This window comes from Demequina sp., assembly GCA_024707205.1.
Lineage (GTDB): Bacteria > Actinomycetota > Actinomycetes > Actinomycetales > Demequinaceae > Demequina.
The window spans coordinates 457,249-570,305 of the sequence record JANQAD010000001.1; the positions used below are offsets into that span (position 1 = coordinate 457,249).

At 67.8% G+C, this 113,057-nt stretch carries 109 protein-coding genes and 5 pseudogenes (1 of these 114 running past the window's edge); 40 read left to right on the forward strand and 74 right to left on the reverse strand.

Features of this window, described 5'->3' with window-relative positions:
* The 4 genes in view from NVV57_02335 to NVV57_02350 are tightly spaced (at most 22 nt apart) and all read right to left on the reverse strand, a layout consistent with a single transcriptional unit that may run on beyond the window.
* Window positions 1-46, reverse strand: partial view of an aspartate aminotransferase family protein gene (locus tag NVV57_02335; protein ID MCR6711587.1) — the beginning only. The gene continues 1,277 nt to the left of window position 1, outside the view; only the first 46 of its 1,323 coding nucleotides appear in the window; its start codon is at window positions 44-46; the stop codon falls past the left edge of the window.
* An 11-nt stretch (window positions 47-57) separates the two neighbouring features.
* Window positions 58-1,539, reverse strand: coding sequence for a CoA-acylating methylmalonate-semialdehyde dehydrogenase (locus tag NVV57_02340; protein MCR6711588.1), 1,482 nt, complete (start codon window positions 1,537-1,539; stop codon window positions 58-60).
* 22 nt (window positions 1,540-1,561) lie between these two features.
* Window positions 1,562-1,855, reverse strand: a complete 294-nt coding sequence (locus tag NVV57_02345) for a cupin domain-containing protein (GenBank protein MCR6711589.1) — start codon at window positions 1,853-1,855, stop codon at window positions 1,562-1,564.
* On the reverse strand, window positions 1,852-3,237 hold the full coding sequence (locus tag NVV57_02350) for an FAD-binding oxidoreductase (GenBank protein MCR6711590.1): 1,386 nt from the start codon (window positions 3,235-3,237) through the stop codon (window positions 1,852-1,854). Before NVV57_02350 ends, NVV57_02345 begins: the two co-directional genes overlap by 4 nt.
* A 126-nt stretch (window positions 3,238-3,363) precedes the next feature.
* Between NVV57_02350 and NVV57_02355 the strand changes: the two genes are divergently transcribed.
* The 3 genes from NVV57_02355 to NVV57_02365 are packed head-to-tail and all read left to right on the forward strand — an operon-like array spanning window position 3,364 to window position 5,525.
* Window positions 3,364-3,600 (forward strand): type II toxin-antitoxin system prevent-host-death family antitoxin, encoded by a 237-nt coding sequence (locus NVV57_02355; protein MCR6711591.1) that lies wholly within the window; start codon window positions 3,364-3,366, stop codon window positions 3,598-3,600.
* Window positions 3,597-4,019: a type II toxin-antitoxin system VapC family toxin gene (locus NVV57_02360; GenBank protein MCR6711592.1), complete on the forward strand. Its 423-nt coding sequence runs from the start codon at window positions 3,597-3,599 to the stop codon at window positions 4,017-4,019. The genes NVV57_02355 and NVV57_02360 overlap by 4 nt, the downstream gene beginning before the upstream one ends.
* 51 nt (window positions 4,020-4,070) lie before the next feature.
* Window positions 4,071-5,525, forward strand: a complete 1,455-nt coding sequence (locus tag NVV57_02365; protein MCR6711593.1) for an aspartate aminotransferase family protein — start codon at window positions 4,071-4,073, stop codon at window positions 5,523-5,525.
* Window positions 5,526-5,753: 228 nt separating this feature from the next.
* On the opposite strand, the gene NVV57_02370 is transcribed toward NVV57_02365, so the two are convergent.
* Genes NVV57_02370 through pflB form a run of 3 tightly spaced genes read right to left on the reverse strand, consistent with a single transcriptional unit; the run spans window position 5,754 to window position 8,870 of the window.
* Entirely contained in the window at window positions 5,754-6,002 is a 249-nt protein-coding gene (locus NVV57_02370) for a hypothetical protein (protein ID MCR6711594.1), read from the reverse strand.
* Window positions 5,969-6,559, reverse strand: coding sequence for a 4Fe-4S cluster-binding domain-containing protein (locus tag NVV57_02375; GenBank protein ID MCR6711595.1), 591 nt, complete (start codon window positions 6,557-6,559; stop codon window positions 5,969-5,971). Before NVV57_02375 ends, NVV57_02370 begins: the two co-directional genes overlap by 34 nt.
* A 31-nt stretch (window positions 6,560-6,590) precedes the next feature.
* The gene (gene pflB / locus NVV57_02380; GenBank protein MCR6711596.1) at window positions 6,591-8,870 is read right to left on the reverse strand and encodes a formate C-acetyltransferase; all 2,280 of its coding nucleotides are present in this window, start codon (window positions 8,868-8,870) and stop codon (window positions 6,591-6,593) included.
* A gap of 150 nt (window positions 8,871-9,020) precedes the next feature.
* Here pflB and NVV57_02385 point away from each other — a divergent pair, with 150 nt between their 5' ends.
* The 4 genes from NVV57_02385 to NVV57_02400 all read left to right on the forward strand — a co-directional run bounded on the left by NVV57_02385 (window position 9,021) and on the right by NVV57_02400 (window position 15,194).
* Window positions 9,021-11,609, forward strand: a complete 2,589-nt coding sequence (locus tag NVV57_02385; protein ID MCR6711597.1) for a glycoside hydrolase family 2 protein — start codon at window positions 9,021-9,023, stop codon at window positions 11,607-11,609.
* 146 nt (window positions 11,610-11,755) lie between these two features.
* A complete protein-coding gene (locus NVV57_02390) occupies window positions 11,756-13,093 on the forward strand; it encodes an extracellular solute-binding protein (GenBank protein MCR6711598.1) in 1,338 nt (445 codons plus the stop codon).
* 110 nt (window positions 13,094-13,203) lie between these two features.
* On the forward strand, window positions 13,204-14,259 hold the full coding sequence (locus NVV57_02395) for a sugar ABC transporter permease (GenBank protein ID MCR6711599.1): 1,056 nt from the start codon (window positions 13,204-13,206) through the stop codon (window positions 14,257-14,259).
* Window positions 14,256-15,194: a carbohydrate ABC transporter permease gene (locus NVV57_02400; protein ID MCR6711600.1), complete on the forward strand. Its 939-nt coding sequence runs from the start codon at window positions 14,256-14,258 to the stop codon at window positions 15,192-15,194. The genes NVV57_02395 and NVV57_02400 overlap by 4 nt, the downstream gene beginning before the upstream one ends.
* A gap of 239 nt (window positions 15,195-15,433) precedes the next feature.
* On the opposite strand, the gene NVV57_02405 is transcribed toward NVV57_02400, so the two are convergent.
* Genes NVV57_02405 through NVV57_02435 form a run of 7 tightly spaced genes read right to left on the reverse strand, consistent with a single transcriptional unit; the run spans window position 15,434 to window position 19,913 of the window.
* On the reverse strand, window positions 15,434-15,895 hold the full coding sequence (locus NVV57_02405; protein ID MCR6711601.1) for a pilus assembly protein TadG-related protein: 462 nt from the start codon (window positions 15,893-15,895) through the stop codon (window positions 15,434-15,436).
* Window positions 15,892-16,353 (reverse strand): pilus assembly protein, encoded by a 462-nt coding sequence (locus NVV57_02410; protein MCR6711602.1) that lies wholly within the window; start codon window positions 16,351-16,353, stop codon window positions 15,892-15,894. Before NVV57_02410 ends, NVV57_02405 begins: the two co-directional genes overlap by 4 nt.
* Complete coding sequence (locus NVV57_02415) at window positions 16,346-16,750, reverse strand: pilus assembly protein (protein ID MCR6711603.1); 405 nt, start codon at window positions 16,748-16,750, stop codon at window positions 16,346-16,348. The genes NVV57_02410 and NVV57_02415 overlap by 8 nt, the downstream gene beginning before the upstream one ends.
* The gene (locus NVV57_02420; GenBank protein MCR6711604.1) at window positions 16,710-16,874 is read right to left on the reverse strand and encodes a hypothetical protein; all 165 of its coding nucleotides are present in this window, start codon (window positions 16,872-16,874) and stop codon (window positions 16,710-16,712) included. The genes NVV57_02415 and NVV57_02420 overlap by 41 nt, the downstream gene beginning before the upstream one ends.
* Before the next feature lie 18 nt (window positions 16,875-16,892).
* Window positions 16,893-17,810, reverse strand: coding sequence for a type II secretion system F family protein (locus tag NVV57_02425; GenBank protein ID MCR6711605.1), 918 nt, complete (start codon window positions 17,808-17,810; stop codon window positions 16,893-16,895).
* A complete protein-coding gene (locus NVV57_02430) occupies window positions 17,807-18,667 on the reverse strand; it encodes a type II secretion system F family protein (GenBank protein MCR6711606.1) in 861 nt (286 codons plus the stop codon). Before NVV57_02430 ends, NVV57_02425 begins: the two co-directional genes overlap by 4 nt.
* A 1-nt stretch (window position 18,668) precedes the next feature.
* Window positions 18,669-19,913, reverse strand: coding sequence for an ATPase, T2SS/T4P/T4SS family (locus NVV57_02435; GenBank protein ID MCR6711607.1), 1,245 nt, complete (start codon window positions 19,911-19,913; stop codon window positions 18,669-18,671).
* Window positions 19,914-19,987: 74 nt separating this feature from the next.
* Here NVV57_02435 and NVV57_02440 point away from each other — a divergent pair, with 74 nt between their 5' ends.
* Window positions 19,988-20,665 carry an SOS response-associated peptidase gene (locus NVV57_02440; protein ID MCR6711608.1) on the forward strand — a complete coding sequence of 226 codons (678 nt, stop codon included), beginning with the start codon at window positions 19,988-19,990 and terminating at the stop codon, window positions 20,663-20,665.
* Here NVV57_02440 and NVV57_02445 read toward each other — a convergent pair.
* Window positions 20,662-21,129 carry a hypothetical protein gene (locus NVV57_02445; GenBank protein ID MCR6711609.1) on the reverse strand — a complete coding sequence of 156 codons (468 nt, stop codon included), beginning with the start codon at window positions 21,127-21,129 and terminating at the stop codon, window positions 20,662-20,664. The genes NVV57_02440 and NVV57_02445 overlap by 4 nt on opposite strands.
* A gap of 56 nt (window positions 21,130-21,185) precedes the next feature.
* Window positions 21,186-22,049 (reverse strand): biotin--[acetyl-CoA-carboxylase] ligase, encoded by an 864-nt coding sequence (locus NVV57_02450; GenBank protein ID MCR6711610.1) that lies wholly within the window; start codon window positions 22,047-22,049, stop codon window positions 21,186-21,188.
* Between the two features lie 36 nt (window positions 22,050-22,085).
* Here NVV57_02450 and NVV57_02455 point away from each other — a divergent pair, with 36 nt between their 5' ends.
* Genes NVV57_02455 through NVV57_02465 form a run of 3 tightly spaced genes read left to right on the forward strand, consistent with a single transcriptional unit; the run spans window position 22,086 to window position 24,605 of the window.
* Window positions 22,086-23,669: an acyl-CoA carboxylase subunit beta gene (locus NVV57_02455; GenBank protein ID MCR6711611.1), complete on the forward strand. Its 1,584-nt coding sequence runs from the start codon at window positions 22,086-22,088 to the stop codon at window positions 23,667-23,669.
* Window positions 23,666-23,938, forward strand: coding sequence for an acyl-CoA carboxylase subunit epsilon (locus tag NVV57_02460; protein MCR6711612.1), 273 nt, complete (start codon window positions 23,666-23,668; stop codon window positions 23,936-23,938). The genes NVV57_02455 and NVV57_02460 overlap by 4 nt, the downstream gene beginning before the upstream one ends.
* A gap of 49 nt (window positions 23,939-23,987) precedes the next feature.
* A complete protein-coding gene (locus NVV57_02465) occupies window positions 23,988-24,605 on the forward strand; it encodes a YdcF family protein (GenBank protein ID MCR6711613.1) in 618 nt (205 codons plus the stop codon).
* On the opposite strand, the gene NVV57_02470 is transcribed toward NVV57_02465, so the two are convergent.
* Window positions 24,602-24,967, reverse strand: a complete 366-nt coding sequence (locus tag NVV57_02470) for a DoxX family protein (GenBank protein ID MCR6711614.1) — start codon at window positions 24,965-24,967, stop codon at window positions 24,602-24,604. The two genes, NVV57_02465 and NVV57_02470, sit on opposite strands and share 4 nt — an antisense overlap.
* Before the next feature lie 81 nt (window positions 24,968-25,048).
* On the opposite strand from NVV57_02470, the gene NVV57_02475 reads away from it, so the two are divergent.
* From NVV57_02475 to NVV57_02520, 10 genes are all read left to right on the forward strand, one after another.
* Complete coding sequence (locus NVV57_02475) at window positions 25,049-25,534, forward strand: MarR family transcriptional regulator (protein ID MCR6711615.1); 486 nt, start codon at window positions 25,049-25,051, stop codon at window positions 25,532-25,534.
* A gap of 35 nt (window positions 25,535-25,569) precedes the next feature.
* Window positions 25,570-27,510: an ABC transporter ATP-binding protein/permease gene (locus tag NVV57_02480; protein MCR6711616.1), complete on the forward strand. Its 1,941-nt coding sequence runs from the start codon at window positions 25,570-25,572 to the stop codon at window positions 27,508-27,510.
* Window positions 27,507-29,294: an ABC transporter ATP-binding protein/permease gene (locus NVV57_02485; protein ID MCR6711617.1), complete on the forward strand. Its 1,788-nt coding sequence runs from the start codon at window positions 27,507-27,509 to the stop codon at window positions 29,292-29,294. Before NVV57_02480 ends, NVV57_02485 begins: the two co-directional genes overlap by 4 nt.
* Before the next feature lie 231 nt (window positions 29,295-29,525).
* Window positions 29,526-30,134 (forward strand): Maf family nucleotide pyrophosphatase, encoded by a 609-nt coding sequence (locus NVV57_02490; protein ID MCR6711618.1) that lies wholly within the window; start codon window positions 29,526-29,528, stop codon window positions 30,132-30,134.
* Window positions 30,135-30,307: 173 nt separating this feature from the next.
* Entirely contained in the window at window positions 30,308-32,080 is a 1,773-nt protein-coding gene (locus tag NVV57_02495) for an ATP-grasp domain-containing protein (protein ID MCR6711619.1), read from the forward strand.
* Between the two features lie 96 nt (window positions 32,081-32,176).
* Window positions 32,177-33,052 (forward strand): FTR1 family protein, encoded by an 876-nt coding sequence (locus tag NVV57_02500; protein ID MCR6711620.1) that lies wholly within the window; start codon window positions 32,177-32,179, stop codon window positions 33,050-33,052.
* A 15-nt stretch (window positions 33,053-33,067) separates the two neighbouring features.
* Window positions 33,068-34,228 carry an EfeM/EfeO family lipoprotein gene (locus NVV57_02505; protein ID MCR6711621.1) on the forward strand — a complete coding sequence of 387 codons (1,161 nt, stop codon included), beginning with the start codon at window positions 33,068-33,070 and terminating at the stop codon, window positions 34,226-34,228.
* Window positions 34,229-34,233: 5 nt separating this feature from the next.
* On the forward strand, window positions 34,234-35,529 hold the full coding sequence (gene efeB, locus NVV57_02510) for an iron uptake transporter deferrochelatase/peroxidase subunit (GenBank protein ID MCR6711622.1): 1,296 nt from the start codon (window positions 34,234-34,236) through the stop codon (window positions 35,527-35,529).
* Window positions 35,530-35,676: 147 nt separating this feature from the next.
* Window positions 35,677-36,024 carry a PadR family transcriptional regulator gene (locus tag NVV57_02515; GenBank protein MCR6711623.1) on the forward strand — a complete coding sequence of 116 codons (348 nt, stop codon included), beginning with the start codon at window positions 35,677-35,679 and terminating at the stop codon, window positions 36,022-36,024.
* Entirely contained in the window at window positions 36,024-36,911 is an 888-nt protein-coding gene (locus NVV57_02520) for a permease prefix domain 1-containing protein (GenBank protein MCR6711624.1), read from the forward strand. The genes NVV57_02515 and NVV57_02520 overlap by 1 nt, the downstream gene beginning before the upstream one ends.
* A gap of 123 nt (window positions 36,912-37,034) precedes the next feature.
* Here NVV57_02520 and NVV57_02525 read toward each other — a convergent pair whose 3' ends face one another.
* On the reverse strand, window positions 37,035-38,429 hold the full coding sequence (locus tag NVV57_02525; GenBank protein MCR6711625.1) for an NAD(P)H-quinone dehydrogenase: 1,395 nt from the start codon (window positions 38,427-38,429) through the stop codon (window positions 37,035-37,037).
* A gap of 59 nt (window positions 38,430-38,488) precedes the next feature.
* Between NVV57_02525 and NVV57_02530 the strand changes: the two genes are divergently transcribed.
* Window positions 38,489-39,289, forward strand: a complete 801-nt coding sequence (locus tag NVV57_02530) for a purine-nucleoside phosphorylase (protein MCR6711626.1) — start codon at window positions 38,489-38,491, stop codon at window positions 39,287-39,289.
* Window positions 39,286-40,980 carry a phospho-sugar mutase gene (locus NVV57_02535; GenBank protein ID MCR6711627.1) on the forward strand — a complete coding sequence of 565 codons (1,695 nt, stop codon included), beginning with the start codon at window positions 39,286-39,288 and terminating at the stop codon, window positions 40,978-40,980. The genes NVV57_02530 and NVV57_02535 overlap by 4 nt, the downstream gene beginning before the upstream one ends.
* A 4-nt stretch (window positions 40,981-40,984) precedes the next feature.
* Here NVV57_02535 and NVV57_02540 read toward each other — a convergent pair.
* The 4 genes and pseudogenes from NVV57_02540 to NVV57_02555 all read right to left on the reverse strand — a co-directional run bounded on the left by NVV57_02540 (window position 40,985) and on the right by NVV57_02555 (window position 45,468).
* A pseudogene (locus tag NVV57_02540) lies at window positions 40,985-41,840 on the reverse strand (aldehyde dehydrogenase family protein).
* A complete protein-coding gene (locus NVV57_02545; protein ID MCR6711628.1) occupies window positions 41,837-43,300 on the reverse strand; it encodes an aldehyde dehydrogenase family protein in 1,464 nt (487 codons plus the stop codon). The pseudogene NVV57_02540 and the gene NVV57_02545 overlap by 4 nt, the downstream one beginning before the upstream one ends.
* Before the next feature lie 4 nt (window positions 43,301-43,304).
* Window positions 43,305-44,255 carry a deoxyribose-phosphate aldolase gene (deoC, locus tag NVV57_02550; protein ID MCR6711629.1) on the reverse strand — a complete coding sequence of 317 codons (951 nt, stop codon included), beginning with the start codon at window positions 44,253-44,255 and terminating at the stop codon, window positions 43,305-43,307.
* Window positions 44,256-44,400: 145 nt separating this feature from the next.
* Window positions 44,401-45,468 (reverse strand): adenosine deaminase, encoded by a 1,068-nt coding sequence (locus NVV57_02555; GenBank protein MCR6711630.1) that lies wholly within the window; start codon window positions 45,466-45,468, stop codon window positions 44,401-44,403.
* Window positions 45,469-45,514: 46 nt separating this feature from the next.
* Between NVV57_02555 and NVV57_02560 the strand changes: the two genes are divergently transcribed.
* Window positions 45,515-45,868 (forward strand): DUF2200 domain-containing protein, encoded by a 354-nt coding sequence (locus NVV57_02560; GenBank protein ID MCR6711631.1) that lies wholly within the window; start codon window positions 45,515-45,517, stop codon window positions 45,866-45,868.
* Between the two features lie 6 nt (window positions 45,869-45,874).
* Here NVV57_02560 and NVV57_02565 read toward each other — a convergent pair whose 3' ends face one another.
* The 8 genes from NVV57_02565 to NVV57_02600 all read right to left on the reverse strand — a co-directional run bounded on the left by NVV57_02565 (window position 45,875) and on the right by NVV57_02600 (window position 54,977).
* Complete coding sequence (locus NVV57_02565; GenBank protein ID MCR6711632.1) at window positions 45,875-46,891, reverse strand: hypothetical protein; 1,017 nt, start codon at window positions 46,889-46,891, stop codon at window positions 45,875-45,877.
* Window positions 46,888-48,195: a thymidine phosphorylase gene (locus tag NVV57_02570; protein ID MCR6711633.1), complete on the reverse strand. Its 1,308-nt coding sequence runs from the start codon at window positions 48,193-48,195 to the stop codon at window positions 46,888-46,890. The genes NVV57_02565 and NVV57_02570 overlap by 4 nt, the downstream gene beginning before the upstream one ends.
* Window positions 48,192-48,590 (reverse strand): cytidine deaminase, encoded by a 399-nt coding sequence (locus NVV57_02575; protein MCR6711634.1) that lies wholly within the window; start codon window positions 48,588-48,590, stop codon window positions 48,192-48,194. Before NVV57_02575 ends, NVV57_02570 begins: the two co-directional genes overlap by 4 nt.
* On the reverse strand, window positions 48,587-49,873 hold the full coding sequence (locus NVV57_02580; GenBank protein ID MCR6711635.1) for an ABC transporter permease: 1,287 nt from the start codon (window positions 49,871-49,873) through the stop codon (window positions 48,587-48,589). The genes NVV57_02575 and NVV57_02580 overlap by 4 nt, the downstream gene beginning before the upstream one ends.
* Complete coding sequence (locus NVV57_02585) at window positions 49,870-51,105, reverse strand: ABC transporter permease (protein ID MCR6711636.1); 1,236 nt, start codon at window positions 51,103-51,105, stop codon at window positions 49,870-49,872. Before NVV57_02585 ends, NVV57_02580 begins: the two co-directional genes overlap by 4 nt.
* Window positions 51,102-52,619: an ABC transporter ATP-binding protein gene (locus tag NVV57_02590; protein ID MCR6711637.1), complete on the reverse strand. Its 1,518-nt coding sequence runs from the start codon at window positions 52,617-52,619 to the stop codon at window positions 51,102-51,104. Before NVV57_02590 ends, NVV57_02585 begins: the two co-directional genes overlap by 4 nt.
* 112 nt (window positions 52,620-52,731) lie before the next feature.
* Complete coding sequence (locus NVV57_02595) at window positions 52,732-53,793, reverse strand: BMP family ABC transporter substrate-binding protein (protein ID MCR6711638.1); 1,062 nt, start codon at window positions 53,791-53,793, stop codon at window positions 52,732-52,734.
* Between the two features lie 101 nt (window positions 53,794-53,894).
* Window positions 53,895-54,977 (reverse strand): mannose-1-phosphate guanylyltransferase, encoded by a 1,083-nt coding sequence (locus NVV57_02600; GenBank protein ID MCR6711639.1) that lies wholly within the window; start codon window positions 54,975-54,977, stop codon window positions 53,895-53,897.
* A 61-nt stretch (window positions 54,978-55,038) separates the two neighbouring features.
* Here NVV57_02600 and sdhC point away from each other — a divergent pair, with 61 nt between their 5' ends.
* The 4 genes from sdhC to NVV57_02620 are packed head-to-tail and all read left to right on the forward strand — an operon-like array spanning window position 55,039 to window position 58,398.
* Window positions 55,039-55,404, forward strand: a complete 366-nt coding sequence (gene sdhC, locus NVV57_02605) for a succinate dehydrogenase, cytochrome b556 subunit (protein MCR6711640.1) — start codon at window positions 55,039-55,041, stop codon at window positions 55,402-55,404.
* Entirely contained in the window at window positions 55,404-55,847 is a 444-nt protein-coding gene (locus tag NVV57_02610; protein ID MCR6711641.1) for a succinate dehydrogenase, read from the forward strand. The genes sdhC and NVV57_02610 overlap by 1 nt, the downstream gene beginning before the upstream one ends.
* 11 nt (window positions 55,848-55,858) lie before the next feature.
* The gene (gene sdhA / locus NVV57_02615; protein MCR6711642.1) at window positions 55,859-57,628 is read left to right on the forward strand and encodes a succinate dehydrogenase flavoprotein subunit; all 1,770 of its coding nucleotides are present in this window, start codon (window positions 55,859-55,861) and stop codon (window positions 57,626-57,628) included.
* A 2-nt stretch (window positions 57,629-57,630) separates the two neighbouring features.
* On the forward strand, window positions 57,631-58,398 hold the full coding sequence (locus tag NVV57_02620) for a succinate dehydrogenase iron-sulfur subunit (GenBank protein MCR6711643.1): 768 nt from the start codon (window positions 57,631-57,633) through the stop codon (window positions 58,396-58,398).
* A gap of 190 nt (window positions 58,399-58,588) precedes the next feature.
* Here NVV57_02620 and NVV57_02625 read toward each other — a convergent pair whose 3' ends face one another.
* From NVV57_02625 to sigE, 6 genes are all read right to left on the reverse strand, one after another.
* Window positions 58,589-59,569, reverse strand: a complete 981-nt coding sequence (locus tag NVV57_02625; GenBank protein MCR6711644.1) for a YihY/virulence factor BrkB family protein — start codon at window positions 59,567-59,569, stop codon at window positions 58,589-58,591.
* Window positions 59,570-59,574: 5 nt separating this feature from the next.
* Window positions 59,575-60,585: a tryptophan--tRNA ligase gene (gene trpS / locus NVV57_02630; protein ID MCR6711645.1), complete on the reverse strand. Its 1,011-nt coding sequence runs from the start codon at window positions 60,583-60,585 to the stop codon at window positions 59,575-59,577.
* A gap of 183 nt (window positions 60,586-60,768) precedes the next feature.
* Entirely contained in the window at window positions 60,769-61,098 is a 330-nt protein-coding gene (locus NVV57_02635; GenBank protein ID MCR6711646.1) for a Sec-independent protein translocase TatB, read from the reverse strand.
* Between the two features lie 17 nt (window positions 61,099-61,115).
* On the reverse strand, window positions 61,116-62,465 hold the full coding sequence (locus NVV57_02640) for a trypsin-like peptidase domain-containing protein (GenBank protein MCR6711647.1): 1,350 nt from the start codon (window positions 62,463-62,465) through the stop codon (window positions 61,116-61,118).
* Window positions 62,466-62,486: 21 nt separating this feature from the next.
* Window positions 62,487-63,323 (reverse strand): zf-HC2 domain-containing protein, encoded by an 837-nt coding sequence (locus NVV57_02645; GenBank protein MCR6711648.1) that lies wholly within the window; start codon window positions 63,321-63,323, stop codon window positions 62,487-62,489.
* Window positions 63,320-63,916: an RNA polymerase sigma factor SigE gene (gene sigE / locus NVV57_02650; protein MCR6711649.1), complete on the reverse strand. Its 597-nt coding sequence runs from the start codon at window positions 63,914-63,916 to the stop codon at window positions 63,320-63,322. Before sigE ends, NVV57_02645 begins: the two co-directional genes overlap by 4 nt.
* A 119-nt stretch (window positions 63,917-64,035) precedes the next feature.
* Between sigE and NVV57_02655 the strand changes: the two genes are divergently transcribed.
* On the forward strand, window positions 64,036-64,668 hold the full coding sequence (locus NVV57_02655; protein ID MCR6711650.1) for an O-methyltransferase: 633 nt from the start codon (window positions 64,036-64,038) through the stop codon (window positions 64,666-64,668).
* Between the two features lie 15 nt (window positions 64,669-64,683).
* On the opposite strand, the gene NVV57_02660 is transcribed toward NVV57_02655, so the two are convergent.
* From NVV57_02660 to dapE, 3 genes are all read right to left on the reverse strand, one after another.
* The gene (locus tag NVV57_02660; GenBank protein MCR6711651.1) at window positions 64,684-64,860 is read right to left on the reverse strand and encodes a DUF3117 domain-containing protein; all 177 of its coding nucleotides are present in this window, start codon (window positions 64,858-64,860) and stop codon (window positions 64,684-64,686) included.
* Window positions 64,861-65,015: 155 nt separating this feature from the next.
* A complete protein-coding gene (locus NVV57_02665) occupies window positions 65,016-65,771 on the reverse strand; it encodes a TIGR00730 family Rossman fold protein (GenBank protein MCR6711652.1) in 756 nt (251 codons plus the stop codon).
* Window positions 65,772-65,780: 9 nt separating this feature from the next.
* Window positions 65,781-66,863 carry a succinyl-diaminopimelate desuccinylase gene (dapE, locus tag NVV57_02670; protein ID MCR6711653.1) on the reverse strand — a complete coding sequence of 361 codons (1,083 nt, stop codon included), beginning with the start codon at window positions 66,861-66,863 and terminating at the stop codon, window positions 65,781-65,783.
* 49 nt (window positions 66,864-66,912) lie between these two features.
* Here dapE and dapD point away from each other — a divergent pair, with 49 nt between their 5' ends.
* Together dapD and NVV57_02680 are read left to right on the forward strand one after the other, a co-directional pair.
* A complete protein-coding gene (gene dapD, locus NVV57_02675) occupies window positions 66,913-67,854 on the forward strand; it encodes a 2,3,4,5-tetrahydropyridine-2,6-dicarboxylate N-succinyltransferase (protein ID MCR6711654.1) in 942 nt (313 codons plus the stop codon).
* Window positions 67,854-68,732, forward strand: coding sequence for a hypothetical protein (locus NVV57_02680; protein ID MCR6711655.1), 879 nt, complete (start codon window positions 67,854-67,856; stop codon window positions 68,730-68,732). Before dapD ends, NVV57_02680 begins: the two co-directional genes overlap by 1 nt.
* Here NVV57_02680 and NVV57_02685 read toward each other — a convergent pair.
* The 12 genes from NVV57_02685 to NVV57_02740 form a co-directional block, all read right to left on the reverse strand.
* Window positions 68,729-69,187 carry a hypothetical protein gene (locus tag NVV57_02685; GenBank protein MCR6711656.1) on the reverse strand — a complete coding sequence of 153 codons (459 nt, stop codon included), beginning with the start codon at window positions 69,185-69,187 and terminating at the stop codon, window positions 68,729-68,731. The two genes, NVV57_02680 and NVV57_02685, sit on opposite strands and share 4 nt — an antisense overlap.
* Window positions 69,184-70,479, reverse strand: coding sequence for a citrate synthase (locus tag NVV57_02690; protein ID MCR6711657.1), 1,296 nt, complete (start codon window positions 70,477-70,479; stop codon window positions 69,184-69,186). Before NVV57_02690 ends, NVV57_02685 begins: the two co-directional genes overlap by 4 nt.
* A gap of 40 nt (window positions 70,480-70,519) precedes the next feature.
* The gene (dapC, locus tag NVV57_02695; protein MCR6711658.1) at window positions 70,520-71,632 is read right to left on the reverse strand and encodes a succinyldiaminopimelate transaminase; all 1,113 of its coding nucleotides are present in this window, start codon (window positions 71,630-71,632) and stop codon (window positions 70,520-70,522) included.
* Window positions 71,633-71,635: 3 nt separating this feature from the next.
* Window positions 71,636-71,959 (reverse strand): ferredoxin family protein, encoded by a 324-nt coding sequence (locus NVV57_02700; protein MCR6711659.1) that lies wholly within the window; start codon window positions 71,957-71,959, stop codon window positions 71,636-71,638.
* Between the two features lie 79 nt (window positions 71,960-72,038).
* Entirely contained in the window at window positions 72,039-73,025 is a 987-nt protein-coding gene (locus NVV57_02705; GenBank protein ID MCR6711660.1) for a VanW family protein, read from the reverse strand.
* Window positions 73,022-74,083 carry a peptidoglycan binding domain-containing protein gene (locus NVV57_02710; GenBank protein MCR6711661.1) on the reverse strand — a complete coding sequence of 354 codons (1,062 nt, stop codon included), beginning with the start codon at window positions 74,081-74,083 and terminating at the stop codon, window positions 73,022-73,024. The genes NVV57_02705 and NVV57_02710 overlap by 4 nt, the downstream gene beginning before the upstream one ends.
* A complete protein-coding gene (locus NVV57_02715; GenBank protein MCR6711662.1) occupies window positions 74,067-74,453 on the reverse strand; it encodes a hypothetical protein in 387 nt (128 codons plus the stop codon). The genes NVV57_02710 and NVV57_02715 overlap by 17 nt, the downstream gene beginning before the upstream one ends.
* Before the next feature lie 66 nt (window positions 74,454-74,519).
* Complete coding sequence (typA, locus tag NVV57_02720; GenBank protein MCR6711663.1) at window positions 74,520-76,430, reverse strand: translational GTPase TypA; 1,911 nt, start codon at window positions 76,428-76,430, stop codon at window positions 74,520-74,522.
* A gap of 236 nt (window positions 76,431-76,666) precedes the next feature.
* Window positions 76,667-77,242 (reverse strand): hypothetical protein, encoded by a 576-nt coding sequence (locus NVV57_02725; GenBank protein ID MCR6711664.1) that lies wholly within the window; start codon window positions 77,240-77,242, stop codon window positions 76,667-76,669.
* A complete protein-coding gene (locus NVV57_02730; GenBank protein ID MCR6711665.1) occupies window positions 77,223-77,351 on the reverse strand; it encodes a hypothetical protein in 129 nt (42 codons plus the stop codon). Before NVV57_02730 ends, NVV57_02725 begins: the two co-directional genes overlap by 20 nt.
* A 32-nt stretch (window positions 77,352-77,383) precedes the next feature.
* Window positions 77,384-78,100: a class I SAM-dependent methyltransferase gene (locus NVV57_02735; protein ID MCR6711666.1), complete on the reverse strand. Its 717-nt coding sequence runs from the start codon at window positions 78,098-78,100 to the stop codon at window positions 77,384-77,386.
* Window positions 78,101-78,228: 128 nt separating this feature from the next.
* Window positions 78,229-79,260, reverse strand: coding sequence for a DMT family transporter (locus tag NVV57_02740; GenBank protein MCR6711667.1), 1,032 nt, complete (start codon window positions 79,258-79,260; stop codon window positions 78,229-78,231).
* A 38-nt stretch (window positions 79,261-79,298) separates the two neighbouring features.
* Between NVV57_02740 and NVV57_02745 the strand changes: the two genes are divergently transcribed.
* Window positions 79,299-79,835 (forward strand): CGNR zinc finger domain-containing protein, encoded by a 537-nt coding sequence (locus tag NVV57_02745; GenBank protein ID MCR6711668.1) that lies wholly within the window; start codon window positions 79,299-79,301, stop codon window positions 79,833-79,835.
* Window positions 79,836-79,844: 9 nt separating this feature from the next.
* Here the strand turns inward: NVV57_02745 and NVV57_02750 are convergent.
* The 4 genes and pseudogenes from NVV57_02750 to NVV57_02765 all read right to left on the reverse strand — a co-directional run bounded on the left by NVV57_02750 (window position 79,845) and on the right by NVV57_02765 (window position 83,874).
* Window positions 79,845-81,528 (reverse strand): annotated as a pseudogene (locus NVV57_02750) (amidase).
* Complete coding sequence (locus NVV57_02755) at window positions 81,525-82,541, reverse strand: agmatine deiminase family protein (GenBank protein MCR6711669.1); 1,017 nt, start codon at window positions 82,539-82,541, stop codon at window positions 81,525-81,527. Before NVV57_02755 ends, NVV57_02750 begins: the two are co-directional and overlap by 4 nt.
* A gap of 40 nt (window positions 82,542-82,581) precedes the next feature.
* Window positions 82,582-83,211, reverse strand: a complete 630-nt coding sequence (locus NVV57_02760; protein ID MCR6711670.1) for a DUF2249 domain-containing protein — start codon at window positions 83,209-83,211, stop codon at window positions 82,582-82,584.
* A 9-nt stretch (window positions 83,212-83,220) separates the two neighbouring features.
* Complete coding sequence (locus NVV57_02765; protein MCR6711671.1) at window positions 83,221-83,874, reverse strand: methyltransferase domain-containing protein; 654 nt, start codon at window positions 83,872-83,874, stop codon at window positions 83,221-83,223.
* Between the two features lie 232 nt (window positions 83,875-84,106).
* Between NVV57_02765 and NVV57_02770 the strand changes: the two genes are divergently transcribed.
* On the forward strand, window positions 84,107-84,529 hold the full coding sequence (locus tag NVV57_02770) for a DUF1801 domain-containing protein (protein ID MCR6711672.1): 423 nt from the start codon (window positions 84,107-84,109) through the stop codon (window positions 84,527-84,529).
* A 553-nt stretch (window positions 84,530-85,082) separates the two neighbouring features.
* Here NVV57_02770 and NVV57_02775 read toward each other — a convergent pair.
* The 10 genes from NVV57_02775 to NVV57_02820 all read right to left on the reverse strand — a co-directional run bounded on the left by NVV57_02775 (window position 85,083) and on the right by NVV57_02820 (window position 96,178).
* Window positions 85,083-85,478: a VOC family protein gene (locus tag NVV57_02775; GenBank protein MCR6711673.1), complete on the reverse strand. Its 396-nt coding sequence runs from the start codon at window positions 85,476-85,478 to the stop codon at window positions 85,083-85,085.
* Between the two features lie 9 nt (window positions 85,479-85,487).
* Complete coding sequence (locus tag NVV57_02780; protein MCR6711674.1) at window positions 85,488-86,156, reverse strand: Type 1 glutamine amidotransferase-like domain-containing protein; 669 nt, start codon at window positions 86,154-86,156, stop codon at window positions 85,488-85,490.
* Window positions 86,153-86,782 carry a mismatch-specific DNA-glycosylase gene (locus NVV57_02785; GenBank protein ID MCR6711675.1) on the reverse strand — a complete coding sequence of 210 codons (630 nt, stop codon included), beginning with the start codon at window positions 86,780-86,782 and terminating at the stop codon, window positions 86,153-86,155. Before NVV57_02785 ends, NVV57_02780 begins: the two co-directional genes overlap by 4 nt.
* On the reverse strand, window positions 86,779-87,255 hold the full coding sequence (locus NVV57_02790) for a GNAT family N-acetyltransferase (protein ID MCR6711676.1): 477 nt from the start codon (window positions 87,253-87,255) through the stop codon (window positions 86,779-86,781). The genes NVV57_02785 and NVV57_02790 overlap by 4 nt, the downstream gene beginning before the upstream one ends.
* On the reverse strand, window positions 87,255-87,653 hold the full coding sequence (locus NVV57_02795) for a HEPN domain-containing protein (GenBank protein ID MCR6711677.1): 399 nt from the start codon (window positions 87,651-87,653) through the stop codon (window positions 87,255-87,257). Before NVV57_02795 ends, NVV57_02790 begins: the two co-directional genes overlap by 1 nt.
* A 695-nt stretch (window positions 87,654-88,348) precedes the next feature.
* Complete coding sequence (gene ychF, locus NVV57_02800) at window positions 88,349-89,434, reverse strand: redox-regulated ATPase YchF (GenBank protein MCR6711678.1); 1,086 nt, start codon at window positions 89,432-89,434, stop codon at window positions 88,349-88,351.
* A 499-nt stretch (window positions 89,435-89,933) separates the two neighbouring features.
* Window positions 89,934-91,571: an ABC transporter ATP-binding protein gene (locus NVV57_02805; GenBank protein MCR6711679.1), complete on the reverse strand. Its 1,638-nt coding sequence runs from the start codon at window positions 91,569-91,571 to the stop codon at window positions 89,934-89,936.
* Window positions 91,572-91,732: 161 nt separating this feature from the next.
* On the reverse strand, window positions 91,733-92,752 hold the full coding sequence (locus NVV57_02810) for an ABC transporter permease (protein MCR6711680.1): 1,020 nt from the start codon (window positions 92,750-92,752) through the stop codon (window positions 91,733-91,735).
* Window positions 92,749-94,287 carry an ABC transporter permease gene (locus tag NVV57_02815; GenBank protein MCR6711681.1) on the reverse strand — a complete coding sequence of 513 codons (1,539 nt, stop codon included), beginning with the start codon at window positions 94,285-94,287 and terminating at the stop codon, window positions 92,749-92,751. Before NVV57_02815 ends, NVV57_02810 begins: the two co-directional genes overlap by 4 nt.
* Window positions 94,288-94,366: 79 nt before the next feature.
* Window positions 94,367-96,178, reverse strand: coding sequence for an ABC transporter family substrate-binding protein (locus tag NVV57_02820; GenBank protein MCR6711682.1), 1,812 nt, complete (start codon window positions 96,176-96,178; stop codon window positions 94,367-94,369).
* Window positions 96,179-96,422: 244 nt separating this feature from the next.
* Here NVV57_02820 and rmuC point away from each other — a divergent pair, with 244 nt between their 5' ends.
* Complete coding sequence (rmuC, locus tag NVV57_02825; protein MCR6711683.1) at window positions 96,423-97,742, forward strand: DNA recombination protein RmuC; 1,320 nt, start codon at window positions 96,423-96,425, stop codon at window positions 97,740-97,742.
* On the opposite strand, the gene NVV57_02830 is transcribed toward rmuC, so the two are convergent.
* The gene (locus tag NVV57_02830; GenBank protein MCR6711684.1) at window positions 97,739-98,701 is read right to left on the reverse strand and encodes a 4-hydroxy-3-methylbut-2-enyl diphosphate reductase; all 963 of its coding nucleotides are present in this window, start codon (window positions 98,699-98,701) and stop codon (window positions 97,739-97,741) included. The genes rmuC and NVV57_02830 overlap by 4 nt on opposite strands.
* Window positions 98,702-98,732: 31 nt before the next feature.
* Between NVV57_02830 and xseA the strand changes: the two genes are divergently transcribed.
* On the forward strand, window positions 98,733-100,001 hold the full coding sequence (gene xseA / locus NVV57_02835; protein MCR6711685.1) for an exodeoxyribonuclease VII large subunit: 1,269 nt from the start codon (window positions 98,733-98,735) through the stop codon (window positions 99,999-100,001).
* A gap of 27 nt (window positions 100,002-100,028) precedes the next feature.
* Here xseA and NVV57_02840 read toward each other — a convergent pair whose 3' ends face one another.
* Window positions 100,029-100,472, reverse strand: coding sequence for a hypothetical protein (locus NVV57_02840; GenBank protein ID MCR6711686.1), 444 nt, complete (start codon window positions 100,470-100,472; stop codon window positions 100,029-100,031).
* Window positions 100,473-100,556: 84 nt separating this feature from the next.
* Between NVV57_02840 and NVV57_02845 the strand changes: the two genes are divergently transcribed.
* The 4 genes from NVV57_02845 to NVV57_02860 are packed head-to-tail and all read left to right on the forward strand — an operon-like array spanning window position 100,557 to window position 104,515.
* A complete protein-coding gene (locus NVV57_02845; protein MCR6711687.1) occupies window positions 100,557-100,790 on the forward strand; it encodes an exodeoxyribonuclease VII small subunit in 234 nt (77 codons plus the stop codon).
* Window positions 100,787-101,728, forward strand: coding sequence for a carbohydrate kinase (locus NVV57_02850; GenBank protein MCR6711688.1), 942 nt, complete (start codon window positions 100,787-100,789; stop codon window positions 101,726-101,728). The genes NVV57_02845 and NVV57_02850 overlap by 4 nt, the downstream gene beginning before the upstream one ends.
* A 35-nt stretch (window positions 101,729-101,763) precedes the next feature.
* Window positions 101,764-103,152 carry a class II fumarate hydratase gene (locus NVV57_02855; GenBank protein ID MCR6711689.1) on the forward strand — a complete coding sequence of 463 codons (1,389 nt, stop codon included), beginning with the start codon at window positions 101,764-101,766 and terminating at the stop codon, window positions 103,150-103,152.
* Window positions 103,153-103,207: 55 nt separating this feature from the next.
* Window positions 103,208-104,515 (forward strand): NAD(P)/FAD-dependent oxidoreductase, encoded by a 1,308-nt coding sequence (locus NVV57_02860; GenBank protein ID MCR6711690.1) that lies wholly within the window; start codon window positions 103,208-103,210, stop codon window positions 104,513-104,515.
* Window positions 104,516-104,519: 4 nt separating this feature from the next.
* Here NVV57_02860 and NVV57_02865 read toward each other — a convergent pair whose 3' ends face one another.
* From NVV57_02865 to hemE, 6 genes and pseudogenes are all read right to left on the reverse strand, one after another.
* On the reverse strand, window positions 104,520-105,008 hold the full coding sequence (locus NVV57_02865) for a hypothetical protein (GenBank protein ID MCR6711691.1): 489 nt from the start codon (window positions 105,006-105,008) through the stop codon (window positions 104,520-104,522).
* A 216-nt stretch (window positions 105,009-105,224) separates the two neighbouring features.
* Window positions 105,225-106,364 carry a ferrochelatase gene (locus tag NVV57_02870; GenBank protein MCR6711692.1) on the reverse strand — a complete coding sequence of 380 codons (1,140 nt, stop codon included), beginning with the start codon at window positions 106,362-106,364 and terminating at the stop codon, window positions 105,225-105,227.
* A pseudogene (locus NVV57_02875) lies at window positions 106,361-107,036 on the reverse strand (chlorite dismutase family protein). The gene NVV57_02870 and the pseudogene NVV57_02875 overlap by 4 nt, the downstream one beginning before the upstream one ends.
* Window positions 107,037-107,055: 19 nt before the next feature.
* A complete protein-coding gene (locus tag NVV57_02880; protein MCR6711693.1) occupies window positions 107,056-107,394 on the reverse strand; it encodes a hypothetical protein in 339 nt (112 codons plus the stop codon).
* Window positions 107,382-108,308: pseudogene (locus NVV57_02885) on the reverse strand (FAD-dependent oxidoreductase). The gene NVV57_02880 and the pseudogene NVV57_02885 overlap by 13 nt, the downstream one beginning before the upstream one ends.
* 12 nt (window positions 108,309-108,320) lie before the next feature.
* Window positions 108,321-109,399: pseudogene (gene hemE / locus NVV57_02890) on the reverse strand (uroporphyrinogen decarboxylase).
* 43 nt (window positions 109,400-109,442) lie between these two features.
* On the opposite strand from hemE, the gene NVV57_02895 reads away from it, so the two are divergent.
* Window positions 109,443-110,747, forward strand: a complete 1,305-nt coding sequence (locus tag NVV57_02895) for a glutamyl-tRNA reductase (protein ID MCR6711694.1) — start codon at window positions 109,443-109,445, stop codon at window positions 110,745-110,747.
* A gap of 32 nt (window positions 110,748-110,779) precedes the next feature.
* Here the strand turns inward: NVV57_02895 and NVV57_02900 are convergent, their stop codons facing one another.
* Window positions 110,780-112,093 carry a PhoH family protein gene (locus tag NVV57_02900; GenBank protein MCR6711695.1) on the reverse strand — a complete coding sequence of 438 codons (1,314 nt, stop codon included), beginning with the start codon at window positions 112,091-112,093 and terminating at the stop codon, window positions 110,780-110,782.
* Window positions 112,094-113,057: the final 964 nt, after the last annotated feature.

Below are 113,057 nucleotides of genomic sequence, written 5' to 3' on the forward strand. Positions count from 1 at the left end.
GCGCGCTCCACGAGTGGAAGACGTACTTGGGGTCGTTGTCGTTCATGTCCTCAGCCCTCAGTGGTTGCTCGGGAAACCGAGCTCGATCTGCGACTCGCTCGCATCCGGCCAGCGCGTGGTGATGACCTTGGAGCGCGTGTAGAAGTGGATGGACTCCGGCCCGTAGATGTGGCTGTCCCCGAACAGGGAGTTCTTCCAGCCGCCGAACGAGTACGCGCCGATCGGCACGGGGATCGGCACGTTGATGCCCACCATGCCAACCTCGATGTCCTGCTCGAACGCGCGGGCGGTGCCGCCGTCGCGAGTGAAGATCGCGGTGCCGTTCGCGAACGGGTTGCCGTTGATGATCGCCACCGCCTCGTCGTAGGACGCGGCTCGCACCACGGACAGCACGGGTCCGAAGATCTCGTCGTCGTAGACCTTCATGCCCGGGCGCACGTTGTCGACGAGGCTCGCGCCGAGGAAGTAGCCGTCGCCCTCGAAGGTCCGAGTGGTGCCGTCGATGACCACCGACGCACCCTCCCCTGCGGCGGCCGTCACATAACTCGCCACACGGTCGCGGTGCTCGCGGGTGATGAGCGGGCCCATGTCGGTGGCCGAGTCGGCGCCGTCGCCGATCGTGAGCTTTGCCGCCCGCTCGCCGATCTTGGCGATCACCGCGTCGGCCGTCGCATCGCCAACCGCAACCAGCACCGAGATCGCCATGCAGCGCTCCCCCGCCGCCCCGTACGCCGCGCCAACCGCAGCGTCGGCCGCGGAGTCGAGGTCAGCGTCGGGCATCACGATCATGTGGTTCTTGGCGCCGCCAAGGGCCTGCACGCGCTTGCCGTTCTTGGCGGCGGTCTCGTAGATGTAGCGCGCGATCGGGGTGGAGCCGACGAAGCTGACCGCGCCAATACCAGGGGCGTTGAGCAGCGAGTCCACGGCCACCTTGTCGCCGTGGACCACGTTGAACACGCCCGCGGGCAGTCCGGCCTCCTCCCACAGCGCGGCGATGAAGTTCGCGGCGCTGGGGTCCTTCTCACTCGGCTTGAGGATACTGGCGTTGCCGCACGCGAGAGCGGAGGCGCTCATCCACAGCGGCACCATCACCGGGAAGTTGAACGGCGTGATGCACGCGACCACGCCAACGGGAGCCTTGATGGTGTGCACGTCTACGCCACCCGCGACGCCGATCGAATGTTCTCCCTTGAGCAGGTGCACCAGGCCGGCAGCGAACTCGACATTTTCGATGCCGCGGCTGACCTCGCCCTTCGCGTCGCTCAGCACCTTGCCGTGCTCGCGCGTGACGATCGCGGCGAGTTCGTCCTGGCGCTCCACGAGCAGCTGGCGCATGCGGAAGAAGACGTCCGCGCGCCTCACCAGGCCCGTCGCAGCCCACTTCTTCTGCGCGGCCGCGGCCACCTGGATGACGTGCGCGACCTCATCCTCGGTCGCGAACGCGACCGAGCCGGTCGCCTCACCGGTGGCAGGGTTGTAAATGGCGCCGGTCCTGGCCCCATCGCCAAAGGCCGATCCCCCAACGTGATGCTTCAACATGCTGTATCTGTTTCCTTCATTGTTAACTGAGGTACACCTTGCGGAGGGTCTCGCGGACGGTCCACACCGTCTGCATCCCCTCCTCGAGCCGGACCACGCTGCCCGGCCCAATGTCGATCGCCGGCAGCGCCGGCTCGTTGAACTCCACGGTCGCGTCGCCCTCGAGCACCACGAACACCTCCTCGGCCTCCGTGTCGGGGTAGACGCCGGGCTCGCAGACCCACACGCCGACCTCGGCTCCGCGCCACTCGCCGAGCGCGCCCTCAGCGTCCGCGCCATATCGCTTACCAGGGACCATGTTCATTTCACCGCTCACGAGTCAAACCCCATGCCGACCGCGTCCAGGGTCTTGAGCAGCAGGTTGCGCTTGCCCTTGTTGTGGTCCGCGCGGTCAAGCGACCAGCGGGTCGCGGCGATGCCTGCGGCCGCGAGAGGCTCCGGCGGGAACGGCACCGGCCGCTCGCGCACCATCTGCAGCTGCGTCCGCTCGGTCTCGTCGCCGTCCAGGAGATCGAGCATCACGTTCGCGCCAAAGCGAGTGGCGCCAACGCCCAGCCCGGTGAAGCCCACCGCGTACGCGACCGTCCCCTTGCGCGCGGTCCCAAAGAAGGCGCAGAACCGCGTGCACGTGTCGATGGCCCCGGCCCAGCGGTGGGTGAACGTCACTCCCTCCAGCTGAGGGAACGTGGTGAGGAAGTGTGACGCGAGCTTCTGATAGCTCTCCGGTCGGTCCTCATACGCGCGCCGAACCTTGCGGCCCGGGTGGTAGATCGCGTCGTAGCCGCCAAAGAGGATGCGGTTGTCGGCGGTGAGCCGGTAGTAGTGGAACTGGTTGCTCGAGTCGCCGATGCCAAACCGCCCCTCCCAGCCGATGCTCTTCATCTGCGCGGCCGAAAGCGGCTCAGTGACCAGCACGTAGTCGTACACGGGCACGGTCATGAGCCGGTTGCGCTTCAGCAGCGCCGGGAACGCATTCGTGCCCAACGCAACCCGGCGGGCGGTGACGCGGCCGCGGTCTGTCACCAGCGTCGGGCCGTCCTCAAGCGAGCGAACGGGAGTGAACTCGAAGATCTGGACGCCAAGATCGGTGGCCACGCGCGCGAGCTCCGCCGCCATCTTGGCCGGATGCACCAGCGCGTACGCGCCCTTCTCCAGTAATCCACCCTGGTAGGTGGGCGAATTCACCAGCGCCCGGGTGGCCTCGGCGCTCAGCGCGTCCGGGCCCAGCCACTGCACCTGATGCGGCTCGGTGGCCACCTGCAGGTAGCCGTTGCGCTCAAAGTCGACGTCCATCCCGTAGCGCTCGACAGTCGCCTGATACTCGTCGAGGTTCTTGAGGCCCTGGCGCGTGAGTTCCGGCATCTCGTCGGGCCAGCGACGCTCGCCGTTCTCCTCGCCGTGCGTGAGGCTGGCGTCGCAGAACCCGCCGTTGCGGCCCGACGCCGCCCAGGCCACGCGCCGAGCCTCCAGCAGGATGACGGACCGGTTGGGATCGCGCTCCTTGGCGAGCACCGCCGTCCACAGACCCGAGAAACCGCCGCCGACGATGACGAGATCCGCGTCGGCGTCGGTGTCGAGACGCGGGAACGAGGGACGAGCGATGTCGTCGAGCCAGAACGGGGTTAGGCGGGAGTCCGCGAGCGCGGCGCGCACAACTTCGTCGTTCGGTGCATGGCGTTCGAATACCGTGGCACCCACGGGTTATCACTCCCTGTCGGGGCGCCGCGCGGGGGCGGCTCCAAGGAGAATCCAACCCGACGCGGTGGCAGCTTGGCAAGTAGAGGCAACATCGCGGCTATGTCTCACCGGTGATACACTTGAGCTATGGCGAACGTGACGGTACGTGAACTGCGAAATCACGGCGGCGACGTGCTCGATCGCGTCACACGCGGCGAGTCGCTCGTGGTCACGCGCGACGGGGTGGCCGTCGCGCAACTGCGACCCCTGGCCCCGCAGGGCGTGACTGCGGAAGAGCTCATCGCGAGACGGCGCGCACTTCCCGTCGTGGATCCCGAGGCTCTGCGCGCCGACGTCGACACAGTGCTGGATCCCGGCCTGTGATCAAGACGCCCGCCGAGCGCGGACTACTCGACACCTCCACCCTCATCCTGCTCGGCCGCATCGCGGACCCAGCCGACCTGCCTCGCACCCCAATGATCAGTGCGATCACGCTGGCCGAACTCTCGGTGGGACCGCTAGTCGCCTCTTCAGACGCAGAGCGCGCCGCACGCCAGGCGCATCTGCAGCAGGCCGAGTCTGACTTCGACGCCGTCCCATTTGACGCCGCAGCGGCGAGGGCGTTCGGTGGGGTGGCCGCATCACTCAGAGCCCAGGGGCGCACGACGAAGGCGCGCGCATATGACGCCCTCATCGCAGCGTCGGCCATCGCCCTGAACGTACCGCTCTACACCTGCAACCCGCGCGACTTCGAAGGCATCGATGGCCTCGACGTGCGAAAGGTGCCGCACCCAGATCACTGACGCGTGGCGTCGGGCATCCAAGGGCGATACCCTGGCGACGGCACAGTTGCTATGCCCCACCAGCGCCAGGCCGGCGGCGGGGACTACCTCAAGCACTGCAGCCCACTGCCAGGCCGGGTGGGCGGAGGCATCATGGCCATCACCCTTGACCGCGAACGCATCAACCAGCTGATCGCGGAACAGACGGAACTGCTCAACAACAACACCCAGAAGTCGCGCGAGATGTACGAGCACGCGTCGCAGCACCTGAGCGGCGGCGTTGCGTCGTCCTACCAGGGGCGTGACCCGTGGCCCATCTACATCGCGTCGGGCGCGGGCGACCGCATCACGGATGTGGACGGCAACGAGTACTACGACTTCCACAACGGATTCGGCTCGATGGTGCAGGGGCACGCGCACCCCGCGATCGGCGAGGCCGTCGCCAAGCGCTTCCCGCTCGGCACCCACTTTGGCGTGGCGACTGAGGACTCGGTGATCGTCGCCGACGAGCTGGCCCGACGCTGGGGCCTGCCAAAGTGGCGGTTCACCAACTCGGGGTCCGAGGCCACGATGGACGCCATCCGCATCGCCCGCGCCTTCACCGGCCGCGACACGGTGATGAAGATCTTCGGCTCCTACCACGGGCACCACGACACCGTGATGGTCTCGATCGGCGTGGAGTACGACAAGATCGGCGACCGCGAGAACTACGCCTCGTTGCCTTACGGCGCCGGCATCCCGCAGGCCGTTGTCGACATGACGATCGCGGTGCCGTTCAACGACGCTGGCGCGATGGAGCGTCGCATTGAGCGCCTCGCGGCCGAGGGACGCCTGCCCGCCTGCGTGATCATGGAGGCCGCCATGATGAACCTGGGCGTGGTCCTCCCCGAGCCCGGCTACCTCGAGGCCGTGCGGGATATCACGCGCCGCCATGGCATCGTGCTGATCTTCGACGAGGTCAAGACCGGCCTCGCGATCGCGGCGGGCGGCGCCACGGAGAAGTTCGGCGTGCTGCCGGACATGGTGACGCTCGCCAAGGTGCTCGGCGGCGGGCTGCCGTCCGGGGCCATCGGCGGCACCGAAGAGGTCATGGCGGTTGTCGAGGACGGCACCGTCTACCAAGTGGGCACGTACAACGGGAACCCGCTGTCGATGGTCGCCGCGCGCGCCTCGCTCGAGGAGGTCCTCACTCCCGAGGCCTACGAGCACCTCGCCGCGCTCAACGACCGCATCGTCGGCGGCTGCCAGGCCGTCATCGAGAAGTACGACCTTCCGGGGTACGCGATCGGCATCGGCTCCAAGGGCTGTGTCACCTTCTCCACCACCAAGGTCGTCGACTACGAGACGTTCAAGGAGAACCAGGACGTCCCGCTGTGCGACCTCGCGTGGCTGTGGAACATGAACCACGGGATCTTCATGACGCCCGGCCGCGAGGAGGAGTGGACGCTGTCCGTTGTCCACACCTTCGAGGCCGTGGACGAGTACGTGCGCGTCTTCGACGAGCTTGCGGCTGCCCTGACCGCGTAACAGGTGTGGGCGTCGGGCCGCTACTGAGGTGCGGCCCGGCGCCCGCTTTAGCGGGGGATGCGCGCCCCGTAGGCTCCGCACGGAACGTGTGACAGGTGGGGCTGAAGTGACGCCAAAAACGCCCCAACCGCCAGTGTGAGTCACATCTGTCACAGCAACCGTGCGGAGCTTTCGGGGGGCCGACGCTTTGGTCACCCGAGCGCCATACCCCGCCCAAGCGTCGGGCAGTTACATGGCGTTGATGCCGTGCGCGAGGAACTGCCCGCGCACCCGGTCCACGAGCTCCGGGGACGGCGAGCGGGTGTCTCCAAGCAGGTAGGGCTCGCCCGTGAGCTCCCACTTCTCGCGGCCCAGCTGGTGGAACGGCAGCACCTCGAGCCGTTCCACGGCATCCAAGGTCTCAACGAAAGAAGCGATCGCCTCCACGTTCTCCTCAGCGTCCGTCAGCCCTGGTACCAGCACGAACCGGATCCACATGGTCTTGCCCAGCCGCGACAGCCGCTCGGCGAAGTCGAGAGTCGGCTGCAAGGGCCGCCCGTGACCCGCTGATAGGTCTCCGGCAGCCCGGACTTGATGTCGAGGAGCGTGAGGTCCACGTAGTTGAGGTCGTCATCAGACAGGCGAGAGCCCAGCAGCCCGGCGGTGTCCAGCGCCGTGTGAATCCCCAAGTCCTTGCAGCGCTTGAACACATTCATCACGAAGCGCGCCTGCAGCAGCGGCTCGCCGCCACTGACAGTCAAGCCCCCACCCGTGACCTTCATGATGGTCGCGTACCTGGTGACCCGCTCCATGACCTCGTCAACGGTGTGCCGCACCCCGTCGCGCATGCGCCACGTGTCCGGGTTCTGGCAGTACTGGCAGCGCATGCCGCAGCCCGCCATGAACAGCGTCATTCGCGTGCCGGGGCCGTCGACGCCCGTGGAGAGGTCCCACGAGTGCACCGATCCCGTGAGGTGATCTCGCAGCTCTTCGGACGCGGCGAGCTCGGCGTCGGCCACGTGCATGGGCGGCGACAGCAGCACTGGTTCATTCATGACAGCTCCCCGGGGAAGGAGGCGGACCGGGCTAGAGCCCAGCGTGGAACGTCCGGCTCAGCACGTCGAGCTGCTGCTCGCGCGTGAGGCGAACGAAGTTCACCGCATAGCCTGACACGCGGATCGTGAGCTGCGGGTACTTCTCCGGGTGCTCCATGGCGTCCTCGAGCGTCTCGCGGTTGAGCACGTTGACGTTGACGTGGAAGCCATGCGACACGTTGTACGCGTCCAGGATGCCCACCAGGTTCTTGACCTGCTCCGACTTGTTGCGGCCAAGGCCGGAAGGGGTCACCGTGGTGGTGAGCGAGATGCCGTCCTGGGCCTGGTCGTAAGGCAGCTTCGCCACGGAGAGGGCCGACGCTAGGACGCCGTGGTTGTCGCGTCCATTCATCGGGTTGGCACCTGGGGCGAACGGCTCGCCCGCGCGCCGACCGTCGGGGGTGTTGCCGGTCGCCTTGCCGTAGACCACGTTCGACGTGATCGTGAGCACGGACTGCGTGTGCGTGGCGTTGCGGTAGGTGGGCTGCTTGCGGATCTTGTCCATGAAGCGGCCAACCAGGTCGACGGCGATGTCGTCTGCGCGGTCGTCGTCGTTGCCGTACGTGGGGTACTCGCCGTCGACGATGTAGTCGATTACCAGGCCGGACTCGTCCCGAACTGGGGTGACGCGCGCGTACTTGATCGCGGACAGCGAGTCGGTTGCCACGGACAGGCCGGCGATGCCGCAGGCCATGGTGCGCAGGATGGTCTTGTCGTGAAGGGCCATCTCGATGCGCTCGTAGGCGTACTTGTCGTGCATGTAGTGGATGCAGTTGAGCGCGTCCACATAGGTCTCTGCGAGCCAGTCCATGAGCTTGTCGAAGGCCGCGTAGACCTCGTCGTAGTCGAGGACGTCGCCGGCGACGGGAGCGGACACGGGGGCCACCTGCTTGCCGGAGACCTCGTCCCTGCCGCCGTTGATCGCGTAGAGCATCGCCTTGGCGAGGTTCACGCGAGCGCCGAAGAACTGCATCTGCTTGCCCACGCACATCGCGGAGACGCAGCACGCGATGGCGCTGTCGTCGCCCCAAGCGGGACGGATGAGCTCGTCGGACTCGTACTGGATCGCGGACGTGTCGATGGAGACCTGCGCGCAGAACTCCTTGAAGCCCTCGGGCAGGCGATCGGACCAGAACACCGTGAGGTTCGGCTCCGGGGCCGGGCCCAGGTTGTAGAGGGTCTGGAGATAGCGGAACGACGTGCGCGTCACGAGGGAGCGCCCGTCCTCTCCCATGCCGCCGATCGTCTCGGTGACCCAGGTGGGGTCGCCGGAGAACAGCGAGTCGTATTCCGGGGTGCGCAGGAAGCGCACGATCCGCAGCTTGATGACGAAGTCGTCGATGATCTCCTGAGCCTCAGACTCAGTGATCACGCCCGCCACGAGATCGCGCTCGATGAAGACGTCGATGAACGTCGACGTGCGGCCAAGGGACATGGCCGCCCCGTTCTGCTCCTTCACCGCGGCGAGGTACGCGAAGTACAGCCACTGGACCGCCTCGCGAGCCGTCGCGGCCGGGCGCGAGATGTCGAAGCCGTACGACGCGGCCATCTGCTTCAGTTCGCGCAGCGCCTTGATCTGCTCGGAGTTCTCCTCGCGGTCGCGAATCACGTCCTCGGTGGAGCGCTCCATGTCGAGCTCCATGCGGTCGACCTTCTTCGCCTCGATGAGCGCGTCGACGCCGTACAGGGGCACGCGCCGGTAGTCGCCGATGATGCGGCCGCGCCCGTAAGCGTCGGGCAGCCCGGTGACGATGTGGGAGGAGCGCGCCGCGCGCACGTTGGGGGGATACACGTCGAAGACGCCATCGTTGTGCGTCTTGCGGTACTGGCTGAAGATCTTCTCGAGCTCGGGGTCAACGGGGTAGCCGTAGGTCTCGAGCTCCTTGACCACCATGCGCCAGCCGCCGAACGGCATGATCGCGCGCTTCAGCGGGGCGTCGGTCTGGAGGCCGACGATGACCTCGTTCTCCTTGTCGATGTACCCGGGCCCGTGAGACGTGATCGAGGCCGGCGTCTGCCAATCGACGTCGTAGACGCCCTTCTCGCGCTCCTCGGGGAACATCGCGCTGAGCTTGTCCCAAACCCCCTTGGTGCGCTCGGTGGCGCTAGCGAGGAACGAACCGTCGCCCTCGTACGGGGTGTAGTTCGCCTGGATGAATCCGCGCACGTCGATGGAGTCGCACCACTCGCCAGCGGTGAAGCCCCTCCATGCGTGCGCACGCGGGTCGTCGGAGTCGCTGATAGCGCCGGGGTTGACGGTCTCGATTGTCATGTCTGCCTCCCAAGGTGGTGGAACCACTCTGTGTTGATTCCAACTTAGGCGCCTCCGCGGCCAAACGCATGGGACCTAAGTACCCAAGTTCCGGGGGCCCGACGCCGTGGCAGACTTGGGTTCTCCACCCACCTTGGAAGGCCTCACGCTGTGACGATCATCGCCAATTCCCTCACCGAGGGCTGGAACCTCACCCACATCGGCGGCGACGCGCCGGCACCGATCTCGGGAGCGACCATCGAGGCGGAGGTGCCGGGTTCCACCCACGTTGACCTGCTGCGGGCGGGCCTGATCCCGGACCCGTACTTTGGCACCAACGAGCGGGACCTGCAGTGGATGTGGCGCTGCGACTGGCGCTACGCCACCAACTTCGCCGCCACGGAGCCCACCGAGGGCGAGCGCGTGGACCTCGTCTTCGACGGCCTGGACACGGTCGCGACCATCAGCCTCAATGGCCGCGAACTCGGCCGCACCGCGAACATGCACCGCTCCTACCGCTTCGATGCCCGCGAGGCGCTCAACGCGGGCGACAACCGCCTCGAGGTGGACTTCGACTCCGCGCTGGAATACGCGCTCGCCAGGGAGGAGCGCCTCGGCGACCGGCCGCGCCCGCAGCCGAGCGAGAAGCTCATGGCCGAGGCGGCGCGTCAGGGCCTCATCGACGGCGACCCTGAGGAGATCCTCGCGAAGGGCCGTGTCTACCCGCACCCGTTCAACGCGATCCGCAAGATGGCGTGCTCGTTTGGCTGGGACTGGGGGCCAGACCTGCAGACGGCCGGCATCTGGAAGGGCGTTCGCATCGAGCGCTGGCGCGTTGCCCGGCTCGCGAGCGTTCGGCCCCTCGTGACCGTCGAGGGCACCACGGGAGTCGTCACCGTGCACGTCGAGATCGAGAGGGAGTCCGACGCTCCGCTCACCGTGGTTGCCAAGGTGGGCTCCGCGGAGGCGAGGGTGGAGATCGACCCGGCCACAGCGTCGGGCAGCGTGAGGGTTGAAGTGCCGAACGCCGCCCTGTGGTGGCCGGCCGGCTACGGCGAGCCCACGCTCCACAACCTGACGGTTGAGCTGCACAGCGCCGACGAGCACCTCGACACGTTTGAGCGCCGCATTGGCTTCAGGACCGTCACGATCGATAAGGCCGACGGCGCGTTCACCTTTGTGGTCAACGGCACCAAGGTGTTCGTCAAGGGCGCCAACTGGATTCCCGACGACCACCTCATGACGCGCATCACGCGAGAGCGCCTCGAGCGGCGCGTGGACCAAGCCCTCGCCGCGAACATGAACCTGCTGCGCGTGTGGGGCGGCGGCATCTACGAGACGGACGACTTCTTTGACGTGTGCGACGAGCGCGGCGTGATGGTGTGGCAGGACTTCCTGTTCGCATGCGCCGCCTACGCCGAGGACGCGGAGACGGTCGCGGAGGTCGAGGCCGAGGTGCGCGAGAACGTCACTCGCCTCGCCCCGCACGCATCACTGGTCATCTACAACGGCTCCAACGAGAACGTGTGGGGCTGGTGGGACTGGGGCTGGCAGCAGGCCATGGCCGCCGCGGGACTCGAGGGCTGGGGCCAGAAGTACTACGAGGAGATCCTGCCCGCCATCCTCGGCGAGTTGGACCCCACGCGCCCCTACACGCCGTCCTCCCCGTTCTCGACGCACCCATACGACGAGACGGTCTACCCGAACGACCCCACCGTGGGCACCGTGCACGAGTGGAAGGTCTGGAACCAGGTCGACTACACGCACTACGCGGACTACGCGCCGCGCTTCTGCTCCGAGTTCGGCTTCCAGGGGCCCGCGACGTGGGCCACGATGCTCGAGAACCTGCCGGCGGAGGGCTTCGACAAGACCTCGGACGTGTGGCTCGCGCACCAGAAGGCCGACCGCGGCAACGACAAGCTGCTCGCCGGCTACGTGCCACATCTGCCGGACAGCGACGACTTCGAGACCTGGCATTGGATCACGTCGCTGAACCAGGCGCGCGCGATCGAGTTCGGCATCGCCCACTACCGCTCGTGGTGGCCGCACACCGCGGGCGCGATCGTGTGGCAGCTCAACGACTGCTGGCCCGTGACGTCTTGGGCGGCTATCGACGGAGAGGAGAGGCCCAAGCCTCTCTACTACGCGCTCAAGAAGGTCTTCGCCCCTCGCCTGCTCACCTTCCAGCCCCGTGGGGCCGACGGGTCGCTCGCCGTGGGCGGAGCGGCTCACCTTGTCGCGGTGAATGACACCGACGCCAGGTGGAGCGAGACGCTCACCTTCACGCGCATGGCGCTCGACGGCACGGAGCTCGCGGTGGCCACGGCGTTCCTGAGCGCGGGACCCCGCGAGACCGTGACCATCGAGGTGCCGTCTCACGTGCTCGCAGCCGTGGACGCGACCGGCGAGGTCCTGGTTGCCGACGCCGGCTACCCGGGAGACATGGACCACGTGCGCGCGGTCTGGACGTTCGCGGAGGACAAGGACATCGCGTACGTGGCGGCGCCGTTCACGGCCACCGCCAGTCGCGTCGACGGCGGGTACCGGATCGAGCTGCGCGCCACCGGATTCGTGCGGGACCTGACCGTGCTCGCCGACAAGGTGGACCCGGGCGCCGTCGCCGATACGGCCCTGCTCACTCTCCTGCCGGACGACCGCGCGGTGGTGACCATAGCGTCGGACCGCGAAGTGGAACCCGACGCATTCCTGGCCCCGAATGTGCTCGTTTCGGTCAACTCGCTGGTGGCAAACGCTCGCTAACTGGCGAGTAACTCGAAACGTTTCCAATAGGCGCCCGGATCGTAACCAATCCGTGACCCAGCGGGCGCTCGAAACGATTTGCGTGACGCTACAGTGGCATTGCGTCCCAACGAGGGGGCGCCGCATGAACCAAAGGGGATTCAACAATGAAGTGGACTCGATCCCGTACGGCGACGGTGCTCGCTGTTGGTACGGCCTCGGCGCTCCTGCTCTCCGCCTGCTCCTCCTCCGAAGAGCCCACCAGTTCGCCCTCCGCGACCTCGGCGGCTCCGGTCGACAAGACTCCTGTCACCCTGAACGTGAACTACTGGGGCAACTTCGGTCTTGAGGATGGCACGCTGATCGCTGCGTACGAGAAGGACCACCCGTGGGTCACGATCAAGACCAACATCGGTGACTACGCCGCACAGCACGACGCTCTGACGCAGGCGCTCATCGCCGGCTCCGGCGCTGCGAACGTCGCGGCCATCGACGAGGGCTACATCACCGGCTTCGTCGCCCAGGCTGACGGCTTCGTCAACCTGCTCGACCTCGGTGCTGGCAAGTACAAGGAGAACTACCTCCCGTGGAAGTGGGCCTCGGCCTCCAACGCGGACGAGTCGGTGACCATTGGTCTCGGCACGGACGTCGGCGGTCTCGCCCTCTGCTACCGCACTGACCTGTTCGGCGAGGCTGGCCTGCCCACCGACGAGGCTGGCGTGAACGCCCTCATCGGCGACACGTGGGACGGCTTCATCAAGGCTGGCGAGCAGTACCAGGCCGGCATCAACGACAAGAAGAAGCACTGGGTGGACAACGCCACCAACATCCTGAACCCTGTTCAGACTCAGCTCGGCACTGGCTTCGCGTACTACAACAAGAACAACGAGCTGGACATGGACTCCAACAAGCCGGCGTTCGACGTTGCCATGAACGTGATCAACGCTGGTCTGTCCGGCAACATCGCGCTCTGGTCTGACGACTGGAACACGGGCTTCGCGAACGGCTCCTTCGCCGTTCTCGCCTGCCCCGCGTGGATGATGGGTTACATCCAGGGCCAGGCTCCTGAGACCTCCGGCAAGTGGGACATCGCTGACATCCCCGGACCTGGCGGTAACTGGGGTGGCTCGTGGTGGACCGTTCCGGCCCAGTACGACGAGCACACGACGCAGGAGGCTTACAACTTCGTCGAGTGGCTCATCCAGCCTGAGCAGCAGATCACGATCTTCAAGACGGTCGGTAACCTGCCTTCGCAGGAGTCGCTGTACACCGACCCGTCCATCCTGGACTTCAAGAACGAGTTCTTCTCGAACGCTCCTGTTGGCCAGATCTTCACGAAGACCGCTGCCGACATCCCTGGCCCGATCTACTACGCCCCCAAGAACTCCGCGGTTTCCACCGCTGTTCAGGGTGTGCTGAACGACGTCCAGGCCGGCAAGATCAAGCCCGAAGACGCTTGGGACGCTGCTGTCGCTGCCGCTCAGAAGGCGGACGCTGCCGCGTAATCCGAACCACGTCACTATGCGGACGGGGGCGGGTCGCAAGACCTGCCCCCGTTTTGCGTGGCGAGCACTAACATCGGATTGCGAGCATTCATTACCAATGGAGGTAGCACATGTCCGCCAATAGCGTCGAGGCTCCACAGGCCAACGCTGCAGGCACGGACGGCGCACCGGACGCACCGCGTCGCTCTCGTGGACCTAAGTCGTCCATCTGGGCCCGGTTCGACCACGCCGTCGTCCCCTACGTTCTGATTTCCCCGTTCTTCATACTCTTCGTCGCGTTCGGCATCTTCCCGATCGTCTACAGCGGTCTGATCTCTTTCCAGACGTTCCGCTTCGAGTACCCGGTGAGCCGCGACGGCACATCCACCAACCTGTTCACGCAGCGTTGGGTTGGACTCCAGAACTTCGAGAAGACCCTGACGGCCTTCGACTTCTGGCAGGCCATGTTCAACACGTTCGGCCTGTTCATCCTCTCGGCGGTGCCGCAGCTGATCCTGGCGCTCATTCTCGCCGCGCTGCTCAACCGCAGGCTGAGGGCGCAGTCGGTGTTCCGCGTGGGCATCCTCGTGCCCTACATCACGCCGATCGTCGCCTCGTCCATCGTGTTCTCCACGTTCTTCGCCAAGGAGGGCGGCCAGGCCAACTGGATCCTGAGCATCTTCAACGTGCAGTCCACATACGGTGGCAACACGATCGACGGCATCGACTGGCGACAAGAGCGATGGTCCTCATGGCTCGCGCTCGTCATCATGATCGACTGGAAGTGGACCGGCTACAACGCCCTGCTGTACTTGGCGGCGATGCAGTCCATCCCCAAGGACGTCTACGAGGCCGCGGCGCTTGACGGCGCCGGCGCCTGGCGCCAGCTGTGGTCCATCACCGTCCCGATGATCCGCCCCATGGTGATCTTCACGGTGGTGCTATCGACCATCGGCTCCCTGCAACTCTTCGCCGAGCCGGTGCAGTTCGACATAAATCCGGCGTCCGGAGACGGTGGCGGCAACTCGCACATCTGGAGAACAGTCTCGCAACTCATCTGGCACACAGGCTGGGGCGACAATAACTTCGGCTACGCGGGCGCCATGTCATGGATCCTGTTCATCGTCGTCGTCATCGTCGCCGCCATGAACGGCTGGCTGTCCAACAAGATCGGAGGCCGCAAGTGAGCGCCCCTACCCTTGATGCGCCCGAGGCTCCTCAAGCCGAGGTCAAGCAGAACAGCCCGGCCCTCCTTGGACGTTCGCCCCAGGACACCCCCGCAGGCTGGGTCAACTACGTGCTCCTGTCGTTCGTGCTGCTCATCGGCTTCTGGCCGGTGTACTGGGCGGGCATCATCTCCACGTGGAAGGAAGACAAGGTCTACGTAGACGGCTTCCCCACGTGGAAGCCGGGACCGTACTTCTCCTTCAACTGGAACCTCATCAACGGAGGCAGCGAGCCGTCGTACCCCTCGTACGACTCGGTGAACTTCCTCAGGTCCGCGGCGAACTCGCTCGTCGTGGTCGCCGTGGTGGTCGCAGGCACGCTGTTCTTCTGCTCGCTCGCCGGCTTCGCGTTCGCGAAGCTCCGCTTCCGCGGCCGCGACCCGCTGTTCTACTTCGTGGTGCTGACGCTCACGATTCCCGCACAGCTGGGCATCGTGGGTCTGTACCAGATCATGGACAAGATCGGCTGGATCGGCACCCTGTTCGCGGTGACGGTACCGTCGCTGGTCTCGGCGTTCGGCGTCTTCTATATGCGCCAGTTCATCGAGGACGCGATCCCGGACGAGATCATCGAGTCCGCCACCGTTGACGGAGCCTCCACGTTCCGCGTCTACACCGCGATCGTGCTTCCCACGCTGCGCCCAGCGCTCGGCGTGCTCGGCCTCATCGCGGCGGTTGGCGCCTGGAACGAGTACGTGTGGGCGCTGGTCGCGGTCGGCGGCTCCACGTGGCAGACCATCGGCCCCGCGCTGCACAACCTCCGTGCTGGCTCGGTGCCGAAGACCTCCATTATTCTGACGGGCTCGTTCCTTGCGACGATCCCGGTCATCATCCTGCTGTTCATCGCGGGACGTCAGATTGTGCGAGGCATCATGGACGGCGCCGTCAAGGCGTAGTTCTACCTCTCACGGAAGGGCGGTCCCGGGCAACCGGGGCCGCCCTTCTGCTGTGTCCGGACCTCCCGGCTATCATCCTGCGCGAGCGCGGCGAGTCGCAGGGCCCGAACCCGCAGCGCGCTCTTCAGCGCCTGGAATGGGCTCTGAGTGCGTCCAACTCGCGTTTTCGCGACACTGAGACACCATTCCAGCGGCAGGCGGCAGGCGGCCGGGCGCAGTTGCGGTCAGCGGCCCGACGCTCAGTAGGCCCTCGCGCTCGACGTCGCCGTAAGCGTCACCCCGTCCGCGAAGGGCAGCAGCGCGTCTATCCCGAACAGCGGGTGCACCCGGGTACGCACGGTGACGGTGGCGGTGAAGTCGTCGTCCGTCGTTGCCTCCACCACTTCCGTTGGCGGCAGCCCCGCCCGCGCTGATGCAGCGTCGACCCGCGCCCGAGCGGCGCGCTCCACCTCCACCTCGGCGAGGCCCACCACTCCCTCGTCACTGGGCGCCTCAAGCGTGCCGTTGTAGTAGCCCGCAACGTCAAGTGAGTCTGCGGCGTCGAGCGCGAGCTCGTCCGCGACGTGCGTGAGCCGCATGCGCTGCAGGTGCACTTGCGTGGCTGCGGCCACAACCAGCACCAGGAGCAGCGCGAGAACCACAAAGCCGAGCGTGAGCAGCATGATCGTGCCCTCGTCGTCTTTCAGCCGGTCTCGTCTCACGGGAGGTACCCGTCCACTGGCGAGGAGCCCGAGGAACTGACGCTGACCAGGGCGCGCGGCACGAGCGCCCCGATTCCCGGGAGGGCGACACGAACCGTGACATCCACGGTGACGTCGGATCCGGGCGTGAGGCACGGGGTGGCGTCACATGCCAGCTCGACCTCCGCGTCGTCCTGGTCTAGATGGAAGTCTGTGAGCGTCGTCTCCACTGCGGCCGCGGCCCGCTCCCGAGCGGCGTTCTCCGCTCGCGAGTACGAGGCGCCGTCGTGCAGCGCATCGATTCCTCCCACCACCGCGGCCCTGCTCGCATCGCGCGCTACGGCCTCGGCCGCGAACGCGGCGGACTGCACCGCCGCAAGGGTGAGCACCAGATACACGATGGGCACGAGCAGCACGACTGAGAGAAACACAAACTCGACGACGGCGCTGCCCTCGTCAGACCGCCACCGATCACCCATCGCCGCCCTCCATGATCGCGTGCGCCGTGACGGTCATGCTGCCCACGCCGAACATGCCGAGCACCGGCACCGGAGCGGTCAGCGTCACCTCCACGAGTTCGCCGTCGCCCGACTCGACGCTGCGAGCCTCGGCGGCCACGTCCAGGCCGCCGAGTGCCGCCGAGGCAAGCTGTGATGCCCGTGCGGCGCCGTCGGAGGGTGAGAGGTCGGCGAGCGCGCCAACGTGCGCGCCTTCGGAGGCTGACGACAGCAGGATGTTGCGCACGTGCAGGGTGAGCGTGAGCTGGAACAGCCCCGCCGCAAGAATCACGAGGAGCGCGCCGACGAGCACGAACTCGACGACCGCGCTTCCCTCGTCAGCCGCCCGTGACGGAGTCGATCGCGGTGTTGAAAACATCGGCAAGCGCGGGCCCGGCGAGGGCCCAAATCGCGGCCACAAGCCCCGCCGTCATCAACGTGATCAGCACCCAGCCGGGCACGTCGCCTCGGTCGTCTGCCAGCACCTTTCGGACACCCCTCATGGGTTCCCCTCCTCTGTCTTAACTACTCAATCGGATTGCAACGAGCCCCGGGTAGATCGCGAACACGATCGTCACCGGGAGAATTAGAAAGACCACTGGCACGAGCATCAGGATCTCCCGCTTGCCCCCTTGCTCCATGAGCTGCTCGCGCCCGGCGACGCGGGCGTCGTGCGCCTGGGCGCGCAGCACGGCGGCCAGGGGCGTCCCCAGATCGAGTGCCGCGACAATGCCGTCGACGAACCGCTGCAGCGGCTGGGCCCCCGTGCGGGTCGCCATGGCGTGCAGGGCGCGGGACAGCGGCTCTCCGGATCGCGCGTCGGCAAGAACGCGGCGCAGCTCCTCCGGTAGGGCGCCTGACGTTGAGCGCGCCACCCGCTCGAGCGCGGCCCGCGCACCTTCCCCGGCGGTGACGGAGAGCGCGAGGAGGTCGGCGATCGTCGGAAGTTCCGCGACGATGCGGGCAACGCGGCGCGCTGCGGCGCGCGACAGCCAAGCGTCTCGCGCGAGCGCCCCGCCCACCGCGGCGGCGCCGACGAGTATGAGCAGCGTCGGGAGCGGGGCACCGCGCGCCACACGCAGCGACGTCGCGGCCACGAACCCTCCCGCAAGACCGACCGCGCCCCAGGCCACTTGTTGCGCGCGGAACTGCTCCACGGTGAGCCGAGAGCCGCTCCGCTCGAGCCTCAGGCGGACGTCGGCCGCAGATGAGCCCCAGCGTTCGAGGACGCGTCCCGCATCCCGCACCACGGGCGCGACGAGCCGCGCCACGGCGAACCTCTGCCCCGCCGCGTGATCGGCCCACGCTCGCCCGTCCGCGGGCCGAACGTAGGGGGCGAGCCTCGCGTCAAGCGACGGTCGACGGGCTGCAATCCATGACCAGATGAGCGCGAGTCCGGTCGCAAGTGCGAGCGCCGCGAGGATCCCAAGGGCGGTCATCGCAGCACCCTCGCCTCGTCTGGGAGGCGGCCGATCGACACCATCAGTCGGTAGGCGAACGCGGTGGCGATCGCCCCGGCGGCAAGCACGGTCGCTCCAGCGGCGGAGTTGTACGCCTCCACGCCCCCGGGCCTCGTCGCGAGGAGGGCGAGCACGACCCACGGTGCGGCTACCGCGAGGCGGGCCGCGTTCACGGTCCAGCTCTGGCGCGCCTCGAGCTCCCCACGGGCCCGCGCATCGTCGCGCAGGAACTCGCTGAGCGTGCGCAACATGGTGCCGACGTCCGTACCGCCAACCTCCCGCGTGACACGGAGCGCCTCGACGATGCGATCAGCGATGGGGTCCGCGAGCCGGTTCTTGAGCGCGTCCAGCGACTCACTGAATCGGCCGGTCGCACGGAAGTCCTCGGCGAACGAGGCAAAGGCGGGCCGCAGCTCATCCGGTCCGCGCGTGCCCAGCTGCGCCACCGCCTGCGGCAACGACAGGCCGGCCCTTATGCCGCCCGCGAGGTGGTCCACAGCGTCGGGCCATGCGGCGCGAGTGGCGCGCACCCTGGCGCGCGAGCGAGAGGTGACGAGCGCGAAGGGCGCGCGAGCGGCCATGACGGCAAAGCACAACGCCACAACCGGGGCGCGTGTCAGCCCTGCTACCACCAGGAAGACGAGAACGGCACCCACCGCGGCGACCGTGACGAGGGCCGCGGGCGTGACACCCGGCGCTCCCGCTCGCGTGAGGCGGTCCTGCGTGCGGGACGTCCACCCATCGGCGCGGCGCGGGGCCGACGCTGTTGGCGCCCAGCAGCTCGTCCACACCAGGAACAGTCCCAGCCCCAACGTGAGCCCGATAAGAAGCGACACGTCACACCGCCAGCAGTTCGGTGAGGCGGTATCCGTTCCGCGCGAAGCGCTCCTGGTGGGGCGGGTAGCCCTCGGCGCGCTGCAGTCCGTTGCCACGGTTGATGAAGAGCTGCTCGAGTTCGACGACGCCGGACTCCACGCGGCCAGGAACAGCGACGATCTCGGTGACCCTGCGTCGGCCCCGCGCGTCGAGCGCAAGGTGCACGACGATGTCGATGGCCGACGCCACGGTGGGAACCACGAAGCGATCGGAGACGTTCTCGCCAGCCAGCAGCGGCAGCGTGCACATCTTGACCACGGCGTCGCGCGCGGAGTTGGCGTGGATGGTGCACATGCCGGGGATTCCGGCGTTGAGGGCGATGAGCATGTCCAGACTCTCTGCCTCGCGCACCTCGCCGATGATGATGCGGCTGGGGCGCATGCGCAGCGCCTCCTTGACCAGGCGGCGCAGGTCGATCTCGCCGGTTCCCTCAAGCGAGGGCTGACGGCATTGGAGCCCAACGACATCCCGGTGCGCGAGGCTGAGCTCGAACACCTCCTCGCATGTGATGATGCGCTCGCGGGCGGGGATGGAACCCGCGAGCGCACCGAGCGTGGTGGTCTTTCCGGCCTGCGTGCCGCCGGCCACGAGGACGTTGAGCCCGCACGCGACGGCCGCATCGAGGAAGCGCGCCGCCTGTTCCGTGATGGTCCCGAGCGCGACCAGGTCGCCAACGTTGTTGGCGCGCGCGACGTACTTGCGGATGTTGACGCTCCAGTACTCGCGCGTCACGTCCGGGATGACTGCGTGGAGCCTCTCGCCTCCGGGGAGCGAGGCATCGACGAACGGCGAACTCAGGTCGAGCCTCCGCCCCGAGAGCTTGAGCATGTGCTCCACGAGGTCGCGCACCTGCGCGTCCGTGAGGATGGTGGGGGTAAGCTCGCTCACCCCGCGGCGCGCCACAAACACCTGCGATGGCCGGTTGATCCAGATCTCCTCGACCTCGGGGTCGTCGAGGTACTGCTGGAGCGGTCCGAGCCCCGAGACGTTCGAGAGCACGGCGCGCGCAGCGTCGGCCCTGTTGGCGACCGGCACCACAGTGCCGGCGAGCGCCTGCTTGTCCCAATCGGCGAGAACCTCGTCTACCAGGAGCCTTACCGTGGCGGCGTCGCGCACGGGATCTACCCCGCGTCGGCGAATCTCCTCGCGCACGCGGGTCTCGACCGTGGCGATCGGGTCTCCCCCATGCGGAGAACGTAGCGGCATGGGGGCATGCCCGCAACAGGAATTGTGGATAACTCGCCCGACCGTCTGTCACACCTCCGTGCCACGATGGGGGGATGTGCGGCCGCTACGCGAACTTCCTCACCGAGCAGGAGCTCGTCGACGCGTTCGCCATCGCCACCATCGCCGACGACGCTCGCCTGCTCCCGCCCAACTTCAACCTGGGCCCCATGCAGCAGGGCATCATCATTCGCCAGCGGCCCGACGGCCGGGAGGCCGAGCTTGCCAAGTGGGGTTTGGTGCCTGGCTGGGCAAAGGACCCCGGGGTCGGTGTGCGCGCGTTCAACGCGCGCGCGGAGACGATCGCCGAGAAGCCGACGTTCAAGAACGCCTTCGCCAAGCGGCGCTGCATCGTGCCCGCCAACGGCTACTTCGAGTGGCAGGTGACCGAAGACCGCAAGGTCCCGCAGTTCATCCACCCCGCGGACGGCTCTCCCTTGGCCTTCGCCGGGCTCACCGAGGTGTGGCGGCCCTCCAAGGACGACCCGTGGCTCGTGACCTTCTCTATTGTCACCACGGAAGCGCGCGGCGAGATGAAGCAGATCCACGACCGTGAGCCGGTCATGCTGACGCGAGACGACGTCGACGTCTGGCTGGACCCGGAGTCAACTCAGGACGACCTCTTCGCGGCGATCGCCGATCCCGCCCCCGAACTCACGTGGCACGCCGTCGATAAGCGCGTTGGCAACGTGCGCAACAACGACGAGGGCCTGATCGAGCCTGCGGAGGGCTAGACCTCCAGGTTGAAACCGCCGGTCAGCTGGATCAGCAGCACGTAGAGCACCGGCAGCATCGCGAGCACATAGAACACCCAGGAGATGATCGTCCAGCTCACGCTGCGGACGTCAAGCAGCAGCCGCGCAACCGCGGCGGCGATTCCGGGGATGAGCAGCCAGAGCAGCAGCCCGCCGCTCGCGTTGCCGCCGAATCCATAAAGCCCCACCGCGACCACACCCCACGCGAGCCCGTAGTAGCCGAATGTCAGCACGGCCTTCCTGGTGCTGCGCCACGTGCGCTTGTCGATCCACCGGCCCAACGTGAACGCGAAGACGGGCAGCACTACGACAATCGCGACCGCGTAGTAGATGGACCCGAGCGCCACCCAGGTCAGGTCCGCCCAGTCGCCGTTGTCCGCCTCTGGGCCAAGAAAGAGGCTGAGAATCCACAGCGGCGCGAAGATCGCGGTCGTGTTCCTCACGCTCACCCAGGCTCGCCGCGCCGAGCCGATCCGCTCAATGGACGGCGCCGGCTCCCTCACGCGCGCCCCTGCGTCGATGAACGGCGCACCCGCACATCCCCCGCGAGCACCTCCTGGTCGCCGTTGGCAGTCCTCACCAAGAGCCCGCCCGACGCTGTGAGGGCTATGGCGGTTCCGTTCACTGGCGAGCCGGCCGGCACATCGACGGCCACCTCCCAGCCCAGGGTTGCACAGGCGTCGGTCACCATCGCGGGGATGTCGTCGCCGCGCTCCCACGCGGCGACCGCGTCCCTGAGCTCGGCGGCAAGCGCACGGAGAAGAGCCACACGGTCAAGTGATGAGGCCCCAAGCGTTGCCAGCGACGCCGCGTGCGGCACCGGCAGCTCGGCGGCGTCCTGCGACACGTTGATGCCGATACCAGCGACGATGGCGTCCTGTCCGGGAACCGTCTCGCACAGGATGCCGACGACTTTGCGCCACCGGCCCCACTCGGGGATGTCCCGCGCTCCGTGCTCTACCACCACGTCGTTGGGCCACTTGAGGAACGCGCCAACGCCCATCCGACGCAGCGCGCGCACCGTGGCGAGGCCCACCACGAGCGGCGCCCAGCCATAGTCGGAGCGAGATACGGCGGGCCGCAGCACATAGGAGCCGGTGAGGGCCGCGCGGTCTGGCGTCGCCCACGACCGGCCCGCCCTTCCCCGCCCGGCCGTCTGATGGTCGGCGACGTAGCCGCTCAGGTGACCCCACCCGTCGGGCCGGCTGGTGACGTAACCGAGAAGAGCGGTGTTGGTCGAGGGAGAGGTGGCCACGATGTCCAGGCGGGACAGCGGGCGGCCGGGGCCGACGACGTCGTCGAAGTCCGCGCGCGACAGCGGCGCGCGAGAAGCCGCAATCGCTGCGGGCGTGGCCTCACTCACGGGGCTAGGCTATCTGCCAGCCACCAAGGGAGTGACGTGTCCGAACCCCGAAAGACCACCGCAGCCGCCCTTGAGCAGTTGCGCGAGAAGACCGACGCCGCCGTAACCACCCCGGAGGCGACCGCCAAGGAGAAGCAGCACGCTCGCGGCAAGAAGACCGCCCGCGAGCGCGTGGACGCCCTGCTCGACGAGGGCTCGTTCGTGGAGTTGGACCGACTCACCCGTCACCGCTCGCAGAACTTCGGGCTCGAGAAGAACCGCCCGTTCGGCGACGGCGTGGTCACCGGCTACGGCACCATCGACGGCCGCCAGGTGGCCGTGTACTCGCAGGACTTCACCGTGTTCGGCGGCTCGCTGGGCGAGGTGCACGGGCAGAAGATCGCCAAGATCCAGGACTTCGCGCTGCGCACCGGAGTGCCCTTGATTGGGATCTCCGACGGCGGCGGCGCGCGCATTCAGGAGGGCGTCGCGGCGCTCACGCAGTTCGCGGAGATCTTCCGCCGCAACGTGGCGTCCAGCGGCGTGATCCCGCAGATCTCAATCATCCTGGGGCCCAGCGCGGGCGGCGCGGTGTACTCCCCCGCGCTCACGGACTTCATCGTGATGGCGGACGGCACGTCGCAGATGTTCATCACGGGGCCGGACGTGATCAAGGCCGTCACGGGCGAGGAGGTCACGTTCGAGGAGCTCGGCGGCGGACAGACGCACAACGTCAAGTCCGGCGTGGCTCACTACCTCGCCTCAGACGAGGACGACGCGATCAATTACGTACAGCACCTGCTGCAGTTCCTCCCGCAGAACAACCTGAGCGATCCGCCCGCGTGGTCGCTTGAGGCGGACCTCGAGCCCACAGAGACCGACACTGCCCTCAACACTCTGGTGCCGGACAGCGACAACCAGCCGTACGACATGAAGGACGTCATCTCCGCGGTGCTCGACGAGGGGGACTTCTTCGAGATCCAGCCGCTCTTCGCTCCCAACATCGTGGTGGGATTCGGTCACGTCGAGGGCCACTCGGTCGGCATCGTCGCGAACCAGCCGCTGTCGATGGCGGGCACGCTGGACATCTCGGCCGCCGAGAAGGCCGCCCGCTTTGTGCGCACGTGCGACGCCTTCAACATCCCCGTGCTCACGTTCGTGGACGTCCCCGGCTTCCTGCCCGGCACCGATCAGGAGTACCAGGGCATCATCCGCCGCGGCGCCAAGCTGATCTTCGCCTACGCGGAGGCCACGGTTCCGCTCGTCACCGTCATTACGCGCAAGGCCTACGGCGGCGCCTACATCGTCATGGCGTCCAAGCAGCTGGGCGCGGACGTGAACCTCGCGTGGCCAACCGCGCAGATCGCGGTGATGGGCGCCGGGGGTGCGGTGAACATCCTGCAGCGGCGCGCGCTCGCCGCGGTCGCCGACGAGGGCGGAGACGTCGAGGCCCGCCGCTCGGAGCTGGTGTCCGAATACGAAGACGCGATCGTCAACCCCTACGACGCGGCCGACCGCGGCTACGTCGACGCCGTCATCGAGCCCTCGGAGACGCGAGCCCAGGTGGTGCGCGCGCTTCGCGCCCTGCGCACCAAGCGCGCCTCGCTGCCCCCCAAGAAGCACGGAAACATCCCGCTGTGAGCGACCGCGGGTTTCCGAACGGAGCCGGGGCCGACGCTGTGCTCGCCGCCGCGGCCGCGCTCAAGATCGTGCGGGGCTCAGTTGACGAGGAGGAGCTCGCGGCGCTTCTCGCTGGGGTGATCGCGGTCGCGGGCTCCGGCGAAGACGATTTTGAGACGCCCGGCCACCCCGCCTCAGCCTGGATGGACCGGACGCGCACGATGCGTGGGCGGCGGCTGATGCTGCCGCTCGGTCGGGGGGATTCGGCGTGGCGGAACTCGCTGCGCTAGTTCCGCAGCGGGCTGCTTCCCGCACGTGGGCGCCGCGTAGGGTCAAGGGGTGAGCAACCGGTCCCTTGCCGTCGTGACCGCCGCCGCCCTGGGCGGCGCGGCCGTCGCCGTCGTGACGCCCGCGCTCACCGCGCGATTGGCGACCGTCGGCACCCGCCACCCCATAGCGTCGGGCAACTTCCACCACGCCGACGCTGCGCTCGTCTTGGGTGCGCGCGTGTGGGCGGACGGGCGGCCGTCGCGCTTCCTGCGCGAGCGCGTGGTGACCGGTGTGCGGCTGTACCGCAGCGGACTCGTGGATCGCCTCATCATGAGCGGCGCGGAGTTTGACTCGTCAGGCTACGGCGAGCCCGCGGTCATGCGGCGGGTGGCGGAGGCGGCCGGAGTGCCGCCAGAGGCGATCGTCGCGGATGGGCTTGGCGTGGACACCTATTCGAGCTGCATCCGCGCGCGAGACGAGTTCGGGGTCCACTCGGTGATCGTCGCCACGCAGGAGTTCCACGTGCCGCGGGCCGTGTGGCTGTGTGAGCGGCTCGGGCTGGACGCGCAGGGCGCCTATCCCCCGCCGATCCTCACGGAGCACACCGTCCGGGGCCACATCAGGGAACTGGGCGCCACTGGGAAGGCGATGATCGACCTCGCGCGAGGGCGCGATCCGCAGGGCTAGACCCAGACGAGGAACCCAAGCACCGCTGCCGCGAGCGCGAGCAGCCCCAGGATCACGTTCACGATGACCGGTTCGCCGAGTTTGCGGTGGGCCCGGATCGCGCCGATCATGACGATGGCCAACCCCACGGCGGCCACGGGCGCGAGCCACTCCGCGATCCCCGTGAGCGGCGGCACGATGACGCCGATCGCGCCAAGAACCTCGGCGGTGCCGATGCCCCGCACGGCGGACTGAGAGTACAAGTCCGTCCAGTTCATTCCCGACGCCTTGAGCTTCTCCTTGGGCGTGACGATCTTGAACGTCCCGGCGAAGAGGAACGCGGCTGCGACCACACCAGCGACTATCCAGTACGTGATCTGCATGGAACAATCTCCCCTTAGTTGACGTTTCAAGTACAACGGTAGTCCATGGTTGCTTGAAGGGTCAAACGATAGGATGTGCGGATGAAGACGGCGGCGATCGGCGAGCGGGAGCGCATCCTGTGGGCGCGCTACAACGCGCTTCTCACGACCGTTCCGGGCATGATCGACGAGCGCATGCGCGCGGCTACGGGCTTGTCCCGCTTCCAGTTCATGCTCCTCGAGACGCTCGCCAACGACCCCGGGGGCCAGGTTCAGCTCGCCGACGTCGCTCGGGCTGCGGACTCCTCGCTCTCCCGACTCAGCCACGCGATAACCCGGCTCGAGGAAGCGGGGCTCGTGGAGCGTCGGGCCTGTGAAAGCGACCGGCGCGCCTCCTGGGCGGTCCTCACGCCCGCCGGCTCCAAAGCGGTGGCCGACGCTCGCGACGCCCACGCGGCCGTCATGCGCGAGGTGCTCCTCGACAGGATTCCTGAGGACCACCACGAGGCGGCGATCTCCTTTCTCACCTCGCTTCTGCCCGACGATGTGGCCGGGGCGTGCGAACGGGTGGACGGGGTCGCTGGGTAGGTTTGGCTGTCGGTGCCATCCGATAAGGTGACCCCGTGTCCGAATCGTTTCGCTCTCGCGTCCGCAGCTACTGGGACACCGCGATTCGTGCGCGCCTGAACATCTGGGCGATCATGCCCCTGGCCGGCTGGGGCCGCGTCATCGCGCTCGCCGTCGTGGGAATCGTGCTCGGCGCCCTGCCCATCGTCTTCATGGTCGCCACCTCCGCGATGATCGGCCACGTGGCCGCCGCGGTGAGTGGTGGAACGGAGTCCGACGCCTACGCCACCGTGGTGCGGCTGTTCCTGATCGCCGCGGGCGCCTTCATGCTGCAGCAGATTCTGGCGCCGGTCCAGCAGATGATCGGGCTCGCCGTGCAGCGCACCGTGGACGGTCGCATCCGTGACGAGGCCGTGGAGGCCCTGACCTCCTCGGTTGGCATCGGCGCCCTCGAGGACGGCGAGGTGCTCGCGACCTTCTCCGAGGCGCGCACGCGGTTCGAGAACAACTTCCACACGCCGGGCAACGCGGTGGCGGGAATGCTCTATCTCGTGGCGCGCTACGTGCAGATGGCCGCGACCGTGATCATCGTGTGGATGCTGCTCGGCCCATGGATCGCCCTTGGCATGTTCGTGGCCGTCATGGTGCTGCGAACGGGCAACCGCGGAGGGCTGCGCGCCTATTCGGCGCTGTGGCGCACCAACGGACACTTGCGGCGCAGGCTCCTGTACTTCCGCGACGTCGCCATGGGCTCCGTCGCGGCCAAGGAGATTCGCGTTTTCGGCTCCATGCCGTGGATCGGCGATGGCCACGAGAAGGCCTTCCACGAGTTCGCCGACCCCACGGATCGCGAGCGTCGGCGCATCTACTTCAAGCCGTACCTCGTCTACTCCGCGATCGGGCTCGCCGCAACGCTGTGGGCGCTCGTGTCGCTCACCGCCAGTGCTGCGGGAACCGGCGGCGACGCGGGCGAGCTGGCGCTGGGAACGATGACCGTGGGCCAGCTCACGCTCGGGCTGCAGGCGCTCATCGGCCTGCTCATGATGGGCCGCGACTTCCCAGAATCGGACACCTCCACTCAGTTCGGAATGAACGCCCTGAGCGCCATCCTCACCGTAGAGCGGGAGGTCGCGGAGCGAGACACGGCCCCGCGCGGAACCACCGCCGTGCCCGCGAACGCGCCGGTGCGGAGCATCGAGTTCCGCGACTTGCACTTCGCCTATCCAGGCTCGGCAACGCCGGTCTTCGCGGGTCTGAACCTCACGATCCAGGCCGGCGTGACCACGGCCATCGTGGGCATCAACGGTGCGGGAAAGACCACGCTCATGAAGCTGCTGGCCCGGCTGTACGAGCCCACGAGCGGCGGCATCTTCGTGGACGGCGTCAACATCGCCGAACTCGACCTGGCGCAGTGGCGGCGCACTCTGTCCGTGGTGTTCCAGGACTTCGTCCGCTACGAGTTCACGGCCGCAGACAACATCGCCATGGGCGCCGCATTTGACGCGCCCGACCGCGCGGCCGTAGAAGCGGCGGCGGCCAAGACCGGCATGCTCGAAACCCTGGCCGACGCCCCGCTCGGCCTCGACACGATTCTCGCCAGGGCGTACGCGGACGGCATCGACCTCAGCGGCGGGCAATGGCAGCGCGTCGCGATCGCCCGCTCGCTGTACGCCGTGGACAAGGGCGCGCGAGTGCTCGTGCTCGACGAGCCGACCGCCGCTCTCGACGTGCGCGCGGAGGCCGAATTCTTTGACCAGTTCATGGAGCTCACAGAGGGGCTCACCACCGTGCTGATCTCGCACCGGTTCTCCTCCGTGAGGCGCGCGGACCACATCGTCGTGATCGAAGAGGGTCGCGTGGTGGAGCAGGGGTCCCACAGCGAACTGACCGCGAGCGACACCCGCTACCGCCGCCTGTTCGAGCTGCAGGCGCGGCGATTCCGCGAGGGGCTTGGCGCCGATGACGACGCCGACGCCGCGGTCATGGAGGGCGCATGATGGAACTGCTGCAGGGAATGGGCGACACGCTGCGCTTCGCGTGGCGCGCGGGCAAGCTGAACTTCATCCTGGGGTTCACGCTCGTGACGGTGTCCCCCCTCGCGATGCCGCTCGCCGCAGTGGGACTGCGCGGCATCGTGGACAACACCATTGCGGGCGAAGCGCGCGCGGCAGTCATGTGGGCCGTCGCCGTCTCCGTGCTCGCGGTGCTTGGGCTCACCGCAGGGCACTTCGCCCACATCTTCTACTTCAAGACCGCGGAGGACATGGCGGCGCTCATCGAACGCGACATAGCCGCGCTGTCCAACGGTTCCGTTGGCCTCGAGCACCACGAGCGCGCCGACTACGCGGACCGCATGGCCTACATCCGCCGCGAGACCGACCGCGCGGCCTGGAACACCGTCGCGTCGCTCTACGGCGGGATCGCGGTCCTCGTGGGCCTCATCGTCACCGGCTTCCTCCTCGCGACGCTCTCCCCGTGGCTGCTGCTGCTCCCCGTGTGCGCCATTCCGCCGCTGATCCTGGGCCGCAAGGCCGAAGCAGTCGCGAAGGCGGGGCGCACCGCCGGAGCTCCTGCTACTCGCCAGGCCAATCACCTCTTCTCCCTCCTCAGCGAGGCCGGTCCGGTCAAGGAGGTGCGCACGTGCGGCCTCGAGAATGAGGTCCGTGAGCGTCAGCAGCGCGCCTGGGACGAGGCCTCGCGATTCGAGATGCGCGGCGAGTACCGCGCGACCGGCCTGCGGACCATCGGGCAGGTCTTCTTCGCCATCGCCTATGTGGGCGCAACACTGCTCGTGGTGCGCGATGCCATCAACGGCCACGCCAGCGTTGGCGACGTGCTCATGGTCATCACGCTCGCCGCACAGGTCAACGCGCAGGTCACCTCCGCGGTGTCCATGATGCAGGGCCTGCAGCGCACCGCCTCGATGTTCGCGGAGATCCGCTGGGTCCGCGGCGTCGTGAAGGCGCAGCAGGGCAAGCCGGCCGACGCTGTGGTCCCCGACGCGCTGAGTTCCGGCATCGAGCTCAAGGACGTGGGATTCACCTACCCCGGAACCGACCAGCCGGTGCTGAGCCACGTTGACCTCAGCATTCCCGCGGGCGCCACCGTGGCGATCGTCGGGGAGAACGGCGCTGGGAAGTCCACGCTGGTCAAGCTGCTGTGCCGCTTCTACGATCCCGACTCCGGGGTCATCGAGGTAGACGGCACGGACCTCAGCCGCATGCCGGTTGAACAGTGGCGAGAGCGAATCTCCGCGGGCTTCCAGGACTTCGCTCGCTTCGAGTTCTCCGCGCAGCAGACCGTGGGACTCGGAAGCCTGCCGAGCATCGACGACCCGGATGCGGTCACGGCGGCTCTGGGGCGCGCCCGCGCCGAAGACGTGATGCGTCGCCTCACCGATGGCCTGCAGACGACGCTTGGCAAGTCCAATGTTGGCGGCACGGACCTCAGCGGCGGGCAATGGCAGAAGCTCGCGCTCGGCCGCGCCATGATGCGCGAGTCGCCGCTGCTACTCCTCCTCGACGAGCCGACATCGGCCCTCGACGCGCAGGCGGAGCACAACCTGTTTGAGCAGTACGCGCTCGGCGCGCGCCGAGTGGCGCAGCGCACGGGGGCGATCACGGTGCTCGTCTCGCATCGCTTCTCCACGGTGCGCATGGCGGACACGATCCTCGTCGTCGGCGACGGCCACATCGTCGAGTCCGGCTCCCATGACGAACTCGTTGGCCTCGGCGGGCTCTACGCGGAGCTCTACGCCTTGCAGGCGAAGCAGTACGCGTGAGCCTGTGGAGCGAGAGTTCCGGGTTCTCAGCGCACCGGGGTGCTAGTGGAACCCCGGTTCCGGGTTCGCACCTGACCTGACATGACGCACCACCCGGGTGCGGTGTGTCGCCTCCGGGCGGAACTGCGGCTCCGCTGAGGTGCGGGTTTCGCGTGTGGCCGGAGCTGGCGCTCCACCCCGAGCACACATGCTCGGGCTGGCGGGCGCGCGCGCCCGGTTAGGCTCGGCGGCATGGCCCTGCCCCTCGTTCTCGCGTCCCAGTCCCCGGCGCGCCTGTCGACGCTGCGCTCCGCAGGGGTCGAGCCGCGCGTGATCGTCTCCCACGTTGACGAGGACGCCATCCTCGCCTCCCTGCGAGGCACCACACCGGCCGACGCCGTGCTCGCCTTGGCGCGAGCCAAAGCCGAGGAGGTGGTGACGAAGCACGCCCCCGCCGCCCTTGTTCTCGCGTGCGACTCGATGCTCGAATTCGGCGGCGAGATCCTCGGCAAGCCGGGCGACGCGGCGACGGCCGCGTCGCGGTGGCGCGCGATGCGCGGAAGCACGGGAGTGCTTCACACGGGCCACTGGCTCGTGGATGCGCGAGTCGGCCGCGGCGCCACGACCGGCGCGACCAGCTCCACCACGGTGCACTTCGCAGATCTCACGGATGAGGAAGTCGACGCCTACGTGGCCACAGGAGAGCCGCTCAACGTGGCCGGCGCGTTCACCGTCGACGGTCTCGGCGGCCCCTACGTCGAGTCCATGGAGGGCGACTACCACGGCGTGGTCGGCGTAAGCCTGCCCCTCGTGCGCCGCCTGCTCGGCGAGCTCGGCATCGCGTTCCACGAACTGCGCTAACCCGGCCCTTTGTAGAACGGCCACAACCTACGCGCCCGTAACCACAGCGTCGGGCAGGCTTTTTGGCTAGAACCTACAAAACGCTCCTAAACAGATGGTGCCGCCGCGCAAAGTTGCCACAACACCTGCCAGCCGGTTAGGGAGCCATCACGCGGCCGCGCTACCGTTGGCCGGTGACTGCCTTCGCATCCGTGCTCATTGCCAACCGTGGAGAGATCGCAGTTCGCATCATTCGTGCCTGCAAGGACGCCGGCCTGCGTTCCGTGGCCGTGTACGCGGACCCCGACCGCGACGCCCCCCATGTGCGCCTCGCGGACGACGCGTTCGCGCTCGGCGGCAGCACCGCTCGCGAGACCTACCTGGATATCGCCAAGATCATCGACGTTGCGAAGCGCGCCGAGGCGGAGGCGGTTCACCCCGGCTACGGATTCCTCGCCGAGAACGCCGAGTTCGCTCAGGCCGTCATCGACGCGGGACTCGTATGGATCGGGCCAAGCCCCGCCGCAATCGAGGCGCTCGGCGACAAAGTGAGCGCGCGCCACATCGCGCAGCGGGCGGGCGCTCCGCTCGTCCCCGGCACTCCGGATCCAGTGAAGTCGGCCGACGAGGTTGTCGCCTTCGCACAAGAGCACGGTCTGCCCGTGGCCATCAAGGCGGCGTTCGGCGGCGGCGGGCGCGGCCTCAAGGTCGCGCGCATGCTCGAGGACATTCCGGAGCTCTTCGACTCCGCCACTCGTGAGGCCGTCGCAGCCTTTGGCCGCGGCGAGTGCTTCGTTGAGCGCTTCCTTGACAGGCCTCGTCACGTGGAGACGCAGTGCCTCGCGGACCGCCACGGCACGGTCGTTGTGGTGTCTACCAGGGACTGCTCCCTGCAGCGTCGGCACCAGAAGCTCGTGGAGGAGGCGCCGGCGCCGTTCCTCACAGACGAGCAGAACGCGCGGCTGGTCGAGGCGAGCATCGCGATCCTGCGCGAGGCGGGCTATGAAGGCGCCGGTACCTGCGAGTTCCTCGTTGGCGTCGACGGCACCATCAGCTTCCTCGAGGTGAACACCCGCCTGCAGGTGGAACACCCGGTCACCGAGGAGGTGACGGGCCTGGACCTGGTCCGCGAGCAGTTCCGCATCGCGGCCGGCGAGCCCGTGACCATCCCACAGCCGGCGCGCGGCCACTCGATCGAGTTCCGCATCAACGGCGAGGACCCGGCCGCGAACTTCATGCCCGCGCCCGGCACCATCCGCACGCTGAACTTCCCCACCGGCCCCGGCGTGCGAGTGGACGCCGGCGTGGTCGAGGGCGACACGGTCAGCGGCAACTTCGACTCGATGATCGCCAAGCTCATCGTCACCGGCGCCACGCGCGAGCAGGCGATTCAGCGCGCCAGGCGAGCGCTTGCGGAGCTCGAGATTGAGGGCATCCCCACCGTGGTGCCGTTCCACCGTGCGGTGCTCGAGGCGCCGCAGTTTGTCGCGGCCGATGGCCACTTCGGCGTTTACACCACGTGGATCGAGTCCGAGTTTGCCGAGACGGTCGCCCGCCTCGGCTCGGCGACCGCCACCACGGAGGCGATCGAAGGAGCCGCCACCGAGCGCGTGATCGTCGAGGTGGGCGGCAAGCGGCTCGAGGTGGTGCTGCCGGCCGCACTGGCGCAGGCGGGACGCGCCCGCGCCGGGGGTCCCGTTCGCCGCGGTGCCCGACGCTCAACCGGCCCCGCACGCGCGGCAAGCGGCACCACGCTCACCTCCCCGATGCAGGGCACGATCGTCAAGGTCGCCGTCGAGGATGGGGCGGCGGTCGCCGAGGGCGATCTCGTCGTCGTGCTCGAGGCGATGAAGATGGAGCAGCCTCTCACCGCGCACAAGGCGGGCGTCATCCGCGGGCTCAGCCTCAGCGTCGGCGCTGGCGTGAGCGCAGGCACCATCATCTGCGACATCGCAGACGCGGAATAACGCAAGTCTGAACTTGCGCAAAAACGACCCACGGCCCTAGTCTCGCCTAGGCGCCTCGCCGCGCCGCCCCATCGCCCCACCAGGGAAAGCCGCCGCATGTTCGCCAACTTCCTCATTGGCCTTAGAGAGGGCCTTGAGGCCTCGCTCGTTGTCGGCATCCTCATCGCCTACCTGGTGAGAACCGAGCGGCGCCACCTGCTGAGCAAGGCCTGGATCGGCGTAGGCATTGCGGTGGTTGTCTCTCTCGTATTCGGCGCGATTCTCACGCTCGGCCCGCAGGGCCTCAGCTTCGAGGCGCAAGAGGCGATCGGCGGCACGCTCAGCATCGTCGCCGTTGGCCTCATCACCTGGATGATCTTCTGGATGGGCAAGAACGCCCGCTTCCTCAAGCGAGAGCTGGAGGGCTCCATGGAGCGCGCGATCTCGGTGGGCTCCGGCGCCGTGATCACGATGGCGCTGCTCGCGGTTGGCCGCGAGGGCCTCGAGACCGCCCTGTTCCTCTGGGCCGGCATCCAGAGCTCCGGCTCCACCGCCGGCCCAGTCATCGGCGCCACGCTTGGGCTCGCCGCCGCGGTGCTGTTCGGCGTGCTCATCTACCGCGGCGCGCTGCACCTTAATCTCCGCATCTTCTTCCAGTGGACGGGCGTCTTCCTCGTCATCGTCGCCGCGGGCGTGCTCGCCTACGGTGTTCACGACCTCCAGGAGGCGGGAATCCTGCCCGGCCTCAACAACCTCGCGTGGGACGTGTCCGCGACCATCGGGCCGTCGACGGTGCTCGGCACCTTCCTCAAGGCGATTTTCAACTTCTCCCCCGCCACCACCGTGCTCCAGGCGGTCGCGTACTTCGCGTACCTGATCCCGGTGATGATCCTGTTCGTGCGCCAGGCCTTCGGCGCCCCAAAGCCAAGGCCCGACGCTGTGGTGTCCCCAGCGTCGGACCTCGCCCAAGAAGACGCTCCACAGAGCGCCTAACACCCAAGGAACCACATGCAACTCCGTACCCCCGTCTCAGCCGCCGCCCTCGCCGCCATGTCCGCGTTCGCGCTCGCCGCGTGCGTGCCCAACAGCACGGACGACGCCAAGGCGATCGCCGTCTCCGCCACCGACACCGAGTGCAAGGTGGCCACCGCCTCCGCGCCCGCGGGCGTGGTGACCTTCACCGTCACCAACGACGGCAAGGACGTCACCGAGTTCGAGATCGTCGCGGACGACAAGCTGCGCATCATCTCCGAGGTCGAGAACCTCGGCCCCGGCATCACCCGCGACCTCGTCGTGCGCGTCCCGGAGGGCTCGTACTACGCGACGTGCAAGCCCGGCATGGTCGGCGACGGGGTCGCTACCGCCTTCACGGTCACCGCGTCCGAGTCCACGGCCGCCCCTGACGCGGACCGCGAGGAGCTGCTCACCACTGCATCCGAGCAGTACATCCTGTACGTGCGCAACGAGGTGCAGACCCTGGTGCAGATGACGGACGACTTCGTCGCCGCATACGAGGCCGGCGACTACGACAAGGCGCGCTCGATCTACGCGGACGCGCGCGTCCACTGGGAGCGGATCGAGCCCGTAGCCGAGTCCTTCGGCGACCTCGACCCCATGACCGACGCCCGCGAGGCCGACGTCGCCGAGGGCGACGAGTGGACCGGCTGGCACGCGATCGAGAAGAACCTGTGGCCGCCGGCGGAGGGCTTCGACCTCACCGCCGATGAGCAGAAGGCGCTCGCGGAGGGCCTCAAGACGAACATCGCCACGCTCTCGTCCGAGGTGAACGCCGACGACTTCACGCTCGACGCCTCTCAGATCGGCAACGGCGCCCAGGGCCTCCTCGACGAGGTCGCGAGCTCCAAGGTCACGGGCGAGGAGGAGACCTGGTCGCACACGGACCTGTGGGACTTCCAGGCCAACGTGGACGGCGCCTACGTGGCGTTCGCCGTACTGCGCGACGTGGTCAACGAGTCTGACCCCGAGCTCGTGAAGACGCTCGACACCCGGTTCGAGGACCTCAACGCACTGCTCGCGAAGTACGGCTCCCTCGACGACGGCTTTGTGCTCTACACCGAGCTCACTCCCGACCAGGTCAAGGAGCTCTCCGACTCGGTCAACGCGCTGAGCGAGCCGCTCTCCCAGCTCACCGCCGCGGCCGTATCCTAGGCGCCGTGTCACAGCCCACCACCCAGCCCGACGCCGAGGAGACTCCCGCTCCAAAGGGACCCTCGCGTCGGGCGGTGTTGGGCGTCAGCGCGGGCGTTGTGGGGGCGGCGGCTATCGCGGGCGCCGGCGGCTTCGCGGCGGGGCGCGCCACGGCGTCCACGCTCGACCTCAAGTCGTACGCCTTCCGCGGCGAGCACCAGAGCGGCATCGTCACCGCCCAGCAGGACAGGCTGCACTTCGCGGCGTTCGACCTCACCACCTCATCCCGCGATGACGTGATTGCGCTGCTCAAGGCCTGGACCGAGGCGGCCGAGAGGCTCATGGCGGGCGGGGAGCTTGGGTCCGGGGCGGTTGGGGGGTCCTATGTGGCGCCGCCCGACGATACTGGGGAGGCGCTGGGCCTGCCCGCGTCCGGGCTGACCATCACGTTTGGCTTTGGCCCCGGGCTCTTCGAGAAGGACGGCGTTGACCGCTTTGGCCTCGCGTCCCGCAGGCCGGAGCAGCTCATCGATCTGCCGCACTTCGGCGGCGACATCCTCGATCCCACCTTCGTCGGCGGCGACCTGTGCATCCAGGCGTGCGCTGACGATCCGCAGGTGGCGGTGCACGCGATCCGCAACCTGTCCCGCATCGCGTTCGGCACCGCCGCGATTCGGTGGACGCAGCTCGGCTTTGGCCGCACCTCGTCCACGACCACCACGCAGACAACGCCCCGCAACCTCATGGGATTCAAGGACGGCACGCGCAACCTGCGCGCCGAGGAGACTTCTGAGATTGACCGCTTCGTATGGGCCGACGCTGGGGACGGGCAGGCGTGGATGGCCACGGGGTCGTACCTGGTCGCCAGGCGGATTCGCATTCGCGCCGAGATCTGGGACCGCACGTCGCTCTCCGAGCAGGAGGCGTCGATTGGACGGACGAAGGGCTCCGGTGCACCGCTGAGCGGCGGCAACGAGTTCACCGAGCCGGACTTCTCGCGCGAGGGAGGAGATGGCGAGCCGCTCATCCCCACGGATTCGCACGTGACGCTCGCGCACCCGGACACCAACAACGGCCAGCGCATGCTGCGCCGTGGCTACAACTTCACCGACGGTGCGGATTCGCTCGGGCGGCTAGACGCCGGGCTGTTCTTCCTCGCGTACGTGCGGGATCCGCGCACGCAGTTCGTTCCCGTGCAGAACCAGCTGTCGAAGTCCGACGCGCTCACCCTCGAGTACCTGCAGACCACGGGATCCGCGCTGTTCGCGGTGCCTGGCGGTATTGGCGCGGGCGAGTACGTGGGCCAGGCGCTGTTCTCCTAGGGCCGGACGTCCGCCTGCGGCCGCAGCGGGATGCCCGCGCGCTTCGTCCGTCGGGAACCTGAGCCGCACCCGGCGGACCGTGGCGCGAAACCCAACCCCAGCGTCGGGCTTGCGTCATTAGGTACTTGATGTGATACAGTACTTGACGTGAACGAAACAGACCCCTTCGCCGCGGACCTGCTCCGCGGCAACACCGACACCATCGTGCTCGGCGTGCTCCGACGCGGAGACAGCTACGGATTCGAGATCCACAAGGCGATCCGCGACGCTGCCGGCGGCGAGCATGAGATCAAGGAAGCGACCCTCTACGCCACGTACCGCCGTCTCGAGAAGGACGGCCTCGTGGAGTCGTACTGGGGGGACGAGTCCCAGGGCGGCAGGCGCAAGTACTACCGCATCACCGACGCCGGGCGCGCCGTCTATCGCGGCCGCGTGGCCGCGTGGGTCGCCACGCGACGCATCATCGACACCCTCCTCGACGTGAAGGACCAGTAATGAACACCGACATCCACCGCCTGCTCGACGAGGCCTTCGAATCCGTCGAGATAACCCCAGAGACGCGCGAGCTGAAGGAAGAGATCCGCGCCAACCTCATGGCTCGCGCTGCCGAGCTCGAGGCGACCGGCCTCACCCCCGCCAACGCGGCGCGCAAGGCCATCGACGAGCTCGGACCCGTCGAGGACCTGCTTGGGACTCCCGCGCAGGCCTCCACCGAGAAGCCTTCGGTCGCCGAGCTCGCGATGCGCAACAAGGTGCGCCCCAACCCGGGCTTCGTGGTGCGGACGACGCTGCTGAGCGTTGCGGCTGCGGCGGCCCTCACGCTCGCGGTCCTCGCGGGCTTCGACGTGATCGGCGGAGGCGCCGACGCTGTGCTCGGCCTCGGCTTGGCGGGCGCCGCGATCTTGGGGTTCGTTACGGCGGACTCGCTGCACCAGGAGACGAGCAACAACTATGCGATGCCACTGGGTCGCGCCGTTGGCTGGGGCGTCGCGACGTTTGCCGGCGTCGCCTCGCTCGCGAGCTTCGGAGCGTTCGCGTATGACACCTCGGCAGTCGCGCTCGCCGTTGCCGGAGGCGTGCTCGCGTTGGCGTCGATCGGCCTGTTCTCGTGGCTCGGCGCCACCCAGACCAACCGCCACAAGGCGTGGGTTCGCGACCTCGGCGCGAACTACTCGGCGCATCAGGGCGGCGAGTGGAACGACCCGCGGGCCGCGGCGCGATTCGGGATGTACACGGGCGCCATCTGGGTCGCAGGAATCGGCGCCGCGGTGGCGCTCGCAATCATCTTCGCGTGGTGGTGGGCGCTCGTGGTGCTCGGCGTGTGCATCGTGCTGACGATGATCGTCCAGGCATCGATGATGTTCCGGCCCAAGAAGGACTGAGTCGCAACGGCCCAGAGGGATGATTCGACGGATCGTCCCTCTGGGCCGCCAGGAATTCCGCAACCAGAGGGATCGACGGCGCATTCGTCCCTCAGAACCGCGTCCTGTAGCAAGCCTGAGGGCTCAGTGCTTTCCTGGATCCGTCATGTTGTGGAGCCTACGCGCGGCCTCCGCGATGGTCCCGCTGAGCGAGGGGTAGACCGTGAACGAGGCGGCGATGTCATCCACCGTGAGGTGGTGCGACACCGCAAGGGCGAGTGGCCAGATGTGCTCTGACGCGCGGGTGCCCACAAATATCGCGCCAAGCACCTGACCCGTCACCGTATGGCCGAAGATCTTCACGAAGCCCTCGTCGATGCCGAGCATCTTGGCGCGCGGATTGCGCGCGAGGTCCAGGCGAGAGACCTGGTAGAAGATGCCGCGCTCCTTGAGCTGGTCCTCTGTGACACCAACGGAAGCGATCTCGGGAGCGGTGAAGACGTTCTGCGCCACGGTCTTGAGCTCTATCGGCGCCACCGCGTCTCCGAGCGCGTGCGCCATCGCGATGCGGCCTTGGGACGCCGCGACCGACGCCAAGGGCAGCACTCCCGTGCAGTCCCCCGCCGCATACACCCCGCGAGCGGAGGTCCGCGAAACCCTGTCCACGGTCACGTAACCGCGCGAATCCAACTCAACCCCAGCGTCGGGCAGGCCAACGTCCCTGGTATTGGGCACAGAACCGACCGCCATGAGGCAGTGGGAGCCCTCAACGACGCGGCCGTCCTCGAGGAACACGACCACGGAGTCGCCCTGGTTGACGACCTTCTCCGCGCGAGCGCGGCCCAGCACCGTCATGCCACGGCGCGCGAAGGTCTCGGTGATGAGCGCCGATGCCTCTGGGTCCTGGTTGGAGAGCACACGGTCGCCGGACGAGACGAGGGTCACTTGCGAACCGAGGAGGTTGTATGCCCCGGCGAACTCCGCGCCCGTCACGCCGGAGCCGACCACGATGAGGTGCTCCGGGAGAACCGTGAGGTCGTAGAGCTGCGTCCAGGTCAGGATCCGCTCACCGTCGGGCTCCGCGCTGGGCATCACGCGGGGCGAGGCGCCCAGCGCGAGCAGGATCGCGTCGGCCTCGAACTCGTCGTCATCGGTGGCGACCCGAGTCGCGGAGACGAGCCGCCCCGTGCCGTTGACAACCTGAATGTCGTTCCTCGCCATCCGCAGCGAGATGTCGTGCGACTGCTTGAGCACCAGCTTGCGGACGCGCTCGTTGACGGCGCCCATGTCCACTCGAGCGCGCAGGCGATCGGCGGTGGTGTCAGAGTCCGCGATGCCCAGCTCCGGGGCGCGGCCTGCGATCGTGAGCCACTCAGCGGTGGCGATGATGGTCTTCGAGGGGACTACGTCGGTGAGGACGGCGTTGCCGCCGAGGCCCTGACGCTCGATGAGCGTCACCTCGGCTCCCGCCTTACGGGCGACAAGTGCCGCCTCGTAGCCGCCAGGTCCTCCCCCGACGATCACTACGCGTGAGGTCATGGGTTCTATTGTGACCGACAGCCACCGCCACAGGGGACCGCCGGACTAGTGTTGACCGTATGGACACCGCCCTCAGTGCCGCGGCGGAGGCCGCGGCCGTACTCGCATCAAAGACCGGCGTTGAACGCCACGACATCGCCCTCATCCTCGGCTCCGGCTGGGGTGGCGCCGCCGACCTCATCGGCGAGGAGGTCGCCTCCGTCGAGGCCGGCGAGATCCCCGGCTACGACGCGCACGCGGTCGCGGGCCACTCCTCGCTCATGCGATCGCTGCGCACGCCCGACGGCCGCGCCGTCTTGGTCTTGGGCGCGAGACAGCACTTCTACCAGGTACGAGACGCGTCAAAGGTGGCTCACGGCGTTCGCATGGCCGCGGCGGCGGGCTGCACCACCCTTGTGGTCACGAACGGCTGCGGCTCCTCGCGGCCCGAGGTGGGCCCCGGCTCGGTGGTCCTCATCAGCGACCACCTCAACTTCACCGGCGCCACCCCGCTCGAGGGCGCCACCTTCGTGGACCTCACCACTGCCTATTCGCAGCGACTTCGCGACCTCGCACATGAGATCGATCCCACACTCCCGGAGGGCGTGTACATCCAGTTCACGGGCCCGCAGTACGAGACCCCCGCCGAGGTCCGCATGGCCACCCGCTGGGGCGCCGACCTCATCGGCATGTCCACGGCGCTCGAGGTCATCGCGGCGCGCGAGCGCGGCATGGAGGTGCTGGGCCTCTCGCTCGTCACGAACCTCGCGGCCGGGATCGGCGGCGAGGCGCTCCATCACGGCGAGGTGCTCGACGTGGGCCGCGAGTCCGGCCCCCGCATCTCGCGGCTGCTCGCGGATATCGTTGCCAGGCTGTCATGAACGGCCTGCTTGATACGGCCCGACGCTGGGTTGAGGATGACCCCGACGCTCGCACCCGCGCGGAGCTGGAACAGCTGATCGCCGCCGCCGAGGGCGGCGACGAGGAGGCTCTCGCGGACCTCGAGGATCGCTTCAAGGGCACCTTGGAGTTCGGCACGGCCGGGCTGCGCGGCGCAGTCGGCGCAGGACCCAACCGCATGAACCGCGCCGTGGTGATCCGAGCGGCAGCTGGGCTTGCGCGCTATCTCAGCGACACCGTCGGGCCGTCTTTGGTGGTCATTGGCTACGACGGGCGCCACGGCTCCACCGACTTCGCCGTGGATACCGCGGCGGTCATGACCGCCGCCGGGCACGAGGCGAGGCTCATGCCGCGAATGCTGCCAACTCCCATGCTCGCCTTCGCGACGCTTGCCCTCAATGCCGACGCCGGCGTGATGGTGACGGCGTCGCACAACCCTCCGCGAGACAACGGATACAAGGTCTACCTGGGAGGACGCGCGGTTTCCGACTCGGGGCAGGGGTCGCAGATCGTGCCGCCGTACGACGGCGAGATCGCCTCGCGCATCAAGGCGGTGCCGTCCGTGCTGGGGGTTCCGCGCGCTGAGGACGGCTGGACGATCATCCCCGACTCCGTCGTCGACGACTTTGTGCACGCCGCGGCCTCCGTGCGCCCGGACCCCGACGGGCGGCGCGCGAACACGCGCGTGGTCATCACCTCGATGCATGGCGTGGGCTCCGAGTGCATGCAGCGGGCGCTCGCCGAGGCGGGCTTCACGGACGTGCACGAGGTGGCCGAGCAGGCCGTCCCGGACCCGGACTTCCCCACCGTCGCGTTCCCCAATCCGGAGGAGAAGGGCGCGATCGACCTCTCGCTCGCGCTCGCTCGCGAGGTGGGGGCGGACGTGGTCATCGCCAACGACCCCGACGCCGATCGGTGCGCCGTCGCCACAGTCATCGACGGCGAGTGGCGCATGCTCCACGGCGACGTGGTGGGCTCGCTGCTTGGCGAGAAGGTCGCGGCCCACAGGGCGCTGCTGCGCATGGCGCCTGGCTCGCAGGTGCTCGCGAACTCGATCGTGTCCTCGCGCCAGCTCAAGGCCATTGCCGAACGGCACGGCCACAGCCACGTCAACACCCTCACCGGGTTCAAGTGGATCAGCCGCGTGCCGGGCCTCGTCTACGGCTATGAGGAGGCGATCGGGTACTGCGTGGACCCCGCCCACGTTCGCGATAAGGATGGGATCAGCGCGGGGACGCTCATGGCCGTGCTCGTCGCGGACCTCAAGGCCGAGGGCCGCACTCTCTCGGACGCGATCGACGACCTCGCGCGCCAGTACGGGGTCTATCTGACGCGCCAGGTGGCCGTTCGCTACTCCGATCTGGCCGAGATACCAGCCACGATGGCTCGAGTGCTCGGCGCTCCGCCAGAGCGGCTCGCGGGCTCGGCTGTCACCTCGACCGACGACATGGGCGAGGGATTCGCTGGACTGTTGCCGACCACGGGCCTCCACCTTGCGACCGCGTCAAACGCGCGCGTCATCATCCGGCCCTCGGGAACCGAGCCCAAGGTCAAGGCGTACCTCGAGGTCATCAAGCCGGTGGCCGACGGCGATGTCGCCTCCGCGCGGGCGCTCGCCGAAGAGGAGATGATGGCTTTGGAGGCCGACGTCAGGGCGGTCTTGGGCGTCTAGGCGGTCAGATCAGCGCCTTCGTGTGCCAGACCGTCTTGGTCTCGGTGAAGAAGGTGATGCGTCCGAGCGTTGCGGCGGGCACCCCCGGCTCCGGCGGAAGTACACGCTTGAGCGTCTCCGCCGCGGTGATCTGCAGGTCCACCCAGTCGAGGTTGCCAGCGCCCGCGAGGTCGAGCGCATTGACATCGGCGTGGCCCGCGAGCCACGGCGCAATCTCCGCCGCGGAACCCGTGAGGATATTCACCACCCCCGCCCGGCACGTCGCTCGTCGCGAGCACCTCCGAGAGGGTGATGGCGCTCAGCGGCGAGGCTTCGCTCGCCACCACGACCACAGTATTGCCCGCGACGAGCGCGGGGGCGATGACGCTCACCAGGCCGAGCAGCCCCTGGCCCTCGGGGGCGATGATCGCGACCACACCCGTCGGCTCCGGAACCGAGATGTTGAAGTACGGGCCGCTCATGGCGTTGCCGTTGCCTGCCACCTGCACATATTTGTCGGCCCAGCCCGCATACCAGACCCAGGTGTCGATAGCCGCCTCCACCTGCTTGAGGGCGGCCGACACCGTGATGCCGTCGGTGAGCTGAAGCTCCTCGACAAACTGGGCCCTGCGCCCCTCGAGCAGCTCGGCGATGCGGTACAGCACCTGACCGCGGTTGTACGCCGTGGCGCCCGACCAGCCCGCGAAGGCCGCCCGCGCGGCAACGACCGCGTCTCTCGCGTCCTTTCGTGACGCCTTCGCCGCGTTCGCGAGGAAGGCTCCCTTGGCCGTCGTGACCTCGTAGACGCGGCCCGACTCGCTGCGCGGGAAGGCACCGCCGATGTACAGCTTGTAGGTCTTGGGAATGGGGAGGTGGCTCATCGTTCTGCCTTTCCGCTGGCGAGGTAGGCGGCCAATCCGTGCCGACCGCCCTCGCGCCCGTACCCGGACTCCTTGTAGCCGCCGAAGGGCGACGCGGGATCGAAGCGGTTGTAGGTGTTGGCCCACACCACGCCGGCGCGCAGCTGGTCCGCGACCGCGAGAATCTTGGAGCCCTTGTCCGTCCACACCCCTGCGGAAAGCCCGAACGGGGTGTTGTTGGCCTTGGAGATCGCCTCTGCAGGGGTCCGGAAGGTCAGGACGCTGAGCACGGGGCCGAAGATCTCCTCCCTCGCGATGCGGTGGCTGGTCTCGACTCCCGTGAAGATCGTGGGGGCGAACCAGAATCCCTTGGCCGGGATCTCGCACGGGGCGCTCCACCGTGTGGCGCCCTCGGCCTCGCCGATGTCGGAGAGCTCGCGGATCCGGTCCAGTTGGGCGCGCGAGTTGATGGCGCCGATGTCCGTGTTCTTGTCCAGTGGGTCGCCGAGGCGGAGCGTGGAGAGCCGGTCCTTGAGACGCTCCACCACTTCGTCCTCGATGTTCTCCTGCACGAGCAGCCGGGAACCGGCGCAGCACACGTGACCCTGATTGAAGAAGATGCCGTTGACGATGCCCTCGATCGCCTGATCGAGCGGGGCGTCATCGAAGACGATGTTCGCGGCCTTGCCGCCAAGCTCGAGCGTGACCTTCTTGCCGGTGCCGGCGACGGACTTCGCGATGATCCGCCCAACGGGCGTTGAGCCGGTGAAGGCCACGGCGTTGACGTCGACGTGGTTGACGAGCGCCGCGCCCGTGTCGCCGCCGCCGTTGATGATGTTCACCACGCCAGGAGGCAGGTCCGCCTGCTGCAGGATCTCGGCGAATATCAGGGCCGACAGCGGCGTGGTGTCGGCCGGCTTGATCACCACGGTGTTGCCCGCGGCCAACGCGGGCGCGATCTTCCACGCAAGCATCAGCAGCGGGAAGTTCCACGGCACCACCTGAGCCGCAACACCGAGGGCGCGCGGGTTGGGGCCCAACCCGGCGTGCTCGAGTTTGTCCGCCCAGCCTGCGTAGTAGAAGAACCACGCGGCTACTAGGGGCACGTCGACGTCGCGGCTCTCCTTGATGGGCTTGCCGTTGTCGAGCGACTCGGCAACCGCCAGCTCGCGGGCGCGCTCCTGCACCAGGCGCGCGATGCGGAACAGGTACTTTCCGCGATCGGCTCCGCTGAGAGTGGACCAGGACCGCTCGTAGGCCTTGCGCGCAGCGGCCACCGCGCGATCAACGTCTTTGGGGTCCGCGTAAGCGATCTCGGCGATCTTCTTCTCGGTGGCGGGAGAGATGGTGGAGAAGGCCTTGCCGCTGCCGTCAACGAACTCGCCGTCGATGAACAGCCCGTACGAGTCCTTCAGGTGAAGGATCGACGACGACTCCGGGGCCGGCGCGTAGTCAAGGAAGCGCTGCTTGGAAGGTGCCATGGTCTCAGTCCACCGTTACGTAGTCGGGGCCGCTGTACTGGCCGGTTGCGAGTTTCTGGCGCTGCAGCAGCACGTCATTGAGCAGGCTCGAGGCGCCGAAGCGGAACAGGTGCGGGTCCAGCCAGTCCTCGCCTACGGTCTCGGCGACCGTCACGAGATACTTGATGGCGTCTTTGGAGTGGCGAATGCCGCCCGCGGGCTTCACGCCAATGCGCTCGCCCGTGAGGCGGTACCAGTCGCGCACCACCTGCAGCATGAGCAGGGTCACCGGCAGGGTCGCAGCCGATGGCACCTTGCCCGTTGACGTCTTGATGAAGTCACCGCCTGCGAGGATCGACAGCCACGACGCCCTGAGCACGTTGTCGTAGGTCACGAGCTCGCCGGTCTCGAGGATCACCTTGAGATGGGCGTACGAGCCGTCGTCACGCCTGCACGCCTCCTTGACGGCCACAATCTCGTCGAATACCAGGCCATAGTGGCCCGCGAGGAACGCGCCGCGATCGATCACCATGTCGATCTCGTCAGCGCCGGCCGCCACCGCGTCCCGGGTGTCCGCGAGCTTGATGGGGAGCGCCGCGCGGCCGCTGGGGAACGCGGTGGCGACCGCGGCGACGTTGACGCCGCTGTCCGTGCCGAGCGCCGCCCTGGCGTACTGCACCATGTCTCCGTAGACGCAGACCGCCGCCACCCGGGGCGTCGTCAGGTCGGAGGCGTCGGGAGTGAGCGCCTTGGCCACGAGAGACTGCACCTTGCCAGGGGTGTCAGCGCCCTCAAGGGTGGTCAGGTCGATCATGCGGATGATCGCGTCGAGCGCCCACGCCTTCGACGTGGTCTTGATCGATCGAGTCCCAAGCGAGGCCGCGCGGGCCTGGAGGCCAACGGCGTCGACGCCGGGCAGACCCTCGAGATAGACGCGCAGGCTCTTCTCCGTCAGGTCGCCCCCGATGACCTCCATGGCACGCGCGGTGGGCGCGAGGACGACCGGTTCTACGCCGGTGGATGGGGATGCGCCAGTCACAGTGTCTCCTTGCGTCGCATGCCTCCAGCCTATGCCGGTGGCGAGCTGGTTGCGCCGCGAACGTCGATTGCCGGATATGGGGCTAGAGCGCCTCGTACGCCTCGAGGATGGCCTCCGCGAGATCGCCGCGCTCGTCGTACGGCATGAAGGCCGACCACGCGGCTGTGAGGGTCGCCTCGAGGAAGTCCTCCGTGGTCCAGCCGGCACCCTGGAGCGCCTCGAACTCCCCGCTCACCGACACGTTGGAGACCAGCCGGTTGTCCGTGTTGATGGTGACCGCGAAGCCAAGGTCCCGCAGCCCGTGGATGGGGTGCTCGGCAATCGATTTCGCCGCCGCCGTGTGCACATTGGACGTTGGGCTGCACTCGAGAGCGATCTGGCGATCCACCGCGTCCTGCGCGATCACGCCCAGCACCGCGTCGTCGGTGCCGAAGCCTTCGATGTCCTCCCAGATGCGAACGCCGTGCCCAAGACGGCGAGCCGAGCCCAAGCCGAGCGCCTCGCCACAACTGGCCGCGCCGTCGGCCTCTCCCGCATGGATGGTGACGGGCATGAGCGCCTCCCGCAGCAGCTGGAACGCCTCTCGGTGCTGCGAGGGCGGGAAGCCGAACTCCGGCCCCGCGATGTCGAAGCCGACGCAGCACTCGCCCCTGTTGTCGAGCGCGAGCTGGGCGATCTCGAGCGATCGGTCAAGGTGGCGCATGGCGCATAGCAGCGCCGCACCGCGGATCCCGAACCCCTCCTCCGCCGCCTGGGCAACGCCCTCCTCAATGCCGGCCTGGACCGCCTCGACTACCTCTTGAAGGGACAAACCTCCTGCTAGATGCTGCTCGGGGGCGTAGCGCAACTCCGCGTAGACAACGCCGTCCCTCGCGAGATCCACGATCGCCTCCCGCGCAACGCGGCGCAGATTCGGCTCGCTCTGCATGACCGCCGTGGTGTGCGCGAAGGCCTCGAGGTAGCGAACGAGGTCGCCCGAGTTCGCGTTCTCGGTGAAGATGCGCTGGAGCTCCACCGGATCCGTGGAGGGCAACTCGTGGCCGATCTCTGCGGCGAGTTCGATCACGGTCGCCGGGCGCAGCCCGCCATCGAGGTGGTCGTGGAGCAGGACCTTGGGCAGGGCGACAATCTGGTCGTGGGAGAGGGTCATGGCTCAAGGCTAGCCGGGCTTGGAGCAGCCCGCGTAGGCTGACCGGATGGCAGACCGCGCGCAGAAGATCTTCGCGATGCCCGTGGCCTCGGTGTACCCGCACTACGAGACCAAGCTCGCGAAGAAGGGCCACACCACCGCGGAGCTCGACGAGATCATCCGCTGGCTCACCGGCTACACGGAGCCGCAGCTGCGCAAGCACCTCAGCGAAGGCACCTCATTCGCCGACTTCTTCGCCCAGGCGCGGCTCAACCCCAAGGCGAGCGAGATCACCGGGGTCATCTGCGGCATGCGCGTCGAGGAGATCGAGGACCCGCTCATGCAGAGGATTCGCTACCTCGACAAGCTCGTCGACGAGCTCTACAAGGGCAAGGCGATGGAGAAGGTGCTCAGGGCCTAGCGGGCCTCACGCGCGGGGCGACGGCAGCACGAGCCACACGAGCCGCGTCCAGTTCCCGAGAGCCGGGAGCCTCCCATGCGGCGACGACAGCGCCGCGATGGGCAGCGCATGCACGGCACCGGAGCCGGGCTCATAGATCCGCAGCGTCTCTCCCTCGCGGCCCACGATGAGCACCACGTGTCGCGGCACCGCGGCCTCGAGACCCATCGAGACGTCGCCGCCAACGTAGGCGGGCACGGGGATTCCGTCGCGAAGCGCGGCCGATGCGTGCGCGAGGCCCGCCACTACGTCCCCTGGAACGCCGTCGTCGATCACGAATCCCCGCAGGCGCAGCCCTGCGCACCGCGCCACGTTGTCCACTCGCCACGGCGGCGTCCCGAGCGCCTGCGGCCACGGAAGCGGCCCCACGGCCCCGGTGGTCGTCGCCCTGTGCGTCGCCCTCTGCAGCGCGTTCCAGCGCTCGGTGACGGTGTGCGCGGGGAGTCGGTCCACCTCCACGCGCAGCACCTCGGGCGGCATATAGTCGCCGATGGTCTGCCCGGTCGCCACCCACAGCGCCACGAACGGGTCCGTGACCATCGCCATGATGGTCATGCTCGCCGCGCCACACGTTGTCTGGTCCACCTGGGTCGCGTGCGTCGTGCCCCATTTCACCGGCCCGACGCTTCCCGCCTTGAGCGGCGCCCTCACCATTGCACGGGCTGGGGCTGGCAGCGACTCCCACTTGGCCGCGAGCCCCGCAACCGCCGCTACCGGCGCCCATGAGGCCGCGGCCCGCTCCACGACAGCCCTATCCACCCCGACTTCCGCGAGGGCGGTCTCAAAGGCCTTTCGGTCGGCGGGGTTCGCGGTGGCGAGGCGGCGCGAGAAGACGCGGGCGAAGATGTCGTCCTCCGGCCTCTCTCCTCGCTGTGCCAGGCCCGATGCCCGCGCAACGGACGCCGCGGACGTCCACCGCCGTCGGCCGCCGAACACGTCTGCGACGTGAGCCGCGACGGCGGTGATGTTCCAGCCAGGGGTCAAGAGCGCGTGCCAACCGAGTCAAGGAAGAGCGTGCGCTCCACGGGAGTGCCGCTCACCTCCACGGCCCCGGCGCCGTCGCAGGCCTCGCCGAGGGCTCCGAGGCCCCGCGCCATGCGCTCCGGCGACTCCGCGTGGAAGGTCATGATGACGTCGCCCTTGCGGACCGGGTCGCCGAGCTGCTTCTTGAGCATGATCCCTGCACCGGCGACCACCGGGTCCTCCTTGCGCTCGCGGCCCGCGCCGAGGCGCCAGGCGGCGATTCCGAGGCCCAGGGCGTCGAGGCGGGTGACGTAGCCGTCGGCCTCTGCGCGGACCTCCTCCGTGATCGGCGAGAGCGGGAGCGGAGTGTCGGGGTCGCCGCCCTGCGCCTCGATCATGCGCCGCCACGAGTCCATCGCGCGGCCGTCCTTGAGGGCGTCCGCTGGGTCTACGTCCGTGCGCCCCACGCCGGCGAGCATCTCACGGGCAAGGGCGAGGGTCAGCTCGACCACGTCCGCGGGGCCGCCCCCCGCGAGCACCTCGATGGACTCCGCGACCTCGTTCGAGTTGCCGATCGCGAGGCCAAGGGGCGTGGACATATCGGTGAGCAGCGCGGAGGTGGTGACCCCGGCGTCGGTCCCAAGGTCGACCATGGTGCGCGCGAGCTCGCGCGCCTGGTCAAGGTCCTTCATGAACGCCCCGGTGCCCACCTTGACGTCGAGGACGAGCACGCCCGTGCCCTCCGCGATCTTCTTGGACATGACCGACGCGGCGATCATGGGGATCGACTCCACGGTTCCGGTCACGTCCCTGAGCGCGTAGAGCTTTTTGTCCGCGGGCGCCAGCTGAGCTCCGGCCGCGCAGATCACGGCGCCCACGTCCCGCAGCTGCGCGTGCATCTCCTCGTTCGTGACGTCCGCTCGCCACCCGGTGAGCGACTCGAGCTTGTCGAGCGTGCCGCCCGTGTGGCCGAGCCCGCGCCCGCTGAGCTGCGGCACGGCAACGCCGAAGGAGGCGACGAGCGGGGCGAGCGGCAGCGTGATCTTGTCGCCGACGCCGCCCGTGGAGTGCTTGTCCGCGGTCGGCTTGCCCAGACCGGAGAAGTCCAGCCGCACGCCGGTGTTGATCATCGCCTGGGTCCAGCGTGCGATCTCACCGCGCGTCATTCCGCGCTGCAGGATGGCCATGGTGAGCGAGCTCATCTGCTCGTCGGCGACAACGCCCCTCGTATAGGCGTCAACCATCCAGTCGATCTGGGCGTCGGGAATCACGTGACCGTCGCGCTTGGTGACGATCACCTGCACTGCATCGAACGGCTCGCTCATGACTCCTCCAGGTTGTCCGGACCAAATGCCCACGGAAGCATCGATGCCATGGTGACGGGGCCGTCGGGCCCATCGAGAAGCAGGTCGGGACCGCCGTGCTCGAAGAGCAGCTGGCGGCACCGCCCGCACGGTGCAAGAGGGGCGCCGTGCCCGTCGACGCACGCGAACGCGATGAGGCGCTTGCCAAGCGCATCGGTGTGCAGCTTGGACACGAGCGCACACTCCGCGCACAGGGTGAGGCCAAAGCTCGCGTTCTCGACGTTGGCGCCCGTGACGATGGCTCCCGTGTCCGTGAGCGCGGCCACGCCCACGGGGAAGTGCGAATACGGAACGTACGCACGCTCGCTAGCGGCCCGCGCCTCGCGGCGCAGCGCCTCCCAGTCGATCTCAGTCATTTCTTGTACGGGATGCCTTCGGAGGCCGGTGGCTTCGCGTGCCCGACGAAGCCCGCAACCGCGAGGATCGTGGCGAGGTACGGGAGCATCGCGAGGAACTGCGAAGGGATGCTCGATCCGATGATGCCAAGTTGATCCTTGAGCGAGTAGGCGAAGCCGAACAGCAGCGCCGCCGACAGCGCGCCGGTGGGACGCCACCGGCCGAGGATCATGGCAGCCAGCGCGATATAGCCCGCGCCACTCGTCATCTCCTTGCCGAACGCGAGGCCCGACGCCACGGTGAAGAACGCGCCGCCGAGGCCGGCGATGGCGCTGCCGAGCATGGTGTTGCGCACCCGGGTGCGGTTGACCTTGATGCCGACGGTGTCCGCGGCCTTGGGGTGCTCGCCGACAGCGCGGACGCGCAGGCCCCAGCGCGAGCGGAACAGCATGACCGCGAGGATCGCGACCGTCGCGTACATCAGGTAGACGAGAAGCGTCGCGTTGAACAGCGTGGGTCCGATCACCGGGATGTCGCCGAGGATCGGGATCTTGATCTTCGCGAGCGGCATGGGCTGGTTGAGCGCCGTGTTCTCGCGAAGCAGCGTGCCGAACAGGAAGTTGGTGATGCCGACCACGAGCACGTTGACGACCACACCGACCACGATCTGGTTGACCCAGTACTTGACCGCGAACAGCGCCAGCAGGGCGCCTACAAGCGCGCCCGCGATGGGCGCCGCGATCAGGCCCACGTAAGGGTTGTGGACGGCAGACGCGACCACGGCCGCGGTGAAGGCTCCGGCGAGCAGCTGACCCTCGATGGCGATGTTGATGATTCCGGAGCGCTCACACACGAGGCCGGACAGCGCACCGAACACGAGCGGCACGGCGCGCACAACGGCAACCGTGAGCAGTCCAGTCACCGCGACGTTGGTGCCCTCTTTGCCGGCCCCGGCCCATGCGAGCAGCGCGAACATGACCGCGACGCCGTAAAGCACGGAGGCCCACCAGGGGAACTTCCTTGCCGTCTGCACGCACCAGAACGAGTAGCCGGCGAGCCCGAGCGCGACGATCGAGAGCAGGATCGCGGTGATCTGCGAGGGAACCTCGAGCACGGGAATCTGGATGGCGTCGGCCTTGCTCGAGAAGGCGAACGAGGTGGAGACCCCGCTGGGAGCCCCCAAGCCGAAGAACACGAAGGAGAGCACGGCGATCACGCCGAGCGTGATGGGCAGGCCCCATTGCTTGGCCGCGCGGATGTCGGGCATGGGCACGGCCGGGGCCGATGTGGTCACGGCGGTCATGCCACAACCTCCTTGACCTTGCGGGGGGTGGGCAATCGGAACAGGAACCTCACGAGCGGCGGCGCCGCGATGAACAGCACGATCAGCGACTGGATGACCAGCACGATGTCGATGGGGAGGTCCGCCTGCACCTGAAGCGTCGGCCCGGCCGCCTTCAGGCCCCCGAACAGCGTGGCCGCGAGCACGATGCCAACGGGTCTCGATGCTCCAAGGAGCGCCACCGTGATCGCGTCGAAGCCGATGGAGCCCGCGATGCCAATGGTCAGCGAGGGCTGAGTGCCGAGGATCTGGGCCGAGGCCGCGAGTCCAGACAGCGCACCGGAGACGGTCATGACCAGGATGATCACCAGCGGCACCTTCATGCCAGCGGTCTTGGCCGCACTGGCGTTGGCCCCGACCGCGCGGAATTGGAAGCCAAGGGTGGACCGCTCCATGAGCCACCACGCGAAGAAGGCCGCCACGAGCGCCAGAACGAAGCCCCAGTGCAGCTGGAACTGGCTGCCGAACAGCGTGGGGTACTGCGCGCTCTTGTCGAGCACGGGCGACTGGGGGTTGTTGCTGCCAGGACGCTGGAACGCCTCAAGCGTCAGGAGCCAGCTCAACAGGTACAGCGCCACGTAGTTGAGCATGATCGTGGAGATGACCTCGTGAGCGCCCGTCTTGGCCTTCAGCCAGCCGGGGATGAAGCCCCAGCCTGCGCCACCGAGGGCACAGCCGACGATCGCGAGAATCAGGTGCAGCGGGAAGGGCAGGTGCCACATGAAGCCGACCATGGCGCCGACGGTGGCGCCGATCATGATCTGGCCCTGAGCGCCGATGTTGAACATGCCGGCGCGGAATCCGATGCCGATTCCGAGACCCGCGAAGATCAGCGGCGTGGCGCTCGTGAGCGTCTGCATGAACGGCGCGATCTTCTGCGAGAAGGTGTCCCCGCCGCCGTTGTAGACGGCGCCCTGCCAGATGGCGCTGTAGGCGGACCCGAGAGCGTCGGCCGCGGCCTGGAACGTGTCAGCGGGCCGTGAGAAGAAATACTGGAGCGCCGTGCGGAACTCGGGGTCCGCGAAGAGGATCAGGATGCCGCTGAGGACGAGCGAGGCGACGACCGCGAGGATGATCACCACGGCGGTGCTCTCGGCGATCTCCCGCAGGAGCGAGCGGGAGTCGCCCTGGGCCTTGGCCGCGGGCTCTGACGGGGCCGGCTGCTCCGGCGCCGGGGCTTGGTCGACGGTCACGCCGCATCCTCCTCAGTGTGGGCGCCGGCCATCATGAGGCCGAGCGTGTCACGGCTCGTGTTCGGGGGCACCACGCCAACGATCTGACCGTGATACATCACGGCGATGCGGTCGGCGAGCGCTACGACCTCGTCAAGTTCCGCGCTGACGATGAGAACTGCCGCGCCAGAATCCCGCTCCTCGATGATGCGCTTATGGACGAACTCGATCGACCCCACGTCCAGACCGCGGGTCGGGTTCGATGCGATGAGCAGCTTGAGCGGCCGCGACAGCTCGCGCGCAAGGACCACCTTCTGCTGGTTGCCGCCGGAGAGTGAGCCTGCGGTCAGGTAGACGGAGGTGGTGCGGATGTCGAACTGCTCAACGGCCTTCTTCGCGGCCTCGTCGATCACCCCTGGCTTGAGCGCGCCCGCCTTCGAATACGGAGGCTTGTCGTAGACGTCGAGGATGAGATTGTTCGCGATGGTGAACGCGGAGACGAGGCCATCCTCGTTGCGGTCCTCGGGGACGAACCCGATCCCGGATTCGAGCACTTGCTTGATCTTCAGGCCGGTGATGGTCTTCCCCGCGAGCGTGGCCGTGCCGGCGACGGGCGTGATCCCGCCGAGCAGCGCCTCGGTGAGTTCCGTCTGGCCATTGCCTTGGACGCCGGCAATCGCGAGGATCTCCCCCGCCCTCACGTCGAACGATACGTTGTTCAGCTGGACGACGCCAAGGTCGTCGATCACGGACATGCCCTCGACCTCGAGCACGACCTCGCCTGGCGTCGCCACGCCCTTGTCGACCGTCATCGTGACCGCGCGGCCAACCATCTTGGAGGCAAGCTCCTCGCGCGAGGCCGTTGGCAGGGCCGTTCCGACCACCTTGCCGCGGCGGATGACCGTGATGGTGTCGGCGATCGCCTGCACCTCGCGCAACTTGTGGGTGATGAGCACGACCGCGGTGCCAGAGTCGCGCAGCTGGCGGACGATCTCGAGGAGCTCGTCCGTCTCCTGCGGGGTCAGCACCGCCGTCGGCTCGTCGAGAATCAGCACCTCGGCGCGCTGCGAGAGCGCTTTGATGATCTCCACGCGCTGTTGCACGCCCACAGGGAGATCCTCGATCACCGCGTCGGGATCCACGTTGAACCCGAAGCGCGCGGAGATTTCGCGGACCTTGTCCCGCGCCGCGTTGATGTCCAGCAGGCGGAACGGACCCCTTACCTGCTCGTGGCCGAGCATGACATTCTCGGCGACCGTGAAGGGGTGAACCAGCATGAAGTGCTGGTGAACCATCGCGATGCCGGCTGCCATCGCGTCTCCGGGTCCCACGAAGCTGACGGGCTTGTCATCGATCAGGATCTCGCCGCCGTCTGGATCGTAGAGTCCGAACAGCACATTCATGAGAGTTGACTTGCCCGCGCCGTTCTCACCCAACAGTGCGTGGACCGTTCCTGGCTCGATGACCAAGTCGATCGCGTCGTTGGCCGTGAAATCTCCAAAACGCTTGGTAATCCCCCTGAGTTCGAGTTTCACGCCTGCTCCTTTGCTACGCCAACTGAACGTTCCCATCCAAGCACGAGGGGCGCGCCACGTCCACGCAGCGCGCGCCCTCGATTCTTGGGTCAGGGCGACCCTTCTCGCTTGGCTAGGAGACCTTGACGGAAATCGATCCGTCGATGATGCCCGCCTTGAGCTCGTCGATCTTCGACAGGACATCAGCGGGAACCACGGAGGCCGTGGTGCCGAGGCCAACGCCACCGTTCTCGAGCGTGCCAACGTAGTTCTCGTTGGTGAAGCCCGCACCGGTGGCGGCCTCGCTCACGACGTCGTACACGGCCGGTCCCATGAGCTTCATGACCGAGGTGAGGATGATGTCCGAGTAGTCGGTGGTCTGCGTCCAGTCGGAGTCAACACCGATGATCCAGGTGTTGCCTGCGGCCTTTGCGGCAGCAGCCGCACCGAGTCCAACGGGGCCGGCGACGGGCATGATGATGTCCGCGCCCTGGTCGATGAAGCCCTGGGCGAGGTTCTGGCCCTTGGTCTGGTCATCGAAGTCGTCCGTGAACGAGCCGTCCTTGCCGTCCCAGCCAAGAACCTTGACCGACGTGCCGTTCTCGCTGTTGAAGTAGTTCACACCAGCAAGGAATCCGTCCATGAAGATCGTGACGGTGGGGATGTTCATGCCACCGAACGTCGCGACGGTGCCGGTCTGCGTGGAGCCTGCAGCGGCGTAGCCCGCGAGGAACGCGGCCTGGTCGGTCTCGAAGGTGAGGCCCTTGACGTTGGAGATCGGCGGGTCGAACGCGAAGTCGATGATCGCGAAGTTCGTGTTCGGGTTCGCCTCTGCGGCCGCCTTGGTGGCGTCGCCGAGCAGGAATCCGACCGTGATGATCAGGTCGCAGTTCGCGGACACCATCGCGTTGATGTTGGTGGCGTAGTCCGCCTCATCCGTGGACTCCGCCGTCGCAGACTGGAGGCCGAGGTCGTTGACCACGGACTGCAGCCCCTCGTAACCGGCCTGGTTGAACGACTTGTCGTCGAAGCCACCGGCGTCCGAGACCATGCAGGCCTTGTAGTCGATGGGCTCGGCCGTGCTGGTGGGGGCCGGGCTGTTCGTCGCCGTGGTCTCCTCGGGCGCACTGGAGCACGCCGCGAGCGCGAGCGCCGCGACTGCCCCGAGGGCGCCGAAGCGAATCGTGTTCTTCATGAGTGATGTCCTCACTGATAGGGCCCGTTGTAACGGGCAGTGGGTAGTTCCACTCTAGCGAGGCTTTGTTGCACGTTCTCGCCGGAGATGTTGCGAAACGGCTACGAAATGGTGCCCGACGCTGTGGTACCGGCGTCCTTGACCAGTTGGCTCGCCGATTTGCTCACCACGAGAATCGCGTCCTCCGTCTGGACCACGACAACATCGCTCAACCCGACCACCGCGAGGGTGCGCTCAGCACCTATCGACACCACGCCGTCGGACCCAACGGCGCGAACCTCGCCTTCGCCCGCGATGCGCACCACGCCGTCTGCGTCAGGGGTGGCGAGCTCGGCCAGGGAGGCGAAGTCGCCGATGTCGTGCCAGTCGAACGTGGACGGCACCACCGCGACTCCGCCCTGGGCGGCGATTGGCTCCGCGATCGCGTGATCGATCGAGATGCGCTCGAGCTGCGGCCATTCGCGCGCGAGCACCTCGGGACCCTCCGCGGTGTCCCAGGCACGCGCAATTCGGCGAATCCCCGCCTCGAGCTCAGGGTGCAGGGCCGCGAGATGATTGAGCAGCACGTCGGTGCGGACCACGAACATGCCCGCGTTCCACACGTAGCCACCGTGAGCGACCATGGCGCGCGCGGTGTGGACGTCCGGCTTCTCGGCGAACTTGTTGACGCGCGATACGCCAGGCGAATGGGGCACGCCCACCTCGATGTAGCCGAACGCCGTGGACGGGGCGGTGGGCTCGATGCCGATGGTCACCAGGAAGCCTTCGCGGGCGGGGCCGACGGCCGTACGCACCGCGGCGCGGAACGCGACGTCGTCGCGAATCACGTGGTCCGCGGCGAACGAGCCGATGATGCGCGGGCCGTGCCGCTGCTCCACCACCGCGGCCGCGAGCGCGATAGCCGCCATCGAGTCCCGCGGGCTTGGCTCTGCCAGGAGGTTCTCGCGGGCCAGGGTTGGCGCCTGGGCGAGCACGGCGTCGGCGTGCAACGCACCCGTGACCACCACCACCTCCGGGGTGAGGGGTGCAAGCCGCGCGAGCGTGTCCTGGAGCAGGCTGCTCCCTGTCCCAAGGAGGTCAAGCAGGAACTTGGGGCGATCGGGGCGCGACAGGGGCCACAGGCGAGAGCCGATGCCCCCTGCCGGGACGACGGCGACGAAGTCTGCGAGCGGCGTTTCGGTCATGGCGACCAGATTATGATGCTTAGCGAGGGGAACGAGCCTGTAGGGAGACAAAGTGCCGTCGATGCCGACGCTCTATCGTGGCCGCGAGGGCATGTGGATGTGGGTGGTGCATCGCACCACAGGGGTCGCGATCTTCTTCTTCCTGCTCATTCACATCCTCGACACCTCGCTCGTGCGCATCTCGCCGGTGGACTACAACGACGTGATCGGCTCGTACCACACGCCGCTGTACGGGATCGTGGAGGCCGGGCTCGTAGCCGCGATCATCCTGCACGCCTTCAACGGCGTGCGCATCATCCTCGTTGACCGCTGGACGTGGGCGCTGCGTCACCAGCGCATGCTGTCGTGGATCGTGTGGGGCATCTTCATCGTCTTGATGGCCGGGTTCCTGCCGCGCCACCTCATGTCCGTGTTTGGGGGTGAGTGATGGCCTCCGTGGCACCAGAGCTGACGCCGATCCCGTCGCGACGCACCATTGGCAACGTGCAACGCTGGGCGTGGATGTTCCAGCGCATCTCCGGGCTGATTCTCATCGTGCTGATCTTCACGCACCTCATCTTCAACCTGGTGCTCGGTGACGGCGTGAGCCAGATCGACTTCGGCTTCGTCGCGGGCAAGTGGGCGGCGCCCCTGTGGCGGTGGTGGGACTTCGCCCTGCTGGTCCTCGCGCTCGCCCACGGGTACAACGGCATGCGGATGATCGTCGACGACTACGCGCACGGACGCGTCTGGCCCAAGGTGCTGCACTGGTCGCTTCGCCTCTCGGTGCTCGCGCTCGTGATCCTGGGCACCCTCGTGATCTTCACCTTTGACCCGTGCCCCGCCGGCGTGGATCCGTCCCTCATTCCCAGCTTCTGCGCCGACCTGTAAGGAACCTCTCCATGGCCGAATTTGAGTTCGACGTCGTCATCGTTGGCGCCGGCGGTGCGGGGATGCGCGCGGCGCTCGAGTCGTCGCAGCGCGCGAAGACCGCGTGTCTCACCAAGCTGTATCCCACTCGGTCGCACACCGGAGCGGCTCAGGGAGGCATGGCGGCCGCGCTCGGCAACGTCGAGGACGACAACATCGAGTGGCACGTCTTCGACACCGTCAAGGGCGGCGACTACCTCGTGGACCAGGACGCGGCGGAGATCCTCTGCACCGAGGCCGTGGACGCGGTGCTCGATCTGGAGAAGATGGGCCTTCCGTTCAACCGCACGGAGGACGGGCACATCGACCAGCGCCGGTTCGGCGGCCACACTCGCCAGCACGGCGAGGCGGCCGTGCGTCGCGCCTGCTATTCGGCCGACCGCACGGGCCACATGATCTTGCAGACCCTCTACCAGCAGTGCATCAAGCAAGAGGTGGAGTTCTTCAACGAGTACTACGTGCTCGACCTGATCCTCACCGAAGACCCGCAGGCGGCGGCCCCCGGTGCGGAGGTGAGCGTTTCCGGCGTGGTGGCGCTCGAGCTCTCGACCGGCGAGATCCACACGTTCCGCGCCAAGGCCGTGATCTTCGCGACCGGCGGCGCCGGCAAGGTGTTCAAGACCACCTCGAACGCGCACACGCTCACGGGCGACGGCATGGCGATCGCGCTGCGAGCCGGCCTCCCCCTCGAGGACATGGAGTTCTTCCAGTTCCACCCGACGGGTCTGGCTGGCTTGGGCATCCTGCTGTCCGAGGCCGCGCGCGGCGAGGGCGGCATCCTGCGCAACTCCGAGGGCGAGCGCTTCATGGAGCGCTACGCGCCCACCATCAAGGACCTCGCGCCGCGAGACATGGTGGCGCGAGCGATGGCCAACGAGGTCCGCGAAGGCCGCGGCGCGGGCCCACACAAGGACTACGTGCTGCTGGACCTCACTCACCTCGAGCCCGCGCACATCGACGAGAAGCTCCCCGACATCACCGAGTTCGCGCGCACCTATCTCGGAGTGGAGCCGTACACGGAGCCCGTGCCCGTCTACCCCACCGCGCACTACGCGATGGGCGGCATCCCCACCACCGTGCAGGGAGAGGTGCTGCGCAACAACACCGACGTCGTGAAGGGGCTCTACGCCGCAGGCGAGTGCGCGTGCGTGTCCGTGCATGGCGCCAACCGCCTGGGCACCAACTCGCTGCTCGACATCAACGTGTTCGGGCGCCGCGCCGGCATCGCCGCCGCGGACTACGCGAACTCCGTCGCCGAAGCCGCACCCATGCCAAGCGGCGCTGACGCGGCACTGGTGGAGGCCGTCGGGCGGCTGAAGGCGACCGTGGGAACAACCGGAGCCGAGCGCATCGCCGAGCTGCGCAAGGCCCTCCAGGAGACCATGGACCGCAACTGCCAGGTGTTCCGCGACGCCGCGTCGCTCGAGGAGGCGACCGCGGCGGTCGCCGAACTGCGCGAGCGATACAAGAACATCGCCATCCACGACCGCGGCAGCCGCTTCAACACGGACCTGCTCGAGGCGATGGAGCTCGGGTTCCTGTTGGACCTCGCGGAGGTCGTCGTCGCCGGCGCCCTCGCGCGCGAGGAGAGCCGCGGCGGGCACTACCGCGAGGACTTCCCCACGCGCGACGACGAGAAGTTCATGGTGCACACGATGGCGTACGCGTCCGACGCTGGGGTGAGGCTGGACTACAAGCCGGTCGTCGTGACCAAGTATCAGCCGATGGAGAGGAAGTACTGAGCATGACGACGGTTGCTGACTCCCCTGTCGAGACCGGCACGGTGCCCACGATCGAGGTCACGCTGCGCATCCGCCGGCAGGATCCGGAGGGAACCGAGGACAGCGCTCCCGGCGAGGAGTACTGGTCGCAGTTCACGCTCACGATGCACGCCACCGACCGCGTGCTCGACGCGCTGCACAAGATCAAGTGGGAGCGCGACGGATCGCTGGCGTTCCGCCGCTCGTGCGCGCACGGGGTGTGCGGATCAGACGCGATGCGCATCAACGGCAAGAACCGCCTCGCGTGCAAGACGCTGCTCAAGGACCTCAACCCGGCGCGGCCCATCACCGTGGAGCCGATCGCGGGTCTGCCCGTGGAGAAGGACCTCATCGTGGACATGGAGCCGTTCTTCGCCTCCTACCGCGAGATCATGCCGTTCCTCATCACCACCGGGCCCGCTCCCGAGCGCGAGCGGCTGCAGTCTCCTGAGCAGCGCGCGCGGTTTGACGACACCACCAAGTGCATCCTGTGCGCCGCGTGCACCACCGCATGCCCCGTGTTCTGGACCGACGGCCAGTACTTTGGCCCGCAGGCCATCGTTGGCGCGCACCGGTTCATCTTCGACTCCCGCGACGAGGGACAGTGGGATCGGCTGGAGATCCTCAACGACAAGGCCGGCGTGTGGAAGTGCCGCACGGCCTTCAACTGCACCGAGGCGTGCCCGCGCGGCATCGAGGTGACGAAGGCGATCTCCGAGGTCAAGCGCGCGCTTAATACCGGCGAGATCTAGGCCCGCCGTCATCCTGCGACCGCACGGCGGAGCGCAGGACCTCGCCCCGGCGTCGGCTCCTGAGGGACCATGCGGCGTTCCATCCCTCCTAAGCCCCAGAAGCCGCCGCCCAGAGGGACCAACCGGCCTTCCATCCGTCTGGCTGGCAACGACGGGGTGAGCCTGCGACCGTGCGAGAAGGCGGGCCCGGTCAGTCCTGCGGGCCGGGCTCGACCTCGCGCACGGAGGCCGCCGTGGGGCGCGGAGGCAGCACCTCTCCCGCGGCGAGACGCGCCTCGTGCTCGGCGATGGCGCCGATCCACGCCGCGGCGATGAGGAGCGTCCGTGCGGTGAGGTCAACGAACAGCATGAGCGCGATAATCGCGGCGAAGGGCGCGAGCACGGAGTTGTTCGATGCAGACGCCACGAGCAATCCGGAAGCCGCCTGCAGCAGCGCGAACGCGAAGCCGGCCATGAGCACCGTGGGTAGCATCACGCGCCGCGTGCTCTGCGCGCGCCCAAGCACCAGCAGCACGAGGGCCACGAACACGCAGTCCATGAGGAAGCCAACCAGGAACGCGGCGAGGCTCACCACCCACGTGCTGACAACGTCGTCCCCGATGAGGCGAGCCACGAATTGGGCGAGGGTCACCGCGATGACCTGCAGCGCGGTTCCCACCACGGCGAGCAGCACGAGCGCGAACAGCACGATGATGTCGCGCAGGGTGCCAGGGATCTTCTTGCCCGCCGCGTCACCGAGCATGACGCGCACACCGGCGCGCAGACCCCTCATGTAGCGGGTGGCAGTGTAGATCAGCACGAAGAAGGCGATGATGCCCACGATCCCGCTCGTCGTTGGCGCCTGGATAGATTCGGGATCGATGAGACCCGGCTGGTCCCCCTCGGGGAAGAGCCCAGGGATCGCCTGGCCCACGTAGTCGATGATGCTGTCGCGGAACGCCTCGTTGTTGAACACCGCGAAGCTCGCGATCGTGACGGCGAGCACGATGGCAGCAGCTATCGACGCCAAGGAGTAGTACGCGATGCCGCCGGCGAGCACGTTGCCGTTCTGGCGCACGTACCGCGTCCCCGCCACGCCGACCGGCCGGTTCTGGAGCCAAAGCGCGAGCTCCTTGAGGTACACGAAGCGGCCCCGCGCTGCGGCGGTCGCTTTCTGCCTTCGTTCCCCCATGCCCGCTACCCGCGACGTGGCGGCAGCAGCCCCACCCGGTCGTAGATGCGCGCGAGCGTGTTGCGCGCGATGGCGGACGCCTTGGCCGCCCCCTCCGCGAGCACCGCGTCGAGCTTGTCCGGAGCCTCCATCCAGTCGAGCGTGCGCTCGCGCACCGGTGCCAGCTCCGCGACCACGATGTCCGCGAGGTCGCCCTTGAGGTGGCCGTACATCTTGCCTTCGTAGTCGGCGACGATGTCCGCGATGGCGCGGCCCGTGAGCGCCGAGTAGATGGTGAGCAGGTTGGAGACGCCCGCCTTGTTCTCGGGGTCGAACGCGATCACGGTGTCCGAGTCGGTGGTCGCGGACTTGATGTTCTTGGCCAGCACCTTGGGGTCCTCGAGGATCTCGATGATCCCGCGCGGGCTAGAGAACGACTTCGACATCTTCTTCGTCGGCTCCTGGAGGTCGAAGATCTTCGCGGTCTCCTTGACGATGTGCGGCTCCGGCACCACGGCCGTGCCGTCGCCCAGGCGCGCGTTGAGGCGCTGCGCGAGGTCTCGCGACAGCTCCAGGTGCTGGCGCTGGTCCTCGCCAACGGGCACCAGGTTCGTGTCGTACAGCAGGATGTCCGCGGCCATGAGCACGGGATAGGTGAACAGGCCCACGTTGACGCCCGACTCCCCCACTTGCGCCGACTTGTCCTTGAACTGGGTCATGCGCCCGGCCTCGCCCATCCCCGTGAATGTGGACAGGATCCACGTGAGCTCCGCGTGCTCGTGGACGTGCGACTGCACAAAGAGCAGCGAGTTCTCCGGGTCCACGCCGGCAGCGAGGAACTGCGCGGCCGTCAGGCGGGTGCGGCGGGTCAGCACGGCGGGATCGGGCGCGACCGTGAGTGCGTGCAGGTCAACCACGCAGTAGACGGCCTCGCGTCCGTCCTGGAGCGCCACCCACTGCTGCAGCGCGCCAAGGTAGTTGCCGAGCTGAAGGGAGTCCGAGGTGGGCTGCATACCCGAGAAGACGCGCTGAGTCATGACGGACATTCTTCCAGGTCCAGCCACCGCGGCCCTCCTCCACACAATCTGGCTCGCCACAGCGTCGGGCATTTTCAAGATGCCTGGTAGATCGGCTTGGCTCAAGTGGAGCAGCGCAAATTGTGTGGAGGAGGGCCGCGGCGGCCACCTGGGCATGCCCGACGCTGGGGCCGGGTGGCGCAGCTACGTTGCGTCGTCGTCGAATGGCGCGTGCTGGGGAGCCTGCCCCGACGCCGGCCCCGCGGTGTTCACGGGGCCCGGCGTCGGCAGCGGCTCGTACAGGGCCTCACGCACGATGCGGCGAGGGTCGTACTGGCGAGGGTCAAGCGACTTCCAGTCGATGTCCTCGCCCACCTCGGCCTGAATTTGCTGCTTGCCCTGCTGCCACATCTGGCGCCCCCTGACGATCCACTCGCGGAGCTGCCGCGAGTAGGAGGGCAGGCGCTCGGGACCGATGACGATGATCGCCACGAGCGCGAGGAGTGCAAACTCCCCGGGGTTGATGCCAAACATGGCTCTATTGTGCCCGGCTAGTTGCTCGGAGTCGGCTGCGGAGTGGCGTTCTCGTCACCGAAGTTGACCTCGGAGTCGGCGGCGAGCGTCACCGTGATGTCCTGCTCCTTGCCGTCGCGCTTGACGGTGAGCACAACAGTGTCGCCCGGTGCCTTGGCCCGGATCGCGATGATCAGGTCCTCGGAGCGCGCGATGGCACGGCCGTCGATCTTGGTGATCACGTCACCGGGCTTGATGCCCGCCTGCTCCGCGGGGCTGCCGGGGATGACGCCGGGCTGGCCGTTGACCTCCTTGGCCACGAGCACGCCCTCGCCCTGGTTGCTCGAGTCGACCATGATGCCGATCACCGGGTACGTGGCGTGACCCGAGGTGATGAGCTCTTCCACCGTGCGGCGCACCTGGTTCGACGGGATCGCGAAGCCGAGGCCGACGGAGCCCGCCTGCCCGCCAGTCGTGTTCGTGGACGCGATGGCGGAGTTGATGCCGATGACCTGGCCCGCGGAGTCCAGCAGCGGACCGCCCGAGTTGCCGGGGTTGATCGCCGCGTCGGTCTGGATCGCGTCGATGAACGCGTTCCCGTTGCCGGTCTCGGACGACGTGGTGACCGCGCGGTGCAGCGCGGAGACGATGCCCGTGGTGACCGTGGAGTCAAGGCCGAGCGGGGAGCCGATAGCGATGACGGGGTCGCCGACGACCACCTGGGAGGAGTCGGCGAGCGTGAGGGGCGTGAGGCCGGTCTTGTCGACCTTGAGCACGGCGAGGTCGTAGTCCTCGGTGCTGCCCACGACCTTGGCATCCACGACGGTGCCGTCGGAGAACAGCACCTTGATGGCACCATCGGCGCCGTCGATCACGTGGTTGTTGGTGACGATGTAGCCGTCCTGGCGGACCACGAAGCCGGAGCCCGTGGAGGTGCGGCCCTCCGAGCTCGACGCCTCGATCGACACGACGGACGGGAGCACGGCTGCCGAAACAGCGGCGACGGATCCCGCCTGAACGTCGAGCGACGAGTCGTGCTGGTTGGCCGCGGGCAGGGCCGCAGTGGTCGACGCTGGGGTCGACTCGCCGTTGAGCTCGTCGTAGGCGAAGGCCGCGCCAAAGCCGCCGATGGCGCCGAGAATCAGGGCGCCGCCCGCGATCGCGGTGACCGCGCCCGCGCCGATGCGTCCGCGAGCCGGCTTGTCCTCTACGCGCGTCTGCGGCGCCTGCGTGACGACGACGTCTGGTGAGGTCGCGGGAACGGCGGCCACAGCGTCGGGCGCCTCCTGGACCGCAATGCTGGAGGGCGACGCGGGCTCGGCAGGTGCGCCAGCGTCGGAAACCTGCGCCGAGAGGTCATCCGGCGAGGCGAAGGGGTTGTCAGACATGAGATTCCTTAACTTGGGGGCTCAATGGCCGGTCAGGGCGTCGCCGAAGACGCTGAGGCCCTCGCCGATCTGATCCATGACACCTGGGGTGTCGGCCTTGGGGAAAGCGGCGACTGCGATCACGAGCGTGTCGGCCGCACATGTGCATGTTGCGGCCACAACAACGGACCCTGACTGCCACAGCATCTGGAGCGGTGCCGTGCTCACCACGTAGACGTCGACGCCGTTGACCACAACCAGTGGAGCCTGCTCCACGACGCTGTGCGCCAGACGGCCGCGCTTCTCGATGATCATGACGGGGTCGAGCCCAACGAGAAGCGAGGCGACGAGGATGTCTGCGTCCTGGTGACGCATGATCTTCGCCTCGACAGGGATGAGTCCGCTGGCCTGCCAGTCCGGCTGAACCCATTGCGCCATCGAGTCCTGGTCCATGTACCGGGTTTCGATGACGGCCGTGCTGCGATCGCCGGAATCGGCCATCGCCACGAGCGTTCCGTCAACGGGGTCAGGCGTGCCGACAAAGTACGCCGCCGTGACGGTGAATCCGAGAATGATCGCGAGGGCAGCCGCGATGGTGGTTGGTCGCTTGTCGCGGCCCTTCGCCGCTCTCGCGACGTGCTTCGACTCACCCTTGGCGATCTGCGCCATGCGCTCCTTGTCGAGGAGCATCTGCGCAAAGCTCATGTCGATGCCCGCGGGTGACGAGTTCAGTGCCTCCCGGTCGGCCCGGAGCTGCTGGAATCGCGTGTCGCACTGTTCGCATTCGGCAAGGTGCGCCATAGCAGCGGCGGAGTCCTCGCGGGACAGTCGCCCGTCGAGAAGGTCGTGGATGCGTTCGCCGAGGTGCTTTTCCGTCACGCATCCCCCCGCACCGGCGCGCGGTGAGCCAAAGACTCACGCAGCTTTGCACGGGCGCGGGAAAGGCGGGAACGGACGGTGCCCATCTTGATACCAAGAGTGGCGGCGATTTCCTCGTACGAGAGACCCTCGATGTCGCTCAGCACAACGGCTGCGCGGTACTCAGGGGGAAGCTCGGCGAGAGCCTGAACGATGTCGTCACCGAGGTGGGACATGTCGAAGGCGTCCTCCGGCTGACCCGAACGCTCGTGGCGGTCAAAACTGTCCGACGTGGACACAGCCGCGTCGTCGTCCGCCATGAAGTCGAACCGAATGCGCTTCTTGCGGCGCATGCGATCCAAGAAGAGGTTCGTGGTGATGCGGTGGAGCCAGCCTTCGAACGTGCCGGGCTTGTACTGGCTGAGCGAGTTGAACACCCGGATGAAGACATCCTGGGTGAGATCCTCTGCGTCGTGCTGGTTGCCCGTCAGGTGGTAAGCCAGACGGTACACACGGGCCGAGTGCTGCTCAACGATGTTCTCCCACGTGAGATCCGCGGGAAGGGTCGCCTCAGGCGCGGCGGTCGCAGAACTCGTTGCGACAGACGTCGTCATGCTGCCTCCTCCACGGCGTGAGAACGGTTGGGTGTTTATCCATGTTCCCATGTTTCGGCCCGGAGCGGCACCCCCCTCGCCAGAGTGTGACCGATACCATGCTCATGAAGGAGGCGGCCATGAGCACCGACGCAGCGAACTGGGCATACGTGGAGGACTTTGTCCCCGAAGACCGAGTGCTGCTCGCCGCGCGCGACGCCGCCGACCAGCTTGGCTGCGTGCCGGTGCTGCCTGGGGCGGGCCGAGCGCTGCAGCTCTTCGCCGCCGCGCTCGGCGCCCACACGGCCGTGGAGATCGGGACCGGAGCGGGCGTATCGCTGATCTACCTGTTGCGCGGCATGGCGGCCGACGCCGTGGTCACCACGATCGACGTCGAGGCCGAGCATCAGAAGGCCGCCAAGGAGACTCTGAGGGCCGCCGGATTCGCGCCCGAGAGGGCGCGAATGATCACTGGCAGGGCGCTGGACGTGCTCCCCCGGCTCGCGGACGGCGCGTACGACCTGGTGCTCATCGACGCCCGCAAGAAGGAGTACCCCCAGTACGTGGAGCAGGCCATTCGCCTGGTCCGCGTGGGCGGGTTGATCGCGATCGACAACGCGCTGTGGCACTCGCGCGTTGCGGATCCCGCTCAGCGGGACCCGGACACGACCGCGGTGCGCACCGCGCTTAAGGCCGTCAAAGACAACGACAACCTCGAGCCGGTGCTCCTTGGGTCCGGCGACGGTCTGCTCGTCGCCATGCGCACCGCCTAGGGCGGCGCAAAGCGCCTACGCGCTGGGGTTGAGCGCGCCCAGAAGAGCGTCGCCCAGTTCCTTGACCTCGTCCGCCGTGATCTCGACGACGAGGCGGCCACCGCCCTCAAGCGGAACGCGCATCACGTAACTGCGGCCCTCCTTGACGACCTCCATGGGGCCGTCTCCGGTGCGGGGCTTCATCGCAGCCATTGTGATCTCCTCGCGGGTAGGCGCGCCTGTGCGCGGCAATGTCACCATTCTACCCGTGGTCGGGCGCCGCCAAAAAACCGCGGCCCCTCAAGCAACCGCACTCGTGAGGAACCCGACACGACCGCTCGGCCGCCAACAGCGTCGGGCCGCCTTGCTCAGCTCTGCCCGCGCGAGGGCTCCCCCTCCGGTTCCGTGGCCGCGGGGGTGGTGGCGAGCCTGACGGCCTCCACTGGATCGTCGGTGATCGCGAACAGGTCGAGATCCGGGCTGGCGATCTTGCCGCTCGGCTCCACGGTTGACCGCAGCCAATCGGCGAGCCCATCCCAGTAGTCGTGGCCGAACAGCACGATCGGGAAGCGCGTGATCGTGCGCGTCTGGACCAGGGTCAGCGCCTCGAAGAGTTCGTCGAAGGTGCCGAAGCCTCCCGGGAGCACGATGAACCCCTGCGAGTACTTGACGAAGCACGTCTTGCGCGCGAAGAAATACCGGAAGTTGATGCCGAGGTTGACGAACTTGTTGACGCCCTGCTCGTGCGGAAGCTCGATGCCCAGGCCAACGGATACGCCGCCCGCGTCGAAGGCGCCCCTGTTGGCGGCCTCCATGACGCCCGGCCCGCCGCCCGTGATCACCGCGAAGCCGGCATCGACCAGGAGGCGACCGATCTCGCGTCCCGCCTCGTATTCCTTGGTTCCGCGACGCGTGCGCGCGGAGCCGAACACCGAGATCGCGGGGCCGAGCTCGGCGAGCGCGCCAAAGCCCTCAACGAACTCCGACTGGATCCGCAACACCCGCCAGGGGTCGTGATGCAGCCAGTCGACGTTCTCCTGGTCCTTGAGCAGCGCGCCGGTCGTTGAGGTCTTCGGGACGTTCTTGCCGCGCAGAATCACGGGGCCCTTGCGGTACGTCGGCATGCGTGCTCCTTAGGAAAGCCAGGCCGCGAGCGCCACGCGGCAGTTCTCGATATCGCTGACGGGGCACGCCTCGTTGTCTGCGTGCGCGAGTTCGGGATCACCAGGGCCAAAGTTCACGGCGGGGATGCCCAGTTCGCCGAAGCGTGCCACGTCCGTCCAGCCAAGCTTGGCTCTGGGTTCACTGCCCGACGCTGTGGTCACCGCTCGCACGAAGTCCTTCGCGATCTCGGCGTCCAGTCCCGGGCGTGCGCCCGCGGAGAGGTCGGTGAAGGTCAGGTCCCAGTCGGACAGTCCGGCCCCGGAGACCACGTGCTTGAGCCGGTCCTGGGCCTCCTCGATGGACCACGCAGGCGCAAAGCGGTAGTTCACGGTCACGATGCACTCGTCGGGCACCACGTTGCCAGCGATGCCGCCGCGAATGCCCACCGCGTTCAGGCCCTCGCGGTAGTCGAGGCCGTCAACGGCGATGGTCTCTGCCGGGTGGGCCGCGAGCTTCGCGAGCAGCGGCGTCGCGCCGTGAATCGCGTTCACGCCCTTCCACGAACGCGCAGAGTGAGCCGCCACTCCCCCGATCCGCACCTCCGCGCGCAGGGTGCCGTTGCATCCGCCCTCGATCTGGCAGGAGGTTGGCTCGCCGAGGATCGCGAAGTCTCCCGCGAGCCACTCCGGGTGGTTGCGCGCCACCCGGCCCAACCCGTTGCGACTGGCCTCAACCTCCTCGAGGTCGTAGAAGATCCAGGTGACGTCGTGACGGGGCGCGGAGAGTTCCACCGCGAGGGACAGGGCAACGGCGACGCCCGCCTTCATGTCCACAGATCCGCGGCCCACCAGCGAATCGCCGTCGAGGCGAGCGGGAACGTTGTTCTTGATCGGCACCGTGTCGAGGTGCCCGGCGATGAGGATGCGGTGCTCGCGACCGAGCGCGGTGCGGGCGAGCACCGCGTTGCCGTCTCGAAGCACCTCGAGGTGCGATGCGCCGCGCAGCGCCGCCTCAACGGCGTCGGCGATTGCTGCCTCGTCCCCGCTCACGGAGGGGATGTCGATGAGGTGCCGCGCCAGCTCGGCGACAGGGGCGTGCGCGTCCAGCTCCATGCAGGCCAGCCTAGCGAGGCGCGGGCGCGCTCCCCGTACCATTGACGCCATGACCCGCACCGCCCACGGCTACGGCCTCGCGACCATCGCCGCCGACGGCACCGTCCTCGACACCTGGTATCCGGCCCCCGCTCTCGGCGAGCCGGAGGCAGGCCACGAGGCCCCCGAGTGGCTCAAGGGCCACGTGGACGCGGTGCGCGGAGTAAGCGTGGAGGTGGTGTTCACCGAGGTGGACCTCGACGCTCCGCCCGCCACGGCGTCGGATGCCTACCTGCGGCTGCACCTGCTGAGCCACCGGCTCGCCCAGCCCCGCACCGTCAATCTGGACGGGCTGTTCGCGCGGCTCGCCAACGTTGTGTGGACGTCCGCGGGGCCGTGCGCCGTGGAGGGCTTCGAGTCGGTTCGCGCCCGCCTGCGCGCCGCGGGACAGCACGTGACCGTGTACGGCGTGGACAAGTTCCCGCGCATGGTCGACTACGTGGTGCCCACGGGCGTGCGCATCGCCGACGCCGACCGGGTTCGCCTTGGGGCGCACCTCGCCGAGGGGACCACCGTGATGCACGAGGGCTTCGTCAATTACAACGCGGGCACGCTCGGCGTGAGCATGGTCGAGGGCCGCATCAGCGCGGGCGTCGTGGTGGGGGACGGCTCCGACATCGGCGGGGGCGCGTCGATCATGGGGACGCTCTCCGGCGGGGGCAAAGAGGTCATCACGATCGGCAAGCGCTCGCTGCTGGGCGCGAACTCCGGGCTCGGCATCCCGCTCGGCGACGACTGCGTCGTGGAGGCCGGCCTCTACGTGACCGCCGGCGCCAAAGTGCTGCTGGTCGGCCAGAGCAACGACGATGGCACGGCACGCATCGTCAAGGCGCGCGACCTTGCGGGCCTCGACGGCCTGCTGTTCCGCCGGAACTCGCAGTCCGGCGCGCTCGAGGTGGTGCAGCGGCAAGGGGCCGGAGTGGAGCTCAACGCGGCGCTGCACGCGAACTGATGGCTCGCTCCGGAGGCTTCTGGGCGAGCATCGTCTTTGGCGGCGCCGCGCTCGGGGCCGTGGTCGGCACCGCCTACTTCGTGTCGCACTACCAACCGGTCACCCACGACAACATGTGCGTCGTGACGGCGCAGGACGGCAGCACGTACGTGCGCACGGCGGAGGCCGCGAACAATGCGGCGCTCGTCGCCGCCACGGGCGTGCGTCGCGACATGAGCACGTTCGCCTCCACGATCGCTGTCGCCACGGCCATCCAGGAGTCCGGGCTCCGCAACCTCGACTACGGCGACCGGGACTCGCTTGGGCTGTTCCAGCAGCGCGCCTCTCAAGGCTGGGGCACCGAGGAGCAGATCCAGGATCCCCACTACGCCACGAACACCTTTTACAGGCGCCTCAAGAACATCGACGGCTGGGAGCAGATGCGCGTGACCGACGCCGCCCAGGCCGTGCAGCGGAGCGGCTTTCCTGAGGCCTACGAGGAGCACGCCGCCGAGGGTGCCGCTTGGGCCGGTGCCGTCCGCGGTGAGACCCCCTTCGCCGCGATCGAGTGCGACCTCGACGCGGCGGACAGCGTAAACACCGCGCAGGCGTTCGTGGAGCGCATCGAGGCCGACTACGGGCACTTCCACTACACGGTGGTCATCCTCGCCCGCAATGACAGGGCGGTGCTGCTCGGCATCACCGCCGATTCGGGCGAGCCCAAGGACCTCGACGCGATCGCCAACTGGTCCGTCGCCGTAGCCGACGAGGAATCGGTCGCGTCCGTGCGCTACGGAGACGTGGAGTGGCTCAGGGAGCAGGGCGTGGCCGACGCGGAGAGTCCCCTGGCTTTCGACGGCGTTCGGGTTGGCCTGATGACGGCCCTTCCCGCCGACTAGCGCGCCCGGGCCGCGGCCTTGGCGGCGCGCACGGCCTCCACCCAGCCGTCCACGGTGTCCTCCGAGCCGGCGGCATTGGCCTGCATCTTCAGGGCAAGGATGTCGCGCTCCTCGCCGTCCCGGTAGACGATCTGCACCGCGAGGAAGTGCACCCTGCCTTTGGTGAGGTGCTTGCGGACCTGGGAGATCTCGCTCCAGGGGGTGACGTAGTTGAGGCGGAAGGGGTTCGGCTCCCACAGCCCGTCCTCGTCGAGCCGAACGCGCAGCGTGGCGGTGCGCACGCACAGGTACGCGAAGAACACCGCGGGGATGGCGAGGACGAGGGCGAAGAGCTTGAACCAGCCTTGGTTGAACGTTGCACCGCCCACGGCGAGCGCTCCCGTGATGATGGCCAGCATGCCCATGAGCAGCGACTGGCGCGTCGCCTTGGGGTGGCGGAGGTAGCCCGGTGTCATTCCTCGCGGTCGGCGAGGGCAACGTAGTCGCGCTCGACCTCTCCTACATAGATCTGCCGGGGGCGACCGATCTTGGTGCGCGGGTCGAGCAGCATCTCGCGGTAATGCGCGATCCAGCCCGGCATCCTGCCGAGCGCGAAGAGCGGCGTGAACATGGGGGTCGGGAAGCCCATCGCCGAGTACAGCAGGCCCGTGTAGAAGTCCACGTTCGGGTACAGCTTGCGCTCGATGAAGTAGTCGTCGGACAGTGCGATGGCCTCGAGCCGCTTCGCCATCTCGAACGTCTCGCCGTCGGCGCCAAGGTGGTCCAGCACCTCGTCCGCGACCTTCTTCACCACGGCACCGCGCGGGTCGTACGACTTGTACACGCGGTGGCCGAAGCCCATCAGCCGAGCACCCTCAGCCTTGTCCTTGACCTTGGCGACGAACTGCTCGACCGTGTCCCCAGAGGCCTTGATCTCGTCGAACATGCGAAGCGCCGCCTCGTTGGCGCCGCCGTGGAGCGGCCCGGAGAGGGCCCCGACTCCGGCCGAGACCGACGCGTAGATGTTCGCGCGCGAGGAGCCCACGATCCGCACCGTGGACGTGGAGCAGTTCTGCTCGTGGTCCGCGTGCAGAATCAGCAGGAGGTCGAGCGCGCGGCGCACCACGGGGTCCACGTCGAGCGCACCCGCGTCGTCGGAGAAGGCGATCCGCAGGAACTCGGTGACGTAGTGGCCGCCAGCGAACGGCTCGATCAGGTCACGGCCTGTTGACCGGCGCTGCAGGTAGGCGACCACGGTTGCGCTCTTCGCGAGCAGCAGCACGGTCGCGAGCTCGATCGCGTCCTCGTCCTCTCCAACGGACTCCGGGTAGAACGTCGAGAGCGCACTGATGGCCCCAGACAGGATCGCCATGGGGTGCGCGTCGCGCGGGAACGCCTCGAGGAACGACTTGATGCCCGAGTGGACGTGCATGTGGCGTGCGACGCGGTTGTTGAAGGCCTGCAACTGATCAACCGACGGCAGCTCGCCGTGGATCAGCAGGTAGGCGACCTCGAGGAAGGTCGAGTGCTCCGCGAGCTGCTCGATGGGGTAACCGCGGTAGCGCAGGATGCCCGCGTCGCCGTCGATGTACGTGATGGAGCTCTCGCACGAGGACGTGTTCATGAACCCGGGATCCACGGTCACGAGCCCCGTGTCCCGCAGCAGCGTCGTGATCGCGATTCCGTCGTTGCCGACCGTCGCGCGCTCGAGTCCGAGTTCCTTTGTGCTGCCGTCGATCGTGAGTCGAGCATCAACCACGGTGCCCATGCAACCTCCAGGCAGTTTCGCTTGAGAATTTGTAGTTAGTTTACCTGGCGTTGGTGAGCCGCAAAGCCGCTGTCTGCACCCGCTCGTCAGTCGCCGTGAGCGCCACGCGCACATGCCTGCGGCCGGCCGCCCCGTAGAAAGAACCTGGTGCGGCGAGGATGCCGAGCGACGCGAGCCAAGCGATCGACTCCCAGCAGTCCTCGTCTCGCGTCGCCCACAGATAGAGCCCCGCGCGCGAGTGATCTATGCGGAAACCGGCCGTTTCTAGGCCCGACGCCAGGGTCGCCCGCCTGCGTCCGTACAGTTCGCGTTGGGCCGCCACATGCTCGTCGTCTCCAAGCGCGGCGGTCATCGCCACCTGCACGGGGCCGGGCACGATGAAGCCCGCATGCTTGCGCACCTCGAGAAGGCGAGAGATGACGGCGGGGTCTCCCGCGGCGAAGGCCGCGCGATATCCGGCGAGGCTGGACTGCTTCGACAGCGAGTACACGGCCACGACGCCTTCCGTGGACCCGCCGCACACGTCGGGATCGAGGATCGATGGCGCGCCTCCCTCGCCCGACCACGTGAGCTCCGCGTAGCACTCGTCGGAGAACACGACGGCGCCGATGGACCGAGCGGCGCCAACAACGGCCGCAAGTTCCTCGCGGGTGGAGACCGCGCCCGTGGGGTTGGACGGCGAGTTGACCCACACCACCTTCACCCCCGGCACATCCACCCACTCCGCGGGGGTGTCCGAGGGCAGCGACGTGGCCCCGGCGAGCCGCGCGCCCACGTCGTAGGTGGGGTACGCGACGGTCGGGTGCACGATGACGTCGCCCTCGCCGAACCCGAGCAGCGCGGGAGCGAGCGCCACGAACTCCTTTGACCCAACCGTCGGCAGGACCGCGGAAGGGTCCAGATCCGCCACGCCCCGGCGTCGGGCAAACCAGGCGACAACGGCCTCCCTGAGCGCGGCCGTGCCGTGCGTCGTCGGGTACCCAGGGGAATCTGCGGCGGCGCGCAGCGCATCCTGAATCACCGCCGGGGTGGGATCGACGGGCGTGCCCACGGACAGGTCAACCAAGCCGTCAGGGTGGCGCGCTGCCGTGGTGCGGTACGGCGTCAGCGAGTCCCAGGGAAAGTCAGGGAGCGATTCGGGCTTGAGGCCCATCGCCTACTCGTGATTCTGCGGCGGGAGCGCCTTGATGATGTCGTGATCGTGCTCGATGAGCCCCATCTTGGCGGCACCGCCAGGCGACCCGATCTCCGAGAAGAACTCGACGTTCGCGGTGTAGAACTCGGCCCACTTGTCGGGCACGTCATCCTCGTAGTAGATCGCCTCCACCGGGCACACCGGCTCGCACGCGCCGCAGTCGACGCACTCGTCCGGGTGGATGTAGAGCGAACGTTCGCCCTCGTAGATGCAGTCCACGGGACACTCGTCGATGCATGCCTTGTCCTTGACATCAACACAGGGCAGGGCGATGACGTACGTCACTTACGGTCTCCTCGAACTCTGGCTGGCACTTGTCATCATATCGCGCGGGTTTGGGGTGCCCGACGGCGTGGCTGGGCGGTCAGCCCGTGCACTTCTGGCCGTTGTCGGGCTTGTATGTCCAGGTCCACGAACGCTTCTCGATGAGCTCATCGTCGTGGTACACCCAGCGAGTGTTGGTGATCTTGAATCCCGGCTCGCCGTTGCCTTTAGGGACACATCCGGCGCCCGCCACCTCGACCACGTGGGGCTGCACAAAGTTGGTCTTCGGCGAGGCCTTGGTCTTGACCGTGTAGTACGGCGTGGACCAGATGTCGACGTAGAGATAGCCGTTCTCTACGTAGGAGTTCATGATCGCCGCATACGGAGTGGTGTTCGTGAACACCACGTTGATCTGGCCAACGTAGATGGTGCTCTCGCGGCCCGCCGGATAGCGCGGGAACCAAACCGAGTGGGGGCGGTGAGTGACGTCGTGGTAGCCCGCGAAGTACCCCGCGTTGTAGGTGGTGGTCGCCATCTGGGACAGCCCGCCGCCAATGCCGTTGGTGAGGACGCCGTTCACGATGACGTGCGCCTGGAAGTAACCGTTCTGCGCCGTGACCGGCCCGATGGTCTTGGTGAGGTCAAAGTCCTCTCCCGGCTTGATGACCGTGCCCGTGATGAGTTCGGCAGCGCGTACGAGGTTCTTGGTGCGGACCGGTTCCGGGGTCAGGGGCGTCCTGAAGTGCGAGATGAGCGTGGTGAAGTCCTGCGTGGGGAGGTCCTCCGCGGTCACCTCCGGCTGCGTCTCGATGTACGGAATGGGCGCGCTGCGGGAAGTGGTCTTGCCCGCCGCAATCACCGCGTCGTCCACACTGTCGACGTCGAGCTGGCGGCCCACCTCTCCCGTGGTCACCTTGAGCTTGTGTGCCTTGGTGAAGTAGTAGCTGGCCTCGCCCGGCTCGTTCTCGATCTTGGGGTACGCGGTGAGGATGAAGTCCGAGATCGGCTGACCTTGGACGGACCACACCAGGGCGCCGTCTTGCGCGGTGATGGTGGAGCTGGATGCGACGAGGGCGGCCGGGATCACGGCGTCGCCGTTGGGGCCGGTGAGCGTGGTGGGGCGGCGAAGACGTGCGCGTTGAGCGCCGCGGCAAGGGTCTTGGCCTCCTGGGTGGTGACGTCGGGGTCGGACACCTCCGCGGTCAGCGCGACCGGCTGCTTCGTTGGCCAGACCGCGAGGATGTCCTCGCGCGCGGCATTGCGATCCACCGTGATGGCCTGACTGCCCTCGGTGACGACGGCCGAGGCACCCGTGATCGTCACGCTAGCGTCGGCCCTGTTGGAGTCGAGCTGATCCGCGGCGGCGTTCACGGCGTCGGTGAAGGCCGGCTCCGCCACGGCGACAACCACATCGTGGTCGGTGCCCTCGCCTCGCCAGCGGTGCCACAGCACCGACGGGTCCAAGGTGAAGCCGCCCGCAGCGCTCACCGTGGCGTCCACATCCACGCTGAGCCCGGCTGTGGTCGCGTCCATCGTCGTCGACGCATCCCCCGCGGTGAGCGTGATGGGCGTCTGTGCCGCGATGGCGGCGAAGTCCCGCGTGATCTTGGTCGCCTCCGCCACCGTGTCTCCCGCGGGAACCCCCTCGATCGTGGTGCCGCTCGGGATCGCGTCGCGAAGGAAGAATGCGGCCGCCCCGTAGGCGACGAGCACGATGGCGAGCACTCCCAGCCAGCCGAGCCACCGGCGGCGCTTCTTTGGCGGGTTGGAACCGAGCGCGATCGCGAACGACTCCGTGGGAGTCGGGTCCGTGGGATCGGGCTCCGGGACGGGGTACGGGGAGATCGCTGTGGCCGACGCCTCCTCCTGAACGGCGATCTCGCTCGTCTCCACCGCTTCGGGAGTCTCGAGAACCTCGACCGCCGCCGGAGCCGCCAATGAGGCGCGCAAGGGCGAGATCGCCGGCGTCTCAACCACCGCCGTCTCAACCACAGACTGCTCGGCGGTCACCGCGGCGGCGACAACAGCGTCGGGCCTCTCGCGTGCCCCAGTGCGCTTGCGGAGCCCGCGGTGGGCGGGCGAGTTGCGGCGCGCGGCTATGCGGCGCTGGGCCTCAGCGTTGCGGTCGTCACGCGCCCGGGACATGTGCGGCCTCCCCCGTTGCGGGCGCCGCCGGCCGTCCCCGCCCAAGGAGGCGCGGGGGCAGCACGCAGGCGACCACGAATGCCGCGGTGCTCGCGTAGATCCACGCGTAGCCGAGACCGTCGCCAGCGATGAGCAGCGAGCCTCCAGGGCCGGGACGCGAGAAGAGGAACGTCAGCGCGACGAACGGAACGGCGAACGCGATGATCGCGGACCAGCCGCCCCAGGCGCGGACGAAGACCGCTGCCATCAGTACCAGCAGAACAGCCAGGATCACGCCGATCGGCGGGTAGCTCCTGTGCGCGATCGCGCCAACGCACGCGACGATGGCGCCCAGGACCGCGGAGACGACGATTTCGAGGGCGCGGCGCATGCGCTCAAGGATAGGCGAGGCGTGTCGCGGTCCCCGCCAGGCGAGCACGCGCGCCGGGGCCTTCGACTACTTGGCCGCGGCGTCCTGGCGCTTGGCGCGGCTCGCGGCGCGGGCGCGCTCCGTCTGATCGAGGATGACCTTGCGGATGCGCACCTTCTCGGGCGTCACCTCCACACACTCGTCATCGTTCGCGAATTCGAGCGACTCCTCGAGAGTGAGGCGGCGTGGCGGGGCCATGCGCTCGAGCTCCTCGCTCGTTGACGAGCGGATGTTGTTGAGCTTCTTCTCCTTGGTGATGTTGAGGTCCATGTCCTCGCCGCGGCTGTTCTCGCCGATCACCATTCCCTCGTACACGTCCTCCGTCGGCGCCACGAAGAAGGTGCCGCGCTGGGCCAGGTCGGTGAGCGCGTTGCTCGTGACGACGCCCTGGCGGTCGGCGACGAGGGAGCCGGAGGAGCGGTACTCGATGGCGCCCGCCCACGGCTCGTACCCGTGCGCGATCGAGGACGCGATGCCGGTGCCGCGCGTGTCGGTGAGGAACGTTGAGCGGAAACCGATTAGGCCCCTAGCAGGCACGATGAACTCCATGCGCACCCAGCCGGTGCCGTGGTTGGACATCGACTCCATGCGGCCCTTGCGGCCGGCGAGCAGCTGCGTGACGGCGCCGAGGTGCTCCTCGGGGACGTCGATCGTCATGTGCTCCATGGGCTCGTGGACCTTGCCGTCCACGACCTTCGTGACCACCTGCGGCTTGCCGACGGTGAGCTCGAAGCCCTCGCGGCGCATCTGCTCCACGAGGATCGCGAGCGCGAGCTCGCCGCGGCCCTGCACCTCCCACGTGTCGGGACGCTCCGTGTTCAGCACGCGGATGGAGACGTTGCCGATGAGTTCGCGGTCGAGGCGGTCCTTGACCTGGCGCGCGGTCACCTTGGCGCCCTTGACGCGGCCGGCAAGCGGTGACGTGTTGATGCCGATCGTGACCGAGATCGCGGGGTCGTCCACCGTGATGAGGGGCAGCGGGCGGGGGTCGTCTAGGTCGGTGAGGGTCTCGCCGATGGTGATGTCCTCGATGCCCGCTACGGCGACGATGTCGCCCGGACCTGCGGACTCCGCGGGAACGCGCTCCAGGCCCTTGGTCTCGAGCAGCTCGGTGATCTTCACCTGCTTGGTGGTCCCGTCGGCGCGCACCCATGCCACCTGCTGGCCCTTGCGTATCTCGCCGTTGTAGACGCGCAGCAGCGCGAGGCGGCCGAGGAACGGCGACGCGTCGAGGTTGGTGACGTGCGCCTGCAGGGGGTGGCCCTCCTCAAAGGACGGCGCGGGGATGCGCGTCATGATCGTCTCGAACAGCGGCTCGAGGTTGGTGCCCTCGGGGAGCGTGCCGTCCGCGGGCTCGGTGAGGGAGGCGATTCCGGCCTTCGCGGACGCGTAGATGACGGGCACCTCGAGAAGTGCGTCGATGTCGAGATCGGGGACCTCGTCGTGGAGGTCGCTCGCGAGCCCGAGCAGAAGGTCGTGGGTCTCCTCAACGACCTCCTTGATGCGGGAGTCCGGGCGGTCAACCTTGTTCACGACGATGATCACGGGCAGGTGGGCGGCAAGCGCCTTGCGCAGCACAAAGCGGGTCTGCGGCAGTGGACCCTCGGACGCGTCCACGAGCAGCACAACGCCGTCCACCATCGACAGGCCGCGCTCCACCTCGCCGCCAAAGTCCGCGTGGCCGGGGGTGTCGATGACGTTGATGGTGACCCCGCCGTCGGCCGCCGCCTTGCCCGTGTAGCGAATGGCGGTGTTCTTCGCGAGGATGGTGATGCCCTTCTCGCGCTCGAGGTCGCCAGAGTCCATGGCGCGCTCGTTGACGTGGGCGTGCTCGCCGAAGGCGCCGCCCTGCCACAGCATGGCGTCCACGAGGGTGGTCTTGCCGTGGTCCACGTGGGCGACGATTGCGACATTGCGCAGGTCTGAGCGCAAGGGCATGCGAGGGCTCGTTTCGTTTTTCTTGGGTGTCGGCGGCGGTTGCCAGCGTTCCATTCTACCGGGCGCGCCCCTCCGCGGCCCTCCTCCACACAAATTGGGTTGCGGGGCACGTGGTCGTGTGCAAAGTGCCTGGTATACAGACTGCCCACTTTCTGGACCGCCCGGATTGTGTGGCGGAGGGCCGTGGCTGCCCGACGCTGTGGCCGGTTCCTGCGAGCACGGCAACACCGCGGCTGCTACCAGTTGATTCCCGCGTCGATGATGCAGTCCTTGTCACGCGAGTACCCGTAGTCCTCACCCCCGAACGACTGATCCTTCAGCGCCTCCCACATTTCGTTGATCGTCATGTCGTCCACATCGTGCCCACCCATCTCCTTGAGACAGGACTTCAGCTGCTGTTCATGGGCCTGCAAGGTCGCCACAAGTGCTTCCTGGGCTTGGGGCTGTTGGCCGTAGACGTTCATGAGGTAGACCCGGTTCTTGTTCTCGCAGTCGTCGTAGAGCCTCGAAAACTCGTCCTCTGACACTCCTGGTGGGCCGGCGTAGGTGAAGTTCGGGAACCATAGGCCCCTCGAAGTCGTGTCCGTCATGGGACTCGTGGTTCCGCCGAGATCCTGGATGCACTGGGCAACCGCTTCCGTTGCCTCACGCACCTGGGCCTCTGTGACACCTCCGCTCGCCTTAGCTGCGGTCAGTGCGTCGAGTTGCGCCTGGGAGGCTTTGTTCGCCTGCGCGGAGCTGATTGCGCGGTCGATCTGGTCCTGAAAAGGCCACGTCTCGGGGTTGTTTGGGTCATAACTGGCCGCGATCACCAGAACCCGCGTTGTCCGAGCATCCGGCGATGACGAATGCGAGCACCACAATCGCTGTGGTGGCGAGCACCGCTCTAGCGCTCGCTCCCGCCTTCTTCGCAATCCGCATGGCCACCCTCCATTCTCAGGCAATGGACGACGCTATGGCCGGGTAGTGCGGAACGCGTGGGTGACGTAGGGCATGGCAACGGCGTCCGTGCCGAGAGCCGCGAGCACCTCGTCGACGCCCGCGTCGATGCGCGCGCGAAAATCTGCATCGCCAGCGATGTAGTAACTGCGCGAGCGGACCATCGCGCGCACCTGCTCGTGCGTCATGGGGTTCTCCCAACGGAATACTCGCTCCTCGAGCGGGCCGAAGGGCGCTCCGACCTCAACCTCGTCCGAGGAGATCATCGACTCGGCCTTGGAAGATCCCATCGCCTCGCCCAGCGCGGCCACCCAGTCAACAGACTCGTCGCGGACGTTCCAGATGAGGCCCAACACTCCCCCAGGAGTCAGCACGCGGGCCGCCTCCGCGCTTGCGGCCGGAACATCCACCCAGTGCCACGCCTGGCCGAACGTCACCGCGCCCACGCTCCCATAATCGAGCGGAAGGGACTCGGCTGTACCGACAGCGTGCGGCACCTGGGGAAGGTCCGCGGCAAGCGAGGCAAGCATCGCGGCGTCTGGGTCTATCGCCGTGACGGCGAAGCCCTGGCGTGCTATCTCGGCGGTGAGCTTGCCGGTGCCGGCGCCAGTGTCGGCCACCGCCCCGGTGACGCCGCCGAGCAACCAGGCCACAGCGTCGGGCGGATAGCTTGGGCGGCCTTTGGAGTAGTCCCCGGCAGCGGTGCCGAATCTGGTTCCGAGGGAGCTCACGGGATCAGCCTAAGGCTGGGCCACCCTCCACCAGATCCGGGGACATGCGCTTGCGGCTCTGGCGACGCCCCTGGCAGGTGGGAGTCAGCGGCAGAGCCGGGCGAATCTGGTGGAGGACGGCACGGGTGTTACGCGGCGATGGGCTCCGATGCCTCGTCGCGGCCGCCGACCGGAAGCGGCTCGACCGTGGTCTCCGCCGAGTCCAGCGACGGCTCGCCGAGTTTCACGATCACGACGCCGGCGAGCACGAGAGCGGCTCCCGTGATCTGAATAGGCGCGGGGACCTGGCCAAGGAACAGCCATGCGAAGACAGTCGCCGCGAGCACCTCGACGAGAGCGACGAACGAGCCGAGCCGCGCACCAAGGCGGCGCGTCGCGGCGATACCCGCGACGTAGGCGATGGCCGCCGTCACGACACCGAGGATCGTCACGATGAGCCAGGCGGGCATGGCGAACGGCACGAACTGCACGTCGCCGGAGCCGAAGCCCATGGGCAGGAACCCGATGAGCGCGGCAACCGCGAGCACCACTGCCGCGACCGTGAGCCCAGACGCCGCGAGCGTGATGGGCGGCAGCGGGTTGGAGGTGTCGGCGGAGATGATGAAGTAGACGGTTGCGCCCACCATCGCGCCAAGTGCCCACCCGATGCCAACGAGGCTGATCTGCGCGCCACCGAAGACGTTGATGAGCAGCACAAGGCCGGCGGCGGCGATCACCGCGCCGATTGCGGTCATGCGCGACGGCTTCTGGCCCTTGCGCGCCCAGAGGTAGAGCACCACGGCCACGGGCGCGAGGTACTCGAGCAGCATGGCGATTCCCACATCAAGCGTGCGGACGGCCATGAAGTAGAAGAGCTGAGCGCCGGCAACGGCGAAGATGCCGTAGGCGATGATGGCACCGAGGTTGCTGCGCAGCAGGCTCCAGCGCCCGCGCAGGGCGAGAGCGCCGGGGATGGCGAGCACGAGGGCGGCGATGGTCACGCGCACGAGCACTGCGGACCCAGCGGTCCAGCCAAGCGCCATGAGCCCCTTCGCGAGGCTCCCGGACAGGCCGAACGAGGCTGCAGCAAGGAGCGCGAATCCAAGGCCAGACGCGAGCTGCGGGGATGCTCCGCCAGAGGTAGCGACCGTCATCCGCGCGTCATTAGTCATCGTGCTCATGGCTCATTACATTAGCGGAAATGTGGTAATGTGTCAAAATGACCTTCGCACATGACACCGTGGAGGCTCTCGAGTCCGCAGTGTTCCTCGCGAACTCCGAACTAGAGCCCGACACTCTCACGACCCTCGGGGAGCTTCGCAGCTTCTTCACCGGCTTCGGCTACACGGGCGAACTGCCCTCAGCAAGTGAGCTCGAGCCCATCCGCGCCATTCGCAGCCAGCTCCGGGAACTGTTCCTCTCCACCCGCGATGAGGCGGTCCCCATCGTGAATCGGATCCTCGCGAAGCAGCGCGCGCTCCCCCAGCTCGTTCGCCACGGCGACGTCGACTGGCACATCCACGCAACGAGTGACGACCGCCCGCTCGCGGAGCGCGTCCTCGTGGAATCCGCGATGGCGATGATCGACGTCATCCGCGCGGACGAGATGAGCCGCTTCTCCCATTGCGCCATGGCGGATTGCGGCGGCGTGGTGTTCGACATGTCGCGCAACCGCTCCAAGAAGTACTGCACGGTGACGTGCACCAACCGCGCGGCCCAGAATGCGTTCCGCGCACGTCAGGGGAACGACGCGTAGGAGTCTCAGTCAGCCAAGCCGGGGCGTGAGCGGCGGCTCGGTTCGCCGCCGGCCCGTCGCCTCGAACGCGGCCGCGAGCGACAGCAGGGCGCTGTCGTCGTAGGCGCGCCCCGCGAAGGTGAGGCCAACGGGCATGCCCGTGCCGGCCATGGTCCCCATCGGCACGGTCACCGTGGGAATCCCGAGGTGGCGGATCGCCAGATTGCCGTTCGCCACCCACACGCCGTTGCGCCACCCGTCGTCAGCGGAGGCCGGGTTCACATCCATGTCGGCACGCCCAACGTCGGCCACCGCGGGGAAGATCACCGCGTCCAGGCCCAGTCCGTCCATCCAGTCCTCGAGGTCGAGGCGCCGGGTCCTCTCCAACCCGGCCAGGCCGTCGGGCAGGTGAGGGGAAGCTCGTGAACGCGTCCGGGAGACCCGCGCGGACGAGCGCCGGGTATTCGGCGATGTCATCGTCAAAGCCCGTGTACCGGTGCGGTAGCGCGCCGGGAGGCGGAGGGAAGATGGTCGCGCCATCCACCCCGGCAAGGGTGCTGAGCGAGGGGTCGCCGTTGGCCGCGAGAAAGTCCTCCCACGCCCAGGCGCTCAAGGAAGTGATCTCCTCCCCCAGAAATGCGTGTGAGACCAGGCCGCGCGTGCGAATGTTCGGCGCTCCCGCGCGGTCCCCCTCGTAGTTGGAGACCACCGGGAAGTCGGTCTCGATGACGACGGCTCCCGCGGCCTCGAGGTCCCTGCGCGCGGCATCCATGAGCTCCAGCTCGGCCGGGTTGGGCACAATCCGCTCACCCGTGGGCCCGCCGATCCCCGTTCCCGTTCCCGCCGCCTCATCCGTGCCCAGGTACATCCGGGGGAGCCCTAAGCGCTTGCCCTCCAGGCTGCCCGACGCCAGGGCCGGGTAGTCCCGCGGCCGCACCTGCGAGGCGGCAGGGATGGGCACCCACGGCTGGGCGCGCCACAGGTCTCCCCTGGTGTCGTGATCGTCGGCGACGATGACGTCAAGCACCTCGAGCAGGTCGGCCATGGTGCGGGCGTGCGGCACCACCACGTCCATGGTCGGCACGAGCGGCCAATTGCCGCGGGTGGAGATCACGCCGCGGCTTGGGGTGTACGCACATAGTGCGTTGTTGCTCGCGGGACCGCGCCCGGACGACCACGTCTCCTCGCCAAGGCCGAATGCGGCGAAGCTCGCCGCGGCCGCCGTACCGGACCCGTTGCTCGAGCCCGAGGCGAACGGAGCCGTGAGGTACGCGGAGTTATACGGACTCTCCGCGCGGCCGTACAGGCCGCGCTGCATCCCGCCGTTGGCCATGGGAGGCATGTTGGTGAGGCCAAGGCAGATCGCGCCGGCGGCCCGCAACCGCTCGATCGTGAACGCGTCCTTCTGCGCCACGAGGCTCGCGAACGCCGGCGAGCCGGCGGCGGCCGTCAGTCCCTTGACCAGGTAGGAGTCCTTGGCCGTGTAGGGGATGCCCTCGAGCGATCCCCTGCCGGCCCCCGCGGCCCGACGCTCGTCGGACTCCCGGGCCTCGTCCCGTGCCCTTGGGTTGGGTACGACGATCGAGTTCAGTTCGCCGTCGAAGGCCGCGATGCGGTCCTCATAGAGGCCCACGAGCTCGACCGCGGTCAACTCGCCGGCCTCGAGGGCCGCCCGGAGCTGCGCGATCGTCGCCTCGACAACATCGAACGTCACGTGTTCACCGCCGGCTCCTGCTGGGTGATGCAGTGGATGCCGCCACCTCGGGCGAAGATCTCCCTTGCGTCGACGGTGACGACCTCGCGCCCTGGGTAGGCGGCGGCGAGGATCTCCCTGGCCCTGGCGTCGGCCGCGTGCTCGCCGAAGCCGCACGCGATGACGCCGCCGTTGACCACGTAGTGATTGACGTACGAGTAGTCCACGGGCCCGTGCTCGTCGCTGAGCGTGTCAGGGGCCGGCAGCGGGATGACCTCGAGGTCGTTCGCCGTGAGGTGATCGGCGAGGTCGAGACTCACCTGGTAATCGGGGTGTTCGGGGCTCTCCTGGGCGTGGAGCAGCACGGCACCCGAGTCCGCGAAGCACGCCACGATGTCCACGTGGCCGCTCGTGCCGAAGTCGTCGTAGTCCCTCGTGAGCCCGCGGGGCAGCCAGACGGCGCGCGTCGCGCCGATGGTTCGTGCCAGCTCCCGCTCAACCTGCTCGCGACTCCAGCCGGGATTGCGTCGCTGCCCCAACTGCACGGTGTCGGTGAGGAGCACCGTGCCACGCCCGTCCACGTGGATGCCGCCGCCCTCGTTGACCAGATCGCTCGAGATGAGCTCGGCGCCCGCCGCCTGAGCGATGACCCGGCCAAGCCGCGCGGACTTGTCCCACACGGCCCACTCGTTGGCGCCCCACCCGTTGAAGACCCAGTCCACGGCGCCGAGCGTGCCGGGCCGGTCCGCGTCCACCACGAAGGTGGGGCCTACATCGCGCGCCCAGAACTCGTCTACGGGTGCCTCAAGCAACTCAAAGTCACCGCCGAGCAGGTCCCGCGCCCGCGCCGTCTCGCTCGGATCCGCCACCATGGTGACGGGCTCGAACTCGGCGACCGCGAGAGCTACCGAAACCCACGCCCTATACCCGGCGGCACGTTCGGCGTCACTGGACCCCAGCGTCGGGCCCTCGCAGGGGAAGACCATCCACGTGCGGGCGTGCGGAGCGGACTCCGCGGGCATGCGCCAGGCCATGGGCCCAGCATGCCAGCCCGCGAACTGAGCCGTCTGCTAACTAGGCGGCTGGCTTGGTGAGACGCACCTTCCAGGCGTCGGGGCCCTCCTGGAGCACCTCGTAACCGAACTCGGTGCGCTCGGCGAGCTCGTCGAGCAGGTGGCGGGGCAGGTGGCCCGCGATGACCACCAGCGAGCCGCCCGGAGGCAGGGACTCGAATGCGCCGATGATCGCCGGGTGGCGGATCAGGCCCGGCAGCGTGCGGGCGTCGATGTGCGGCTCGGAGCCGTCATCGTGGCCGCACTCGCACGTGGTCTCCTCGGCGAGCAGGTTGGTGCGGGCGCCGCCCGCGTTGGGCAGGGTGGGCTGGATGCGTGCGTCGATCATGATGAGCGCGAGCTTCGCGTCCGTGACGGCCTCCACCGCGTGCGGCAGGCGGGTGTCGAAGTGGATCACGTCGCCGGGAAGCAGCCGGTCTGTGCGGCCGTCTGCGGTGATGAGGAACTCGCCCTCAACGGCGAGCAGCAGCACCGGCATCGCGGCCGTGTGCTCGGTGAGCACCTGTCCCGCGGCGAAGCCGAACAGGACGATGCGCGCGCCGTCGTTCTTGAGCACGGTGCGCGAGACCGTCGCCTCGTCCTGGACCTGCACCAGTGAGGCGAGGTCGGGGATGGTGGTCATGGCTGGCATGGAGACTCCTTAAGGCTTAGAGGGTGTGGAGGGCTTTCGTGCCACGAGCGCGATGCCCGTGAGCGAGTTCTTGTGGCGGCGGAACGTGGCGCGCATCGCGAGTACGCGGCGGCGGGCGTCGCGGTCCCTCAGCACGTTGCGGACGATGCGGGCGGTGCCGCGAAGGCCCTCGTCGTGAAGATTGCGGCGCGGCTCGAGCAGCGACATGGGAGCCGTGTCCACCCACTCGACCTCCAGGCCGGCGTCCGTGAGGACGGCCCGCCACTCTGCTTCGGTCAGTGGACGTGCGTTGACGCGAATCGTGTGAGCGAGCTCGCGACGGATCTCGTCCGAGATGGCCTCGTCGATGTCGTCGGGGGCGAGGCCCAACTCGTGAATCGCGTAGCGACCGCCTGGGCGCAGCAGTCGCGCGGCCTCGGCGACGATCGCCCGCTTGCCCTTCTCGCCTTGCATGGTGAGCATGGCCTCACCGATCACCACATCGGCCGACGCGGTGGGCACGCCGGTCTCGGAGGCGTCGGCTGTGACCGTGGTTCCGCGGTCGCCGACCACAGCGCCTACGGTGGCGGCGGCGTCGGGATCCGCGTCGACGCCGGTGTAACTGGCCGGGCCGCGCTCGAGGATCCACGCGGCGGTCTTGCCCAGTCCGGGGGCGAACTCCACGACGGCGGCGCCGTCGATGTGGGCGGCGTCGAGCAGCTTGGCGGTGAGTTCCTTGCCGCCGGGCCGCAGCACGCGCTTGCCCAAGCGAGCGAGCAGCCAGTGGCCCTGCACCTGGTCGGTCGGTCGGTTGGCCATGGGGACGTGCACAGAATCGGTCACGCTTTTACCGTAGAAGGTTGCTTTTTATTCTGTCCAGGACTCAAGTCCCGGTTCTCCGACTAACGTGGAATGTATGGGAGAGAACTTCAGCGAAGAAGAGAAGGCCGCGATGCGGGAGACCGTTGCCGAGAGGCAGCGGTCAAAGAAGGCCGACGCCGCGGCAGCAGAGGCCGAAGCGTGCGCCGAGAAGATCGCGGAGATGCCCGACGGCGACAGGGCGATCGCCCAGAAGGTTCACGATCTCGTAACTTCCGCGGCCCCCGAGCTCGCCGTGAGCACCTGGTACGGGATGCCCGCGTACAAACTCGACGGCAAGGTGGTCGTGTTCTTCAAGCCAGCGGAGAAGTTCAAGTCGCGGTACTGCACGCTCGGCTTCGAGGACGCGGCGCGAGTCGACGACGGGACGTTCTGGCCCACCTCGTACGCGGTGACCGCGATCGGGGCCGCCGAGGAGAAGGCGATCACCGCTCTCGTGAAGAAGGCGGTTGCGCGCTGACCGGTGTGCGACGTGCCATCGCCACGGAAGTTCTCTGGAAAGAGCTGGCCCGCATCAATCGCAATCGTCGAAGCAAATTACCGTGACTTCGCAACGCCGACTGTCGACCTCCACCACTGACAAGGAGTTGTGCAAGGACTCCATCGAAGGTGAGCGCACCAGTTCCGACTTGTTCCCAATCGATCCCACTAAGTGCGAGCGATTCCGGGATATTCAGCTCCGCAAGCTCGCCGCGCACCGCTGCGCTGGAGAGGAATTCCTGAAAGAAACGTCCGTCGCGAATGCGCGGGCTAGCGAGGAGGAATTCCTTGGCCCGATCGGGGCCGACCGCGCGGAATCGACCTACCACACAACCGCCGCTGTCAGCGAGAGATCCAAGCGCGCGCATACTGGGCAAGTTCCGGACCGACCTCGGCAATGGGCTGCCACGTCAACGTGCTCGCCGCTCGCGCCCCTGCCTCTTGCTCCAGGCGATGCGTCTCGACTCCAGCGCAGAACGACTCGGGAAGACCCATGCCTAACTACTACCACTCGGCGGCGAGCGCTCCGCACATCAAGTTAGGTTGATCTGCCAGGAGACACCGAAGCGGTCGTTCACCCATGCGAAGCGGCTGCTGAAGCCATAGTTGTCGAGCGGCATGAGCAGGTCCCCGCCCTCGCCGAGCTTCTCCACCAAAGCCGTCTGAGCGTCGGCCGAATCGGCCTCGATCCAGATCGACAGTGACGGCGTGAAGTCGAAGGCGTGCTCCACGAAACTGTCGGAGACGTAGAACTCCTGGCCCGCGATGCGAAAGCGGCCGCGCATGATCGAACCCTCTGGAGCAGGTCCGCCTGCGGGGTATGTTACGAGGTCGAGAACCGCGCCGTCATCAAACAAGGAGAGGTAGAAGTCGAGAGCCTCTCGGCCGACGCCGTGCTGAAACATGAGGAAGGGGGTTGCAGTGGTCATGCGACCACGTTACGCATTCACCTCGCGCCACGTGCCCTCGGACACGACCTCCTCGACGCCGTCCACCACCTTGATGGCCGTGTTCACGTCGGTGAGGTAGGCGCGGCGGCCGATCATGGACGCCCACTTCTCGCAGATCTCCACGGAATTGCCGTCGCCGCCGTCGAAGGCGACGTGCGGGCACAGCGAAAACGGCACCAGGCCCAGGGTGGTGTGGTCGCCGTCGGGAGGCGGCCAGCTCTCGAAGGCTGCGCCGATGCTGGGCGTCATCACCATGGATCCCGCGCTGAGGCCCACATAGGTGAGGTTCTCGAGCTCCGGCAGCAGCCGGTCCAGGCCGCACGCGCGCATGCAGTGCGCGAGGAACAGCGCGTCGCCGCCGTCCACGAGCAGCACATCCGCCTCGCGCAGCACGGGCTCCCAGCGGTCCTGCCCCACAGCCGCGAGCGCGGCGATCTCGAACAGCCCGGCGCTCTTCCATCCCAACTGGATCATGGGAGCGCGCTCCTCCTCGCCGGCGACCACCCGCCGGGCTTGCACGGCGCTGCGCGGGTTGGCATGCAGCGCCGTGGGCGCGAAGAGCGCGGTGCACTCCTCGATGGGCTTGCCGAGCAGGCCCACGAGCGCGGTTCGGATCGAGTCGTTCCTGACCCCGGAGTCCGTCAGCAGGAGCTTCATGACTCCTGTCTACTCTGCGCGACCGCCCACACGCTCGCCCAGCGCTCGGCGAGGGAGTCGATGTTCTCGTGAGCGTTGAGCCCACTGGGCTGCGGCACCACGAACAGGGTGACGCCTGGCGGCCACCCGGCCACAGCGTCGGGCAGCTGCTCACCCAACTGCGCCTTGGGGAGGCCGAACGCCGTGCGGAAGGCCGTAATGCCTGCTATCGCCACGACTTTGGGGCGGAGTTCGCGGAGTCGCTCCACGAGCCTGGCGCCGCCGTCGCGCAGCTCGGCAGCCGTGAGCTCGTCCGCGCGCACCGTGGCGCGGCCAACGAGATTCGTGATGCCGATCCCGCGCTCGGCGAGGTGGCGCTCGTCTTCGGCGCTGAGCCCGCGCGAGGCGTCGATCTCGTAATCCGTGAGCCCCCCGCGTTGCAGCGACGGCCAGAAGCGGTTGCCCGGCCGCGCGAAAGGCGCGTTGACGGCCGCGGTCCACAGGCCGGGGTTGATGCCCACGATGAGTAGGCGCAGGCCCGACGCTGGGAGGACGTCGTCGATCGCGTCGGGGTTGTCGGTGGCAAAGCGGGCGAGGTCGGCGCGGGTTGGGCGCGCGCCGGCGAGTGGGGAGGGGCGGCGGGTCACGCGTTCGAGACTATGGGTTTCACCATGATGAGGCACGGTGTGTCCTCGCCCCAGAGGTCCGTCTCCTCAAGGGGAAGGAAACCCACCGACTCGTAGAACCGCCGCGTGCGCGCGTACTCCGGGTTCGGGTCGGAGGCCCCTAGGGTCTTGACCTCGAGAAGCGCGACCCCTTGCGCGCGCCCGTCGGCCTCGAGAGCCGAGACCAAGGCCGTCCCCACGCCCATCCCTTGGAGTGAGCGCTCCACCACCATCAGGTGGATCTCGGCGACGTGCGGGAAGTGCCGTTCCACGAGCAAGACGCCGACCACTCGGTCTTGTGCATCAGAGACGGCCCAGGTCTCCATGGTGCGAGCCGCCTCGAGATACTCGGCGTTTGATTCCTCGCGCCCGAACCACTCAGGGACTCCTTCCAGCAACCGTTGCACGTCCGCGCGAAGGGGCTGTGCGCGGGCGGCGATCCAAGGAATTGCCACTATTCGCGCTCCTTGGAGTCGAGCGCGTTCTCGCACGCTGCAACTATCGAGCGACCGGCAGCTATCGCCTCACGCACGTCTTCGCGAGTCGCCACTGGACGCGCGTCTTCTGGATATTCGGTGGTGTTGCGGATCTGCCGCATCCAGTCGAAGTCGGCGATCGTCGAGGCCGCCCCTGGCATGAGGGCTGCTGCGGCGAGTCCCGTATTGCGGTGTGCGCCACCAACGGGCCGCGCTCGAAGCCCATAAGCCGCAAGCACGGCCACCAAGGCCTTTCGCGCGCCGTCGTAGGCGGCGGTGAATGCCATCGCCACGTCGTCGGTGTCTGCGACGGTCGCTGCGGTGCGGAGGTGGAGTTGCGCGGTCTCGAGAACCGCCTTCGCGTGAGTTCGGTTCACGGCCACTCGCTCAATCCGGCCCGAATCGAGCATCCGAGTGATGTCGTGAGGTAGTTCAGCCAATTGACGACCCATCGCTGATAGCGATCATGGGCCGGTCCTTCACAGTGGCAAGAAACGGCGTCGGTGACGACGATGCCCACTCCTCAAGCGACACCCGAGAGACGTTCACGTCGATTCCGGCCCTCTCGGAAAGCTGCGCGAGCGATGTCGGCCAACTCTCGCTGGGGGGCAGACCCGACCACCAGAACGTCGACGTCGTGAGGAAACTCGCCGGGTTCGCCTGCGCGCCTGGCGGCCCACGAACCGTAGATGTACACGGCCTCGACACCCGGCGCTGCCAAGAGCAGTTCGCGCAACACCGGAACAGGTCCGTAGGTCGCCGAGATGAGATCCCTCATGAGCGCGAAGAGTGGGTGGTCTTGGTTGGCGCGCACCATGCGGTTCCGCCCGACGCTTCGGTCACGCAGTACGCCCGCGCTGACTAGGCGACCAACCTCTTTGTGCACCACGCTCGTCCCCGCGCCGGTGAGCCGAGCTAGCTCGGCGAGCGAGAACTCCGCGTCGGGGCGCCCAAGCGTCTCCGCCAGCAAGGCGCCAGACACATCTGACCTCACGAACGGAGTCAGCGCCGAAGGAAGAGTCTTCACAAAACGTGAATATATCTCCACGTTAAGAGAATGGTCAAGGGAGTGCTAGACGTTGAAGCGGAACTCCACGACATCGCCGTCGTGCATCACATAGTCCTTGCCCTCGATGCGCACCTTGCCTGCGGCCTTGGCCGCGGCCATCGACCCGGCATCAAGAAGGTCCGCGAAGTGCACCACCTCGGCCTTGATGAAGCCCTTCTGGAAGTCCGTGTGAATGACCCCGGCGGCCTGCGGTGCGGTCCAGCCCTTGTGGATGGTCCACGCACGCGCCTCCTTGGGTCCCGCGGTGAGATACGTCTGCAGGCCTAGTGTGTCGAAGCCAACTCGCGCCAACTGGTCCAGCCCGGACTCGCTCTGCCCGTTGGCCTCGAGCATCTCGCGCGCCTCGTCCTCCGTGAGGTCCACGAGCTCGCTCTCGAACTTCGCATCGAGGAAGATCGCGGGCGCCGGTGCCACCTGGGCCGCGAGCTCAGCCTTGCGTGCATCGTCGACCAGCCCAGCGTCGTCCGTATTGAAGACAAAGATGAACGGCTTGGCCGTGAGCAAGTTGAACTCGCGAACGTCGTCGAGGTCGAGCTTGGCGCCCGCCGCCCCGGCCGACAGCGCCGTGCCGGACTCGAGGATCTCTCGCGCGGTGTTCGCCGCGGCCAGCAGCGCGGGCTCCGCCTTGCGGTTGCGCACCTCCTTCTCAAGGCGCGCGATCACCTTCTCGATGGTCTGCAGGTCGGCGAGGATCAGCTCGGTGTTGATGGTCTCGATGTCGCTCGCGGCATCGACGCGCCCGTCCACGTGCACCACGTCCGGGTCCTCGAACGCGCGAGTCACCTGGCAGATCGCGTCTGCCTCGCGGATGTTGGCGAGGAACGCGTTGCCGAGCCCCTCCCCCTCGGACGCGCCCTTGACGATGCCGGCGATGTCCACGAACGACACCGTCGCCGGAACCTCTCGCTCAGAGTGGAAAACCTCTGCCAGCTGACCCAAGCGAGCGTCGGGCAGGGGCACCACGCCAACGTTCGGCTCGATGGTCGCGAACGGGTAGTTCGCCGCGAGCACCTCCGCACGGGTGAGCGCGTTGAACAGAGTGGATTTGCCGACGTTGGGCAGGCCGACGATGCCGATAGTGAGTGCCACGGGCGGCAATTCTACCGGCGCCCGACGCTGCCACCACCTATCGCGCTTGCCTCGCCTCGCGTACGGTGGCGGTATGAGCGAACTGGCGAACATCTTTGGAGGGGGCGCCGAGCACGCCCACGAGCAGCAGGCACGAGAGAAGATCCTTCCGGCGCCGCCCCCATCTCTGCTGACGCGGCGGACGATAAGGCCAAAGTGCCGGGAGTGGACATCCCCGCGATCGGGCTTCCGGGTGAGGCGGTCGTGTACGAGCCGTTCAAGCTCGAAGAGCCCGAGGACGACGAAACGCCGAGTGGAAGCTGAGTCCCGGCCCCCCGGCTTCCCGGCTCCGGAGTGGAGTGCCTGTTCCACACCGGAGTGACGCCGCCTCGCGCCGCTGCCTATCGCGACCGGTGAGGAACTGAGGCTCCACTCGGCCACGGTTCCCGGTCACAACCGGAACTGAGGCTCCACTTGAGCAAGAAGGCCCGGAGCAGAAGCTCCGGGCCCTTCTCACTACCTACGCGTTGGCCGCCGCGCGGCGGCGCTCCTGCTCCGCCGGATCCGGCACCGGAACGGCCGCGATGAGCCGCTGCGTGTACGGGTCCTTGGGGTTCTGGATGATCTGCGCCGTGGTGCCCTGCTCCACGATGAGGCCGTCCTTCATAACCGCGATGCGGTCGGACAGCTGCTCCACGACGGCAAGGTCGTGGCTCACGAAGAGGCAGCCGAACCCGTGCTTGCGCTGCAGATCCGTGAAGATCTCCAGCACGCGCGCCTGCACCGAGACATCCAGTGCCGAGGTGGGCTCGTCGGCGATGAGCAGCGTCGGCTCCAGGGCGAGCGCGCGGGCGATGCCAACGCGCTGACGCTGACCGCCGGACAGCTCGTGCGGATACCGGTTGCGGAAGTTGCGCGGCAACTCCACCTGGTCCATCAGCTCAGACACGCGCGCCACGCGACGGTCCTTATCCCAACCGGCCAGCTGCATCGGCTCGGCGATGGACTGCCCGATGGGCCACCGCGGGTTGAGGGATGAGCCCGGGTCCTGGAACACGATGGAGAACTGCTTTCGCAACTCCGCGAGATCGTGACGCGAGATCCCCTTCATGTTCTTGCCCACGACGGTGAGGTCACCCTCGGCCACGGGGAGCAGGCCAACGGCGGCACGGCCGACTGTGGTCTTGCCGGAACCGGACTCGCCGACGAGCGAGACGATCTCGCCTTCCTTGATGACCAGGTCGATGCCCTTGACCGCGCGGAACGCTGGGTTGCGTCCCTGCTTGGGGTACTCGATGACGAGGCCCTTGGCCTCGAACACCGCCTTCGCCTTCTTAGGCACCCGGTTGGGGTCCTTGTCCTTGAGCGTGGAGCCGAGGTGCGGGACGGCGCTCAGGAGCGCCTTCGTGTACTCGTGTTGCGGCCGCTCGAAGATGTCCTTTGACGAGCCCTCCTCGACGATCCGCCCGTCCTTCATGACGATGATGCGGTCGGACATGTCTGCCACCACGCCCATGTCGTGCGTGATGAGCACAATGCCGGCGTTGATGCGCGACTTAAGGTCACGGATGAGGTTGAGGATCTCCGCCTGGACGGTGACGTCGAGGGCGGTGGTGGGCTCGTCCGCGAACAGCAGGGCCGGGTCGCACGCAAGCGCCTGGGCGATCATCGCACGTTGCCGCTGGCCGCCAGACAACTGGTGAGGATACGAGTCGAAGCGCCGCTCCGGCTCCGGGATCTCAACGAGCTTGAGTAGCTCGATGGCGCGATTCTTCGCGTCCTCCGGCCGCATCCCGGTGTGCTCGCGCAGCTCCTCGACGATCTGGAAACCCACCGTGAGCACGGGGTTCATCGCGGTCATCGGCTCCTGGAAGATGACCCCGACCTCGGGTCCGCGCACAGACGTCAGCTTGCGCTGCGGCAGTCCCACGAGTTCGCGGCCGCGCAGCTTCGCCGAGCCAGAGGCCCGTCCGTTGCGCGGCAGCAGGCCGATGATCGACATCGACGACTGCGTCTTGCCCGAGCCGGACTCGCCGACAATCGCGACGACCTCACCGGCCTTGACCTGGTAACTGACATCGATAGCCGCCGGGACCCAGATTCCATCGACATAGAAGTCGACGTTGAGGTCCTCGACGTCGAGCACGATGTCGCCCACCTCAACGGCGTGCGAAGCGCCGATGACGGGAACCTCGCCAATCTCAGGGACCGCGTCAGGCGTCACTTCGCCGCCAATGACCTCCGCGGGGCCCGACGCTGTCGTGACCTCTTCCGCCGAAGCGGCCGCGGCGTCGGGCTGCGTCTTTACTTTGCGGGGGCTCACTCGGCCACCTCCGTCTCGGTCTTCACGATGGCCTGCTGCTTGAGTTCCTTCGTCTTGGGAATGCGCCGCTGGCGCGGATCGAAGGCGTCGCGCAAGCCGTCACCAATCAGGTTGATGGTGAGGGCGTAGACGATGATGAAGAAGCCGGGCCACCAGAACAGCCAAGGCCGCGTGGAGAACGAGGTCTGGTACTCGTTGATGAGCTGGCCCAAGGAGACGTTCGGGGGCTGGATGCCGAAGCCAAGGTAGGACAGGGCCGCCTCAAGGATCGTGGCGGTCGCCATGAGCAGGGTCGCATTGACGATGATGACGCCCATGGCATTCGGCAGGATGTGCCGGAACATGATGGACCTGTCGCCCGCACCCGCGACCCGGGCGGCGTCGACGAATTCTCGCTCCCGCAGCGACAGATACTCAGCTCGCACGAGTCGAGTGAGGCCCGGCCACAGAAGCAGTCCCAGGACGATGCCGAACAGCGCCGGATTTGAGGACCCGAACTTCTGCCCGATGACGGCCGTCACGACGATGGTCGGGATCGCGATGACGACCTCGGTGCCGCGCTGGAGCACAAAGTCCGTGCGGCCGCGGTAGAAGCCCGAGTAGGCGCCGATGATCACGCCGACGAACGTGGCGATGATGCCCATGAGGATCATGACGAGCAGCGAGACCTGCGCGCCGCGCATGGTGCGGGCGAAGACGTCACGACCGATCTGGTCCTGACCGAACGGATGCTCGCCGAAGCTCGGGATGATCCCGTTCCAGGTGAACGTGGGGTGACCGTTGTTGACGATCGTCGGGTCGATCGCGGTTGGGGACCAGATCCACCAGCCGGGAATGGGCCCGACGCCGATCGACGTAAGCACGATGATGATGGTCACTGCCAGCACGATGGCGGAGATCATCGCCGCCTTGTGCCGGACAAAGCGTCCCCACACGATCTTGCCGAGGGACATGCCCTGCGTCTCGTTCGCCGCTAGGGCGAAGGCCACCTGGGGGCCCGGGTTGCTTTCGGTCATGATTCCACCCGGATTCGCGGGTCAAGCAGGACGTACAGGACGTCTGCGATGATGTTGCCGATGAGCAGCAGGATGCCGGTCACCAGGAAGTAACCCATGAGCACGTTGACGTTCACCGTGCGGAGGGCGTCCACGAACAGGCGTCCCATGCCATTCCAGCCGAACACGGTCTCCGTGATGATCGCACCGCCGAAGAGCGCGGCGAGGTCGAGCGGAATGAGCGTCGCGATGGGGATGAGCGCGTTGCGGAAGCCGTGACGCATCACAACTGTCCGCTCCGGCATTCCCTTCGCACGCGCCGTGCGAATGTAGTCGAGATTCATGACCTCGAGCATCGAGCCGCGCATGTAACGCGTGTAGCCAGCCAACGAGATCAGGATCAGCGCGGAGATCGGCAGCACCATGTGCGTGAACGTGTCAATGGTGCCGATCCAGTACCCGGAACCCTCAAGCTCCGGAGTCGAGGAACCGACCGTGGCGATGGGCCGGCCGTTGATCGCGCTCGTGTTCGAGTACTTCAACCACCAGCCCATGAGGTAGTCGAGCCACAGGAACGCATACATGAAGCCACCGACGATGGCGCCAACGCGAGCGCTGATCCACTTGTCGGGCCCGCGGAACAGCAGGCCGATGCCAAGGCCTGCACCAACGAAGACGAAGAACAGCCCAATGGCCGCCCAGAAGCCCGTGTACGCGAACACGCCGGTGAGCTGGTTCATGCAGAACGGCACCCACGCCACAACGCCAAGGCCAACCACGGTGAACGCCGTGTACAGCGCACGCTTGTTGTTCAGCCCCGTGGTAAGGAACACAACCACGTAGGCGACGCCGAGCCCGAGGAACAGGATGACGACCGGGCCGAGGCCCGGGTCAAGGAACCACCCTGTAACCGACATGACGCCGAGGATCACGGCCGTCATCACGCCCGCTATGCCGCCGAACACTGCGCGCCGTTTCCACTCGCCGCCAAGCGCGGCACCAACGACGATGCCCATCACTATGCCTATGAGCAGGAGTGTTACCGGTGGTATGTGTGGATCCGCTAAGAAGTCGTTGAAGCCGATGGCGCCCCATTGCTTGAGCAGCACGGCCACCCAGAACGAGGGCAGCGAGTACATGAGGAACGTCATCAGCGTGATGCCGTAGTCAAAGCCCGAGTACTGGCGCAGCGCGGAGATGATTCCGATGAGCACACCGAACACGATGGCGGCAACAGACGCGAAGCCGACGAGCTTGATGGTCTGCCCCATTGCATCGCCAAGCATCGTGGTGACCGGCTGCCCGGTCTTGTAGTCGTTGCCGAGGTCGCCGTGGAGGGCGCCCCCGAGCCAGTAGAAGTACCGAAGGAAGGGGTTGACGTCGAGGTGCAGTTCAGCCGTTCGCTGAGCGATGAGCTGCTCGCGATTCGGCTGGGTCGATGCCCTCAGGTCCTCGAGCGGGTCGCCGGCGTTGGCGGCGAGGATAAAGAACAGATATGTGGCGGCGAAGAGCACGCCGACGGCCGTGATGAGACGGCGCGTGATGAACCGAAGCATGTGGTTTCCGATGTAAGGGACGTTGTGGGGCCGCCGCCGTTTCGGCGACGGCCCCACACCATCATGACCTACCGATCAACTATTCCTTGACCGGAGCCTTCCACTCCCAGTAGTTCCAGAAGAACGTGGGCGACAGTGCGGAGGACGAGATTCCCGTCAGCTCCGTGTTGTACGCGGTGATCTGCGGGAACAGGAACACCGTGACGCCGTAGGCGTCGTCGTACAGGGTCTTGTCGATCGTCTTCAGGATTTCCTGCTGGCGGTCAGCATCGAAGGTGGAGGAGAGCTCCGCCCACAGCTTGTCCGAGTCAGGGTTCGAGTAACCGGTGAAGTTGTTTCCACCCTCACTGTCGAACGTCGCACGCGAGCTGGTGACACCCGTGGACGTCGACTGCCAACCGAACAGCGACGCGTCGTAGGTGCCGGAGCCCAGCAGGGCGCCCCAGTTGTCATCGCCACCGTCGATCAGGTTGAAGCCAGCGGCCTTCACCTGCTCGGCGTACAGCGCGTACTCCTGGGCACGGCGGGTGTTCGACTTCCCGTACAGGAAGCGAACGTCGACGGGCTGCGTCACGCCGGCCTGGTCGAGCAGTGCCTTAGCAGCAGCCGCGTCACCCTTGCCGTACGCCTCGTGACCGTTTGCCTCGGACGAGGCGTCGTAGTTCTTCGCACCAGGCAGGAACAGCTGAGAGGTCAGCGGCTTGGAGTCGGGGCTGAGCGGGGTGATCAGCTTGTCGACGATCTCCTGCGTGTTGAGCGCGGTGAGGAACGCCTGGCGAACGAGCTTCGCCTTCGCCTCGTCGCCGCCATACGTGGCGGGGTCGAACGGACCGCCGTTGTTGAACACGAGGTCAACGTGCTCATACGTCCACTCGGACTGCTGGAGGATGTCCACGCCGCTGATCTTCTTCGCGGCGTCGAGGACGTCGGTGGTGGCCTGCGGCTGGGTCACGGAGACCTCGCCGTTCTGCAGGGCGGTCACCGACGCCATGGCGTCCGGGATCCAGCGCACGGTGACGGTCTCGACCGAAGGCTGCGGGCCGGACTTGTAGTCGTCCGTGCGAGCCTTCAGCGTGATGTACTCGTCCTTCTTGAAGGACTCGACCGTGTAGGCGCCGTTGCCGAGCGTGATGTCCGCGTTGTCGCCCGTAGGCATCTCCACGGCGTCAAAGCCGATGCTCCAGAAGTCCGCGAGGGGCTTCAGCTTGGCAGCGTCCTTGTTGTTGATCGCGTCGATCACGGCCTGCTTGGCCTCGGTCGGGTCAGAGATCTTCAGGGCGTGCTTCGCCACCACGTGCGCGGGGACACCGACGCCCGTGAAGAGGAGCTCCCAGTCAACCTGGGGGGTGTCGTAGACCATCGTGATGGAGCGGCCGTCGTCACCGATCTTGGGGGTCTGCGTGACCTGCTCGATGCCCGTGCCGATGGCAACGGAGTCGAACCACACGTTAGATCCAGGGATCAGGACACCGGTCTCCTCGTCGTACGCAGGCTCGCCCTCGTTCATGGCGCCCGAGAGGGCCACCCAGTTGAGGAGCAGGTCGGCCGCGTCCACCTGGACGCCGTCGGACCATGTCACGCCCTTGTTGACGGTGTACTTGACCGTCAGCGGGTCGTCCGAAACCTTCTCGTACGTGCCGAAGTCAGTGTTCTTCACGAGGTTGAACTCGTTGTCGTAGTAGTTGAAGCCCTGCTGCGTGAGGTTGAGAACCACTGCGTTGGCCGTCGCGTTACCGGTCGTCGTGTTCTGGTTGAACGAATACAACGGCTGGTTCCATGCGACGGACACGGTGGTGTTCTCGACCACTCCCGTCTGTGCAGAGCAAGCTGCCAGGGACAGGGCCGCGACTGCCGCGACGACTGCTCCCTTGCTCAAAGCGCCGAGCTTCATACTCGACTCCTTCCTGTTGGTCACGCGTCCTCTGTGCCTTGTTGACACCCTGCCAAGACGCGCGTGAACCCCGGGGAGTTTCCCCGTAGTACCTGAATGGTATGAAACCTTAGGTAACAATCAGATTACTTGCGGTCACGAGTTCGCGTCGGGTGAGAGGAAATGTGACCCAGGTCACAACAAACCCGCGTCCACACGGTCCTTCACGCACGATCGTGTCGGACCCCCATGAAAGAGTCGTCGCATGATCGAAGCAATCATCGCCATTGTGGCCCTCGCGGCCGGCCTTGTCATCGGGTTCCTGGTGGCTCGCAATGGCAGTTCTGCGGCACTTTCGAAGGCAGAGACCGACGCCGCGGTCGCCCAGGCGAGGGCCGACGCCGCCGAGGCTCGGGTGGCGGAGGTAACCACAGCGTCGGGCAGGCGGGAGGAAGAACTGCGGGCCGAGCACGAGCGATACGTCGCCCAGGTGCGCGCGGACCAGGAGGCCCTCAAGACCGAGTTCAAGGCGCTGAGCGCGGAGGCGCTCGAGGCGCAGTCACGGGAATTCCTTGCTCGAGCCGACGAGAGGTTCACGCGCGCCAACGAGGCCAACAAGGTGGAGCTCGAGAAGCGCGAGCAGTCCGTGAAACAACTCGTCGAGCCCATGAAGGTCGCGCTCGACGAGGTCAAGCGGCAGACCACGGAGGCCGACAAGGGCCGGCTGGCAGGGCAGGCCGCACTTGCGGAACAGGTGCGCCAGATGGTCGACGCGTCCTCCAAACTGGACAAGCGAACCTCGGACTTCATCAACACTCTTCGCCGCTCAGACGTGCGCGGCAACTGGGGCGAGGTCCAGCTCAAGCGCGTAGTCGAACTTTCGGGGATGCTCAACCACGTCGACTTCACCGAGCAGGACAACGTAAAGGACAGCGAGGGCAAGAATCTCCGGCCGGACATGACGATCCACCTGGCGGGTGGTCGGTCTATCGTCGTCGACTCCAAGGTTGCGCTCGCAGGCCTCCAAGAGGCGTTTGAAACCGACGACGAGCGAGTTCGCGTCGAACGCCTTGCGGCGCATGCGCGCCAGTTCCGCAAGCACATCGACGATCTGGCGAGCAAGAAGTACTGGGAGCAGTTCGATTCTGCGCCGGAGTTCGTCGTCATGTTTGTGCCCGCAGAAGGGTTCTTCCAGTCTGCGATCGAGCAGGACGACACCCTGCAGGAGTACGCCTTCACCAAACGCGTCGTCATCGCGACCCCGACCACGCTCGTCGCGTTGCTGCGCGCGGTCGCGCACGCATGGAAGGAAGACGCTCTCGCGAAGAACGCTCAACAGGTGCTCGCGACCGGGAAGGACCTTTTCGACCGCCTCACTGTCATGGGCAATCACCTGTCGCGTGTGGGGCGCGCCATCGACAGCGCATCAAAGGCCTACAACCAGACGGTCGCATCCATGGAATCTCGCGTCATGGTGACGGCCCGCAAGTTCGGCGAGATGCAGCACATCGAAGCCGAGCTGCCGCAGCTTGACGTTGTCGAGACCGAGGTCCGCCTGATTGGCGGCCCGGACGAGGACGCCTAGGAAGCCGCGCGGGCCTTCATGTCGGCGCGGATCTCGCGCGGCAGGGAGAACATGAGGTCCTCCGTGGCCGTGCGGACCTCCTCAACGTCCACGTAGCCGCGGTCCGCGAGCGCGTCCAGCAGGTCGCGCACGAGGATCTCCGGCACCGAGGCCCCGGACGTCACGCCGACCGTGGCGACGCCGTCGAACCATGAATCCTGCAGCTCGGTGGCGCGGTCGATGCGGTGGGACGTACGTGCGCCCGACTGCAAAGCCACCTCGACGAGCCTCACGGAGTTCGAGGAGTTCGCGGAACCCACCACGATCACCAGATCACATTCCGGCGCGAGCTTCTTGACCGCCACCTGACGGTTCTGGGTGGCGTAGCAGATGTCGTCGCTCGGCGGGTCCTGGAGCGCGGGGAAGCGCTCGCGCAGGCGGCGTACCGTCTCCATCGTCTCGTCAACGGACAGCGTGGTCTGCGACAGCCACACCACGTTCTGCGGGTCGGGCACCTCAATGCCGTCGACGTCGTCCGGCGAGTTCACGATGATCGTGTGCTCCGGGGCCTCCCCCGCAGTGCCCTCGACCTCCTCGTGCCCCGTGTGCCCAATGAGCAGGATGGTCTGGTCCTCGCGGGCGAACCGCACCGCCTCCTTGTGCACCTTGGTGACGAGCGGGCAGGTGGCGTCGATGGTGAGCAGGTTGCGGGCGTCGGCCGCCTCGCGGACCGCGGGCGAGACGCCGTGGGCGCTGAAGACCACGCGCGCGCCCTCGGGCACCTCGTCCGTCTCCGAGACGAAGATCGCTCCCCGCTCGCTCAAGGTCTCCACCACGTATTTGTTGTGGACGATCTCCTTGCGCACGTAGATCGGCGCCCCGTGCAGCTCGAGCGCCTTCTCCACGGCGATGACCGCGCGATCCACTCCAGCGCAGTATCCACGGGGGGCGGCGAGCAGCACACGCTTGTCGGTCGCCATGCCCCCCAGTCTACGTGGCACCCTGGTGACCATGACCCTGCCCGACGCTGGTGCCAGCCTCCCCGAAGCGTCGGCCAGTCTTCCCGCCACGGCCGCGGAAACGACGCGCGAGAGGCCGTGGCCCGTGCGTCACCTGAGCCCCAAGATCGGTGACTACATCTCGAAGATGGCACCGGTGTGGGTCGAGGGCCAACTGCTCAACGTGAAGCGCTGGAAGCACCTCGTGTTCGTGACACTCAGGGACACCGACCAGAACATGTCGCTGCGGGCCACCGTGCCGGCCGCGCAGTTCGACGCGCTTGGGCCGGACGTCACGGACGGCTCACGCGTGGTGCTTCACGCGCGTCCCACCTGGTATCAGCGCGATGGCTCGCTCACGCTGGACACCAAAGAGATCGCGACCGTTGGCATCGGGGACCTGCTTGCCCGCCTCGAGGCGCTCAAAGAGGCGCTCGCGCAAGAGGGGCTGTTCGCGCCGGAACGGAAGGTGCCGCTGCCGTTCGTGCCGCGGCTCGTTGGGCTGATCTGCGCCAACCAAGGGGACGCCGAGCACGACGTGGTGGAGAACGCGCAGCGGCGCTGGCCGGCGGTGCGCTTCGAGATCCGCCGCGTCACGGTGCAGGGCGCGCGCTGCGTGCCGGAGACCACGGCCGCCATTCGCGAGCTCGACGCGAATCCGGAGGTGGACGTCATCGTCGTGGCGCGCGGCGGCGGGTCATTCGAGGATCTGCTCCCATTCAGCGATGAGACCCTCGTGCGCGTAGCGGCGGCGTGTGAGACGCCGCTCGTGAGCGCGATCGGCCACGAGAAGGACAGCCCTCTGCTGGACCTCGTCGCGGACTACCGCGCGTCCACGCCAACCGACGCAGGCAAGCGCATCGTGCCCGACGCCGCGCAGGAGCTCGCGGGCGTCGAGTGGGCGCGCGAGTCCATGGCGCGGGCGCTGCTCAATCGCGTGGCGCGCTCCGCCCACGAGGTCGCGACCCTCGCCTCTCGCCCGGTGCTTGCGCGCCCCGCCGCGCTGCTGGCCCCGTTTGCGGATGCCGCCACCGCACTCCATGAGCGATCGGGGCGGGCGCTGGTCGGCGTCATGCAGGTCGTCGACGCAACGGTGCGCGAGACCGTCGCCACGCTGCGCGCGCTGAGCCCGCAGGCGACACTCGACCGCGGCTTCGCCGTGGTTCAGGACGCCAAAGGCGCGGTGGTCAGGGATCCGGACGCCATTGCCGAAGGCGCGCCATTGCGCCTACGGCTGGCGCGCGGCGAACTCGCCGCACGCGCAGTGAAACCCGGCCGCTGACCTTCAGCCCCAGCGTCGGGCCTGCTGTTACTGCGAGACGACGGAGACGTCGAGCTCGATGCCGGACCGGGCTGCGGACTTGCGCTTGTTCAGAGCCTCCTTGGCCGCCACGGCGTAGTCGCGGTGGAAGGAGCGGGTGAACTTGCTCAGGATCGAGTCGGGCGTTGCCGGGTTGTCGATGAGCGCGTAGACCACCTCGGACGACTTGTCCTTGGCGAGGTCCTGACGCATCTCGACGGGGAGGTCGGGGCGCGGGTTGCGGGCAACGCCGGCACGCACCGCGGGAGCCACGTCCTGCGCGAGCAGGAGCAGCGACGTGAGCGGGGTGTTGACGCGCTCGGCAACAGCCGCGCGAACCTTGGCCTCTTCGGACCGTGCGAGCGTCGCAAGCTCGTGGTCGGTGAGGTCGGCAGCGAGGACCTTGGTGGCGCTCGCGATCGCCGTCTGGCGAGAGTAGTTCTCAGAAAACATGGTGTCACTCCGTTGTGAACAGTTGAACGTTGTACCCCATGAGAGGGACGTACGTCCTAGCTATGACGCTGTAGTTTGAGGATCATGCCAGCGAAAGACATCGGCGCCTACAGTTTCGAGACCGCGCGTGACGAACTCCTCACGATCGTCGCCCGGCTGGAGGAGGGCAACGCGACCCTTGACGAGGCGCTCGAGCTGTGGGAGCGCGGCGAGAAGCTCGCGGCACGCTGCCAGGAGATCCTCGACGGGGCGCGCGAGCGGATCGCGGCCGTTCGGGGCGTTGACACCGACGTCGAGGCCGCCGAGGACGGCGAGTGAGCGAGCACGCCCTCGTCATCGGCGAGGCGCTCGTGGACGTCGTCGTGTCCGTTGACGGCACGACGGAGGCGCACCCAGGCGGTTCGCCAGCCAACGTCGCGATTGGGCTCGGCAGGCTGGGTCGGGACGTGGAGCTGCTCGCCTACCTGGCTGACGACGACAACGGGGCGATGGTCCAGGAGCACCTCGCGGCCTCGCAGGTTGAGCTCGCTGCCGGATCCTTGGGCGCGCCACGCACGTCGGTGGCGACGGCGCACCTCGACGAGTCCGGGGCTGCGACGTACGACTTCGACCTCGAGTGGGCGCTCGCCGACGGTGCGGCACCGCGCCCGGATCCGCTCGTGGTCCACACGGGGTCCATCGCGACCGTGCTCGCGCCGGGGGCGGCGTCGGTGCGCTCTCTTGTTACGTCGCTACGGGACGCCGCAACCGTCACCTACGACCCCAACGCCCGCCCATCCTTGATGGGTTCGCCACAGGACGCGCGCGTTGCTATCGAGGAGATGGTCGCGCTAGCGGACGTGGTCAAGGTGTCCGATGAGGACCTCGCGTGGCTCGCGTCGACGGACGACGTTGACGCGGTGGCGCGAGAGTGGCTCTCGCTTGGGCCCGCGTTCGTGGTGGTGACGCGCGGGGGCTCCGGGGCAACCGCGTTCCTTCCCGGCGACCGGTCGGTGGCGGTTGAGGCTCCGTCCGTGGAGGTCGCCGACACCGTTGGCGCGGGCGATTCGTTCATGGGCGGACTGATCGACGGGCTGTGGGGCGCCGGGGTTCTCGGTGGCGCTCAGCGTGAGGCCCTGCGCGGCATCTCGGACGAGACCCTCGTCGCGATCCTCGAGCGCTGCGCACGCATCGCCGCGATCACCGTCTCGCGGCCGGGCGCGAACCCGCCCGGCTCCGCCGAGCTGGACGTGGCGCCGGAGGATACCCAACCGTAGCGTCGGGCATTCGCGTCCGCTGACACAATGGACGCATGACCGACTTCCGCATCGAACACGACACCATGGGCGAGGTCCGCGTGCCCGCGAGCGCCCTGTACCGCGCGCAGACGCAGCGCGCCGTGGAGAACTTCCCCATCAGCGGGATCACACTCGAGCGTCGCCACATCGAGGCGCTCGCGCGCATCAAGAAGGCGGCGGCACGCGCCAATGCCGAGTTGGGGGTGCTGGACCAGGAGGTGGCCGACGCTGTGGTCGCGGCCGCCGACGAGGTCGCGGGCGGCGCGCACGACGGCGACTTCCCCATCGACATCTTCCAGACCGGCTCCGGAACCTCGTCGAACATGAACACCAACGAGGTCATCGCGACGCTCGCGACGCGGTCGTTGGGACGCGAGGTGCATCCCAACGACCACGTCAACGCGTCGCAGTCCTCGAACGACGTGTTCCCCACATCGGTCCATGTAGCTGCGGCGTCGGCCCTGGTAGGCGACCTGATTCCCAAGCTGACCGTGCTCGCGGAGTCGCTCGAGCGCAAGGCCACGGAGTTTTCCGGCGTCTTCAAGTCCGGCCGCACGCACCTCATGGACGCGACCCCGGTGACGCTCGGTCAGGAGTTCGGCGGTTACGCGGCGGCCGTGAGGCACGGGATCGAACGGCTCGAGGCAGCGCTCCCGCGCGTGGCCGAGGTGCCGCTCGGCGGCACCGCGGTTGGCACCGGCATCAACACGCCCAAGGGCTTCCCTCAGCGGGTCATCGCCCTGCTCGCGGAGGACACTGGCCTGCCGATCACCGAGGCGAGGGACCACTTCGAGGCGCAGTCCGCGCGGGACTCCCTGGTGGAGCTGAGCGGCGCGCTCAAGGTGATCGCCGTGAGCCTCACCAAGATCTGCAACGACCTGCGCTGGATGGGCTCCGGGCCCAACACGGGACTCGGCGAGATCGCGCTGCCGGACCTGCAGCCGGGGTCGTCGATCATGCCCGGGAAGGTCAACCCCGTGGTTCCGGAAGCCGTGCTGATGGTGTGCGCGCGCGTCATCGGCAACGACGCCACCGTGGCGTGGGCGGGAGCATCCGGGGCATTCGAGCTCAACGTTCAGATCCCGGTGATGGCGCTCGGCGTGCTCGAGTCGATGCGCCTGCTCGCCAACGCTTCGGAGGTGCTCGCGGTCAAGACCGTGGACGGCATCACGGCCAACGTGGAACGCGCCCGCTTCCTCGCGGAGGCGAGCCCCAGCATTGTCACGCCGCTCAACCGCGTGATCGGCTACGAGAACGCGGCGAAGATCGCCAAGCACGCGGTCAAGCAGGGCCTCACGGTGCGCGAGGCGACGATCGATCTTGGGTTCGTTGAGCGCGGCGAGATCTCGCTTGAGCAGCTGGATCACTTGCTGGACGTCACCACCATGGTTGGGGAGAATTAGCGAGGAACACCTGCCGTCGTCCCGCGGTTTACCAGACCATAAGGAGTTGGTTCCCATGACGACGCGCGTCCTCATCGTTGGCGGCGGCTACGTTGGCCTCTACACCGCTCTCTCCCTCCGCAGGCACGCAAAGGACGTGGAGATCACGGTCCTGGACCGCCGCCCCTACATGACCTACCAGCCGTTCCTCCCCGAGGCCGCGGCAGGCTCGATCGAGGCGCGACACGTGGTGGTGCCGCTGCGCCGCACGCTCAAGGGCGTCAAGGTCATTCAGGCCAAGGCGACCAAGATCTCGCACAAGACCAAGAAGGTCACCGCCGAGACCGACTACGGAGAGAAGTTCACCCTCGAGTACGACCACGTGGTGATCGCGCTCGGAGCCATCCCGCGCACGCTGCCCATTCCCGGGCTCGCGGAGATGGGCCTCGGCTTCAAGTGGGTCGAGGAGGCCATCAACCTCCGCAACATCGTGCTGGGCCGCATCGCCCGCGCGGCCACCACGCACGATGCGCACGCACGCCGGAAGCTGCTGACGTTCGTGTTCGTGGGCGGCGGCTTCGCGGGGATCGAGGCCTTCGCGGAGACCGAGGACATGGCGCGCGCCGCCCTGCGCTACTACCCGGAGCTCTCCCCCGCCGACCTCCGCTTCGTCATGGTCGAGGCCGCCACCCGCATCCTTCCCGAGATGGGCCACGAGATGGGCGGATACACCCTCGACGTCCTCAGCAAGCGCGGGATGGAGGTCTATCTCTCCACCCGGCTCGAGAGCTGCGTCGACGGGCGCATCGTCCTCAGCGACGGCCAGGAGTTCGACGCCGACACCGTCGTGTGGACGGCCGGTGTGAAGCCAAACCCCCTGATAGCAGCGTCGGACCTGCCAACGGGGCCAAAGGGTCACGCGAATGCCCTACCCACGCTGCAGGTCGCCAAGGCCGACGGCACGGTTGTGGACGGCGCTTGGGCCGCCGGGGACTGTGCGCAGGTTCCGGACCTCGTGAAGGGCGAGGGTAACTGGTGCGCGCCGTCGGCGCAGCATGCGGTGCGCCAGGCGAGGCTGCTGGGCAAGAACATCGCGGCCGCGATCGCGGGGCGCGAGCTCAAGGAGTACCGGCACCGACACCTGGGCACCGTCGCGTCGCTTGGGCTGAACAAGGGCGTGGCGCAGATCATGGGGGTGAAGTTGCGCGGCTGGCCCGCGTGGTTCGCTCACCGGACGTATCACATGCTGCAGATCCCCAGCTTCAACAGGAAGGCGCGCGTGGTGCTCGACTGGACGACCGCGCTGTTCTTCCGGCGGGACCTGGTGTCGATGGGCAGGCTCGCGGAGCCGAGGAAGGCCTTCAAGGAGGCCGCGGAGTCGTAGGCTCCTACGCGGCGCGGGAGCTCGCCAGCGTCAGCTCTTCGGTGAGGCACGCGGCGTAGCCCGAGATCGCGGCGTCGTTGAGCACAGCCTCGTCGGGCTCGCGCATCGAGAGCCGCACCACGGACATGCCGAAGTCGAGATCCTCGCGCACCAGCGCGTCGATGCTGTTGTCGATGCCGGCGCAATCGCGAAGGGCGGCCGCGGTGGCGTCGGCCGCGAGTGGGGACACGAACCAGCGCTCCCCTGCGCGCGAGAGCACGCCGCCGAGCTCGTCGAACTCGTCAAAGCTCACGGCCTCGATGCACGGGGCGTGGCACTCGGACTTGGGCCACTCCTGGATCGCCTGCCGGAACGCGTGGACGCACAGCTGCGCGTCAGGGTGTTCGGCGACCCACAGGTCGCCGCCCGAGGTCGTTGACACCGTGAAGGTGAGATCCGGGATGCCGCCGCACAGGGCCGCGAGGCCAAAGACCGTCTGGCGCGACAGCGTCATGGAGGGCTCCGTTCGAGTGAGTGCCCTCCAAGGGTAAAGGGCGCCCGGGCTTTTACGCAACATGCGCGTTGCGTAATCATTGCTGTGCTCGCAGCGCCTCGTGTCGGCTCCGCACGGAGCGTGTGACGGATGTGACCCGATGCGGGGTGCGCCAGGAACCACGCGCCTCATGAGTCACTGAAGCCGTGCGGAGCCTACGGCGGCCCGACGCTGGTGTCAGCAGGAGGCGATAGTCGCCTTCTGTGCGCGGCCAAGACAGCAGTCTGCGGGGCACACGTCCTGCCAGGGGCCGAACTCGGTGAGCGCGGGTCGCGCGCGACCGGCCGTGCGCTCCTCGACGAGGTCCACGAGGCCACTCACGAACGCCGGGTCTACGCCCACAGTTGGCACGCGCACCATCGGCAACCCGCGCTCGGTGGCGGTCTCGAGCGCCTCGTTGTCGAGGTCCCAGAGCACCTCCATGTGGTCGCTCACGAACCCGATCGCGCTCAGTACCAGCCCAGACACGGAGTCAGGCAGCTCGTTGATCGCGTCGTTGATGTCCGGTTCGAGCCAGGGCTGAGTCGGCGGTCCGGACCGCGACTGGAACACGAGCGACCATGGCACCTGGCCGTACTCGGCCTCGACGGCCTCCATGATGAGCTCGCACACGGCGCGCTGCTGCGCCCCGTACCAGCCGCCGTCGTTGCCCAGCGGCACCGGCTCCCCACCGGGCAGTGCTTCTCGCGGGCCCGACGCGTCGGCGGCCATAGTCGGAATCGAATGCGTCGAGAACATGACGTGGGGCGCGGAGCCGTGCCCAGCGTCGGCCAGCTCGCGGAGGCCCCCCAGAACGAACTCGACGTTGGGTCCCACGAAGCCCGGGTGGTCGAAGTACTGGCGCACCTTGTCGAGCATCAGGTCCTCGCCCAGCCCGGTCTCTGCGAGCGCCTCGGCGAGGTCCTCGCGGTAGGCGCGGCAGCCAGAGTAGGAGGAGAACGCGGTGGTGACGAGCACGAGCACCCGGCGGTGACCGTCGGCGTGCAGCTCGCGCAGCGCGTCGGCGAAGTACGGCGCCCAGAAGCGATTGCCCCAGTAGACGGGCAGCGAGAGCCCGCGAGCGGCGATCTCGCCTTCGAGCGCGGCCTTGAGCGCGCGGTTCTGGTCATTGATGGGGCTGATGCCGCCAAAGTGCCGATAGTGGTGGGCTACTTCCTCGAGCCGCTCGTCGGGGATGCCGCGGCCGCGAGTGACGTTGCGCAGGTACGGAATGACATCGTCTTGGCCCTCGGGCCCGCCGAAGCCGGCGAGCAGGATGCAGTCGTAGGACGCGGGGGCGAGGACTCGCGAGGAGGCCGCGAGCGGCGGTTGGGTCACGACGCCAGCACCTCCACCGCCTCGGCGGTGGTGACGCGCCTGCCGGTGTAGAAGGGCAGCTCCTCGCGCACGTGCAGGCGGGCCTCCGTGTAGCGAAGGTCGCGCATCATGTCCACGAGCTCGGTGACGTCGTCGGACTCCATGGGCAGCAGCCACTCAAAGTCGCCAAGCGCGAAGGCAGAGACCGTGTTCGCGACCACTCCCTTGAACGCAGCGCCCTTCATCCCGTGCTCGCGCAGCACTGCGGGAGCGATCCTCGTCGGGCAGCAGATACCAGTCGTAGGACCGCACGAACGGATAGACGGTCAACCAGCCACGCGCGGGCTCGCCGCGCAAGAAGCCTGGTACATGGGACTTATTGAACTCCGCCGGCCGGTGCACGCCCGCCGCGGACCAGGTCAGCCGCGTGTCCGCGAGAAGCTCCGTGGCGCGCAGTTCGCGCAGCGCGAGCTGCAGGTCCTCGAGCCGCGGGCCGTGCAGCCACAGCATCACGGTGCCGTCCGCGCGCAGCCCGCTCACGTCGTAGATGCCGCGCAAGGTGACCTCGTGCTCGGCGAGCTCCTCGACCGCGAAGTCGAAGTGCTCGACGATCTCCGCGAGCTCCTCGTCGGGCGCGTGGAGCAGCCCATCGAGCACGCTGAACAGGGTGAAGCCTTGGGGTTCGTCGGTCATGTCTCTTAGTCTCGCACCGCTACGACCAAGGGAAATCCGCGCCCGCGATGTTCGCCAGCCCTGTGAGACCGGCGGCGCTTCCCACCAGGTAGAGGCCCGACGCCGGGTTCAGGTCGGTGACCGCCGTGGGGGCGGCGTCGGTCCAGATTCGCGCCGCCGAGCCGCGCAGGTTCTGCGCCGTGAGCTCCACGCCGAGCAGGCGCGCGGCGTCCGCAAGGGCGCCGGCCTCAAGGTCGGCGGGCAGCGCCTCGAGGGCGTACGAGAGCCGCACCACGTGACGCCCGCCAGCCGAGCGCGCGAGCCACGGCCACTTGGCCGTGGAGTGGGTGAGCGCCTTCGCCGCGGTCACGCCTTCCATGGCGAGCACCCCGGTTCCGCGCGGCGCCCCGTCGAGCTGCGGAGCGTCAAGCACCAAGGTGACCACGGCCACCTGCTTCCGCTCGGGAGTGGGGAGGTCGGGAATGAGGGGGCAGCGTCGGGCAGGGGCGTGGCGATCACGACGCGATCGGCGACCAGACGGCCGCCGCCGGCCACGATGCGCCACGCGCCGTCCTCAAAGCTGAGGCGCTCGGCCGCCGCAGAGGTGACGATACTGCCGCCGCTCGCGCGGACGTGGTCCGCGAGCGCGACCGTGAGACGCCACATGCCCCCCTCGACGCCGAGCACCGCGGAGCCCGCGGGCGAGAGAGCGCGCTTGGTCTCCGCGAGCTTCAGCAGCGACTCGGCCTCGCGCAGTTCCTGAGGCAGCGTCGGCGAGATGTCGGCCAGCTGCAGCGTGTCGATGTGGCGCGAGTAGACGCCCTGCAACACGGGCGCTACGAGCGCCTCCGCGATCTCGTCGCCAAGGCGCGCGCGCACAAGCGTGCCAATCGTGACGTCGTCCGGAATCTCGCCGAGCGGCCGATGCGGCTCGAGCGAGGCGTGCACGGCCGCGCTCGAGCCGATCACTTTGCGCACGTCGCGATCCAGGGGATGCGTGGGGATGCCAAGCCATCCGGTCGCCGGAAGTTGGTACGCGCGGCCGGGGGCGACAACCCACGCCGGCGTCGCCGCAGGCGGCCCGACGCTGAGGCCCAGTTCCTCCGCGAGTGTCGCCACCGCGTCGCCCCGGGTGGCGAAGGACTCTGCCCCGGCGTCGAGCGTGAGGCCGTCGAGCTCGAGGGACGTGACGCGGCCGCCGATCGTCTCGGTGGCCTCGAGGACCGTCACCGCGTCCCCGCGCGCGAGCAGTTCCCGCGCGGCGATGAGGCCCGCGGCGCCTGAGCCGATGACTACCGAACGCATCTACTCACTGTATGCGTGCACGTGCTCCACGATGCGCTGCAGCACGTCCGGGTCGGTGTCCGGCGGCACACCATGGCCAAGGTTCACCACGTGGCCGGGAGCCTGCGAGCCGCGGCGCAGCACGTCGTCGACGTGGGCGCGCAGCACCTCCCACGGCGCCGCGAGGTACGCGGGATCGATGTTGCCCTGGAGCGGCACCTCGTCATCGAGGATCGCGCTCGCCTCGTCGAGGGGAAGGCGATAGTCAACGCCCATCACGTCGCCGCCAGCGGCGTCCATGATCTCCAGCAGGTGAGAGCCGTTCGCGGCGAAGTGGATGCGCGGCACGGGCAGATCGTCCACGAGGTCAAAGACCTGCGTGGATGGCACCAGGCACGCGCGGCGGTAGTCCTCGGCGTCGAGCGAGCCCGCCCAGGAGTCGAAGAGCTGGACCGCGCTCGCGCCGGCGAGGACCTGCGTGCGAAGGAAGATCCCCGAGACCTTGGCGACCCACGCTGCCAGCCCGGCCCACACGTCGGGCGAGGATGCGATGAGCCTGCGCGCGCCAAGGTGGTCGCGGCTCGCGCGGCCCTCGGCCATGTAGGCGGCGAGGGTGAACGGCGCGCCTGCGAAGCCGATGAGCGGCGTGGCGCCGAGCTGCGCGGTGGTCGCGACCACGGCGTGCGCGATGGGCATGAGCGCCGCCGCGAAGCTCTCGTCGAGCTGCGGCAGCGCCTCGACGTCGGCCATCGTGCGAATCGGGTGGGCAAAAACCGGCCCGATACCAGGCTGGATGCTCACGTCCAGCCCGGCCAGCTTCAACGGAACCACGATGTCACTGAAGAAGATCGCGGCGTCCACGCCATAGCGTCGGACCGGCTGAAGCGTGATCTCGGCAGCCAGTTCCGGGGTGAGGCACGCCTCCAGCATGTCGGTGCCGGCGCGCGTCTCGCGATACTCGGGGAGCGAGCGGCCGCCTGCCGCATGAACCACACGGGGCGGCGGCTTGGGGTCTCGCCGTGGTAGGCGGCGAGCAGCGGCGAGCCGTCGAGCGCGCCGGTGCGGAGGGGATGGTCGTCGATCAGATCGGTCAGCGGCATGTGCCGATTCTGCCTGGTTCCGCGCGCATGTCAGAATGGGCGGGTGGTGCTCGTCAGCTTTGTGGCCTCTCACCGCAACCGCGACCTCGCCCTGCTGGAGCAGCTGAGTGTGGGGGCCGACGCCCTTGGCGCCGCGGTTGTGGCGTCGCCGTCCGTCGCCGGTGCCGTGGTGCTTCCCACGTGCAACCGGTTCGAGGTGTATCTGGACGCGGCCGACGCCTCCTCCGCGCGTTCGGCGCTCGTGGCGTCTATTGCCGCTGGTTCTCCGCTGACTGCCCTTGAGGTGGACGCCGCCCTCGAGACCTACGAGGGGGACGACGCCGTGCGCCACCTGCTCTCCGTGGCGACCGGGCTCGAGTCGATGGTGGTCGGCGAGCGCGAGATCTCAGGACAGGTGCGCCGCGCCCACGCGGACGCGCGCGCCGGTGGCGTGCTGACGCCTCAGCTCGACAAGCTGTTCCAGTCCGCGCTACGCACCTCGCGCGTCGTGGCCTCCTCCACCGGGCTCGGGACCTCCGGGCGCTCGGTCGTTTCCGTTGCCCTCGACCTGGCCGACGCCACGGTCACCTGGGCGGGCGCGCGCGTCTTGGTCATCGGCACCGGCGCGCTGGCCGACGCCGCCGTGGGGGCGATGCAGGGGCGAGGGGCCTCTGTGGTTGGGGTGTTCTCGCCTTCGGGGCGCGCGCTGGAGTTCGCGACGGCGCATGGGCTTGAGGCTCTTGCTGTTGAGGATCTCCCCGCCGCCGTGCGCGGCGCCGATGTGGTGCTCGCGTGCTCCGGCGGCGAGGGCCTGGTGCTGACCGCCGCCGATGTCGCGTTGGCGCGCTCTGGGGTGTCATCTCCCCTGACGGTCATCGATCTGTCCCTGGAGCGCGACGTGGAGGAGTCCGTCGGCGCGCTTCCAGGGGTGCACGTTGTGGACCTCACGTCTGTTGGCGCTTTGGCGCCAGAGGAATCCGTGACCGCCGTCGAGGCCGCGCGCGCGATCGTCGCCCATGCGGTTGCGCGGTTCGACGACGCCTCGCGCACCCTGGACCCCGCGGTGGTCGCGCTGCGCGAACACGTCTTTGGGCTACTTGAGCGCGAGGTTGCTCGGTTGCGACCCGCGGTCGGCTCCGACGCTGAGACGGTCGCCCGCGCGGACGCCGCCGAGCACGCACTCCGCCACTTCGCGAAGACCCTGCTCCACGTGCCCACCGTGCGGGCCCGCGAGCACGCGGTAGCTGGCGAGCAGGAGCGCTATCTTGCCGCGATCAGGGCGCTTTACGGCATCGATGTCGATGTGCCCGAGGATGCGTGCCCCGCCATCGAACCCGAGCCCATCGCAAACCCGCACGTCGGGGACTAACCGGCCGCAGCGTCGGGCCTCTGGAACGCGAGCTACAGGTCCAGGCGCTCCAGCATGTCGGTGACGAGCGCGGCCACGGCGGAGCGCTCGGACCGCTCCAAGGTGACGTGCGCGAACAGCGGGTGGCCCTTGAGTGCCTCGATGACCGCGGCGATGCCGTCGTGGCGGCCCACGCGAAGGTTGTCGCGCTGCGCCACGTCGTGGGTGAGGACAACGCGCGAGTCCTGGCCGATGCGGCTGAGCATCGTGAGGAGCACGTTGCGCTCGAGGGACTGGGCCTCGTCCACGATCACGAACGCGTCGTGGAGCGAGCGGCCGCGGATGTGCGTGAGCGGCAGCACCTCGAGCATGCCGCGCGCCATGACCTCCTCGACCACCTCGGAGCTGACTACCGCGCCAAGAGTGTCGAATACCGCCTGGGCCCAGGGGTTCATCTTCTCGGCGGCGTCGCCCGGCAGGTAGCCGAGCTCCTGACCTCCAACGGCATATAGGGGCCGGAAGACCATGATCTTCTTGTGGCGGCGGCGCTCCATGACGGCTTCGAGGCCGGCGCACAGCGCGAGCGCCGACTTGCCGGTGCCCGCGCGGCCACCCATCGAGACGATGCCCACAGAATCGTCGAGGAGCAGGTCGATCGCGATTCGCTGCTCGGCGCTGCGGCCGTGGAGGCCGAAGACCTCCTGGTCTCCGCGGACCAGCCGGACCGCGCCATCCTCGGTCACCCGCCCCAGGGCGCTACCGCGGCCGGAGTGGATCACCAGGCCCGTGTGCACGGGAAGCGACTTGAGGTCCTCGCCGCACTCGGCGGCGGTGAGCGTGGGCAGCGACTCGTTCTCCCACAGCGACGACATCTGCTCGTCGGTGAGCTGGATCTCGCGCATGCCGGTCCAACCGGAGTCGATCGCGAGCTCCGCGCGATACTCCTCGGCCTCGATGCCGAGCGCTGACGCCTTGACGCGCATCGGCAGGTCCTTGGAGACGACCGTGACGTCGTGGCCCTCCGCGGCGAGGTTGGCCGCCACCGCGAGGATGCGGGTGTCGTTGTCGCCCAGCCGGAACCCGGAAGGCAGCACCTCCTGGTCCGTGTGGTTGAGCTCCACACGCACGGTGCCGCCGGCCTCGTTCACGGACACGGGCTCGTCGAGCTTGCCGTGGACCACGCGAAGGTCATCAAGCATGCGCAGTGCGGACCTGGCGAAGTAGCCCAGCTCCGGGTGGTGACGTTTGGCCTCGAGCTCCGTGATCACCACAACCGGAAGCACTACGGCGTGCTCGGCGAATCGCTTGATCGCGCGCGGATCGCTCAACAGGACGGACGTGTCGAGCACGTAGGTCTTGACTGCGATGGTGCCGTCGGCGCTGTTTGCAGACTCAGGTGCGACTTCAGTGGCGGTAGTGCTTGCGGGGTTGGTCACGCGGGGCTCCCAGCGGTTGAGGCCGCAGGGCACCAGTCGCCCTGCGGCGATCTGTCAGGCCAAGACCAGGTAGGTCCGGCGTCGTGCGCTAACCACAAGGCCGACGGTAACCCCGCTCCTCCATGGCCCAGCGAGCCGACACGCCGCACTTCACACGTTCGTAACCCGCGCCACGCGCCCGGGAGTGTCGTCTATGCCAGCCTAACCGCTACCGGACGACCCAATGGGCAGCTACTGCGCGTCGACTTGAGCCTGATTGAGTAGTGCAACGATCGCGTCCGAGTCCGCATACACACCCGGGTCGCGGGCCTCGCACCCGCCTCCCCCAAGGTAATGGCCCAAAGCCGGGAGTCGCCGCCCGGTTCTTGCAGGAATACCCCGCCGCCGCTGTCACCGATGCAAGTATTGAGTGCTCCGGAGTTGACTACCAAGCACGTCCATGACTCGGGCTCCACCCCCTCATTGAGTGCACCGACCATCGCAGGTGCGCAGTCCGCGCTAGGTGCAGCGCGGAGCGACAACTGCTTAGCCTCGCACACCCGGCCTGAGTCAGCGGTGCGCCTGCCCCATCCGGTGGCGACAACCACTCCCGGATCTTCAGTCCCAGCGGCGATGGCTGTCGGAGCTGCCTGAGCTTCCGAAGACAGTCGCAGGAGGGTAAGTTCGCGCGCGACACCAGTGCCTATGTACTTCGAAACCACAGACAGCCGCTCACCCGGAATGGGGGTATCGCACAAATTGCGCGCGCCCACCTGTACATCGGGAAGGGCGCCGTCACGCACACAGTGGCTCGCCGTCACTACCAAGTCGGCGCCGACCAGCACGCCTGAGCAAAACGAGTTGGCCCATACGAGGTCGACGGGAGCGCTCGCATTCATGACCGCGACGTACGCGC

Excerpts from the sequence above, each read along its gene's own strand:
- NVV57_02760 (MCR6711670.1), bottom strand. The coding sequence starts at position 83,211 with ATGCCAGCCATGACCACCATCCCCGACCTCGCCTCACTGGTGCAGGTC.
- NVV57_02640 (MCR6711647.1), bottom strand. The coding sequence starts at position 62,465 with ATGTCTGACAACCCCTTCGCCTCGCCGGATGACCTCTCGGCGCAGGTT.
- NVV57_02600 (MCR6711639.1), bottom strand. The coding sequence starts at position 54,977 with ATGACCGAAACGCCGCTCGCAGACTTCGTCGCCGTCGTCCCGGCAGGG.
- NVV57_02595 (MCR6711638.1), bottom strand. The coding sequence starts at position 53,793 with ATGAAGAACACGATTCGCTTCGGCGCCCTCGGGGCAGTCGCGGCGCTC.
- NVV57_02620 (MCR6711643.1), top strand. The coding sequence starts at position 57,631 with ATGACGACGGTTGCTGACTCCCCTGTCGAGACCGGCACGGTGCCCACG.
- typA (MCR6711663.1), bottom strand. The coding sequence starts at position 76,430 with ATGCCCTTGCGCTCAGACCTGCGCAATGTCGCAATCGTCGCCCACGTG.
- NVV57_02580 (MCR6711635.1), bottom strand. The coding sequence starts at position 49,873 with ATGACCGCCGTGACCACATCGGCCCCGGCCGTGCCCATGCCCGACATC.
- NVV57_02780 (MCR6711674.1), bottom strand. The coding sequence starts at position 86,156 with ATGAAGCTCCTGCTGACGGACTCCGGGGTCAGGAACGACTCGATCCGA.
- NVV57_02500 (MCR6711620.1), top strand. The coding sequence starts at position 32,177 with ATGTTCGCCAACTTCCTCATTGGCCTTAGAGAGGGCCTTGAGGCCTCG.
- NVV57_02415 (MCR6711603.1), bottom strand. The coding sequence starts at position 16,750 with ATGTTTTCAACACCGCGATCGACTCCGTCACGGGCGGCTGACGAGGGA.
- NVV57_02845 (MCR6711687.1), top strand. The coding sequence starts at position 100,557 with ATGCCAGCGAAAGACATCGGCGCCTACAGTTTCGAGACCGCGCGTGAC.
- NVV57_02425 (MCR6711605.1), bottom strand. The coding sequence starts at position 17,810 with ATGACCGCCCTTGGGATCCTCGCGGCGCTCGCACTTGCGACCGGACTC.
- NVV57_02625 (MCR6711644.1), bottom strand. The coding sequence starts at position 59,569 with ATGGGGGAACGAAGGCAGAAAGCGACCGCCGCAGCGCGGGGCCGCTTC.
- NVV57_02655 (MCR6711650.1), top strand. The coding sequence starts at position 64,036 with ATGAGCACCGACGCAGCGAACTGGGCATACGTGGAGGACTTTGTCCCC.
- NVV57_02420 (MCR6711604.1), bottom strand. The coding sequence starts at position 16,874 with ATGAGGGGTGTCCGAAAGGTGCTGGCAGACGACCGAGGCGACGTGCCC.
- NVV57_02685 (MCR6711656.1), bottom strand. The coding sequence starts at position 69,187 with ATGACACCGGGCTACCTCCGCCACCCCAAGGCGACGCGCCAGTCGCTG.
- NVV57_02365 (MCR6711593.1), top strand. The coding sequence starts at position 4,071 with ATGCCCCACCAGCGCCAGGCCGGCGGCGGGGACTACCTCAAGCACTGC.
- NVV57_02880 (MCR6711693.1), bottom strand. The coding sequence starts at position 107,394 with ATGGAAGGCGTGACCGCGGCGAAGGCGCTCACCCACTCCACGGCCAAG.
- NVV57_02355 (MCR6711591.1), top strand. The coding sequence starts at position 3,364 with ATGGCGAACGTGACGGTACGTGAACTGCGAAATCACGGCGGCGACGTG.
- NVV57_02485 (MCR6711617.1), top strand. The coding sequence starts at position 27,507 with ATGATGGAACTGCTGCAGGGAATGGGCGACACGCTGCGCTTCGCGTGG.
- NVV57_02535 (MCR6711627.1), top strand. The coding sequence starts at position 39,286 with ATGAACGGCCTGCTTGATACGGCCCGACGCTGGGTTGAGGATGACCCC.
- NVV57_02525 (MCR6711625.1), bottom strand. The coding sequence starts at position 38,429 with ATGACCTCACGCGTAGTGATCGTCGGGGGAGGACCTGGCGGCTACGAG.
- sdhC (MCR6711640.1), top strand. The coding sequence starts at position 55,039 with ATGCCGACGCTCTATCGTGGCCGCGAGGGCATGTGGATGTGGGTGGTG.
- NVV57_02520 (MCR6711624.1), top strand. The coding sequence starts at position 36,024 with ATGAACACCGACATCCACCGCCTGCTCGACGAGGCCTTCGAATCCGTC.
- sdhA (MCR6711642.1), top strand. The coding sequence starts at position 55,859 with ATGGCCGAATTTGAGTTCGACGTCGTCATCGTTGGCGCCGGCGGTGCG.
- dapE (MCR6711653.1), bottom strand. The coding sequence starts at position 66,863 with ATGGAGCTGGACGCGCACGCCCCTGTCGCCGAGCTGGCGCGGCACCTC.
- NVV57_02610 (MCR6711641.1), top strand. The coding sequence starts at position 55,404 with ATGGCCTCCGTGGCACCAGAGCTGACGCCGATCCCGTCGCGACGCACC.
- NVV57_02660 (MCR6711651.1), bottom strand. The coding sequence starts at position 64,860 with ATGGCTGCGATGAAGCCCCGCACCGGAGACGGCCCCATGGAGGTCGTC.
- NVV57_02505 (MCR6711621.1), top strand. The coding sequence starts at position 33,068 with ATGCAACTCCGTACCCCCGTCTCAGCCGCCGCCCTCGCCGCCATGTCC.
- pflB (MCR6711596.1), bottom strand. The coding sequence starts at position 8,870 with ATGACAATCGAGACCGTCAACCCCGGCGCTATCAGCGACTCCGACGAC.
- NVV57_02490 (MCR6711618.1), top strand. The coding sequence starts at position 29,526 with ATGGCCCTGCCCCTCGTTCTCGCGTCCCAGTCCCCGGCGCGCCTGTCG.
- rmuC (MCR6711683.1), top strand. The coding sequence starts at position 96,423 with ATGATCGAAGCAATCATCGCCATTGTGGCCCTCGCGGCCGGCCTTGTC.
- NVV57_02560 (MCR6711631.1), top strand. The coding sequence starts at position 45,515 with ATGGCAGACCGCGCGCAGAAGATCTTCGCGATGCCCGTGGCCTCGGTG.
- NVV57_02810 (MCR6711680.1), bottom strand. The coding sequence starts at position 92,752 with ATGACCGAAAGCAACCCGGGCCCCCAGGTGGCCTTCGCCCTAGCGGCG.
- dapC (MCR6711658.1), bottom strand. The coding sequence starts at position 71,632 with ATGGGCCTCAAGCCCGAATCGCTCCCTGACTTTCCCTGGGACTCGCTG.
- NVV57_02375 (MCR6711595.1), bottom strand. The coding sequence starts at position 6,559 with ATGAATGAACCAGTGCTGCTGTCGCCGCCCATGCACGTGGCCGACGCC.
- NVV57_02770 (MCR6711672.1), top strand. The coding sequence starts at position 84,107 with ATGGGAGAGAACTTCAGCGAAGAAGAGAAGGCCGCGATGCGGGAGACC.
- NVV57_02435 (MCR6711607.1), bottom strand. The coding sequence starts at position 19,913 with ATGCCGCTACGTTCTCCGCATGGGGGAGACCCGATCGCCACGGTCGAG.
- NVV57_02820 (MCR6711682.1), bottom strand. The coding sequence starts at position 96,178 with ATGAAGCTCGGCGCTTTGAGCAAGGGAGCAGTCGTCGCGGCAGTCGCG.
- deoC (MCR6711629.1), bottom strand. The coding sequence starts at position 44,255 with ATGGAGGTCATCGGGGGCGACCTGACGGAGAAGAGCCTGCGCGTCTAT.
- NVV57_02395 (MCR6711599.1), top strand. The coding sequence starts at position 13,204 with ATGTCCGCCAATAGCGTCGAGGCTCCACAGGCCAACGCTGCAGGCACG.
- NVV57_02755 (MCR6711669.1), bottom strand. The coding sequence starts at position 82,541 with ATGGCCTGGCGCATGCCCGCGGAGTCCGCTCCGCACGCCCGCACGTGG.
- NVV57_02340 (MCR6711588.1), bottom strand. The coding sequence starts at position 1,539 with ATGTTGAAGCATCACGTTGGGGGATCGGCCTTTGGCGATGGGGCCAGG.
- NVV57_02665 (MCR6711652.1), bottom strand. The coding sequence starts at position 65,771 with ATGCCGACGTACCGCAAGGGCCCCGTGATTCTGCGCGGCAAGAACGTC.
- NVV57_02410 (MCR6711602.1), bottom strand. The coding sequence starts at position 16,353 with ATGGGTGATCGGTGGCGGTCTGACGAGGGCAGCGCCGTCGTCGAGTTT.
- NVV57_02840 (MCR6711686.1), bottom strand. The coding sequence starts at position 100,472 with ATGTTTTCTGAGAACTACTCTCGCCAGACGGCGATCGCGAGCGCCACC.
- NVV57_02715 (MCR6711662.1), bottom strand. The coding sequence starts at position 74,453 with ATGCGCCGCGCCCTCGAAATCGTCGTCTCCGCGGTCCTGGGCGCCATC.
- sigE (MCR6711649.1), bottom strand. The coding sequence starts at position 63,916 with ATGACGACGTCTGTCGCAACGAGTTCTGCGACCGCCGCGCCTGAGGCG.
- NVV57_02370 (MCR6711594.1), bottom strand. The coding sequence starts at position 6,002 with ATGTGGATCCGGTTCGTGCTGGTACCAGGGCTGACGGACGCTGAGGAG.
- NVV57_02530 (MCR6711626.1), top strand. The coding sequence starts at position 38,489 with ATGGACACCGCCCTCAGTGCCGCGGCGGAGGCCGCGGCCGTACTCGCA.
- NVV57_02555 (MCR6711630.1), bottom strand. The coding sequence starts at position 45,468 with ATGACCCTCTCCCACGACCAGATTGTCGCCCTGCCCAAGGTCCTGCTC.
- NVV57_02440 (MCR6711608.1), top strand. The coding sequence starts at position 19,988 with ATGTGCGGCCGCTACGCGAACTTCCTCACCGAGCAGGAGCTCGTCGAC.
- NVV57_02775 (MCR6711673.1), bottom strand. The coding sequence starts at position 85,478 with ATGACCACTGCAACCCCCTTCCTCATGTTTCAGCACGGCGTCGGCCGA.
- NVV57_02815 (MCR6711681.1), bottom strand. The coding sequence starts at position 94,287 with ATGCTTCGGTTCATCACGCGCCGTCTCATCACGGCCGTCGGCGTGCTC.
- NVV57_02635 (MCR6711646.1), bottom strand. The coding sequence starts at position 61,098 with ATGTTTGGCATCAACCCCGGGGAGTTTGCACTCCTCGCGCTCGTGGCG.
- NVV57_02570 (MCR6711633.1), bottom strand. The coding sequence starts at position 48,195 with ATGAGCGAGCCGTTCGATGCAGTGCAGGTGATCGTCACCAAGCGCGAC.
- NVV57_02390 (MCR6711598.1), top strand. The coding sequence starts at position 11,756 with ATGAAGTGGACTCGATCCCGTACGGCGACGGTGCTCGCTGTTGGTACG.
- trpS (MCR6711645.1), bottom strand. The coding sequence starts at position 60,585 with ATGACTCAGCGCGTCTTCTCGGGTATGCAGCCCACCTCGGACTCCCTT.
- NVV57_02475 (MCR6711615.1), top strand. The coding sequence starts at position 25,049 with ATGAAGACGGCGGCGATCGGCGAGCGGGAGCGCATCCTGTGGGCGCGC.
- NVV57_02680 (MCR6711655.1), top strand. The coding sequence starts at position 67,854 with ATGGCTCGCTCCGGAGGCTTCTGGGCGAGCATCGTCTTTGGCGGCGCC.
- dapD (MCR6711654.1), top strand. The coding sequence starts at position 66,913 with ATGACCCGCACCGCCCACGGCTACGGCCTCGCGACCATCGCCGCCGAC.
- NVV57_02545 (MCR6711628.1), bottom strand. The coding sequence starts at position 43,300 with ATGGCACCTTCCAAGCAGCGCTTCCTTGACTACGCGCCGGCCCCGGAG.
- NVV57_02745 (MCR6711668.1), top strand. The coding sequence starts at position 79,299 with ATGACCTTCGCACATGACACCGTGGAGGCTCTCGAGTCCGCAGTGTTC.
- NVV57_02855 (MCR6711689.1), top strand. The coding sequence starts at position 101,764 with ATGACCGACTTCCGCATCGAACACGACACCATGGGCGAGGTCCGCGTG.
- NVV57_02830 (MCR6711684.1), bottom strand. The coding sequence starts at position 98,701 with ATGGCGACCGACAAGCGTGTGCTGCTCGCCGCCCCCCGTGGATACTGC.
- NVV57_02740 (MCR6711667.1), bottom strand. The coding sequence starts at position 79,260 with ATGAGCACGATGACTAATGACGCGCGGATGACGGTCGCTACCTCTGGC.
- NVV57_02730 (MCR6711665.1), bottom strand. The coding sequence starts at position 77,351 with ATGCGGATTGCGAAGAAGGCGGGAGCGAGCGCTAGAGCGGTGCTCGCC.
- NVV57_02860 (MCR6711690.1), top strand. The coding sequence starts at position 103,208 with ATGACGACGCGCGTCCTCATCGTTGGCGGCGGCTACGTTGGCCTCTAC.
- NVV57_02865 (MCR6711691.1), bottom strand. The coding sequence starts at position 105,008 with ATGACGCTGTCGCGCCAGACGGTCTTTGGCCTCGCGGCCCTGTGCGGC.
- NVV57_02575 (MCR6711634.1), bottom strand. The coding sequence starts at position 48,590 with ATGACTGAGATCGACTGGGAGGCGCTGCGCCGCGAGGCGCGGGCCGCT.
- NVV57_02470 (MCR6711614.1), bottom strand. The coding sequence starts at position 24,967 with ATGCAGATCACGTACTGGATAGTCGCTGGTGTGGTCGCAGCCGCGTTC.
- NVV57_02690 (MCR6711657.1), bottom strand. The coding sequence starts at position 70,479 with ATGGGCACCGTGGTTGATGCTCGACTCACGATCGACGGCAGCACAAAG.
- xseA (MCR6711685.1), top strand. The coding sequence starts at position 98,733 with ATGACCCTGCCCGACGCTGGTGCCAGCCTCCCCGAAGCGTCGGCCAGT.
- NVV57_02710 (MCR6711661.1), bottom strand. The coding sequence starts at position 74,083 with ATGTCCCGGGCGCGTGACGACCGCAACGCTGAGGCCCAGCGCCGCATA.